The organism is Mucilaginibacter aureus, from assembly GCF_053514885.1.
On the sequence record NZ_CP170601.1, the window covers coordinates 1,266,030 to 1,381,372 of the forward strand.

Annotated in this window: 104 protein-coding genes (2 of these 104 cut by a window edge); 61 read left to right on the forward strand and 43 right to left on the reverse strand. The window is 44.3% G+C overall.

From position 1 onward, the window contains the following. On the reverse strand, positions 1-176 hold the beginning of the coding sequence (locus ACFGVR_RS05305; protein ID WP_448701612.1) for an RNA polymerase sigma factor. It extends 466 nt beyond the left edge of the window; only the first 176 of its 642 coding nucleotides appear in the window; its start codon is at positions 174-176; its stop codon lies off the left edge, out of view. A gap of 246 nt (positions 177-422) precedes the next feature. Here ACFGVR_RS05305 and ACFGVR_RS05310 point away from each other — a divergent pair, with 246 nt between their 5' ends. Beyond that, positions 423-1,235, forward strand: a complete 813-nt coding sequence (locus ACFGVR_RS05310; RefSeq protein WP_448701613.1) for a glycosyltransferase family 2 protein — start codon at positions 423-425, stop codon at positions 1,233-1,235. Here the strand turns inward: ACFGVR_RS05310 and ACFGVR_RS05315 are convergent. After that, the gene (locus ACFGVR_RS05315; protein WP_448701614.1) at positions 1,228-2,442 is read right to left on the reverse strand and encodes a glycosyltransferase family 4 protein; all 1,215 of its coding nucleotides are present in this window, start codon (positions 2,440-2,442) and stop codon (positions 1,228-1,230) included. The two genes, ACFGVR_RS05310 and ACFGVR_RS05315, sit on opposite strands and share 8 nt — an antisense overlap. Then, positions 2,439-3,851, reverse strand: a complete 1,413-nt coding sequence (locus tag ACFGVR_RS05320; protein ID WP_448701615.1) for an oligosaccharide flippase family protein — start codon at positions 3,849-3,851, stop codon at positions 2,439-2,441. Before ACFGVR_RS05320 ends, ACFGVR_RS05315 begins: the two co-directional genes overlap by 4 nt. A 177-nt stretch (positions 3,852-4,028) precedes the next feature. On the opposite strand from ACFGVR_RS05320, the gene ACFGVR_RS05325 reads away from it, so the two are divergent. From ACFGVR_RS05325 to ACFGVR_RS05350, 6 genes are all read left to right on the forward strand, one after another. Beyond that, entirely contained in the window at positions 4,029-5,654 is a 1,626-nt protein-coding gene (locus ACFGVR_RS05325; protein ID WP_448701616.1) for a hypothetical protein, read from the forward strand. Then, entirely contained in the window at positions 5,644-6,603 is a 960-nt protein-coding gene (locus tag ACFGVR_RS05330; protein ID WP_448701617.1) for a glycosyltransferase, read from the forward strand. The genes ACFGVR_RS05325 and ACFGVR_RS05330 overlap by 11 nt, the downstream gene beginning before the upstream one ends. Further along, the gene (locus ACFGVR_RS05335; protein ID WP_448701619.1) at positions 6,600-7,724 is read left to right on the forward strand and encodes a glycosyltransferase family 4 protein; all 1,125 of its coding nucleotides are present in this window, start codon (positions 6,600-6,602) and stop codon (positions 7,722-7,724) included. The genes ACFGVR_RS05330 and ACFGVR_RS05335 overlap by 4 nt, the downstream gene beginning before the upstream one ends. A gap of 9 nt (positions 7,725-7,733) precedes the next feature. After that, positions 7,734-8,858 (forward strand): DUF1972 domain-containing protein, encoded by a 1,125-nt coding sequence (locus ACFGVR_RS05340; protein WP_448701620.1) that lies wholly within the window; start codon positions 7,734-7,736, stop codon positions 8,856-8,858. After that, entirely contained in the window at positions 8,836-10,131 is a 1,296-nt protein-coding gene (locus ACFGVR_RS05345; protein ID WP_448701621.1) for an O-antigen ligase family protein, read from the forward strand. Before ACFGVR_RS05340 ends, ACFGVR_RS05345 begins: the two co-directional genes overlap by 23 nt. A 182-nt stretch (positions 10,132-10,313) precedes the next feature. Continuing rightward, a complete protein-coding gene (locus tag ACFGVR_RS05350; protein ID WP_448701623.1) occupies positions 10,314-11,237 on the forward strand; it encodes a nucleotidyltransferase domain-containing protein in 924 nt (307 codons plus the stop codon). 81 nt (positions 11,238-11,318) lie between these two features. Here the strand turns inward: ACFGVR_RS05350 and ACFGVR_RS05355 are convergent, their stop codons facing one another. Genes ACFGVR_RS05355 through ACFGVR_RS05370 form a run of 4 tightly spaced genes read right to left on the reverse strand, consistent with a single transcriptional unit; the run spans position 11,319 to position 16,154 of the window. Next, entirely contained in the window at positions 11,319-12,140 is an 822-nt protein-coding gene (locus ACFGVR_RS05355; RefSeq protein WP_448701624.1) for a class I SAM-dependent methyltransferase, read from the reverse strand. Next, positions 12,137-13,606: a B12-binding domain-containing radical SAM protein gene (locus ACFGVR_RS05360; protein WP_448701625.1), complete on the reverse strand. Its 1,470-nt coding sequence runs from the start codon at positions 13,604-13,606 to the stop codon at positions 12,137-12,139. Before ACFGVR_RS05360 ends, ACFGVR_RS05355 begins: the two co-directional genes overlap by 4 nt. Before the next feature lies 1 nt (position 13,607). Next, positions 13,608-14,645, reverse strand: a complete 1,038-nt coding sequence (locus ACFGVR_RS05365) for a radical SAM protein (RefSeq protein WP_448701626.1) — start codon at positions 14,643-14,645, stop codon at positions 13,608-13,610. Positions 14,646-14,654: 9 nt separating this feature from the next. Then, positions 14,655-16,154 (reverse strand): B12-binding domain-containing radical SAM protein, encoded by a 1,500-nt coding sequence (locus ACFGVR_RS05370; protein WP_448701627.1) that lies wholly within the window; start codon positions 16,152-16,154, stop codon positions 14,655-14,657. A 26-nt stretch (positions 16,155-16,180) separates the two neighbouring features. On the opposite strand from ACFGVR_RS05370, the gene ACFGVR_RS05375 reads away from it, so the two are divergent. Genes ACFGVR_RS05375 through ACFGVR_RS05385 form a run of 3 tightly spaced genes read left to right on the forward strand, consistent with a single transcriptional unit; the run spans position 16,181 to position 19,324 of the window. Then, positions 16,181-17,071 carry a class I SAM-dependent methyltransferase gene (locus ACFGVR_RS05375; protein WP_448701628.1) on the forward strand — a complete coding sequence of 297 codons (891 nt, stop codon included), beginning with the start codon at positions 16,181-16,183 and terminating at the stop codon, positions 17,069-17,071. Further along, positions 17,071-18,222 (forward strand): amidohydrolase family protein, encoded by a 1,152-nt coding sequence (locus ACFGVR_RS05380; protein ID WP_448701630.1) that lies wholly within the window; start codon positions 17,071-17,073, stop codon positions 18,220-18,222. The genes ACFGVR_RS05375 and ACFGVR_RS05380 overlap by 1 nt, the downstream gene beginning before the upstream one ends. Before the next feature lies 1 nt (position 18,223). Further along, positions 18,224-19,324 (forward strand): glycosyltransferase family 4 protein, encoded by a 1,101-nt coding sequence (locus tag ACFGVR_RS05385; RefSeq protein ID WP_448701631.1) that lies wholly within the window; start codon positions 18,224-18,226, stop codon positions 19,322-19,324. On the opposite strand, the gene ACFGVR_RS05390 is transcribed toward ACFGVR_RS05385, so the two are convergent. Next, positions 19,321-20,373: a glycosyltransferase gene (locus tag ACFGVR_RS05390; protein WP_448701632.1), complete on the reverse strand. Its 1,053-nt coding sequence runs from the start codon at positions 20,371-20,373 to the stop codon at positions 19,321-19,323. The genes ACFGVR_RS05385 and ACFGVR_RS05390 overlap by 4 nt on opposite strands. 214 nt (positions 20,374-20,587) lie before the next feature. On the opposite strand from ACFGVR_RS05390, the gene ACFGVR_RS05395 reads away from it, so the two are divergent. Further along, positions 20,588-22,633 carry a M13 family metallopeptidase gene (locus ACFGVR_RS05395; RefSeq protein WP_448701634.1) on the forward strand — a complete coding sequence of 682 codons (2,046 nt, stop codon included), beginning with the start codon at positions 20,588-20,590 and terminating at the stop codon, positions 22,631-22,633. Between the two features lie 101 nt (positions 22,634-22,734). On the opposite strand, the gene htpG is transcribed toward ACFGVR_RS05395, so the two are convergent. Next, positions 22,735-24,618, reverse strand: a complete 1,884-nt coding sequence (htpG, locus tag ACFGVR_RS05400) for a molecular chaperone HtpG (RefSeq protein WP_448701635.1) — start codon at positions 24,616-24,618, stop codon at positions 22,735-22,737. 652 nt (positions 24,619-25,270) lie between these two features. Between htpG and ACFGVR_RS05405 the strand changes: the two genes are divergently transcribed. After that, complete coding sequence (locus ACFGVR_RS05405; RefSeq protein ID WP_448701637.1) at positions 25,271-25,978, forward strand: hypothetical protein; 708 nt, start codon at positions 25,271-25,273, stop codon at positions 25,976-25,978. Between the two features lie 23 nt (positions 25,979-26,001). Here the strand turns inward: ACFGVR_RS05405 and ACFGVR_RS05410 are convergent, their stop codons facing one another. The 3 genes from ACFGVR_RS05410 to ACFGVR_RS05420 all read right to left on the reverse strand — a co-directional run bounded on the left by ACFGVR_RS05410 (position 26,002) and on the right by ACFGVR_RS05420 (position 28,767). Next, on the reverse strand, positions 26,002-26,220 hold the full coding sequence (locus ACFGVR_RS05410; RefSeq protein ID WP_448701638.1) for a VF530 family protein: 219 nt from the start codon (positions 26,218-26,220) through the stop codon (positions 26,002-26,004). A gap of 107 nt (positions 26,221-26,327) precedes the next feature. Then, positions 26,328-28,166, reverse strand: coding sequence for a polysaccharide lyase family protein (locus tag ACFGVR_RS05415; protein ID WP_448701639.1), 1,839 nt, complete (start codon positions 28,164-28,166; stop codon positions 26,328-26,330). A gap of 64 nt (positions 28,167-28,230) precedes the next feature. Beyond that, positions 28,231-28,767 carry an NADPH-dependent FMN reductase gene (locus ACFGVR_RS05420; RefSeq protein ID WP_448701640.1) on the reverse strand — a complete coding sequence of 179 codons (537 nt, stop codon included), beginning with the start codon at positions 28,765-28,767 and terminating at the stop codon, positions 28,231-28,233. A 60-nt stretch (positions 28,768-28,827) separates the two neighbouring features. Here ACFGVR_RS05420 and ACFGVR_RS05425 point away from each other — a divergent pair, with 60 nt between their 5' ends. From ACFGVR_RS05425 to ACFGVR_RS05445, 5 genes are all read left to right on the forward strand, one after another. Further along, positions 28,828-29,808, forward strand: a complete 981-nt coding sequence (locus tag ACFGVR_RS05425; RefSeq protein WP_448701641.1) for a hypothetical protein — start codon at positions 28,828-28,830, stop codon at positions 29,806-29,808. A gap of 68 nt (positions 29,809-29,876) precedes the next feature. Next, positions 29,877-30,821 (forward strand): Smr/MutS family protein, encoded by a 945-nt coding sequence (locus ACFGVR_RS05430; RefSeq protein WP_448701642.1) that lies wholly within the window; start codon positions 29,877-29,879, stop codon positions 30,819-30,821. Between the two features lie 273 nt (positions 30,822-31,094). Beyond that, positions 31,095-32,171, forward strand: coding sequence for a 3-oxoacyl-ACP synthase III family protein (locus tag ACFGVR_RS05435; protein ID WP_448701643.1), 1,077 nt, complete (start codon positions 31,095-31,097; stop codon positions 32,169-32,171). Between the two features lie 93 nt (positions 32,172-32,264). Further along, a complete protein-coding gene (locus tag ACFGVR_RS05440) occupies positions 32,265-32,456 on the forward strand; it encodes a cold-shock protein (RefSeq protein ID WP_448701645.1) in 192 nt (63 codons plus the stop codon). A gap of 170 nt (positions 32,457-32,626) precedes the next feature. Beyond that, a complete protein-coding gene (locus tag ACFGVR_RS05445; protein ID WP_448701646.1) occupies positions 32,627-32,836 on the forward strand; it encodes a cold-shock protein in 210 nt (69 codons plus the stop codon). 64 nt (positions 32,837-32,900) lie between these two features. On the opposite strand, the gene ACFGVR_RS05450 is transcribed toward ACFGVR_RS05445, so the two are convergent. Then, positions 32,901-34,313, reverse strand: coding sequence for an ATP-binding protein (locus ACFGVR_RS05450; RefSeq protein ID WP_448701647.1), 1,413 nt, complete (start codon positions 34,311-34,313; stop codon positions 32,901-32,903). Positions 34,314-34,538: 225 nt separating this feature from the next. Between ACFGVR_RS05450 and ACFGVR_RS05455 the strand changes: the two genes are divergently transcribed. Continuing rightward, positions 34,539-36,212 (forward strand): ArnT family glycosyltransferase, encoded by a 1,674-nt coding sequence (locus ACFGVR_RS05455; protein ID WP_448701648.1) that lies wholly within the window; start codon positions 34,539-34,541, stop codon positions 36,210-36,212. Position 36,213: 1 nt separating this feature from the next. Here ACFGVR_RS05455 and ACFGVR_RS05460 read toward each other — a convergent pair whose 3' ends face one another. Then, positions 36,214-38,022, reverse strand: a complete 1,809-nt coding sequence (locus tag ACFGVR_RS05460; protein ID WP_448701649.1) for an asparagine synthase-related protein — start codon at positions 38,020-38,022, stop codon at positions 36,214-36,216. Positions 38,023-38,125: 103 nt separating this feature from the next. After that, complete coding sequence (locus ACFGVR_RS05465) at positions 38,126-38,758, reverse strand: SET domain-containing protein-lysine N-methyltransferase (protein WP_448701650.1); 633 nt, start codon at positions 38,756-38,758, stop codon at positions 38,126-38,128. A 92-nt stretch (positions 38,759-38,850) separates the two neighbouring features. Here ACFGVR_RS05465 and ACFGVR_RS05470 point away from each other — a divergent pair, with 92 nt between their 5' ends. Continuing rightward, positions 38,851-39,441, forward strand: a complete 591-nt coding sequence (locus ACFGVR_RS05470; RefSeq protein ID WP_448701651.1) for a hypothetical protein — start codon at positions 38,851-38,853, stop codon at positions 39,439-39,441. A 20-nt stretch (positions 39,442-39,461) separates the two neighbouring features. Here the strand turns inward: ACFGVR_RS05470 and ACFGVR_RS05475 are convergent, their stop codons facing one another. The 4 genes from ACFGVR_RS05475 to ACFGVR_RS05490 form a co-directional block, all read right to left on the reverse strand. Beyond that, a complete protein-coding gene (locus tag ACFGVR_RS05475; RefSeq protein ID WP_448701653.1) occupies positions 39,462-40,115 on the reverse strand; it encodes a 2OG-Fe(II) oxygenase in 654 nt (217 codons plus the stop codon). 60 nt (positions 40,116-40,175) lie between these two features. Then, positions 40,176-40,754, reverse strand: coding sequence for a phosphoribosylglycinamide formyltransferase (purN, locus tag ACFGVR_RS05480; protein WP_448701655.1), 579 nt, complete (start codon positions 40,752-40,754; stop codon positions 40,176-40,178). An 81-nt stretch (positions 40,755-40,835) separates the two neighbouring features. Continuing rightward, positions 40,836-41,345: a hypothetical protein gene (locus tag ACFGVR_RS05485; RefSeq protein WP_448701656.1), complete on the reverse strand. Its 510-nt coding sequence runs from the start codon at positions 41,343-41,345 to the stop codon at positions 40,836-40,838. Positions 41,346-41,520: 175 nt separating this feature from the next. Further along, positions 41,521-43,302, reverse strand: a complete 1,782-nt coding sequence (locus ACFGVR_RS05490) for a DUF885 domain-containing protein (RefSeq protein WP_448701657.1) — start codon at positions 43,300-43,302, stop codon at positions 41,521-41,523. A 78-nt stretch (positions 43,303-43,380) separates the two neighbouring features. Between ACFGVR_RS05490 and yiaK the strand changes: the two genes are divergently transcribed. Next, positions 43,381-44,370 carry a 3-dehydro-L-gulonate 2-dehydrogenase gene (gene yiaK, locus ACFGVR_RS05495; RefSeq protein ID WP_448701658.1) on the forward strand — a complete coding sequence of 330 codons (990 nt, stop codon included), beginning with the start codon at positions 43,381-43,383 and terminating at the stop codon, positions 44,368-44,370. Between the two features lie 164 nt (positions 44,371-44,534). After that, entirely contained in the window at positions 44,535-45,725 is a 1,191-nt protein-coding gene (locus ACFGVR_RS05500) for a glycosyl hydrolase family 8 (protein ID WP_448701659.1), read from the forward strand. A 335-nt stretch (positions 45,726-46,060) separates the two neighbouring features. Here the strand turns inward: ACFGVR_RS05500 and ACFGVR_RS05505 are convergent, their stop codons facing one another. The 3 genes from ACFGVR_RS05505 to ACFGVR_RS05515 form a co-directional block, all read right to left on the reverse strand. Further along, on the reverse strand, positions 46,061-46,777 hold the full coding sequence (locus ACFGVR_RS05505) for an RluA family pseudouridine synthase (protein ID WP_448701660.1): 717 nt from the start codon (positions 46,775-46,777) through the stop codon (positions 46,061-46,063). A 132-nt stretch (positions 46,778-46,909) separates the two neighbouring features. Continuing rightward, complete coding sequence (gene panB / locus ACFGVR_RS05510) at positions 46,910-47,725, reverse strand: 3-methyl-2-oxobutanoate hydroxymethyltransferase (RefSeq protein ID WP_448701661.1); 816 nt, start codon at positions 47,723-47,725, stop codon at positions 46,910-46,912. Between the two features lie 102 nt (positions 47,726-47,827). Then, positions 47,828-48,202, reverse strand: a complete 375-nt coding sequence (locus tag ACFGVR_RS05515; protein ID WP_448701662.1) for a four helix bundle protein — start codon at positions 48,200-48,202, stop codon at positions 47,828-47,830. 223 nt (positions 48,203-48,425) lie between these two features. On the opposite strand from ACFGVR_RS05515, the gene carA reads away from it, so the two are divergent. Continuing rightward, a complete protein-coding gene (carA, locus tag ACFGVR_RS05520; protein WP_448701663.1) occupies positions 48,426-49,523 on the forward strand; it encodes a glutamine-hydrolyzing carbamoyl-phosphate synthase small subunit in 1,098 nt (365 codons plus the stop codon). 42 nt (positions 49,524-49,565) lie between these two features. Here the strand turns inward: carA and ACFGVR_RS05525 are convergent, their stop codons facing one another. Together ACFGVR_RS05525 and ACFGVR_RS05530 are read right to left on the reverse strand one after the other, a co-directional pair. Next, on the reverse strand, positions 49,566-50,432 hold the full coding sequence (locus tag ACFGVR_RS05525; RefSeq protein WP_448701664.1) for a PAS domain S-box protein: 867 nt from the start codon (positions 50,430-50,432) through the stop codon (positions 49,566-49,568). A 217-nt stretch (positions 50,433-50,649) separates the two neighbouring features. Further along, entirely contained in the window at positions 50,650-51,255 is a 606-nt protein-coding gene (locus tag ACFGVR_RS05530) for a porin family protein (protein ID WP_448701665.1), read from the reverse strand. A 256-nt stretch (positions 51,256-51,511) separates the two neighbouring features. Between ACFGVR_RS05530 and ACFGVR_RS05535 the strand changes: the two genes are divergently transcribed. Both ACFGVR_RS05535 and ACFGVR_RS05540 read left to right on the forward strand, forming a co-directional pair. Next, a complete protein-coding gene (locus ACFGVR_RS05535; protein WP_448701666.1) occupies positions 51,512-53,236 on the forward strand; it encodes a glycoside hydrolase family 3 protein in 1,725 nt (574 codons plus the stop codon). A 50-nt stretch (positions 53,237-53,286) separates the two neighbouring features. Continuing rightward, positions 53,287-54,564 carry an amidohydrolase family protein gene (locus ACFGVR_RS05540; protein ID WP_448701667.1) on the forward strand — a complete coding sequence of 426 codons (1,278 nt, stop codon included), beginning with the start codon at positions 53,287-53,289 and terminating at the stop codon, positions 54,562-54,564. A gap of 76 nt (positions 54,565-54,640) precedes the next feature. Here the strand turns inward: ACFGVR_RS05540 and ACFGVR_RS05545 are convergent, their stop codons facing one another. Then, the gene (locus tag ACFGVR_RS05545; RefSeq protein WP_448701669.1) at positions 54,641-56,476 is read right to left on the reverse strand and encodes an FAD-dependent oxidoreductase; all 1,836 of its coding nucleotides are present in this window, start codon (positions 56,474-56,476) and stop codon (positions 54,641-54,643) included. Between the two features lie 111 nt (positions 56,477-56,587). Here ACFGVR_RS05545 and ACFGVR_RS05550 point away from each other — a divergent pair, with 111 nt between their 5' ends. From ACFGVR_RS05550 to ACFGVR_RS05570, 5 genes are all read left to right on the forward strand, one after another. Continuing rightward, the gene (locus tag ACFGVR_RS05550; protein WP_448701671.1) at positions 56,588-58,267 is read left to right on the forward strand and encodes an amidase; all 1,680 of its coding nucleotides are present in this window, start codon (positions 56,588-56,590) and stop codon (positions 58,265-58,267) included. A 13-nt stretch (positions 58,268-58,280) separates the two neighbouring features. After that, on the forward strand, positions 58,281-58,808 hold the full coding sequence (locus ACFGVR_RS05555) for a YfiT family bacillithiol transferase (RefSeq protein WP_448701672.1): 528 nt from the start codon (positions 58,281-58,283) through the stop codon (positions 58,806-58,808). Between the two features lie 64 nt (positions 58,809-58,872). Then, a complete protein-coding gene (locus ACFGVR_RS05560) occupies positions 58,873-60,741 on the forward strand; it encodes a WG repeat-containing protein (protein WP_448701674.1) in 1,869 nt (622 codons plus the stop codon). A 5-nt stretch (positions 60,742-60,746) separates the two neighbouring features. Then, positions 60,747-61,367 carry a DUF2306 domain-containing protein gene (locus tag ACFGVR_RS05565; RefSeq protein ID WP_448701676.1) on the forward strand — a complete coding sequence of 207 codons (621 nt, stop codon included), beginning with the start codon at positions 60,747-60,749 and terminating at the stop codon, positions 61,365-61,367. Continuing rightward, positions 61,339-62,169 carry a hypothetical protein gene (locus tag ACFGVR_RS05570; protein WP_448701678.1) on the forward strand — a complete coding sequence of 277 codons (831 nt, stop codon included), beginning with the start codon at positions 61,339-61,341 and terminating at the stop codon, positions 62,167-62,169. The genes ACFGVR_RS05565 and ACFGVR_RS05570 overlap by 29 nt, the downstream gene beginning before the upstream one ends. A gap of 51 nt (positions 62,170-62,220) precedes the next feature. Here ACFGVR_RS05570 and ACFGVR_RS05575 read toward each other — a convergent pair whose 3' ends face one another. Together ACFGVR_RS05575 and ACFGVR_RS05580 are read right to left on the reverse strand one after the other, a co-directional pair. Continuing rightward, positions 62,221-64,695 (reverse strand): alpha/beta fold hydrolase, encoded by a 2,475-nt coding sequence (locus ACFGVR_RS05575; protein WP_448701680.1) that lies wholly within the window; start codon positions 64,693-64,695, stop codon positions 62,221-62,223. Between the two features lie 510 nt (positions 64,696-65,205). Further along, positions 65,206-65,748: a M15 family metallopeptidase gene (locus tag ACFGVR_RS05580; RefSeq protein WP_448701682.1), complete on the reverse strand. Its 543-nt coding sequence runs from the start codon at positions 65,746-65,748 to the stop codon at positions 65,206-65,208. Between the two features lie 274 nt (positions 65,749-66,022). Between ACFGVR_RS05580 and ACFGVR_RS05585 the strand changes: the two genes are divergently transcribed. The 3 genes from ACFGVR_RS05585 (at position 66,023) to ACFGVR_RS05595 (ending at position 68,444) form a co-directional block, all read left to right on the forward strand. After that, entirely contained in the window at positions 66,023-66,733 is a 711-nt protein-coding gene (locus ACFGVR_RS05585) for an RNA ligase family protein (RefSeq protein WP_448701683.1), read from the forward strand. Beyond that, on the forward strand, positions 66,717-67,820 hold the full coding sequence (locus ACFGVR_RS05590; RefSeq protein ID WP_448701684.1) for an AAA family ATPase: 1,104 nt from the start codon (positions 66,717-66,719) through the stop codon (positions 67,818-67,820). The genes ACFGVR_RS05585 and ACFGVR_RS05590 overlap by 17 nt, the downstream gene beginning before the upstream one ends. A 267-nt stretch (positions 67,821-68,087) precedes the next feature. Next, positions 68,088-68,444 carry a hypothetical protein gene (locus ACFGVR_RS05595; RefSeq protein WP_448701686.1) on the forward strand — a complete coding sequence of 119 codons (357 nt, stop codon included), beginning with the start codon at positions 68,088-68,090 and terminating at the stop codon, positions 68,442-68,444. A 44-nt stretch (positions 68,445-68,488) separates the two neighbouring features. Here the strand turns inward: ACFGVR_RS05595 and ACFGVR_RS05600 are convergent, their stop codons facing one another. Next, positions 68,489-69,247, reverse strand: coding sequence for a glycosyltransferase family 2 protein (locus ACFGVR_RS05600; RefSeq protein WP_448701687.1), 759 nt, complete (start codon positions 69,245-69,247; stop codon positions 68,489-68,491). After that, positions 69,244-70,509, reverse strand: a complete 1,266-nt coding sequence (locus ACFGVR_RS05605; RefSeq protein WP_448701688.1) for a glycosyltransferase family 4 protein — start codon at positions 70,507-70,509, stop codon at positions 69,244-69,246. Before ACFGVR_RS05605 ends, ACFGVR_RS05600 begins: the two co-directional genes overlap by 4 nt. A gap of 341 nt (positions 70,510-70,850) precedes the next feature. On the opposite strand from ACFGVR_RS05605, the gene ACFGVR_RS05610 reads away from it, so the two are divergent. From ACFGVR_RS05610 to ACFGVR_RS05630, 5 genes are all read left to right on the forward strand, one after another. Next, complete coding sequence (locus tag ACFGVR_RS05610) at positions 70,851-71,357, forward strand: serine acetyltransferase (RefSeq protein ID WP_448701689.1); 507 nt, start codon at positions 70,851-70,853, stop codon at positions 71,355-71,357. 125 nt (positions 71,358-71,482) lie between these two features. Next, complete coding sequence (locus tag ACFGVR_RS05615) at positions 71,483-72,235, forward strand: class I SAM-dependent methyltransferase (protein ID WP_448701690.1); 753 nt, start codon at positions 71,483-71,485, stop codon at positions 72,233-72,235. Positions 72,236-72,305: 70 nt separating this feature from the next. Next, positions 72,306-75,485, forward strand: a complete 3,180-nt coding sequence (locus ACFGVR_RS05620; protein ID WP_448701691.1) for a S41 family peptidase — start codon at positions 72,306-72,308, stop codon at positions 75,483-75,485. Positions 75,486-75,503: 18 nt separating this feature from the next. Further along, positions 75,504-75,704 (forward strand): hypothetical protein, encoded by a 201-nt coding sequence (locus ACFGVR_RS05625; RefSeq protein WP_448701692.1) that lies wholly within the window; start codon positions 75,504-75,506, stop codon positions 75,702-75,704. Beyond that, positions 75,704-76,162 carry a nucleotidyltransferase gene (locus ACFGVR_RS05630; RefSeq protein WP_448701693.1) on the forward strand — a complete coding sequence of 153 codons (459 nt, stop codon included), beginning with the start codon at positions 75,704-75,706 and terminating at the stop codon, positions 76,160-76,162. Before ACFGVR_RS05625 ends, ACFGVR_RS05630 begins: the two co-directional genes overlap by 1 nt. Positions 76,163-76,280: 118 nt before the next feature. Here the strand turns inward: ACFGVR_RS05630 and ACFGVR_RS05635 are convergent, their stop codons facing one another. The 10 genes from ACFGVR_RS05635 to ACFGVR_RS05680 form a co-directional block, all read right to left on the reverse strand. Next, a complete protein-coding gene (locus ACFGVR_RS05635) occupies positions 76,281-77,183 on the reverse strand; it encodes a glycosyltransferase (RefSeq protein ID WP_448701694.1) in 903 nt (300 codons plus the stop codon). Between the two features lie 143 nt (positions 77,184-77,326). Further along, entirely contained in the window at positions 77,327-78,082 is a 756-nt protein-coding gene (locus tag ACFGVR_RS05640; protein ID WP_448701695.1) for a class I SAM-dependent methyltransferase, read from the reverse strand. Positions 78,083-78,135: 53 nt separating this feature from the next. After that, positions 78,136-81,702 carry a T9SS type B sorting domain-containing protein gene (locus tag ACFGVR_RS05645; protein WP_448701696.1) on the reverse strand — a complete coding sequence of 1,189 codons (3,567 nt, stop codon included), beginning with the start codon at positions 81,700-81,702 and terminating at the stop codon, positions 78,136-78,138. Positions 81,703-81,751: 49 nt separating this feature from the next. Then, positions 81,752-83,242 carry a lipopolysaccharide biosynthesis protein gene (locus ACFGVR_RS05650; protein WP_448701697.1) on the reverse strand — a complete coding sequence of 497 codons (1,491 nt, stop codon included), beginning with the start codon at positions 83,240-83,242 and terminating at the stop codon, positions 81,752-81,754. Then, positions 83,239-84,360, reverse strand: coding sequence for a glycosyltransferase (locus tag ACFGVR_RS05655; RefSeq protein WP_448701698.1), 1,122 nt, complete (start codon positions 84,358-84,360; stop codon positions 83,239-83,241). Before ACFGVR_RS05655 ends, ACFGVR_RS05650 begins: the two co-directional genes overlap by 4 nt. A gap of 3 nt (positions 84,361-84,363) precedes the next feature. Then, complete coding sequence (locus tag ACFGVR_RS05660; RefSeq protein ID WP_448701699.1) at positions 84,364-85,131, reverse strand: class I SAM-dependent methyltransferase; 768 nt, start codon at positions 85,129-85,131, stop codon at positions 84,364-84,366. A gap of 54 nt (positions 85,132-85,185) precedes the next feature. Next, on the reverse strand, positions 85,186-85,869 hold the full coding sequence (locus ACFGVR_RS05665; RefSeq protein ID WP_448701700.1) for a class I SAM-dependent methyltransferase: 684 nt from the start codon (positions 85,867-85,869) through the stop codon (positions 85,186-85,188). A gap of 13 nt (positions 85,870-85,882) precedes the next feature. Then, entirely contained in the window at positions 85,883-86,503 is a 621-nt protein-coding gene (locus tag ACFGVR_RS05670; protein ID WP_448701701.1) for a class I SAM-dependent methyltransferase, read from the reverse strand. 116 nt (positions 86,504-86,619) lie between these two features. Then, entirely contained in the window at positions 86,620-88,431 is a 1,812-nt protein-coding gene (gene typA, locus ACFGVR_RS05675; RefSeq protein ID WP_448701702.1) for a translational GTPase TypA, read from the reverse strand. 409 nt (positions 88,432-88,840) lie between these two features. Further along, the gene (locus tag ACFGVR_RS05680; RefSeq protein WP_448701703.1) at positions 88,841-89,419 is read right to left on the reverse strand and encodes a hypothetical protein; all 579 of its coding nucleotides are present in this window, start codon (positions 89,417-89,419) and stop codon (positions 88,841-88,843) included. Between the two features lie 210 nt (positions 89,420-89,629). Between ACFGVR_RS05680 and ACFGVR_RS05685 the strand changes: the two genes are divergently transcribed. Beyond that, positions 89,630-93,445: a DUF7149 domain-containing protein gene (locus ACFGVR_RS05685; protein WP_448701705.1), complete on the forward strand. Its 3,816-nt coding sequence runs from the start codon at positions 89,630-89,632 to the stop codon at positions 93,443-93,445. On the opposite strand, the gene ACFGVR_RS05690 is transcribed toward ACFGVR_RS05685, so the two are convergent. Beyond that, a complete protein-coding gene (locus tag ACFGVR_RS05690) occupies positions 93,429-94,205 on the reverse strand; it encodes a TaqI-like C-terminal specificity domain-containing protein (protein ID WP_448701706.1) in 777 nt (258 codons plus the stop codon). The genes ACFGVR_RS05685 and ACFGVR_RS05690 overlap by 17 nt on opposite strands. 178 nt (positions 94,206-94,383) lie before the next feature. Between ACFGVR_RS05690 and ACFGVR_RS05695 the strand changes: the two genes are divergently transcribed. Together ACFGVR_RS05695 and ACFGVR_RS05700 are read left to right on the forward strand one after the other, a co-directional pair. Continuing rightward, a complete protein-coding gene (locus tag ACFGVR_RS05695) occupies positions 94,384-94,977 on the forward strand; it encodes a master DNA invertase Mpi family serine-type recombinase (RefSeq protein ID WP_448701707.1) in 594 nt (197 codons plus the stop codon). Between the two features lie 108 nt (positions 94,978-95,085). Further along, complete coding sequence (locus tag ACFGVR_RS05700) at positions 95,086-96,123, forward strand: terminase small subunit (protein ID WP_448701708.1); 1,038 nt, start codon at positions 95,086-95,088, stop codon at positions 96,121-96,123. Positions 96,124-96,345: 222 nt separating this feature from the next. Here ACFGVR_RS05700 and ACFGVR_RS05705 read toward each other — a convergent pair whose 3' ends face one another. Next, complete coding sequence (locus ACFGVR_RS05705; RefSeq protein ID WP_448701709.1) at positions 96,346-97,083, reverse strand: lysophospholipid acyltransferase family protein; 738 nt, start codon at positions 97,081-97,083, stop codon at positions 96,346-96,348. A gap of 44 nt (positions 97,084-97,127) precedes the next feature. Continuing rightward, positions 97,128-97,727, reverse strand: a complete 600-nt coding sequence (locus tag ACFGVR_RS05710) for an NUDIX domain-containing protein (protein WP_448701710.1) — start codon at positions 97,725-97,727, stop codon at positions 97,128-97,130. 48 nt (positions 97,728-97,775) lie between these two features. On the opposite strand from ACFGVR_RS05710, the gene ACFGVR_RS05715 reads away from it, so the two are divergent. Next, entirely contained in the window at positions 97,776-97,982 is a 207-nt protein-coding gene (locus ACFGVR_RS05715) for a YqaE/Pmp3 family membrane protein (RefSeq protein WP_448701711.1), read from the forward strand. A gap of 55 nt (positions 97,983-98,037) precedes the next feature. Here the strand turns inward: ACFGVR_RS05715 and metK are convergent, their stop codons facing one another. Then, a complete protein-coding gene (metK, locus tag ACFGVR_RS05720; RefSeq protein ID WP_448701712.1) occupies positions 98,038-99,288 on the reverse strand; it encodes a methionine adenosyltransferase in 1,251 nt (416 codons plus the stop codon). Positions 99,289-99,508: 220 nt separating this feature from the next. Between metK and ACFGVR_RS05725 the strand changes: the two genes are divergently transcribed. The 20 genes from ACFGVR_RS05725 to nuoK form a co-directional block, all read left to right on the forward strand. Then, positions 99,509-100,396 carry a diacylglycerol/lipid kinase family protein gene (locus ACFGVR_RS05725; RefSeq protein WP_448701713.1) on the forward strand — a complete coding sequence of 296 codons (888 nt, stop codon included), beginning with the start codon at positions 99,509-99,511 and terminating at the stop codon, positions 100,394-100,396. A 230-nt stretch (positions 100,397-100,626) separates the two neighbouring features. Next, on the forward strand, positions 100,627-100,968 hold the full coding sequence (locus tag ACFGVR_RS05730) for a translation initiation factor (RefSeq protein ID WP_448701714.1): 342 nt from the start codon (positions 100,627-100,629) through the stop codon (positions 100,966-100,968). Positions 100,969-101,283: 315 nt separating this feature from the next. Further along, on the forward strand, positions 101,284-102,114 hold the full coding sequence (locus ACFGVR_RS05735) for a MotA/TolQ/ExbB proton channel family protein (RefSeq protein ID WP_448701715.1): 831 nt from the start codon (positions 101,284-101,286) through the stop codon (positions 102,112-102,114). A gap of 74 nt (positions 102,115-102,188) precedes the next feature. Beyond that, complete coding sequence (locus tag ACFGVR_RS05740) at positions 102,189-102,803, forward strand: ExbD/TolR family protein (RefSeq protein WP_448701716.1); 615 nt, start codon at positions 102,189-102,191, stop codon at positions 102,801-102,803. 12 nt (positions 102,804-102,815) lie between these two features. Continuing rightward, positions 102,816-103,355, forward strand: coding sequence for an ExbD/TolR family protein (locus tag ACFGVR_RS05745; protein WP_448701717.1), 540 nt, complete (start codon positions 102,816-102,818; stop codon positions 103,353-103,355). A 46-nt stretch (positions 103,356-103,401) separates the two neighbouring features. Then, positions 103,402-104,232, forward strand: a complete 831-nt coding sequence (locus tag ACFGVR_RS05750; protein WP_448701718.1) for an energy transducer TonB — start codon at positions 103,402-103,404, stop codon at positions 104,230-104,232. Between the two features lie 223 nt (positions 104,233-104,455). Next, positions 104,456-105,373, forward strand: coding sequence for a PstS family phosphate ABC transporter substrate-binding protein (locus ACFGVR_RS05755; protein ID WP_448701719.1), 918 nt, complete (start codon positions 104,456-104,458; stop codon positions 105,371-105,373). Between the two features lie 49 nt (positions 105,374-105,422). After that, the gene (locus ACFGVR_RS05760) at positions 105,423-107,162 is read left to right on the forward strand and encodes a tetratricopeptide repeat protein (RefSeq protein ID WP_448701720.1); all 1,740 of its coding nucleotides are present in this window, start codon (positions 105,423-105,425) and stop codon (positions 107,160-107,162) included. 67 nt (positions 107,163-107,229) lie between these two features. Beyond that, on the forward strand, positions 107,230-107,601 hold the full coding sequence (locus ACFGVR_RS05765) for an NADH-quinone oxidoreductase subunit A (protein WP_448701721.1): 372 nt from the start codon (positions 107,230-107,232) through the stop codon (positions 107,599-107,601). 108 nt (positions 107,602-107,709) lie between these two features. After that, entirely contained in the window at positions 107,710-108,252 is a 543-nt protein-coding gene (locus ACFGVR_RS05770; RefSeq protein WP_448701722.1) for an NADH-quinone oxidoreductase subunit B, read from the forward strand. Beyond that, entirely contained in the window at positions 108,252-108,749 is a 498-nt protein-coding gene (locus tag ACFGVR_RS05775; protein ID WP_448701723.1) for an NADH-quinone oxidoreductase subunit C, read from the forward strand. Before ACFGVR_RS05770 ends, ACFGVR_RS05775 begins: the two co-directional genes overlap by 1 nt. Positions 108,750-108,762: 13 nt before the next feature. Next, positions 108,763-109,974 (forward strand): NADH-quinone oxidoreductase subunit D, encoded by a 1,212-nt coding sequence (locus tag ACFGVR_RS05780; RefSeq protein ID WP_448701724.1) that lies wholly within the window; start codon positions 108,763-108,765, stop codon positions 109,972-109,974. Further along, positions 109,967-110,491 (forward strand): NADH-quinone oxidoreductase subunit NuoE family protein, encoded by a 525-nt coding sequence (locus tag ACFGVR_RS05785; protein ID WP_448701725.1) that lies wholly within the window; start codon positions 109,967-109,969, stop codon positions 110,489-110,491. The genes ACFGVR_RS05780 and ACFGVR_RS05785 overlap by 8 nt, the downstream gene beginning before the upstream one ends. 7 nt (positions 110,492-110,498) lie before the next feature. Beyond that, positions 110,499-110,678 (forward strand): hypothetical protein, encoded by a 180-nt coding sequence (locus ACFGVR_RS05790; RefSeq protein WP_448701726.1) that lies wholly within the window; start codon positions 110,499-110,501, stop codon positions 110,676-110,678. A 5-nt stretch (positions 110,679-110,683) separates the two neighbouring features. Then, positions 110,684-112,051 carry an NADH-quinone oxidoreductase subunit NuoF gene (gene nuoF / locus ACFGVR_RS05795; RefSeq protein ID WP_448701727.1) on the forward strand — a complete coding sequence of 456 codons (1,368 nt, stop codon included), beginning with the start codon at positions 110,684-110,686 and terminating at the stop codon, positions 112,049-112,051. A gap of 130 nt (positions 112,052-112,181) precedes the next feature. Beyond that, complete coding sequence (locus ACFGVR_RS05800; RefSeq protein ID WP_448701729.1) at positions 112,182-113,180, forward strand: 2Fe-2S iron-sulfur cluster-binding protein; 999 nt, start codon at positions 112,182-112,184, stop codon at positions 113,178-113,180. Between the two features lie 3 nt (positions 113,181-113,183). Then, complete coding sequence (gene nuoH / locus ACFGVR_RS05805; protein ID WP_448701730.1) at positions 113,184-114,242, forward strand: NADH-quinone oxidoreductase subunit NuoH; 1,059 nt, start codon at positions 113,184-113,186, stop codon at positions 114,240-114,242. Between the two features lie 18 nt (positions 114,243-114,260). Then, complete coding sequence (locus ACFGVR_RS05810; RefSeq protein WP_448701731.1) at positions 114,261-114,758, forward strand: NuoI/complex I 23 kDa subunit family protein; 498 nt, start codon at positions 114,261-114,263, stop codon at positions 114,756-114,758. A gap of 58 nt (positions 114,759-114,816) precedes the next feature. Beyond that, positions 114,817-115,314 carry an NADH-quinone oxidoreductase subunit J family protein gene (locus ACFGVR_RS05815; RefSeq protein ID WP_448701732.1) on the forward strand — a complete coding sequence of 166 codons (498 nt, stop codon included), beginning with the start codon at positions 114,817-114,819 and terminating at the stop codon, positions 115,312-115,314. A gap of 3 nt (positions 115,315-115,317) precedes the next feature. Continuing rightward, positions 115,318-115,343: the beginning of an NADH-quinone oxidoreductase subunit NuoK gene (gene nuoK / locus ACFGVR_RS05820; RefSeq protein ID WP_448701733.1), read on the forward strand. Its footprint extends 304 nt past the window's final position; 26 of the gene's 330 nt are visible here — the first part of the coding sequence; it begins with the start codon at positions 115,318-115,320; its stop codon lies off the right edge, out of view.

Genomic DNA, 115,343 nt, shown 5'->3' on the forward strand with positions numbered 1-115,343 from the left:
GTAAATACCTTTAAAAAACCCATGTTCAATACTTCGGCGGCCTCATCCCTGTCGCCGGTATACCGCAGGCAAATCGCCATAGAAAAACCGTAAAATGCTTTATACAGCATTTTCTGGCTTTTCCTGTCCTGCTTTATACAGCCACCTATTAGTTGATATAACTCTTCTTCGCCCATATGGGTTATAACCTGTTAGCTCTCTTAATTTTACCTTATCTGCATACATCACGTTAGGGCACAATAAAAGGTTGCCTAAGTATGTTAAAAAAATTTGCAAATAAGAAAATGCTGCTGATTATCAGCGATTTGCCTAAAAACATAAGACATCCCCGCAAATACAGTTATTTAATTGCGCAAATATTTTCACCCTCAAGCAACCTTTTGCACATCACTTTCGTGATTGTTTTACAAACGCTTATTGATATGATACCTGTTTCGGTTGTTATTATAACTAAAAACGAGGCTGAAATAATTGCCGCTACCTTAGCCATGGCCCGGTTAATTACCAACGATATTGTTGTGATAGATAATGGCAGTACCGACGGCACATTAGATATTGCAGCAGCATACGGGTGCCGGGTATATCAAAAACAGTGGGATGGATATGGTGCCAACAAAAATAAAGGCATTGAGCTTGCGCAGCACGATTGGATATTGAGCCTTGACGCTGATGAAGTAGCCGATGAAGAATTAATACGATCGATAAAACGTTTAAAACTCGATAACCCCGAAATAGTTTACGATATCCGGTTCCGTTCATACTTCGGTAAAAAGCTCATTCGTTTTGGCAAATGGGGCCGCGATCATCACGTGAGGCTGTTTAACCGCAATATGGTCAGGTGGATCGAATCGCCGGTGCACGAAACGCTCGTTCCGCCCAACAGGGTAAGGGTAAAAAAACTAAGCGGGCACCTGCACCATTACTCGGTAAACAACAATACAGAGTGCCGCAATAAAGCGTTGCATTATGCCAAACTGAGCGCCCAAAGCTGCTATAACAATAATAAGCGCGCCACGTTTACCAAACTATACCTGTCGCCGGTGTTTAACTTTGTTAAAAACTACATCGTCTACCTGGGCTTTTTAGATGGCAGAGAAGGCTGGTACATTGCCCGTTCGGCCATTAAACACACCCGGTTAAAGTATTATTTTTTGAAAAAGATGGAGCAGGGTAATAGCCTTAAGCCTTATACGCAACCAAATCTCACTTACACCTATTCAGCCGAGGTTAGCTGACCTGTCCGTGTTTTAAAATCCTTTGATAAAAATCAATATTCAGCGTTGCTATTTTTGCGATATCGAATTTATCGATAACTGTTTCCCGCCCCGCCTTTGCCAATCTTTCCCTATCGTGAGTTGCTGTAAGTAGGTATACCATGGCAGCGGCCATCTGTACAATATCATCCGGATCTACCAATAAGCCATTCATCTCATTTTCTATCAGCTCGGGGCCCGATGTTCGGTTTGAGTTAATAACTGCCGTACCGCATAACATCGCCTCTAAGGGCGCCAACGCAAAAGCCTCTGCATACGACGGGAATATGCTTATTGCCGATGCCGATAAATGCCGGTATAGCGTTTCGGTATCTACATGGCCCAAAAACGTTACGGTGTTGCGGGCGCTATCGCTCAAATACTGTATTACTTTTTGCTGGTCGCCTTTGCCCAATATCAACAGCCGTGCATCGGGGATGCTTACATTTACCATATTCCAGGCTTTAGCCAATTGATATATACCTTTTTTTTCCATCAGGCTGCCCGTAAAAATAACCTGACTAGTATTCCTGTGTTCATTGCTGAGGGGCACATTTGTATTAATACCATTGTGCAATATTTCTATCGGTTTATCATACCCAAACCAGGCAGCGCTTTTTTCAGCGGTGTATTTACTTGCACTGCTTACAGCAGCGGCCTGTTTTAAAATTGCCTGCTCCATTTTGATGGCGTTTACCGCGATGGGCTTATCGGCCAGGTAAGCAAAGTAAGTCATAGAACCATTCATTTTTACAACCACCGGCACCGATAACTGAGGGAAAGGTACATACCCGCCGCAAAATTTAATATAATCGTTATAGTCGGGCATTTCAACAATGTCGATCTGGTTAGCCGCTATCAGTTGTTCCAGCTGATGCTGATAAACCGGCAGGCTTTTTTTGATATCACGCTCTAGCAGACCGGTTATTTTGAGCAGCATCCGCACAATGCGAACAAGCAGCCAGTCGCGGTGCTCAAACCATTTCCCGTCCATCCCAAGCCTGAAACGGTAAACCTTTACGCCCTCATCAGTAAACTCATCGGCACCGCCATAACCTAAAGGGTACAAACCAGCTACAACTACCTTGTGCCCCATTTTGGCCATTTGCCGGGCCAATAATTGCACCGATGTACCAATGCCGCCATGCTGGCCGGGGGGATATTCATCGCACAGGTAAAGTATCTTCATTGAGTTAAAAATTGTTTAAAATTAACCAAATGTTGTTTACTAATCTGTCGGGATATAATACCAACCGCAACATAAGCGCTTATCGCGATAAGCAGTTGAAAAACACAGTTGAGCGGTAGCCGGCTAACTAAAAAGTAAATGACAGCCGCAGATACAATACACCACAAAATTGGCTTTATCGAAATACTCATCATTGTTTTACGTACCAGGCTATAATACAATATGCCCTGTAAAACGGTAGTCAGCAAAAAGGCTGCGGCTGCGCCCAGGCCACTTAGTTGAGGTATCAAAACCAGGTTGAGCACGATATTTAACACCGCACAAACTATGGTTATGGTGCTAACCTGCTTATACTTTTTAGCACTAAAACTTACCGACCACAGCAAATTAATCAATAATTGCAAGGGCATGCACACCGACAGCAGCAAAAACTGCAGGGCATTGGTATCACCGTATTTGCCATGGGTGATCAAACCAACCACCGGTACCCACAAAATATTAAGCATTAAGGGTATCATCACCGCGAAAAACATTTCAACAGTTGCAAACGAGTTGATCTGCTCACGGCTCTCTTCAACAAGCCGGTCATTCGTACCCATTAGCCGGGCGAGTCGTGGTAAAATAAGCGGACCAATAACCAGCATGGGCAGCCGGGCCAGTTCAAATGCGCGATAGGCAAAACTGTAATCGGCCAGTACCACATTGGTGGTTAGCAGGCCCAGCAGTATCCAGTCCATCCGCGATAAGCTGATATCAAAGATCACCGAAATATATTGTGCCGATGCCTCCTTAAGTAATTTGGTATAGGCTTTAAAACGGAACTTAAAATTAAAAGTGGTTTTACTGATCACATAAACAAACAAGCAAACCAGCTCAAACATGGCCGAAACGATCAGGATAATAATAACGCTGTTGATATCCAGCCAGCCAGCCTGGAGCAGCACACATACAGCGGCTATCTTACACAGGTTACTTGCTAAAGCAATAACGCCATAAGGTGTGAACTTTTCTTTAGCGTTTAAAAATTGTTTTAAGGGTACGGCTATATAAACCAGGCCCTGTGCAGCAAAAAACCAGGGCAGGTAATGGGCCATACCTGCAACATTTCTCAATAGTAGTAATAACAAAAGTGTAACCGCAAATCCGGTTATGGAGTGCACAAAAAAAGCCATCCCTGCCCAGTCGGATCGCGTTGACGCAGCAACCCGGCGTACCACAACCTGCTCCAGCCCAAAACCTAAAAAAGTAGTAAGCAACAGGCAAACGGCATTCATCCAGCTAATAATACCGAAATCGTTTTTTGAAATGTAAACCGAGATCAAATAAAAGAATAAACTACCCAGTACCTGCACCGCCAAAGCCTGCATTCCGGAGGATAGTACGCGTACCAATAGTTTGTTTTTTGCCAACCGCTTATGCTGCTTTTAGGGGTATACGTTAGGCTGCTCTTATTAAGTTGCCTTCGCGCCACAATAACATCAAATATCAGTAAAAATGCACTGTTATACAGGCAACCAATTTAAAAATCAAGTCGTATCTGTTTATACAAGTATTAAGGTATTTGATGTCGGTACCTACCAATAAAAATGTTTAAACTAACTGTCTTTAATTTTAACAAGCTTAAAAGCTATGCGGACTGGAAACTCTTCGTATTTCTGGTGCTTTTTTTAAACATCAAGCTCGAAGTTAAATTATTGGCCATCGTATTGATCTACTTATTTCAATTCGACTTTAAATTTGGCTTCAGCGTTAAAAATTCAAGGCTGCCGCTTTTTTACCTGCTTATTATACCCATTGCGTTAATCAGCCTCATCATTACCCAAAGCTATCAAAACGCGCATTACTGGCTGGTTTTTGCTACCGGCATCGGTTTCTGGTTAATGGCTATCCTGGCAGTGCACCAGGTTAAGTTAATGGTCGAAAAAAATGATACCGAAACCATCCATCGCACCATCAGCCTGTTTTTTGTAGTGAACGCCCTTTTTTCAATAGGCAATTTGCTGTTGATCATCTGGCGCATACACGATCCCAACCCATATACTTACAAAGGCCTCAACCAATTGTACTTTATCAATACCGGCGATAACATCAAAGGGCTCACATTCGATATCTCATCAACTAACGGAGCATTGAATGTGCTGGGAGTAATTTACTTCCTGGTTAGAAAGCAGCCCGTAATGCTGCTCATCTGCATGGTAACGCTGCTGCTTACCACCAGTAATTTAATTACTGTAGTACTGCTGCTTACCCTGGCGCTCATCTATATTTTTAACAGCACCAAAGATCAAAAAAGCATGATTGCCATTTGCGGGATGCTTTTTGTGCTGTTTATGTTTAAGATCTCGCCGCAAAACACCCGTTATGTTAAAGAACAGGCGCAAAGGGCAATGCACATTCCGGTTGATACCAGCTTCAGGCTCGACCGCGACACCATCCGCATTACTGACAAACCCGACAGCACACTTAATTTCGATGAAAAGCGCCAGAAATTTGCGGCACTGTACCTCGATAGCCTTAACAGGGCAATGAACCCCGAAAAGGTTAAACCGTCGCCCATACCCGATCATATCGCCATTAAACCAAAATGGAAATATGCTTATGAGTTTCGCCCGGCCTGGACAATTGAACCCGAAAAAAAGATACTGCTCGATTTTATTGCCGAACACCCGCAAGAATTGCCGCTCTCATCGCATAAAAAATATGTTGCCGGTTTCCCCGGAAAACTAACCGGTATCATTCAAACCATCCTGGCCTTATATCATAACCCGGCAGATATCCTTACCGGTTTGGGCATTGGCAATTTCTCGTCAAAAATCGCTTTCCGGGCATCCGGTTTGGGTTTACGTGGCAAGTATCCCGAAAGGTACACCTATATCAGCCCTGCTTTTATGAGCAACCACCTCGATCTGTATATGAACTTTTTTAGCCGCGACCTTGGCCTGCACTCCATCACCAACAACCCCTCATCTGTATTTGATCAATTGTTATCAGAGTACGGATTGCTTGGCTTGCTCGCTTTTGTTTTTGGCTATCTGTGGTTTTTCGCGCGTAATTATAAGGTGCTTACTTATGGTTTGCCGTTGCTGCTCATCATCACAACGTTCTTTTTCATCGATTATTGGTTTGAGCAATTATCACTTGTGGTAATGTTTGAGTTGATGATGTTTCTGAACATTAAGGAAAACAAAACTTTAATGCCCCATGGAAACTAACCCGATGATCACCGTTTTGATGCCTGCTTACAATGCAGAGCGTTACATAGCCGAAGCTATCGCATCGGTGCTACAGCAAACCTACGCCGATTTTGAACTGATCATTGTTAACGATGGCTCAACCGATGGTACCCGCAATATCATCCGCACCTTTAAAGATCCGCGCATCAAATTGATCGACCAGCCCAACATGGGCGTAGCCGCGGCATTGAATACAGGCCTTGAACATGCTACAGCGCCTTACATTGCCCGCTTTGATGCCGATGATATCTGCTATCCCGAAAGGCTTGAAAAACAACTGCATTTTTTACAACACAACCCCGAATACATTTTGGTAGGCAGCGATGCCGAATACATTATCGAGAACGGCGATTTCCTTTTCAATTTCCAATGTATTGCACACACGCACGATGAAATTATGGCCAAGCTGTATTTCTATTGCCCTTTTATCCACCCAACGGTGATGTATAAAAAAGAAAGCGTGCGTAATGCCGGCGGTTACCCCAATCACGCGCACAATTTTGAAGACTATTTGCTGTGGACCAATATTGCCCGCATAGGCAAATTGTACAATATGCCCCAGCCTCTCATCAAGTACCGTCTTAACCCTACTTCGGTTACTATTGATGAGCGGTGGCGGGGCAAACGCTTCCGCGAGATAAAACGCACGGCCATAACCCGCGGCTCAATTACACCGGTTGAAGGTGATGAACTGCTGGCCATTATTAAAGCTCAGGACGTTTGGAAAATAAAGCAGGGCTCGTACCATGCCCTTTGCGGGAAGAAGTTTCTGGCCAATAATTATGAGCCTGAAAAGGCGCGTAAGCATGTGCGCAAGGCCATTAAAATATATCCGTTCCGGTTTGATAATTATTTACTGTACACCGTAAGCTACCTGCCCGAAAGGCTGATAGCCTGGCTACATAAACTTAGCCCCAACAGATTATGAGCAGCCGTACAAAAATATTTGTTGATGCGCACGCATTTGATGCCGGTTACCAGGGCACGCAAACCTTTATCAGGGAACTGTACGCCGGGTTGATGCATACCCATCCCGAACTGGATATTTACTGGGGCGCCTACCACACCGAGCGCATAGAGGCAGCACTCCCATCGGTAAACCCGGCCAATATATTACGCTACAAAAACGTCAATGGTGGCATGGGCAGGTTTTTGTTCGATATACCGTCGTACATAAAAAAGCACCGGTTTGATTTTGCGCACTTTCAGTACATGGCACCACCAAAGCAAAACAACTGCAGGTACATTGTTACCCTGCACGATGTTCTGTTCAATACCTTCCCTGCCGATTTTTCATTTGCCTACCGCAGCAGCCGTAACCTGCTGTTTGGCCGGAGCATTAAAAGCGCCGCTATAAAAACCACGGTATCGGCTTACTCAAAACAACACATCGCACACGATTATAACATCGCGGCAAGTAGTATACACGTAATACCCAATGGCGTAAACAACTCGCTTACCAAATTTAATTACAGTAAAGCCGGCACGGCAAAAACGATACAGGAAAAGTTTGGCGTAAGCAATTTTGTACTTTACGTTAGCCGGATTGAACCCCGTAAAAACCATGCGCTTTTACTAAAAAAACACATCAGTCTCGGTTTGTTCGATCGTGGTATCGCGCTGGTATTCATCGGCAGCGAATCGGTTAATGTACCGGAGCTGCAGGTGTTGATCAACAACCTTACCCCAGGGCAAAAGGCTTTATTTTACTGGTTTCCGCAGGTTAGCCAGGCCGATCTGGCAGCATTTTACAGTGCCTGCCGCCTGTTTGTTTATCCATCAAAAGCCGAAGGCTTTGGCATACCACCCTTAGAGGCCGCTGTTTGTAAGGCCCCGGTTTTGTGCTCATCAGCAACAGCTATGAGCAGCTTTGATTTTTTTAATCCATACACCTTCGATCCGCAAAATGAGCATGATTTTGAACAAAAGTTTTTGCAGATGATCGATACACCACCGAATGATAACTACCTGAACAATATAGCTGATATCGTAGCCCAACAATACCAATGGCAGCGCAGCAGCGAATTATTTTATAATCTATTAAGCTGATCACTCAATATGAAACTACGAATTGCAATATTAGGCACACGCGGCATCCCCAATTTTTATGGCGGTTTTGAACATATATCCGAGTATGTGTCGGCCGGCCTGGTTAAACGCGGTCACTCGGTAACAGTTTACAACTCGCACAATCACCCCTACCAACAGGATAGTTGGTACGGCGTTAACATTGTGCATTGTTACGACCCCGAATATGCCATCGGTACGGCCGGGCAATTTATTTATGATTATAACTGCATCCGCGATGCCGCCAAAAAAAACTTTGATGTGGTACTCATCATGGGTTATACCAGCAGCTCTGTTTGGGGTAAACTGTATCCAAAACAAAGTGTTATCATCACCAATATGGATGGCATGGAGTGGAAGCGATCAAAATACTCAAAGCCGGTACAGCAGTTTTTAAAATATGCCGAAAAATTGGCCATAAAACATAGCAATTATTATATAAGCGATGCCATTGCCATTAAAACCTACCTTGGCGAAAAGTATGGCATTGATAGCCGTTACATTCCTTACGGTGCCGACGTGTTAACTGATGATGAGAGAACAGGACAGCCATCGCAAACGGTAAACCCCGATTATTTTTTACTGATGGCCCGCATGGAGCCCGAAAACAATATCGAAACCATATTGGAAGGTTTCAATAACAGCAACTCAAAAAAGAATTTTAAAGTTTTGGGCGATACCTCAAACCGCTTTGGCAAGTTTATTACCAATCGTTTTAAAAACGACGACCGTATCCAGTTTCAGGGAGCCATATTTGATAACGTTAAGGTGCGCGCTTTGCAAAATAACTCATACCTGTACTTTCACGGGCATAGCGTTGGCGGTACCAACCCGTCGCTTTTAGAAGCCATGGCCAGCGAGGCATTGATAGCCGCGCATAACAATCCTTTTAATAAAGCAGTATTAAATTCGGATGCGTTTTATTTTTCCGATTCGACAGAGGTGCGCCAGATAGTTGAAACCGTACAACGCGACGAAGCCGGTACCCGGATGGTAAAAAACAACCTCGAAAAAATACAGTACCAGTTTAACTGGGAAAACATTATCGACCAGTACGAAGAGTTTATTATCGACTGTTATTATCATCAAAATTATGCGAAAGCTTTTGCTCATTGATGATACGCTGGCCAATAAAATAAGCTTTTACCACCTGCTTTTGCTATTGGTAAGCCTGCCGTTCGATTATTTTTTTAGCCACGTTATCCTGGTAAGTTTTGCCATACACACCTTAATTCACCTCAAAAAAAGTGAGGTTAAGCCCATCATCACGTTACGCACGTTAGTACTGCAATCGGTATTCCTGGTTACGCTAATCGCCACAACATACAGTCCCTACAAAAACCAGGCTGTTAACGATATGGGGCGCGAGATCGTGATCCTGCTCATCCCCATCCTTTTTTGCCTTAACCCATTAAATATTAAAAAATACCGCGCCCGGCTATTAACGGTTTTTGGGCTGTGCTGCACCTTAACAGTAGTGTATTTATACGTGCATGCGGTATACCTCATCAGGTATTTTCATTATCCCATCAAATTCATTTTTTCTCACGCGTTTACCAACCATAATTTTTCGGATCCTATCGGGATGCATGCCACTTTTCTTTCATTACAGGTTGGTATCGCGATCATTTGCCTGTTAACTATCATACTCAAGCCTGCCACTACAGCTACACGCATATTTTATAGTTTTTGCTGTTTGATATTGTTGGCCGGCCTCATCCAGCTAAGCTCAAAATCGGTGGTGGCGGTTATGCTTTTAACCGTCGACTTTGTGGTGCCGTTTTTTTTACTCACCGGCCGTAGGCGTATTACATTTATGGCAGGCAGCATTGCGGCTTCGTTGTTGATGATCATGCTGCTCTTTCATTCGGTTACTTTTAAGGAACGGTATTTTAATTCGTTCAGCCAGGACCTATCACAAAGGCACGGACCGGAAACTACCGACTCCAGGGTAACACGCTGGGGAATTGTGATCCAGCTGATCAGGGAGTCGCCGGTTATCGGGCATGGCTCCGGGTCAGAGATCATTTTATTAAAGGAAGCTTTTTTTAAAAACAAGCTTTACGATTCGTTTTTAAACGGGTTAAACTCGCACAATCAGTATTTAAGCTTCCTGCTCAAATCAGGTATCTGCGGGCTGCTCATTTACCTGTTTACCTTAGCCTATGGCTTTAACATCGCGTTTAAAACAACCGATGTGGTATTTATAACTTTTATGCTGCTGATAGCCATTGTATCCTTATCCGAAAACATTTTCGATGTAGATAAGGGCACCATGTTTTACGGCTTGTTCTATCCGCTGTTTGTTTTTTCGGAACGAAAAGCGGCAATATTAAAACGGGTATCTATACAAAAAAATATTTTAGCCAATGGGCAACCAGTGTGCTGATTTATACGTGTTAACTTATGTAAGATTCATATAGTTGTTGGATTAAACAAGGTTTGATTTTTCACGACGGGGCGCGATAGCACAGGGTTCAACGGTTGTTAAATAAGCGCCCCCGAGTGAAATTTAAAACAAAGCAAGGCGTTTGAAACGGGTACATTTTAAAAGTATTAAACTTTAATAAATTGTCGGACATCAAAAAAAACATATTGGCAACGCTGGCTTATTTTGATGTGTTTAACTACCCGTTAACACAGTCCGAAATATTTTTGTTCCTCGGTACAAGGTACGATCATGCTATTTTCTCAAATGCTATCTTATCACTGGTTGCAGAGCGGGCAATCTATAAATTCGATAATTTTTATACGCTAAAAAATGATCTCGGCATTGCCAAAAGGCGTAGCGCGGGCAATAAAAAAGCAGCAGAGCTGATCAAGGTAGCCGAGCGTGTTGGTAATTTGCTCATTAAGTTTCCTTATGTACGCGGTATTGGTATTTCGGGCTCGCTATCCAAAAATTTTGCCGACGAACAATCGGATATCGATCTGTTTATCATTACCGCGGGTAACCGGCTTTGGGTTGCGCGCACATTGCTGCATTTCTTCAAAAAAATGACCTTCCTGGTTAACAAGCAGCACCTGTTTTGCATGAATTATTTTATTGACGAACAGGGGCTCGAAATTGTAGAAAAGAATATTTACACCGCTATTGAGGTAGCAACACTAATACCTTTAGAAGGCGACACCGCCTTTGAGAAATTTTACTCGGCCAATCCCTGGACACGCATTTACCTGCCTAATAATTGCATGCGGGTAGCATCGGCAAAACCGGTAAAAAGCACTATTTTAAAAAGGTTGGTTGAAGCATTATTGAATAACCAGGTAGGCACGTTTTTAGATAAGCAGCTGATGCATGTAACTGCCAATCGCTGGTTAAAAAAATCGCAGCAAAAAAGGCTCAACACTCATGGCATTGTGATGGGTATGGATGCCAGCGAACATTGCGCCAAACCCGATCCCACCAATTTTCAAAACAAACTGATAGACCGCTACCAAAATAAAGTAGGTCAGCTTTTACAGCAATACGAAACCAATTTCGCGCATAGCTGATAACTCCATGCAAAGGCACTAAGATGCTCAAAGATATTTCATAGTTTTAAATCTTTGCGCCTCCGCGCCTTTGCGCGCCAATCACTTTTTCTTTAGCGAAATGATATAATAATCGCCGATAAACTTCCATGGCCAGGTAGCCTTTAATCTATTTTCCTGAGCTTTTAAAAAGCGGTAAACGCGCGGGTGTTTTTCGGCAAAGCCTTCAATGTACGATGGCGGTACGATAGTACACAAACCCTCGATACCCAACACATCAAATTCCTTTTTTAAATGCGATCTGATATACGATGGATCATAATACCAGCATTTAAAATAAGTACCTTCCACATGTGCCGCAGCGCCATTGTTGCTAAACAGCCGGCGCGTAGCCGTTTTAAATTTGCCTTTAAATATCAGCAGCATTTCCCACAGGCAAAATTTAGGCAGCACTACTAAGGTGACCATGCCACCCGGTTTCAATAAAGGCGAAAACGAGGCCAGCACTTTATCCAGTTCGCCGGTACAGTTTAAGCCCGCAAAGTTCGAAAATATCAGGTCGTACGGGCCCCGGTTTTGCAGATGCGCCAGTTGGGTAAACGAGCGCAATTCGGTAGTTACCCGGTTATGCATACCCGCTTGCCGCATTTTTTGCCTTAATTGGTTTTGCATGCCGGCGGCAATATCGGTAGCATGTACAAAGTGTCCCTGCTGTGCAAAAAATAAGGCATCTTCGCCGGTACCGCTGTTCAGTTCCAGTATCTGGCTGCCTGGCTGCAGGTATTGTAAAACATGGGCGCGTACCCGTTCGCGTTTGTAATCGATTATGGTATTTCCGGCATAAATATCGTCAAATACAGCCGATTGTTTGCCGAACGCCTCTGCGGATGCCTGCTCGTTTGCCGGGTTTAATATCTCGGTCATGCGGTTGCCCTTTCCGTGCGTTCAAGCTTATATTTCTCGATCAGCGTAAGCGGGGTATAATAAAATAGCGATAACGATCTTTTAAGAGTTTTAAAGGTTGCCGCCAGCGGGTTTTTGATCAGTTTAACCAGGCTATCGATAGCCAGGTGCTGGTGATAGTTTTGATGCACATACCGGTGCAACTGCTTATAGAACGCAGGCGGATAGGTGTTTTTATACATCAAAGCCATTTCGTCCGAATCTGTCCAGTTTGTTTTTTTCTGCAGTTCGGCTTGCACCTTCTGATAAAAAACCGTCCCCGGCAAGGGGTATGATACCGAGATGCCGATCTCGTGCGGCAATAGCTCACTGATCATTTTAATAGTTAATTCAATATCCTGTTTAGTTTCGCCCGGGTAACCAAACTGGATAAAGAACGAAGGTTTGATATGGTACTTTTTCAATAACCATGTAGCCTCATGGATCTGTTGGATGGTAGTGCCCTTGTCCATAGCATCCAGTATTTTTTGCGAACCGCTTTCGGCGCCTATCCAAACATTATCACATCCCGAAGCCGCTAAGGCGCTTATCTGTTCATCCTGCAAAAGCAAATCGGCACGACTTTGAATTTTATACCTAAAGCACAAGTTTTCCTGTTTTACCAGTCGTGCAAACTCACGTACCCAACCCGGTTTCAAACCAAAAATATCGTCGCAAAACCAGATATGGTCGGGTTGGTAATGTTGCTTCAGGTATTTCAGTTCGGCTATTACATTTTCGGGGCTGCGCGAGTTGTAGCGGCTGCCGTAAATTGGTTTGGCACACCAGTTGCATTTAAAGGGGCAACCACGGGTGGTGCCCATATTCATAGAGAAATACCCTTTACTTTTTAGCCAGGCGTTACGATACGGCTCGATATCAACCAGGTCCCAGGCGGGTAAAGGCAACTGATCCAGATCTTTTAAAACTGCCCGGCCCGGCGTGCGTTTAACGGTGCCATCTTCTTCTATAAATGCTATCCCTTCAATACTATCGTAATTGCTTACGCCTTGTTTAAGCGCGTTGGCCAGTTCGAGCAAAGTCATTTCGGCTTCGCCTATTAAAACAAAATCGGCACCGGCACGCAGGTAATCTTTATAGCGGTCGGTCGAGTCACTACTCGAAACGATAACCGTGCAGCCCCTTGCCTTAGCCAGCTTAAACATATCGAAAGCGGCCTCGCGCATATTGGTGAGGCACATTTTGGTGAGGTAGTTAAACCCGTCATCGTACACCACAAACAGGTTGGGTTGCTGCTCGTTCAATACCGGTTCAACCTCATTGGCATCAACAGCAAACATGGTATCAAACAGTGATACCTCATAGCCATTCTTCCGCATCAGTGCGGCAGCATATAGTGTACCCAGCGGTGCATAAGGCTGACCCAGTTCCCATTGCTTAGGGTCGAACCGCAAGAAGTACGAATGACTGAAAAGTATCTTATTCATGTTAGTTTAAATTAACATGCGGTTTTAAATTTAACGAGCATACACATTTAACACAGGTTGGATTGCTGCTCATGTTCAATGCTTTGCGAAAATTAACAGCCCGATCACTATTTAAAATATCAGTTAGTTCATCATCATGGATGCTGCCTATCGTATCGTGAAAAAAGCATGGCCGTACACTGCCATCGGCCTCGATAACTGCTGACACCCAGGGCGCGTTACATTTTTTAAACGGGAACGGGTTGATGTTATAAAATGCAGCGTAGTAGTGATAAATATCCTGCAGCTTTTGATCGCTTTCGGCAATAAAATATTGATCCCCGTTTCTGTTTTGATTGATCGCGGTAACAATCTGCTGCAGTTCGGGCAGCTCTTCTTCGGCTAATAAAATTTCGTGTTGCCGGGGTTCGTTCCAGGCGGTTTGGCGGTTAAACGCTTCGCTGCTTACATCGGCAGGTAAAAAACTGATCTGGTCTAAACCCATTTCTTTGGCTGCACTAATAATGTTTTCCCAATTGCGAAAGTTTAACCGGTGTATCACACTGCGGCCGGTAATTTTATAGTTAGCGTTAAGCGCTTTTAAATACTGTACCCCTTCGCGCAGTTTATTGAAAGCTCCCGGGATATTACGGATGGCATCGTGCAACTGTTCATCGCCATCTATCGAAACAATAACATCATCAACCCAGCGGATCAGCTCATCGGCATGGTGCTTTAAAGTGAGCCCGGTTGACAATAAACTAATACTGATATCCTGCTTTTTCAATATCGCGCAAAGCCTGAAAAAGTTTTTATTGAGCAACGCCTCGCCGCCCGACATGAGCACCTGTTGCGTGCCCAGTTTTTTAAGCGAACGCAGCAGGTCGGTCACATCGGTTTCGGTCAGTTGTTTCAGGTTCTTATTATCCTTCCAGATATCGCACATTACACACCGGCAGTTACAAGCGCTGTGCGGCATCAGTATCACCACCGGCAAAGCCGATATGATATTGGTTTGCAACGTGCGGTAACGTTTGTAAGTATGCAGTAACGTGGCCATGGTTTTATCTTAAAATCCTTGTATCTCGGGCTGGCGATAGCGCCATAGTTTATGCAATAGTTTAATCTCGTAGGGGTAGTTAAATACGTTGATCTTATAACGTATGCCTGCCAGTAATTTAATGGCCCGGCGTTTCATATCGCTCATGCGGATATCGGTAACGGTTGGGTAGTAGCCGTTCAGCACGGTTTCAAAATTGCGTATCTTATCGATCATTTCGGGCGTAAGCCAGGGCGTGAGCGGGTTTTTACGCAGGTCGAAACTTTCCCATGCCGGGCTTATCCAGTCTTCCAGTTTTTCGGGGAAGCTAAAGCCGCCCGCTACCACCTGTTCGTACAGTTCCGAACCCTCGGTTGGTACCGGGCTGTAGGTGTACATTACAATTTCGGTGTTGGGGTTAACTGCTTTTATTTTTTTGATGAAGTTGATATCAAAATCGATCTGCGCGGCAACTTTTTCGGGGGTTTCGGCAGGTGTACCTAATACAAAGCTGTACTCGGGCACAATGTCAAACTTTTTAAGCCTTTCGGCAAAAGCCAATATTTGCGCGCCGGTTTGTGTACCGCCTTTATCCATTTGTGCCAGCACTTCGTCGTTACCGCTTTCGGCACCAAAAAAAATACACTTACAGCCCGCCTCGCGGATAAGCGCCAGTGAAGCATCCGAATATTTACTCATGGTATCTATCCGCGCCATTCCCCACCAGGTCATGCCCTCGTTTTTAACCAGTTTTGAAAACTCTACGGCGCGCTTTTCGGATACGAAGAAATTATTATCGTGAAATTCGATAGCATCGGCACCCCATTTATCTTTAATGTATTTTACATCCTGATAAACATTTTGTGCCGACTTGGCTTTCCAGCGGGCCTCATAAATAGGCACTACCGCGCAAAAAGAGCAGGTAAACGGGCAGCCGATACTGCTGTGGTAAGCAAAGGTCTTTTCGCCAAGGTAGGTTTTACCCAGGTATTTTTCCATGGGATAAAAGCGGTTAAGCCTGTGGTAAGGCAATGGCGGCAGCGCGTCCTGGTCTATCAGATCTTCCTTTCCGTTTTTAACGATCTGTCCGTTGGCTTTATAGATCAGGTTTTTGATAAACTCGTAAGGCAAAAAGTTTTCGAGCGCATCGATCAGCTTCGGAAAGCAGTTATCACCCGGGCCGTTCACAATAAAATCAACATAGCCCGAATCCAGAACTACCTTGGAATGATTTGAAGGAAAGTACCCGCCCCATATCATGGTAGTATCTTTAAAACGTTCCTTTATTGCTTTTGCTATCGGGATAGCCTGCCGTAGTTGCGGGCCGGGCATTACGGTAAAACCGAGATACCGGTATTCGCCGGTAGCCAGATAATCCATAATGGTTTGCTGCGGATCCACCTCGCGGTTACCGTCAACTATGGCCCACTCGTATTTTCCCTCAACCGAAGCTGCTATGTTTAAAATAGAATTGGGTATTCTGAAGGTATTATTGGCGCTTTTTGGATTGAACAGCAAAACCTTATTCATAACATCTGATTGGATAAACAGCTAATTTGCATAACACACCTACTCATCAATTAGGCGTTTCTGTTAATATTACGGTAACCGCCAAAGCAGCGTTGCCTTCCCGAAAAATAAAGTCGGGGCAACCCTATTTAAAAACACGCCGTATTCCTTTTAAACTCATTTTCCCCATCAGCATGGCTATGTTACAAACCATTAAAAGCTTTATCCGCCGCAATACAACAAGCATCCACGAAAAGGGATCGGTTGAAGCTTACAATCTTTGGGCCGGCAGCTATGATGACCAGCCGGATAACCTGATGTTTTATCTCGACAGCCGGGTTTTTGGAGAATTTATGGCCGGCGTTGATTTGAAGGGAAAAAAAGTAGCAGATATAGGTTGCGGAACGGGCAGGCACTGGCCGCTTTTGTACCAGCACCAGGCAGGCGATCTGACCGGTTACGATGTATCCGAGGGGATGCTGCAAAGGCTGCACATTAAATTCCCCGATGCCGACCTGGTTAAAATAAACCGCGATGATTTTTTAGCCGATGTAGCTGATGGTACTTATAATTTCATTATCTCAACCCTAACTATCGCGCACATTGAAAACCTGGAATATGCTTTACTTGAATGGTGCCGGATATTGAAGCCGCAAGGCCAGATCATCATCACCGACTTTCATCCGCAGGCATTGGCGCAGGGTGGGCGGCGCACTTTTAAGCACGATCATCAACTGATCGGCATCCGCAATCATGTACACTCAACAGGTGCTTTGAAAAAGCTTTTTGCTGAAAAAGGATTTACAGTAATTACCGAAACAGAACGTGTGATAGATGAATCGGTAAAGCATTTTTACGAAAAACAGGATGCATTGCATGTATACAATAGTTTTAAGGGTAAACCCATGATATACGGCATCCATTTAAAAAGAGAGTGATGGTTTTAAGCGGCGTAAAACTGGTTGATAGTGAGCAGGCGGTAACCATTGGCATTGCCGATGGCAGGATAACCGGCTTATCCCCGAAGGCAGATAACGGGCCGCAATTTACCTTCAGCAATGCTGTAGCCTTTCCGGGATTGATCAATTCGCACGATCATTTGGATTTCAACCTTTTCCCGCAGTTGGGTAATAAGTTGTATTCTAACTATGTAGAGTGGAGCGAGTATATCCATAACAATTATAAAACCGAGATCGAGGCAGTGCTCAATATCCCGAAAGAGCTGCGTACGCAATGGGGTATTTATAAAAATTTGCTTTGCGGCATCACCACCGTGGTAAATCATGGCGCACAGCTGCAAATTAACGATCCGCTGATCACTGTTTTTGACCGTTGCCAAAACCTGCACTCGGTAGCACTTGAAGATAACTGGCGGTTGCGCCTTAACAACCCGCTTAAAGTGCGCATGCCAGCGGTGATACACGTAGGCGAAGGATCGGATATCAGCGCCTTTACCGAAATTAACGAACTGATCAGGTGGACGCTGCTTAACCGCGATTTGATAGGCATACATGGTGTGGCCATGAAACCCAGCCAGGCAGTAAGCTTTAAGGCCCTGGTTTGGTGCCCGCAATCAAATTATTACCTGCTTAATAAAACAGCCGATATCGGTACGCTGAAAATGGCTACCGATATCCTGTTTGGTACCGACTCCACCCTTACCTCAACCTGGGACCTGTGGGACCATATCCGGATGGCGCAAACAACCGGAATGATGAACGATAATGAATTGTATGATACGCTAACCGATAATCCCGCAAAGGCATGGAAGTTGAACTGTGGTAAAATAGCCGCGGGTAAGGATGCCGATATCGTGATAAGTAAAGATAAGGGGGGCTTTTGCGCAACCCGGCCTGCCGATATTTTAATGGTGATACACCAGGGTAATATTCGCCTTTTTGATGAGGAGTTGTACGAACAGGTTAGCGCTGCACATATCGATACCTCAGGCTACAGCCGGATAGTTATTGGCAATAGCTGCAAATATGTACAGGGTGATTTGCCGGGTTTGATGGAACAGATCAAACAATACCAGGCCGATGTACAGTTTCCGGTAAGTACGCACATTAAATCAGCATTAGTTACTTAACATGAAATTTGTTTTTGCCAGCTATGTAACAACGCCCGAGTTTAAAAGCCCTTTAACCTGGCTTAAACGCATCAATATTTACACGGGCATTTTAGAGGCGCTAAGCAAAAAACACGAGGTTATCAGCATTGAGCATATCGACTATACCGGCCAAACTTTTCATAATGGTGTAAACTACCTGTTTACAAAATTTGCCAAAACCGAACGCCACTTTCCTTTGGCCATGCATCGTTTTATCAAAAGGCAAAAACCTGATGTTGTATTTATCCAGGGCCTCAATAACCCGCTGCAGGTAATACAATTACGACTGACATTAGGCCCCCGTATCCCGATAATGGTACAAAACCATGCCGAAAAGCCATTTACCGGGTTTAAAAAACAGCTGCAAAGATTAGCCGACAGGGGTGTAAATGCAACCCTTTTTGCATCGTATGCCATGGGTGCCGAATGGGTAACCAAAGGTAACCTTACATCCCCCCAAAAGATACACGAGGTGATGGAGGTATCCTCGGTTTTTTATCCTGTCGATAAAGCATCGGCGAAAGCGAGAACAGGCGCAACCGGCACCCCGGTATTTTTATGGGTGGGCCGGCTTGATCAGAATAAGGATCCCTTAACCGTAGTGAGCGCATTTTTACGTTTCACCGATAGCAGTCCGGACGCAAGGCTGTACATGATCTACCATACCGAGGAGTTGCTTGACGAGATCAAAGCTTTACTAAACCAGCACCCCAACGGTAATACGGTGGGTTTGATTGGCCGCATACCTCATGACGACCTGTTATACTGGTATAACAGTGCCGATTTTATTGTAGCAGGCTCGTATTACGAAGGCAGCGGTACTGCAGTTTGCGAGGCCATGAGCTGTGGATGTATCCCCATTATTACTGATATCTTTTCGTTTCGCAGCATGACTGATAACGGGCGGGTGGGCTTGTTATATGAAGCCGGGAACCAGCAGCAATTACTCACCACGTTATTTAAAAGCCACTATTATTTGAATATTCCCGCCGAGCGCGAAAAAGTACTGGCATTTTTCAGATCCACCCTTTCATTTGAGGCAATAGCCAAACGTTTTGAAGAAATAGCGGCTTCACTTTAGGCGTAAAGCTGCATAATGTTGCTGGCCACGTTTTCAATAGGATAGGCCAGCACAGGGGCATGATCGGGCTCGGTCTCTTCAAATATCTCGAGCAGCGTAAGGCACATTTCTATCATATTGTTAACCCGGTGATGATGCTCGATATGAGCATCCATTGGCTTTACAAACGATACCACCTGCGCACCCGCATACAGGGCCTCTAAAAGCACAGCGCCAAAACCTTCGTACGATGAGGTGTGCAGAAACACTTTAGAGCGCTGCATCAGCGAAAGCACTTCGGCGTGCGGCACCTCATCCCGTAAGGTAATATTGTTTTCGAGCTTGTTTTGTTTGATGATAGTCAGCAACCTTTCCTTTTCGGGACCTTTACCACAGATCACCGCATGGATATCGGGCATAAACTCTTTCAAAAATTTCACCACATCAATAAATATGTCGTATTGTTTAAGTGGGATCAATGCTCCGGCACCTAAAATGTCGATATCGCGCTCACGGCCGCCGGGTCCAAACAGGGAAACATCAACCCCGGTAGTAATGGTGTTGCCGGGTAAAATGCCATAGTTTTTAAATACCTGCCTGGCCACAAAGTCCGACAAAGCGATCAGCGATTCGCCGGTTGGCTTTATCCATTTAAAATAACGATTACCCGGCCTTGCATCCTGCCCCAGCATCCAGCTAAAATGTTTAAGCCTGTGTAGCTTTGCAAAGTAATGGCCAACAAATGCGCACTCATCAAACCAAAAGCTTAACAGCCCGATGAGTTGATGTTGCTTATTGAGTTTAGCCAGCGTTTGCCATACCTGTACCCAGTTGGCTAAACGATACGCCCGGCTCCGGTTTTTGCCGCCCAGGGCAATTACCGGAATATCGTTCCAGGTGTATGATGCCTTTTTAAAAGGGTATTCGAAAGCTATGATAATGATGTTCAATCGCGGGTAAGCTTGCTTAAGCGCGCGGATAAAAACCTGGTTAAGCGGCATGCAGGCGGTGTCGGCCTCGCTTTCGGGGAAGCCGGGGCTCAATATCACTAAGGTTTTACTTCCGTTCATTGTTATAAGGATTACGCCAATGCGGCGCGTATAGTTGCCTGTAATTATTTATTTTACGGCCATCGAAAACTGCCTGGAATAAAAACAGGCGCAATGCCAAGCAATATTTCTTTATTTGTCGGCATAAGAAAATTATTTTTTGATTTAAGCCTTTTTGTCAATCAGAAATATAATCTCTACCTTTCACACAAACTGATTAAATTATTCAAAAATCATGAAAACAAAATCCTCCGTGTGGCTGGCAATCCCTTTAGCACTTGCTGTGTCGTGCAAAAACAAAACAAGTACTGATGCGGCTGCCGCCCGTACTGTATTTTTCGATAAAAGCGGCATGGACACCACTGTTAAACCCGGCGACAACTTTTTTTTATACGCCAGCGGTAACTGGTTAAAAAAAACCGAAATACCTGCTTCGCAAACCGGTTGGGGATCATTCTATACTTTGTTTGATGATAACCAGAAAAACCTTCACCAGATCCTGGATGATCTTTCATCACATGATAATCCTGCCGGATCTAACGAGCAAAAGGTAGCCGATTATTATACCAGCGGTATGGATACGGTATCCATCGAAAAATTAGGTTTCGACCCGCTGAAACCGATATTTGCACAAATTGACGCGGTAAAGGATTATAAAGGCCTGGTAGCCCTCTCGGCTGATGGCTTTAAAACCGGCGATGGCTTTTTGTTTGGTTTTAACATTTCGCCCGATGATAAGATCAGCACCAAAAACGCGGCACAATTTGGCCAGTCGGGTTTAACCTTACCTAACTGCGAATACTATTCAAAAACCGACAGCGCGAGTGTAAAGATCCGCGCCGAGTTTGTTAAATACATTACCAAACTGTTTACCCTTGCCGGTGTTGACCCAGCTACCGCTGCTAAAAATGCCGATGCTGTTTTGAAACTGGAAACCCAGATCGCAAAATCGCACTCAACTCCGGTTGAACTGCGCGACCCGGTAAAGAACTACAACAAATTTGCGGTTGTTGATTTCCAGAAACAAATGCCTGACGTTGACCTGAAAGACGTACTAAACCGTTTAGGCGCTAAAACCGATACTGTTTTGGTTGGGCAGCCTAAATACTACCAGGCTTTGGATGGCCTGCTGAAAAGCCAGCCTATTGACGTTTGGAAAACCGAAATGAAATTCGGCGAGCTTAATGGCTCTGCACCTTACTTAAGCAAAGCTTTCCGCGATGCCCGGTTTGAGTTTTGGGGTAAAAACATGAGCGGCCAAAAAGTACAAAAACCGCGCTGGAAATCGATGGTATCGAGCGTTGACAATGGCTTAGGCGAACTGCTTGGCCAGGTTTACGTTGAAAAGTACTTTACCCCGGATGCAAAACAACGCATGCTCGACCTGGTGAATAACCTGCAAGGTGTTTATAAAGACCGTATTGAGAAAAACACCTGGATGAGCGACGCTACCAAAAAGAAGGCCGAAGAAAAATTAAATGCCTTTACCAAAAAGATCGGTTACCCGGATAAATGGAAAAAGTATGATGACGTGACCATCAACAAGGCTACTTACTTTGCCAACCAGCAGTCAATAGCTAAACACGATTATACCGAAATGATCAATAAACTGGGCAAGCCTGTTGACCGTACCGAGTGGGGCATGACTCCGCCGACAGTGAACGCTTACTACAATCCATCGTTTAACGAGATCGTTTTCCCGGCCGGTATCCTGCAGTTCCCATTCTTTGATAAGGATGCCGACGATGCCATCAACTATGGTGCTATCGGCGCGGTTATCGGGCACGAAATGACCCACGGCTTTGATGATCAGGGCCGCCAGTATGATAAAGACGGTAACCTGAAAGATTGGTGGACACCCGAAGATGCCGCCAAATTTAAAACCCGTGCACAGGTGGTTGTTGATCAGTACAACAAATACACTGTACTTAAAGATAACCTGCACGTTAACGGCCAGCTAACCCTTGGCGAAAACTTAGCCGACATTGGCGGTTTGGCCATAGCTTACCAGGCCTTCAAAAATACCCCACAAGGTAAAGGCGATACCAAAATTGATGGTTTAACACCCGATCAGCGTTTCTTCCTGTCATTCGCACAGGTATGGCGTATCAAAGATCGCGACGAAACCATGAGGCAGCGCATCAGCGGCGACCCGCACTCGCCCGAAATGTACCGTGTTAACGGCCCGCTGTATAATATGCCTGCTTTCTACAAAGCATTCAACATACAACCTACCGATAAACTTTACCGCCCCGAAGCTGAGCGTGTAAATGTGTGGTAAGGATCAGTCCGGAGTCTTGAGTCTGAAGTCTCGAGTCAAGGAAATGACAATAAAAAAGCCCCGGGTTTAAAATCCGGGGCTTTTGTTATATCGAAACCAGCTTAGATCAAATTAACGCTCCTATTTACAAAGTCAGTCAACTCTGCACCGGTCAACATCCCTTGCGAAAGCAGGGCCAGGTCGAACGCCTGGCGGGCCAGTGCGGTTTGCTCTTCCTCGTTCTCGTCGTTCAGTATGCGGCTGATCAGTTTGTGGTTACCGTTGATAGATACCTTGTAGTTATCGGGCAGCGAACCATAAAAGCTCATCCCGCCACCCATCGCAGCCATATCTTTCATACGGCGCATAAACTCGTCCATGGTTACGGTTACCGGTAATTCTTCCGGACTCAGGCTTTCAATCTCCACCTTCATGTTAGGCTTGGTGATCGCTTTTTCGAAAATAGCTTTAACCTTGGTGCTTTGCTCTTCAGTCAGCACATGTGCAGGGGTATCCGCCTTATTGATCAGTTTGTCTATCACATCGGCGTCCACACGCTTAACCGAAGTTTTCTCTAACTTCTGCTCTAATTGACTAACAAAATGGTTATCTATCGGCGAGTTCATCAACAATACATCATAACCCTTTTTGTTTGCCGATTGAATAAAGGTATCCTGTTTAGCCGGGTCGTTGGTGTACAGGTAAACTATTGTGTCGTCTTTGTTGGTCTGGGTGGCTTTTACTTTTTCTTTATATTCATCCAGCGTATAAAACTCATTGGCGGTATTGGTCAGCAGCGCAAAGTCTTTCGCTTTATCGTAAAACTTCTCTTCGCTAATCATACCGTATTTCACAAACAGGCCGATATCGCTCCATTTTTCCTCAAAACCCTTACGGTCGTTTTTAAACAGGTCTGACAATTTATCAGCTACCTTTTTGGTGATATAGCTGTTGATCTTTTTAACGTTGCTGTCGGCTTGTAAAAAGCTACGCGATACGTTCAGCGGGATATCCGGTGAGTCGATCACACCATGCAGCAGCATCAAAAACTCAGGCACAATGTCCTTAACCTCATCGGTAATAAACACCTGGCGACTAAATAATTTGATCTTGTTTTTGGTGATCTCAAAGTCGTTCTTCACTTTCGGGAAGTACAATACGCCGGTAAGGTTAAACGGATAATCCACATTCAGGTGGATCCAGAACAGCGGCTCTTCCGAGAATGGGTACAACTCTTTGTAAAAATCCAGGTAATCCTGGTCTATCAGTTCAGATGGAGCTTTCGTCCAGATCGGGTTGGTATTGTTGATGATATTGTCAACAATAACTTCGGTATATTTTGGTTTACCTTCTTCGTCCTCACCATCCGGCTCACGCTCCGTTTCGGTACCAAATTTAATGGGTACAGGTAAAAATTTGCAGTATTTGTTCAATATCTCCTGCAGGCGGCCCTTATCCAAAAACTCCTCACCTTCAGCGTTGATATGCAAAATCACATCAGTACCGCGGGTTGTGCGGCTGCCTTCGGTAATTTCAAATTCGGTGCTGCCGTCGCATATCCAGCGGGCGGGTTCGGCGCCATCCTGGTACGATAAGGTTTGGATCTCAACCTGGTCGGCCACCATAAACGCGGAGTAAAAGCCTAAACCAAAGCGGCCGATGATCTCATTGGCATCTTTAGCATCCTTAAACTTCTCCATAAACTCGGTAGCGCCCGAAAAAGCGATCTGGTTGATATATTTTTTGATCTCTTCGGCAGTCATACCCAAACCATTATCACTAATGGTAATGGTTTTTGCAGCCTCGTCAAAAGCAACCTCAACCTGCAGGTCGCCTAAAGCACCGTTATATTGGCCAAGCGATGCCAGGCGTTTAACCTTCTGCGTAGCGTCAACGGCATTAGAAACCAGCTCACGCAAAAATATCTCATGATCGGAGTATAAAAACTTTTTAATGATCGGGAAAATGTTCTCGGTATGTATCGAGATCGTTCCTTTTTCTTGCATATTATTTACTGTTTGTTTGATTTATATTGTTCTGTTCAGGTACTATCAAGCTCTGTTCCAAACGGGGTAATTTGCCAAATTGGCAGGGCAATTTGATTTCGAATTTCGAATGTTCAATTTCGGATTTTTTAAGAGGTCATGCCGAACTTGTTTCGGCACCCCATCATACAGAGTGACTGCGCAAACCTCTCCGCGCGTCATTGCGAGGTACGAAGCAATCCCCGAGTTACAGAGCCGCTATACAAATCATTTTGAATTTTGGCTTTTGAATTAACTTGGGCGTTGCCTCCGGCCGGGCTATCCGCTCATACTGCACAGGCCTTAGCCACATGCCGGTATCCGCTCCTATCCCTAACGCAGCTACCGTAACACATAGGTATTCTTCGGTATTTTCAGTTGTTATCAAAGGCATTACTAATCTAACCGAAGCAATCAATCATTCAATAACTCAGTCCTTCAATCATTAAATCCAGGGGGGAAATTGTAAGAAATTTTCGCATCATCTCAACTCCCGGCTTCGCGCCTCAAGCTTCGTGCTTAATCTTACAAGATACTAAAATTAATACCAAAAACCAACTTTCAGCCTCGATTTTACACGTGGCCTGTACGTAACATTGTTTATTGTATTAGTTTTGTTTATCACAAACCCGCAATGAAACAGTTATGCTTTATATGCCTGATAGCAGGCGCAATTATATTTTCAGGCTGTTCAGGCCATGATAACGAAAACAAGCTAAAAGATAGCTCGTCGACAGCTGATACCGGTTTGCTCGCTGATAAAAACTTTGCTTTCAAAAACATCAGCAACACCTTGTTTGAAAATAAATTTAAAGAGCACAACGGTAAACTTTATGCCGACTCAACTTATACGCTCGCTTTTGTTGAGCTGTCAAAAGCACAAAAAGTGAAATTTCTCGCCGCATCCATGAAGAAAGAAGTAGGCGTAAACAGTGAATATGTAAGGGATATGATGGGCGCGTATTTTATAGCCAAGCAAGAAAAGATAGGCAACCTGCAGCCAATAATTGTTCAGGTTGGGGGTGATGATTATGGTGCGCTAAAAATGATTCTTTTGGATAACAAAAATTCGGTTGTAAACGTGTTCAACATCACTGGCGGAATGCTGGGCGGGCCATCCACCATTGGGGATTCGCTCACACAATACGAGGCGCGGAACTACTCGTATTTAAATAAAAACATTGTCACTAATACAGTAATCAGTATTTCGGATTATGACGATTCTCTAAAAAAACCTTCTATTGTCGATTCGAACGTATTTAAAATACTTATTCACAATACAGGTAAAATAAGTACAAAACAAATTGTACACAAAGAATACCGAAAGGCTCACAACCCTTAAAATGGGTTCAAGAGCCGGTTTATTTAAGCCATAAAAGTATCCAGGTAAAGCTCCTCAACCTTCTTCCTGGCCCAATCGGTTTTTCGTAAAAATTTCAGGCTCGATTTCACACTCGGGTCGTGTGTAAAACTGTTTATTTTGATGAGCTGCCCAAGCCGCTCCCAGCCATAATGCTCAACCAGTTCGGTTACGATAGCTTCGAGGGTTTTACCGTGTAATGGGTTATTGGGTTGGGTAGACATGGTACAAAAATACTAAGAAGAATCAAGAGCCAAGAATCAAGATTCAAGACGTATCTGCATAAACGCTTTTGTCTTACTTTTTGATTCTTGGCTCTTGATTCTTAATTCTATTTTTCCGGTACTTCCAAACTAATATAATCATACATGATATGATTGGTGCGATTACCAGCGCTGCCCTGTACCAGTGTAATTGTGTTATCCCCAACTTTCAATTTCGATACAGGGATACTTAACACGTAAGTACTGTATTTAGCGTGGATACCCTGCCGCACCAGTGCATTGCCTCCCACATTAAAAGTTGGGGTAAAGCTGTTGAATATATTGGTATCGTCGTTAACATAAGTTTCCAGCCGGCCACGGTCAACACTGGCAAAAGCAAAGGTAAGAGTAGCATTGCCGCTTGCGGGCAGTTGAGCCAGCGTAAAATTGATCTTCCATGGCCAGGCCACAAATTTACCGTCGCTGTTCAGGTACGAGCTATGTACATAGTTCCAGTCCTTGCGCCAGTCGCTTTTGTCAACAGTATATACAATAGGGTTAGGCAGGGCTTTGCTATAAGTTTCCCACATAAACGAGTTCCAGTACTGGTCGCCAAACATAAACTCTTTGGCGGTACGGTCGGGGATACCAATTTCCCAAACCAGTTTACCTTTGGTTCGGGGAATGTTCCATTGCAAATTCCCCAGGCTAACTGCTTCACCCGCTTTTATTGTAATGTTATCTTTTGCATATTCACCCACGGCACCGCTTACATAAGCATGCAACGTATAAGTACCTGGGCGGATGTTCGGTATCGTGAAACGGCCGCCAGCATCTGCTTTTACCCAGTATTGATAGTTTTTCGAATCTTTTTCCCAATCGGTCCCCGGCACACAAAGGCCAATCCAGGCATTGCCGCCTTTTACATTGGGTTTGTAGGGGTCATCTACTATAAACCTGCCGGTAGCCGTTCCCCGCTCGTTGGCTAATGGATAATCCGGGTTGCCGGTCAGCCATTTATAGGGCCATCGGGCTTTTTCTTCATCCACTTTGTGTTTAGCGTCGGCCCACATTGTACTTACATTGCTACCGCTGTTAATGTATAGCAGCCATGGTCCAAATGCTTTACTCCATTGTTCGCCGTCTGCTACCTGCGTGCCGCTGCCGGCATAATGATCGCGGCCAAAATGCAGGTGGTTTATGCCGGATGCCGCATTCAGATCGGCCTGGTTTGGGCCATCGTTAAAAAAGTCGTACCCGCCTAAAACTATCCAGCCGCCAATGTGGTATTTGCTGCTGGTATGGCCGTAAGTACCGATATCATAATAAGCGGCGCTGTATTCGTACTTACATTCGTATTTGCCTGCTTTAACACCGGTTGTCATCTTTTTCGATTCGGGGATACTGGTATTTTCCTCGTGCTCATAATCGTAAGCGTTGGGCATATCCATGTTGCGCAGCGAGTCGACCACGATATGATCAAAAACCCCCTCCTGCAGTTTCCACACAAAGCGCCACTCGCCCATGCTGGTTTTTGGGTACGATGCCGGGTGGTTAAGCATCACATAAGCGTAAATACCCGATTCGCCTTTTTTGATCACATAATGTGCCTCGATATCAAAAGCCTGCGGGCGTAAGCCGGGATGCCATACGCTTTTAAACGCCACATCGATCAACTCACCATTTTGTGTTTTTACCGATACCTCGCACTGTTTGGGCTGGCTATAATCCTGTTTGCCGTCCATACTGTAATAGCCGTCTTTTAATACTTCGATACCTTTGTATTTGTACGATAGGATATGCGCACTCCCTTTGGCAATATGTGCCGATACAATACCATTATCGAGCGTGATATAAACGCCATTGTCCTGATAAACAGGCGCTTTATTAACATCGGTTTGAACCTGCGATAATAAAGGTGTGATAAATAATAGTGCCAGGGCGGCAACAGCGGTTTTGATCATCATGATTAGATTGAATTGGTAAGACCAATATAACCCGAAAAGGTTAATTGTCGAAATAACAATTTTATTACGCTTGTTCTATCGTATCGATCAGCGCCTGCAAAACTTTTTTGAGCGAGGCCAGCACAGCCATGTCTGTAACTTCCCCTTCAGCATTTATTTTAGTGCGCACAAACGGTACCAGCAGTTTAGCATCATCAGGTAATTTGGCCGATATAGCGCCCAACACCAGCTGCAAAGCGGCATGCGCATGCTCACCCTGGCTCGAAGCCGTGATAAGCGCCACAGGCTTATCCACAAACTCGCCCGACGACACCGTCCACTCCAACGCATTCTTTAAAGCGGCCGGGATACCAAAGGCATATTCGGGTGTACAGATCAGCACACCATCAGCTTCTGTGAGTTGCTTGCGCAGATCGGTAACCGTTGCAGGCGGCACATCGGTATCCAACCCCGGGTCAAAATGCGGCAGATCGGCCAGGCCCTCATACAAGGTAACTTTAACATTTGCGGGCACCATCCCCGCAAGGGCATTAATAATAACACCGTTTGATGAGTTTTTGCGTAAACTGCCCGATATGGCCAATAGGTTGATGGTTTGCATTTTAACGTGTGTAAAAATTAGGTGCCAATATATTATCTTGTACCGCCAAATCCACTCACCATGAAAAAATTATACACTGCCATTACTTTACTATTATGTGCACCGCTATTTGTTTTTAATGGTTTTGCCAAAGCCGGTTCACTGAAGATCAGCGGCAAAGACACTACTGCAAAAGTCGATACCGTAACACATATCATCGGCACCTCAGCCGATCTATCAGGTGCACCCAAACCCAAAAACCTGTATGTGCAATTAGATAATGGTACCAACGGCACTGCGCTATCATCATTGATCCGTATTAACCAAACAGCCGCCACAGCGGGCAGTATACAGGGCTTGGAGGCTTACGTTAAAGTTAAGCACCCGGTGGGTGTTGTTAATTTAGCATATGGCTTGCTCGGCCATATCGAGCAGGGTAGCAGTTCAATTTTAACCACAGCCAGGGCCGTGCAGGGGGGCATCGTTTATAAAGGTTCGGGCAATACCAATAGCGCAAGCTCTTTTTACGCTTTCCAGTCTGTTGATGGCGGTAGTGGTACCATAACCGATGCCTACCTGTATTATGGTAACGCCTTCCCAAAATACGGTGTAAGCTATAGCAATAAATGGGGCGTTTATATTAACGATAACACTGCAAAAAACTATTTGCCGGGCCCAACAAACATGGGCACTTTAACCCTTACTACCGCTAATGGCAGCACCGGCGATAGCTTATTAACCGTACACAACGGCGTGGTTCAAAAAATACCTGCTGATACACGTGTAAATGGTGCTTATCATTTGTTTACGCCGGTTAACAAAGGTTCGGTTGCTTTGGTAAACAACTCAACCAATATCATTAACCCACCGGCAACCATAGCCAGGTTAACATTAACCTTGCCACCAAACGCTGCCGATAACGACCGCATAAAACTCAAGTACACCCAAACCGTAACAGCTATAACGTTTTCGGGTGGTATTGTAGTTGGCAATCCCAAAACCGGCACGGCAGGGCAAATGGTCGAACTTATTTACAATGCCGGTACCCACTGCTGGTATTAAATGCTAATCAGTATTTATTAAATGATGCTGATAATTAAGATACCTTTGCAGCATAATTTTACAACATTATGCGATTTAAATTAGGCGATTTTGTACGTTTTGTGGATGAGCGGCGCGAGGGTTATATCACCACCATTTTTGATGAGGAGATGATTGGCGTAACCGGCGATGATGATTTTGAGATCCCCGTTTTAGCCAGCAAGGTAACCACCGTATACGGGCACAAATCCAGCGGGATAGAGAGCCAGGCCTTTGAGGAAACCCGCACCTCCGAAGCCGAATTTATAATCAAAGGTATTTACCTGGCTGTTACCAGCGATCAGCGTATCGCTTCGGTTGTACATTTCCATTTGGTTAACGAAACTTCGTTCCAATTGCTGCTTAGCCTCACTACCGAAAAGCTGCACAAGTTTAAAGGCGAGTACGCAGGTATCATCGCACCAAAAACAGCAGTAAAAATTTATTCGGCTCCTTTGCCCGATATCCAGCTTTGGCCTAAATTTCATTTCCAGGCCCTGTACTATACTTCGCAAAACATCACTCTGAACGAGCCGCTTGTTTACAAGGAAAATTTTAAGGCCAAAGATTTTTCGGGCAGCAAAAAACAGGTGCCTATGCTTAAAGAACAAGCCTGGCTTATCCGTTTAGATGAACCCGAAATGGTAATTGATGCCGAAAAACTAAAGGAGAGCTTTTTTAAACCTGCCGAAGAAAAGCGCGAGATCGAGAAACCTTCTCAAGAGATCGATCTGCACATAGAAAAACTGCGCGACGACCATCAGTTTTTGGGCAGCGCGGATATTTTACGCATCCAGTTGGAGGCCTTTAAAAAAGCCCTGGATGCCGCCATTGTGCACAAGCTGCCCTCGGTTACTTTTATACACGGCGTTGGCAACGGCACCTTAAAAAACGAGCTGCACAAACTGGCCGGCAAACACCCGCAGGTGCAAACTTTTATGGATGCACGTAAAGAAAAATTTGGCTACGGCGCTACCAAACTGTTGCTAAAATAACCGCCCGGCAACAGTGTTTTAGGGCATTTTAACAGGCAAACAATACCATATACCATTTTGGTATAAATAATAAATTGCGCTCAAACGCTTTTATTTCAAAACTTTTTTACCTACGTTTATACTAATTACTGATATTTATCGAATTATTCGCTGTATCCGCTTTCAGTTTATAAACCGTTAAATCCTAAATTATAATTCGTTACCACCCTGTACACTTAAGCCCGGCGTTATTGCAACTGTTGCTTAATTTTATTTAGGGTAAAATATAAATTAATGAAGAGTACCCGCTCAGTTATTGTTGCTACCGGTAGTTATATACCCGATGTTATTGTTCCGAATGCAGAGTTTTTGGAGCATGCCTTTTTTGAGCGCGACGGCAGTCCTATCGCTAAGGATAACCAAACCATCATTGAAAAATTCCGCGAGATAACCGGCATAACCGAACGCCGCTATGTGCAAAAAAACCAAACCGCGTCAGATATCGGTTTGATTGCCGCGCAGGATGCTTTAACAAGTTCGGGCATCGACCCGGAAACGTTAGATTATATTATTGTTGCCCATAACTTTGGCGATGTGGTTTGCGGCACCAACCGTACAGATATGGTGCCCACACTGGCTGCGCGTATTAAACACAGGCTGGGTATTGTTAACCCCGATTGTGTTGCTTACGATCTGCCTTTCGGTTGCCCGGGATGGGTACAGGGCGTAATACAGGCCGATTATTATCTCCGTTCGGGCGATGCCAAACGCTGCCTGGTAATAGGCGCCGAAACCATATCGCGCGTAAGCGATGCGCATGATCGCGATTCGATGATCTATGCTGATGGCGCCGGGGCCGTAATTTTAGAGGCCCGCGAAAACAGCGAAGCCGGCATACTGGCACACAAAGCACAATCGCACACTATTGAGCACGCCATGCTGCTGGCCATGCTGCCATCAAGCGGCCCTGATGACACCGATAAAAACAACCTGTATCTTAAAATGAACGGGCGTAAATTATACGAGTTTGCCCTTACACAAGTACCGCTGGTTGTTAAAGCCGCTTTGGATAAAGCAGGTGTAAATTTAAGCGAGATAAAAAAAGTGCTCATACACCAGGCCAACGACAAAATGGATGCCGCCATTTTAACCCGTTTGTTTAAATTATACGGACTTGAAAACACCGATCCGTCCATCATGCCCATGACCATCTCCTGGCTGGGTAACAGCTCGGTAGCTACCGTGCCTACTCTGCTCGACCTGATACAAAAAGGAAAAATGGAAGGCCAGCACATCAGTAAAGGCGATAAAGTGGTTATGGCATCGGTAGGCGCAGGCATGAATATCAACGCTGTTATTTATCAATTTTAAAAGATAACGCAGTGTAATTTTTGCTTTTCGCCTATTGCATATCAAATTATTAACATTACCTTGCGTGCTTATTAAAATTAAAAATACAATACAATGCAAGGAACAGTAAAATTTTTCAATGTGACTAAAGGTTTTGGATTCATCGTACCATCAAACGGCGATGCCGAAATTTTTGTTCATTCTTCTGGCTTAGTAGATCAAATCCGTGAAAACGACAGCGTTGAATACGAAGTAGAAAACGGCAGGAAAGGCCTTAACGCGGTACAAGTGAAAGTAGTTGGTTAATTCCATATCATCATAAAAATCGTTGCAGCATCCACCAAAAAGTGGATGCTTTTTTTTGTGTTATAGCTTTCGTATCCAGCTAATTAAAAAACTATTTTTCAAGTAAAGCCTTGTTTATCAAAATATAACCTTACTTTGCATTTCATTATAAATCTAAAAATAAAAATACAATGTCACTCGGAACAGTAAAATGGTTTAACGGAACCAAAGGTTATGGCTTTATCACTCCTGAAGATGGTAGCGCTGATGTTTTTGTACACATATCGGCTTTAGAACAGGCTGGCTTACGCGATCTTAAAGAAGGTCAGGCGATCAGCTACGAACTGGAGCACGATGCCAAAAAAGGAAAAGCTTCTGCAGGCAGTTTAAAACTCGCATAATAAAGTTTTAAAGCACTCCGATGATCATCGGGGTGCTTTACTTATAAGCTTTAAAACGGCGGCGTCACAAAGGTAAACTAAACCAAAACGTTGAGCCCTTCCCCGGCTCGCTTATCACCCCAATTTTACCTTTATGTAACTCGATGATCTGGTAACAGATAAATAGACCCAGCCCCAGCCCCTGGAAGGCTTTTTGCGAATTACCAACCCTGTAAAATTTTTCAAAAATACTTTTTTGTTCATCCTTGGGTATGCCTATGCCATAATCCTGCACAGATATCGTTACCTGCTCCTCTTCAACCTTCGATGTAATGCTGATCACGCTCTCGTCGGGTGAGTATTTAATGGCATTAGTGATAAAATTATTCACTACCTGCCCTATGCGCTCCCTGTCGCCGGGCACTGCGGCTACCGGGTCGAGGTTAACATCAATGCGGTGCTTTTTAGTGGTGTGTTGCAGCGATTGGCTAATTTCAACAACCAGGTCATTCAGGTCAAATTTAGCGATGTTAAAATTTACCGCCCCCGCCTGTAACGAGCTTACATCAAGCATATCATTGATCATCCGCACAATGCGGTTAACCTGGTGATCAATTTTAGTGATAATTTCGTGCGATGAAGTATCCGTGCTGCCCCTAAAACGATTTTCGAGTACCTGTGTAAAAGCTTTTAAGCTGGTTAAGGGTGTTTTTAACTCGTGCGACGCCACACCAATAAAGTCTTCGCGCTGTTTTTCCAGGTTTACCCTATCGGTAACATCCGTAAAGTTTGATATAATGGCATTCACCATAGGCTCGTGCAGCAAATTGGTCAGCCGGCTTTCCAGCCATATCCACTTTCCGTTTTTATGCTTTACGCGATGAAGCATTATAACGGTTTTACCCGGGTGCGATGCCAGCCTGTAAAACTGCTCCTTAGCGTATAATACCTCACTCTCATGGCTCAATTCCCACGGTTGATGCCGGGCAAGCTCATCAAGGGTATAACCCAATATGGCCTCCACCGAAGGGCTGCAATAAATACGCACACCTTCGGCATTGTGCATGGTAATGCCTTCGGTACTTTTTTCAACCAATGCCTTAAATAGCATATCGCGCTGGTGCATCTTTTTTACGGTTCGCCTTAAAGCAGCGCTCAGGCCAACAATAAAACTGCACTCCAGTATAAACAAGCCCGTTTGGGTCAGATGGTCTGCATCAACAGAAAAGGCATTATATGGATATAAAAAAAAGAAATTAACCAATACCGCCATGCATAAAATGATCAGCATGGCAACTATTTCACCAAAGTACCGGGCGGTAATAACAATAACAGCAAAATAAAGTAAAAATGGTGTTGAGATGCCCATATAGGTAAACAGCATCAGCTTTAACAAGGTAACCCATACCAGCAACAGTAATGGTATGCCGTATTTGATGTAAAAAGGGCTATGTATAAAATTGGTGTTGCCTGCTGTAAGCTTTTTTAACCCCGACATATCAATATCAAAAATACAGATTAGAAATTCTCAATAGTAAAAAAATTATGGAGTTTGTTAATTGCGATACGTTGATACTATTAATACCTGTATTATGCAATTTGTTTTGGTTTAGACTGACAGATGTGGATGTAGTTTAAAACATATAACACTAAATTACTGATAAAATATCAAAAAAAGACAGCAGCCTGTAATTCAAAATTCTGCATACCTTTAAACCGTTTTATGACTAATTTAACACCACGCACCTCCCAATGGCTTTACGCTTTGGTAGCAATGGCCGTATTGCTAAACTTTAGCGGCCTGTTTGTTACCATTATGGCTCCTGATGGCGCTTTGTATGCCAGCATTGCCAAAACCATGGTGCTACATAACAACTATACCGATCTGTATGCCGAGGGGCGCAACTGGCTCGATAAACCGCACTTCCCGTTTTGGCTCATTGCACTATCGTTTAAATGTTTTGGTTTTACAACCTGGGCCTATAAACTGCCCGCCATTTTATTTTTGCTGATGGGCGCCAGATATACTTACCTTTTTGCCAAAAGCCTTTACAATACCCAGGTAGCATTGTGGTCGGTACTGATATTGCTCACTGCCCAACATATCATTATCTCAAACCAGGATGTGCGTGCCGAACCTTATTTAACCGGGCTCATCATCGCTTCGGTATATCATTTTTACAAGGCTTATCAAACCAACAGCTGGTGGCATTTACTGGCGGGCAGCGCTTTTGCAGCCTGCGCTATCATGACCAAAGGTATGTTTGCCATTATCCCGATAGGTGGCGCCCTTGCCGGGGATATGATCATTAAAAAACAATGGAACCAATTGTTTAGCCTGCGCTGGCTTGCCGCGATGATATTGACGGCAATATTTGTCATCCCCGAAATTTATTGCCTTTACCAACAGTTCGACCTGCATCCCGAAAAGGTAGTATTTGGCCATAACCACGTATCGGGTATTAAATTCTTTTTTTGGGATAGCCAATTCGGCCGCTTTTTTAATACCGGGCCAATTAAGGGTCACGGCGATCCCACTTTTTTTATACACACTACCCTATGGGCCTTTTTGCCCTGGTCGCTACTTTTGTTTACGGCTATATTTCAATATTTTAAAAAGCATGGCAAAAACGTGCAGCAGGCCGAATGGTATTGTATCTGCGGCTCCCTGCTTACCTTCCTGGTGTTTTCGGCATCAAAATTTCAGTTGCCGTTTTACCTCAATATCGTATTCCCGTTTTTTGCCATACTAACCGCGCAATATTTAAGCAATGTTTCGGGTAAAAAAAGCATCCGTGCCATCCGGATAGTTCAACTAAGCATTGTGGGTTTGCTGCTGCTGCTCGTGGTGGCGCTGCAGTATTTTTTTGTGCCCGAAAGCATGACGGTTTTAACTGGTGTTGTATTATTTATTTTGCTTATCGCGATGATCGTCATCCCCGCAAGGGTAACTCATATCAGCTGGCAAAAAACAGCTGTTACCACTTTTATGGCAGCCTGTATAGTTAACCTTTATTTAAACCTTGCCTTTTACCCCAGCCTGCTAAAATACCAATCGGGCAGCCAGGCCGCTATGTGGATCAATCAAAACAACCCCAATAAAATACCGGTAGTGCAATGCATCCACACTAATGATTATGGTTACCCACTTGAGTTTTACCTCGATCAGCCTTTATATACCATTGATCAAAACGGCGTTGGGCCCTTGCCGCAGAAACCCTTTTTAATGTATGGTTACCCCGATAATATAGATGCCTTAAAGGCCAAGGGCTGGCATATTGACACCGTAAAAACTTTCGACAGGTATTGGATAACCAGGCTTAAGCCCAGGTTTTTAAACAAAAACACACGGCCTTCAACCTTAGAAAAAGTAGAAATTGTACTGGTAAAGCCTTAGTTTATTTTAACACACCCGGGTTTTGCTCAAGCCAGCGCAAAAACGTCACATCTAAACCCACTCCCGGTTTTGCCACTTTTAACAACGGGTTTCCCTCCAAATTTTTAAACAATGTTTCCATTGCTTTTTTATGTTCTTCGCTCTTTTGTTTAATTATAGCTTCGTCTTTTATTGGTTCGCGGTACGGGGCCATGCCGCCAAACTTATTATCGCGCTCTAAAACCTCTTGTGGTAAAAAGTCTTTAAGCGCTTTACGATAGGCTGTGCGGTTTAGTGTGCCCTCATATTTTAAATAATTAGGCATCGACAGGTAGTACTGCGTTAACCTGATATCGGCCATGGGATGTCTCGGCTCAAAACCAAAATATAAGCCGTAACGGGTTTCGCTTTCCATCCGTGCGGGCAAATGGTTACGCAAAAAGCGGTGCTTTTGATAATGCCTGTAGCTATCGTATTGTTGCTCTTTTAACGGTGTTAACCAGTTGGCATCGCCGGCCTGGTATAAATTCTCTGCCGGTATATTATATAACTTGAGTGCCTTTTTTACGTGTTTGTTGTGTATCCCGATGGCCTCTTTAAGCAAATGCATTTTATACCTTACCGAGTAGGGTATAAAAGGTTCTATTTTATAAAAACCCGGGAACTTCTTCTTCGCAAAAAAGTATTTTAAATACTGCTTTTTATCCAGGTAATCTAAAAAGTAGTACTTGCCCCGGTAGGTTACCATTTCATCACCCGGAAAACCGGATAACAAGGTGCGTATACCCTGCTGCTGCGCTGCCTGGCGAATAGGCATTTGCCACATCTGGTGCCAGTTTTCCAGGCCGTCGTTAATTTTTAGTAAAATATCGTTTTCTTCAAACGGGTAAGCAGGTGGCTGAGCAATGGTATAAACAGAGTTTTCAATTTTATTGAATTTAACAACGGCATCTATCCAGGTACGCTCGCTGTCGGCCAATATCTTTTCGTCGGTTACATGCTTGGCAATGGTATTTGATATGGTAATGATGCTTTTACCTTCCTGCTGTAAAAAATGAGTTGCCACACCTGTAATACCCGAAGAATCCATACCACCGCTCAACTCCACGCCAATAGGATAAGCGCTGCGTATACGGCATTTTACGGCTGTTTTAAAGTGCTCAAGCAAGCCATCATAATAATCCTGCTGATTGGCGAAGCGGATCTCCGTTTCGGCGTCCATATCCCAGTACTGCCTTGGCCGCAGTTCCTGCTTTTGCTGATGAACAGTTACCGTATGTGCAGGCTTAAGCCGTTTAATGTTTTGATACAGGGTGCTATCTAAAGTTTGCTCGGCTGTGCGGATAAGGTAATTATACAAAAATTGTTTATTGATACTTTGATCTATTCCGGGCAATGCCAATAAGCCTTTTTTTTCTGTCGCGAAAGCAAAATACTGCTCATCCTGATAATAAAAAAACGGCTTTACCCCCATGTGATCGCGTGCGCAAAACAATTTTTGTTCGCCTTCGTCCCATATCGCGAAGGCAAAATCACCTATCAAATGTTTAACACAGTCTTCGCCATACTTTTGGTAGGCCTTTAATATCAGGGTACTATCCGCAATTAGGTGTGCATCTGCAACCGGCAATGCCAGTTTGCTAAACAACTCATCACGGTTATCAATACGGGCATCAGCAGTAATAGTTAGTTGACTATCACTTTGATGCAATGGCAGTTTTTCGTGCAGCGATTCGGGCGTGTTATACAACATTAATTGCCCCAGCCCTACATTATTGTTAAACCACATTCCTTTTGCATCGGCCGTCCAATGCGCCAGTGGCTGTTCCATTACTGTAAGAACATCAACTGAAACAGGTTTTTTGTTATAATGCAGTATTCCGTAAATCGAACTCATAAAAAGGAGATGGTCAGGATAAGCCGGGGGCTTATAGTTATTTAATTTTAGGCTGAATATTGGCCTTGTGAAATTTGCTTATCGCATCTGTTTTGCCAACCTGTTTCCAAAAATCGCGAATTATCCAATATTTGTTTCCGTAGGTCACAAATATCTCTTCGTCTTTTTCAATACGTTGCCTTGCGGTAATAGTGGCCACTTCGTTTTTAAAGTTCATTTCCTGGCGGGTGTTGGGCCCATCCGAATGGTTGTATAACGAAATATAGCCAAAAGGGAAATATTGAAACGCGCCATATGTTTTGCACTCAATACAATCACAAGCCTGGTTTGCCCAAACATAATCGGCTAAAACAGCATCATGCGATTGTTTTGCCCGGTTAGCCAGTTTCAGCAATTTACTTTGTTCAATCATCTCCCCCTCTTCTATGGTTTCTTTTGCAAAAACCCCATAGCCATGCACTGCAGATTTTCGGGGTTCTATTTTAGGCGAAAGGCCCTTTAAAACCTCGGGGCTTTCTTCACGCATTTTGCAAAGCGGCAATCCTCCGGTAGCTTCTCCAATGTTAGGTAGTATCTTAAAATCAGCTTCATCAAACACCAGCTTACTGTTTTTTAGCTTAGGGTACTTTACCAGTAATGCTTCTATATCCTTTTGCAGACTGTTGCTCATAATACGGTTTAATCAGAGGGTGCAATATACATAAATGAGCAAATATATTACGTTTTCGGTTAAATAAACGCCGGTATTTAAACATCCGCTTTTTGATTAAATTTTTATATTTATGCCATAAACCAGCTAACGTGGAAGATAACAGCTTTAAAGAGAACGGGTACAAATATGTTAAGGGTCTGATAGATACTTCGAACTACCGGAAAATGATGAACCGGCTTGAAGAAATAGGCAAAGGCAAATTCGACAAGCAGGTGCCCGGCTCGCTGGGGTTTTATAAAGAACCTTTTTTTGAAAAACTACTTGAACACCTGCTGCCCGCCATTGAACTGCATTCGGGCTATAAATTATATAAAACCTATAGTTATGCCCGCCAATATCACCTGGGCGAAGAGTTAAAGATACATAGAGACCGGCATGCCTGCGAAGTTACCGTAAGTTTATGTTTGGGTAACGAGGGCGAACCATGGCCCATCTGGCTGCGCGACAGGGAAAAAAACGACCGGTCGTTTGCGCTTGAAGCGGGCGACGCTTTTATTTTTAAAGGTGTTGAATTACAGCACTGGCGCGAACCCAATACCTTTGGACCATGCTCGCAGGTGTTTTTGCATTATGTTGACCAGGAAGGCCCCTATGCCGGCGAAAAGGACGACCTGAGCAGAAAAGGGCACCAGGCCTATTAATGGAGTCCAGTCATTTATAATTATTGTTCCGCTGCCGGTTGTTCTGGTTTTTCTGTCACCGGTTCTTCTTCTTCAATCTTCCTCCACAACCAGCCGTTCAACGTAAAGCGCCCGTCTACAAATTTGCCGCTTGGGCAGGTAACCGGGTGCACGGCATGTAAAAATGATGAATTAAAAAAAACGATAGAATTATTGTCGGGCTGTACGATCAATGGCTTGGGCTTGTTTTTTAAAAACAGCAATTGCCCGCCCTCAAAATTTTTAGGTATTGAATGAAAGTAATAAACAAAGGTAATAACCCGATGTTTTAGTTTACCCTGGCCGTTATCAATATGGGGTTTGTAAAACTCGCCATGGTTATGGCTCGTCAGGTGCATCTCCACATTACCCACTTCAAAAGGCTCTATACCTAATTTTTCAAACATTTCCGGCAGACCTTCTTTTATCTTCTTTTTCAGTATCTTATAAAAATCTATAAAATCCTTGGGGCGCAACGATAACGAATGGCGGTAATTGGTGTTCAGGGCACCTTCGCCGTTAAGGCCAACAGTCATGGTATGCTCAAAATCGTCCTGTTTGGCTATGGCATGCGCGTATAACTGGGCATTGGTATCCTTGTCGAGGTAATCGTGATAAATAAGACAGGAGTTGTTCTCAGCTAAAGTATCGGCCATAGGGGTATTTTTACAAAAGTAAATGTAATAGTTTTACCCGCATTTAAAAACCGCAGCGGCTTACGACTTCATTTTTTTAAGCAGTCCCTCTATCACCTTGGCAAAGTGGGCATGCTCCAGTTGCTGTCCCTTAAATTTTACCATCTCCAGATCATCGCCTGCATCGATCCTAAAGCGCGATTGATGGATGATCTCACCTTCGTCAAACTGTTCGTTCACAAAATGGATAGTGATACCCGATTCTTCTTCGCCTGCGGCCAGTATGGCATTGTGCACCCTATCGCCATACATACCTTTACCGCCGTATTTAGGTAGTAATGATGGATGAATATTGATGATCTTGTTTGGGAATGCCTGCAAAAGTGATTGTGGTACGAGCCATAAAAAACCAGCCAGCACCACCAGGTCTATCTGCAGATTTTTCAGCAGCCTGATAATGTTATCCGTTTCGTAAAACTCGTGCCTGTCAAAAATATGCGAGGGTATCTCAAAATTATCGGCCCGCTGCAAAACATAGGCTTCGGGGTTGTTTGTTAAAACCAACGACACTTCCGCAGCAGAACTGCGTTTAAAGTGCTCCATTATCTTTTGGGCGTTTGAGCCCGAGCCTGAAGCAAAAATGGCAATGCGTTTTTTCAAGTATTCCGGGTTTTTGTTTTTAGCTTTCTCCAAATATAAAAGATTGTACGGGCATTACTAAAAATTTAGTAAAAAGGTTGCCTATTGCGAATGGACAAAACCATAACGGGTAATGGTGCGTACTGTTGTTGCCTTATAAAAAGGTTGGATGTCGCCTGTTTTAAGCACTAACGAGTACTGCCCCAGGTTATCTATCGCCGCGTTTTGGAAGGCTTTTACCGTTATCATTGTTGCCTTTGAGGTGTCCTGAGCCGACATATCGCAGTTTAACGTCAGGTTATCCAGGTTTATACTCCACGTACCCGATGAATTTTGAGTAATGCAATGGTAGTTTTGGTAGGTACAGTTGTTGTTTGTGCTGAATGTGAATTTTTGTGTAATGCCGCAGGTGGTATTGAGTGTATCGGTTTTGCCCTGGGTATCACCCACATAATGAAACACCTGTACCGATGCCAGTGTCCATACGCCACTGGTTAAAAAATAAGATACGCTGTCGCCGTTATCTTTTTTGCACGAGTTAACCAGCATAGCGAGCATCATTAACCCCGGCAGCACAAAAAACGGAACTTTATATTTTGCAGTATTAAACACAGGTCAAAATAACGAAAAATGCAGCGATTTATGATGGGGAAACTTTATTAAGTATTAAAACGTCATTGCGAGGCACGAAGCAATCTCTATACTATACAGGTCCAATTGTATGTATCGATCATCCTATGTAGAGATTGCTTCGCTACCACTCGCAATGACGCTTTTAATTAGAATACTATTGCTTAGCTGCCCACCTATCCATCTTAGCTTCAAAAACGCTCAGCGGCATAGCGCCATCTTTTAATACCTGGTTGTGAAATTCGGCCAGGTCAAATTTGCTGCCCAGTTTATTTTCATAACGGGTGCGCAGTTCACGGATCTTTAAAGCGCCCATTTTATAGCCAAGCGCCTGCCCGGGGAAGGCCATATAGCGTTCAATTTCGGCAGTAGCCCCCTGCTCATCTATCTGCTCGTTATCCATCATATATTTAATGGCCTGCTCGCGCGTCATACCTTTGCTGTGGATAGCCACATCAACCACTAAACGGATGGCCCGGTGTATCTCATCGCCCAAAGCGCCCATGTGTTGGTAAGGGTCGGTAAATAAACCCAGTTCTTTACCTAACGATTCGCAATACAATGCCCAGCCTTCCACATAGGCATTTTCATTATTATCAAACCGGCGAAAATCGGGCAGCGAATTATTTTCCTGCGTAAGCGATATCTGGTAATGGTGCCCCGGGATAGCTTCGTGTAAAAACAGCGACTCCATGCCCGATGTAATGTTAAACTGTGTAGCATCCAGTATCGGCACATAAAATATCCCCGGGCGACTGCCATCGGCCGTTCCCTGGTAATACTCCGCACTGGCCGATGCCGCCCTGAAAGCCTCCGTTTGCCGTATCTCGAACGGGCATTTAGGCACATGCGTAAACTCCTTTTTCAAATTAGGCTGCATGCGCTGGTGGATGTTTTCAAAGGCATCCAATACCTGTTTGGGTGTTTTAAACGGCTTAAATTTAGGGTCGGTTTTCATGTACGTAAAAAACGCGGGCAAATCGCCTTTAAAGCCAACCACGTTTTTAATGCTGTCCATCGCCTTGCGGATGCGTGCCACCTCGCTTAAACCTAACTGGTAAATTTCTTCGGGGGTTTTATCGGTGGTGGTTTTTTGCTTCACGTAATACGCATACATGGCGGCACCATCCGGTAACGCCGAATAACCCGATGTGCTGCGTGCTTTGCCGAGATAGGTATTTTTTAAATAATCGCTCAGCATTTTGTAGCTGGGTACAACAACCGTGGTAATGGTTTTTTTATAATCGTCGGTCAGCCGTTTTTTATCGGCATCGCTAAAATCTTTCGGCAGTTTGGTGATCGGACCGTAAAACAAACTTTTGGTGGGGTCGGCAACAACCATGGCATCCATTTGCGGTATCATTTTAACCACTAAGGTTTTGGGCAGCACCATACCCGCTTTAATACCTTTGTTAAAATTATCAACGGCAGTATCGGCCCAAATTTTAAATGCCGATAAACGTTTTAACCAGTTATCGTAATCTTTAACGGTTTTAAAAGGCTGCGTGCCGCTGCCTGAGCCAAACTGCCCCATGGTAATAGGCAGCGCGTTAAACTGGTCGAAAGGCATATACTCAAAGTGGAATTTCAATCCGTCTAAAGCTATTTGCGCTTCGTAGGTAAATATATCATATGATAGCTGGTCGTTTTCGCTCAGGTCTTCGCGTTTAAACTTTTTTACCTCGTCCAGGTACTTGGTATAATAGGCTTTGCTTTGCGCGATGTAACCTGCGGAGCCGTAATTTGGTAAAATATCGTTGTAGCGGTTATCACCGTTAAAGGTTGCGGCTATGGGGTCGAGTTTCATGCCGTCCTGGTAGTAATCGTTAAATACTTTAGCCAGATCTTTATTATCGCCTGTTGCCGAACCGGTTGATCCGGATTGCTTGCATGCCGAAATAGTGCCTGCCATCATCATCAGTAAAAATAACTTTTTCATAAATTGAGGTTAGTTGAAAGGTAAAGCTATGAAAATGACCGCAGATATTTATTTGCTTTAGCTAATTTAGCTGTACTTATGAAAATACCCTTTGAACAATTACGCGCCGAGTTTTTGCGGGTGCTACTTAAGCAGGATTTTGATGCCGCCAAGGCCGAACAATGCGCCACCATATTTGCCGAAAACAGCCGCGATGGCGTATATACCCACGGCCTGAACCGCTTTCCAACTTTTATTGATTATATACAGCGGGGGTTTATCGACAGTTATGCCGAGCCGGTTTTACTGTACACACTCGGATTGATAGAGCAGTGGGACGGCAAACTGGCACCGGGTATGCTAAACGCACAGTTTTGTACCAACAGGGCCATAGCTTTAGCTAAACAGCATGGCATTGGCTGTGTAGCCATCCGCAATACCAACCACTGGATGCGTGGCGGCACTTACGGTTGGCAAGCCGCCGAAGCCGGCTGCATAGGTATCCATTTTACCAATACCATTGCGCTGGTACCACCCTGGGGCGGTGTGGACCCGAGGCTGGGCAACAATCCGCTGGTAATTGCTGTGCCGCGTGCCGAAGGGCATATCGTTCTGGATATGGCCATGTCGCAGTACTCGATGGGTAAGCTGATGCAGTACCAGGCCAATAATGAAGAGCTGCCTTTACCGGGAGGCTACAATGATGCCGGAGAGTTAACCACCGACCCCGGCGATATCATCCGGTCGAAAAGATTATTGCCTGTAGGTTTTTGGAAAGGCTCGGGCCTGGCGCTGATGCTCGACCTGTTGGTGACCATCCTGAGCCAGGGCAAATCAACTGCCGGGATTACCGAACATGCGGTAGAGTCGGGCGTGGGGCAGGTGTTTATCTGCATTAACGATCCCGACAAGGAAACTACCGCCCGTTTGGTTTCGCAAATTTTAGCATTTACCAAAAGCAGCCGGCCGGATAAAGAGGGTGGCAGCGTATCTTATCCCGGCGAAAACACCTTAAAAACCCGCATTAAAAATTTACAGGACGGCATCCCCGTGAGGGAGGACATCTGGAATAAGTTAAAGTCGATGTGATGAATAACCGGTCACATTTTTTAATCCCTCCCATGGGGAGGCGTGCGGCTGTCTGTGAACTGGCAGGGAGGGGTTACGGCGAAAATGCAAATCGCATAGACCCCTCCCTACACCCTCCCGTTGGGAGGGAATCGCACAAGGCCATTGCTTTTCTGTTTTTTTTAATGCTTATCGCTACAAGCCTCTATGCACAAAAGCCAGCCAGGCCATTTCCGCAGCATGCGCATTACGTAGCCGGAACTATTAAACCCAACCATGTTTCGCAACAGCAACTGGATAAAACCGTAGCGCAGTTTTACAACCGCTGGAAAGAACGTTATGTAAACACCGGCTGCGATAAAGGGCAAAATTACATTTGGTTTGAAAAACCGGGCAATAAGCAATGCGTAAGCGAAGGGCAGGGTTACGGTATGATGATCGTGGTGATGATGGCCGGTTGTGATGCATCTGCGAAAGCCACTTATGATGGACTTTATCACTACTACAAAGCCCACCCCAGTAAACGCAGCGCATACTTGATGGCCTGGGCGCAGAACAATAACTGCAAAAATATTGACGGCAGTACCGCTTCCGACGGCGATATGGATATAGCCTACTCACTGCTGTTGGCTAACCTGCAATGGGGAAGCCGGGGCAATATCAACTATCTGCAGGAAGCGCGCAATATGCTTGGCGCGATGATGCAGCAGGAGATCAACCCGAAAACATACTCCGTATTACTGAGCAACGCCATCGAATACGATAGCGCCGATTATTTTGACACCCGTACATCCGATTTTATGCCTGCTCATTTTAAGGCCTTTGCCAAAGCAAGCGGCGATGCGCGGTGGAACAAAGTGACCGATAATACCTACCAACTTTTTAAAAGGATCCAAACCCAGTACAGCTCCGGCGCCGGGTTGGTACCCGACTTTATAAGTCACCTTAACAAAAAACCAGCACCAGCGAAACCGCATTTTTTAGAGTCGGCTTATGATGGGTATTATAATTACAACGCCTGCCGGGTACCCTGGCGTGTAGGCACTGATGCCATTTTGTATAGCGATAAACGGGCATTGGCTATGACAGCTAAGATCAACGCCTGGATACGACAGACCACCGGCGGCAACCCGGATAATATATCGGCTGGTTATACCCTTGCGGGGAATGATATTAAGGGCCGGTATTTTGAGGCCATGAGCTTTATAGCACCGTTCGCGGTATCGGCCATGGTTGATGCCAAAAACCAGGTTTGGCTCAATAAAATGTGGGATTACATCAATAAGTTCGACCTGGACGATTTTGATTATTATGACAACAGCATTAAAATGATCGATCTGCTGCTGTTATCTGGCAATTACTGGCCGCCGAACTAATATTAAACTATAATTTATTTTTATAGTCTATTGGTTAATAATAATTGTTGCCCTATATTTGATAAACCTAATAATATATTGATTAAACCAATGGTACTGCCAATAGTACCTTAAATTTTGCTATTGCCATGCTTGATGCTTCAGAAATATCCCTTAATGATGCAACAGACAACTTGCCAAAGAGAAAAAAGCTGCTTTGCCCTCATTGCCACGAACGGTTGGAATACCGTATTTCGCGCGGATTGTTAGTTAAACTTTTTTTATTCTGGTGGCCTACAAAGCGTTTCCGGTGTTTTAGCTGTATGCGTTCCACTTATGTTTGGGAGCAACCTTCGTTATAAAAGTACCTCAAATTTTTCCCAAAAGCCATCTTTAGGCAGGGGCGCGTAAATTACAATGGGCTCTTTTTTGATGGGATGGATAAAACTGATCTTTCGCGAATGCAGGCAGATGCTTTTTTTAAGACTGCCGCGGGGGTAACCGTATTTATTGTCGCCAACAATGGGGCAGTTAAGTGTAGATAGCTGCACCCTGATCTGGTGCGGGCGGCCCGTTATCGGGTCAACCTCGATCAGGTAATAACCGTTTAACTCGCCTATCAGCTTGTAGTTCAGTTCCGATCGCAGGCTTCCGTTCACTTCGTGATCATGCGCCTTGGTTACATTTTTTTGTGGGTTTTTAACCAGCCAGTGCACCAGGTTGCCTTCGGGCGGCTGGGGGCGGTTGCGCACTACGGCCAGGTATGTTTTATGTATTTCGCGGGTTTTAAACAAGGCGTTCATCCGCTCAAGCGCTTTGCTTGTTTTAGCAAACATGATCAAACCGCTAACCGGCCGGTCTATCCGGTGTATCACACCTAAAAAAGCACCGTTAGGCTTATTATATTTTTTAGCGATATATTTTTTCACCTTTTCATCCAGGGGCTCATCGCCGGTTTCATCAACCTGCACAATATCGCCCGCACGCTTGTTTACTGCAATAAGATGATTATCCTCGTAAAGAATATCCTTATCGGTAATATCGTGGTGCTGATGGGTGATGGTAACTTTCATTATTATTTCGGATGTCGGATGTTCGATTTCGGATTTGTTTGATTTCAGAGTTCAAAAATCTGAGATTTCGGACTTGTTAATTGAAAACAACTCTTAAATCCGAAATTGAAAATTCGAAATTCGAAATCCTTCTCAATACTGTTCCTTTTCGTTCGGGAAATCGTTTGCTTTTACGTCTTTAATATAACTTTTAATGGCGCCATCCATAATTTCGTACAGGCTGGCGTACTGGCGCAAAAAACGCGGGCGAAAACCCTTGTTTAAGCCAAGCATATCGTGTATCACCAAAACCTGCCCATCACAATGCTGGCCCGCACCAATACCTATGGTTGGTATGCTTAAGCTTTGACTAACCTCCTGCGCCAGCTTGGCCGGTATTTTTTCGAGCACTATGCCAAAGCAACCTAACTCCTGCAAAGTGATCGCATCTTCGCGCAGTTTTTGCGCTTCGGCTTCTTCTTTTGCGCGCACGGTGTAGGTACCAAATTTATAGATAGACTGCGGCGTTAAACCCAAATGGCCCATTACCGGGATACCAGCTGTTAAAATACGGCTTACTGATTCGGCTATTTCTTTACCGCCTTCAATTTTAACGGCGTGCGCCCCCGATTCTTTCATAATTCTGATAGCCGAATTAAGCGCCTCCTTTGAGTTACCCTGGTACGAACCGAAAGGCAGATCGACCACCACCAGTGAGCGCTTGATAGCACGCACCACCGATGACGCGTGATAGATCATCTGGTCGAGCGTGATGGGTAAAGTTGTTTCGTGCCCGGCCATTACGTTCGATGCCGAATCGCCAACCAGGATCACATCAATGCCGGCATCATCAACAATGTTAGCCATCGAGTAATCGTAAGCAGTAAGCATGGCTATTTTTTCGCCACGCTGTTTCATTTCCTGCAGGGTATTGGTAGTTATCCGTTTAACTTCTTTATGTACCGACATGGGTTGGGTGTTTTGTGCGGAACAAAGGTGGGAATAATTTTTTATTTCGGATTTCGGAAGTGGGATTTCGGATTTAGCGTGATTTGATGATTTTTTATTTAATTAAATTTTTGATTTGCTATTTGACTTGTTCGCTTTCATTATTTTCCCAATAGCTGTAAATATGGCTGTTAACTCGTTGGCTTCTTTTTTTAACGGAACAATTAACGCAACATCAATTAAGCCCGACTCTTCCATTAATTCCAGCCAATAAACACTTTCATCGGCTTCTTCTTCAACTATTACTATCTTGTTGCTGAAATCAGCGGTAGATTTACCTCTGCATGCAGAACGATAATTTGCACCAACGGAAGTTGAACTTCGTATTAGTTGGTTTGATAAAACGTTTATCGAACGTCCTGATGGCAGACATTCTACAAATTTAATAATGTCTATGGCGAATTTTTTAGTTCGTTTTTTTAATTCAGCTTTATCCATTCACCAATATAAATATTAAATCAAACACACATGGATTCAAAAATCAATAAATCCCCATTCTAAAATTCAATAAATCCGAAATCCAACTTCCGAAATCCGAAATAAAAGTATACTTTTGCGGCGTGAATACAGAAGTGTTAAACTTCCTATCTCCTATTCTTTTTCGCAGTAACGGATATCTGCTCCTTACCACCTTTTTTTTAATTTTTAATCCTTTTGCGCAATGAGCATCGCTAAATTACCCGCTATATTATTACTTGCCGACGGAACAGTATTTTACGGCAAAGCAGCCGGAAAGATTGGTACCACAACCGGCGAGATCTGCTTTAATACCGGTATGACAGGTTACCAGGAAATTTTTACCGATCCATCATACTTTGGCCAGATCATGGTGGCTACCAATGCCCATATCGGCAACTATGGTATCACGAACGAGGAGGTAGAATCGAACAAGATACAGATAGCCGGCCTGGTGTGCAAAAACTATAACGTGGCTTACAGCCGTAAACAGGCTAATGAGTCGATACAGGATTATTTTACGGAGCAAAATATCGTTTCGATATCGGATATAGATACCCGCCAGCTGGTGCGTCATATCCGCGATAAAGGGGCCATGAATGCGATCATCTCATCGGAAACTTTAGATATCGAAGAGCTGAAAAAGAAATTGCTGGAAGTACCGTCGATGGATGGGCTGGAGCTGTCATCACAGGTATCAACCACCGAAACCTACAATTTTGGTAATGAAAACGCATCGCACCGTTTAGCGGTGTTGGATCTGGGCGTTAAGAAAAACATCTTACGTAACTTTCACGACAGGGATGTTTACGCGCAGGTTTTCCCGGCAAAAACAACCTTTAAAGAAATGGAAGCCTTTAAACCCGACGGCTACTTTATATCAAACGGCCCCGGCGACCCGGCAGCTATGCCTTATGCTATCGATACGGTAAAAGAAATACTGGCAGCTGAAAAGCCATTATTCGGTATTTGCCTTGGCCACCAGTTGCTGGCTTTAGCTAATGATATCCCCACCAAAAAAATGTTTAACGGCCACCGTGGCTTAAACCACCCGGTTAAAAATGTGATCAAAAATCATTGCGAGGTAACCTCGCAAAACCATGGTTTTGGTGTTGTGCCCGATGCGGTTAGAGCATCAGACAAGGTGGAGATCACTCACGTTAACCTGAACGATCAATCGATAGAAGGCATCCGTGTAAAAGGCAAAAAAGCGTTCTCGGTACAGTATCACCCTGAATCGTCACCCGGCCCGCACGATTCGCGCTACCTGTTTGATGATTTTATTGAGATGATGAAGAAATAAGCCTTGCTTTGGTGTTGGGGCATATTGGAATAAAAAGCAATTTTAGTCCAAAGACCCAGCAGTCATCGGGACCTCCGGTTTCAGATCGGGCGAGTCGGCATAAACGGCTTTGTTAATCTGCTCGTTAATGTTGTATACCATGATATCCAGTTCGGATGCCGATATCTCGATGTAGTTGATACACAGTTCTTTTTCCAGCTCGTTATTGCTTATGCGTATCACATTAAGCAAACCCAAAATTGATGCCAGCGGCCTGCGCACATTGTGCGATTGCGACCAGGATATCTCTCTTAACAAGTTATTTTGCCGCACCAGTTCGGTATTTACCTCGTGCAGGCGTGCTTCGGTTTCCAGGCGTTTGGTAATATCTTCAGCCATGATCATTACATGCTGCTCGTTATTGGCCAATGTTAAATGCGAGGTGACATGTACATAGATATCAGAGCCGTCTTTACGTTTATGGTGCCAGGTACCAAAATTTTTATAGGCCGTGTCAAAATTAATTAAAGCGTCCATAACCTTACCTGAATCTTCCTGCGGGCGAATATCCATAATGGTCATGTTGTAAAACTCATCCTTGGTATAGCCATAGTTAAATACAGCAGCATCGTTCACTGCGATAAAACCGAGTGTTTTGCGGTCGTAGATCCACATTGGCGTAGGGTTATCCTCAAAGTAGGTGCGATACTGCTTTTCGCTTTGCTGTAACCGGTTATAATGCAGGTTGATCAATTTATGGAGAATAAAACCGGTAATGATTAAAAACAACATGGCGCTTGTGGTGCCTATGTACATCATTAGCGTTTCTTTTGGGCCCTCTATTCTATAGAAAAGCAAATCGCTTATAGCTATCCACAAAATACCGGCAAACTCATATATCAGTACTATCCTGAGGGCAATAGACTTCATTACAGGTTTTTTATAAATAGCTTAATCATGGGTCTGAAGATATAATTATTCTGCAATAATTTAGGCGTGATTTTGCGATTATAATAATTATTCTTTTAGGATAATTAGTTAACAATTTTTTAACCTGAAAATCGCTGCGACGAAATGTTTTTATGCAAAAAAGCCCTCTACCCAACCGGTAGAAGGCCCATCAAATTATCAATCAAACAAACTCTTTTTAGGGTATTTTAAAGCCTAACCCTATTTGCCATACCTGGTTACGGTATTGCGGGGTTTGGCTGGTTTCGTCGGCATTGTTTTGTTGCAGGTCGATGGTATAACGTGCGCGGAGGTCAACATTACTGCCCAAATCGATATTTAAACCTAAAACGCCGTCGATAAGGCTTTTACGGAACCGGTTTGAGTCGTCCTCATAATGTTGCTGCTGCACGGTCGAAAAACCATTACTGAAAGTATTGGTAGTTGACATCAGGAATGATATCTGCGGACCAACGATAATACCAAACCCCGGGGCCACTTTTAATTTGGCCAGCAATGGCGCATCAATAAAGTTGGTGCGCTGGTTAAACTCACCCGATGTAGTGTGCGCCTTGTAACCTTTAGTAGAATACAAAATTTCAGGGTCGAAAGACAACGGACCGATCAGATGAATGTCCATCGTTACACCGGCATTAAACCCGGTTCGGTAATCGGTTGTAAAATTAGGGTCGTCGGTTTTAATGATGTTCGAGAAGTTTACACCGCCCGCCACACCAAATTTGATCTGTGCGTTTACGGCACCTGCAAACAGCAGGCCCGCAGCTAAAAATATAATTTTTTTCATTTTTCTTTTTCATGTAGTTTGCCGTGTATTGAAATAAACATGCCAATTAATACTTAGCTAAACAGTTTATAGGCTTTAAATCATTTAAGTGATGATTTACTGGTGTTTGTCAGTTCAGGCCGGCTTGCTGACAAACAAATTCAAGCCCCTGTTTCTGTATAGTTTTAAATACACTTTTTTCTGATACCAAAGCAAAGAGGTTTAAATTACCGGCTGTTAATGCCTAAATTATCGCCGTAATTAATAGTTTTGTTTTATGATCAATCCTCTTAAATCTGCCTTGTTTATTTTGTTATGTAGTGCCTGTATACACGCATCGGCACAAGCGCCGGCTTTTACGCAGCCTACAGATCAGCAAACACATTGGGTAGATTCGGTTTTTAAAAAATTGAGTAAACGACAAAAGATAGCTCAGCTATTTATGGTTAGGGTTTACAGCAACCAAACCAAAGCGTTCGACGATTCGATTGCCCGGTTGATCAAAAAAGAAAAAATTGGCGGTATCGTATTCTTTCAGGGCGGGCCGGTGCGGCAGGCCAATTTTATTAACCGGTATCAAAAGGTAAGCAAGGTGCCTTTGCTCACCGCAATAGATGGCGAATGGGGTTTGGGTATGCGGCTGGATTCGACCATATCTTATCCTTACCAGATGACTTTGGGCGCCATACAGGATAATACCTTACTGTATAAAATGGGGCTGCTGGTTGCCCGCGATTTTAAACGCCTTGGCCTGCAAATGAATTTCGGGCCCGATATGGATGTAAACAACAATCCCAATAATCCGGTTATCGGTTTCCGCTCGTTTGGCGATAATAAATATAATGTGGCCGAAAAAGGCATCGCTTATATGAAAGGTATGCAGGATGGCGGCATCCTCACCACGGCCAAACACTTCCCGGGCCATGGCGATACGGATGTGGATTCGCATTATGATCTGCCGCAATTGCCATTCAGCCGCCAAAGGCTTGATTCGCTGGAAGAATATCCTTTTCGGGAAGCCATTAAAGCGGGGCTGAGCGGTGTAATGGTTGCGCATATGAATATCCCGGCTTTGGATAGCACCAAACATCTGCCTTCAACTTTATCCAGGCCCATCATTACCGGGATACTGAAAGATTCGCTGGCATTTAAAGGTTTGGTTGTTTCGGATGCGATGGGCATGAAAGGCGTGGTAAAATACTTCCCCAACGGCGAAGCGGATGTACGCGCGCTGATAGCCGGTAACGATATCCTCGAACTATCAGAAAATTCAAAACGCGCCGTTAAAATGGTAAAAAAGGCCGTTCGCAAGAAGCAAATAGATAAAGAGGAATTGTATGCCCGTGTAAAAAAGGTGCTGGCGGCTAAATATTGGGCGGGATTAAACCATGTAGAGCCTGTGCAAACGGCTAATTTAATTGCCGACCTGAACCAGCCCGACGCCAAAGCCTTAGTACAACAATTAACCGACGCGGCTATTACCCAGTTAACCAACAATCCCGATAGAACCCCTATTGACCTGACTAAAAAAACTGCATTGGTTGCCATTGGCCCAACAGATACCACTCTTTTTCAACGCGAGCTGGCCAAAAAGTTCACCAATAGCAAGGCGCTTTTTGTGGCTAAAAACACCAGCGATACCGTAACGTTAAATAGCCTGCTCCGCCAGTTGAAGGATTACGACCAGGTTATTATAGGCGTGCACGATACCCGGCTGCGTCCGGCAAGCAGGCTTGATTTTAGCAGCAATGTAAAACTGCTGATAGCCGAATTAGCCGCACAGCCCAACAGCATGATCGCGGTTTTTGCCAACCCATATACCATAGCGGGTTTGCCCGGGATAGAAAAATGCAGCATGTTGCTAATGGGGTACCAAAAAAGCGACGAGATGCAGCGTTCGGCAATCAAAGTAATAACAGGTGAGTTAAAGCCTGCCGGGAAACTACCGGTAAATGTAAACGCGTTTTTTGCGGCCGGAACTGCGCAGGTTTATAACCAGTAACGGCTTATCACTTACATTTGCTATCTTCACTTAACCAAACCGAAATCAAGATGAAGAAACTTTACTTTCTGATGCTGTTATTTCTTTCGCAGTTAGCTTTCGCACAGAAAACTTATATCCAATGCGGCAAACTGATCGACGGGATAGCCAATACGGCGCAAACCAAAGTAACTTTAATTATTGAAGGTAATACCATTACCGATATTAAAAGCGGATATATAACCGGGGGCGCTGCCGATAAAGTGATAGATCTGCAAAACAAAACAGTAATGCCCGGGCTGATCGATTGCCATGTGCACCTGGAAGGCCAGGGCAGCAAAAATTCGATTGTAGAGGGGTTTACCTTAACCGATGCTGATGTGGCTTACCAGGCTTCGGTATATGCTAAAAGAACATTGATGGCCGGCTTTACCACTGTGCGCGATCTGGGCGGCAGCGGCGTCAACATCAGCCTGCGTAAAGCCATAGCCCGCGGTATGGTTGACGGGCCGCGTATTATTACCGCAGGCCGGGCCATATCGGCAAGCGGCGGCCACATGGATGGCTCTGTTGGTTTTCGGGATGACGCTTTCAACCATAAATTCGGGCCGGATGACGGGGTTGCCGATGGCCGCGACGAGTTGATCAAAGCCGTACGTTTACAGGTTAAGCGGGGCTCGGATGTGATCAAGATAGCCTCGACCGGGGGCGTGCTCGATCTGAGTGAAAATGGCTCGGGAGCCGAATTTAGTATTGATGAGATCAAAGCCGTGGTTGAAACAGCTAAAGATTACGGTTTGAAAGTTGCCTGTCACGCTCACGGCGCCGAAGGCATCCGCCGGGCGATATTGGGTGGCGTTGCCTCCATTGAGCACGGCACGTTTATGAACGACGAGGATATAGAGCTGGCAAAAAAATACGGCACTTACCTGGTACCAACCATCATTGCCGGGAAATCAGTTTCAGATTCGGCCAGGATCCCCGGATTCTTCCCTCCGGTTATCACGCGTAAAGCGATGGAGGTTGGGCCGATGATACAGGCAAACTTTGGCCGGGCATATAAAGCGGGGGTAAAAATTGCTTTTGGCACCGATGCCGGTGTATATGCCCATGGCAAAAACTATATGGAATTTCAATACATGGTTGAAGCAGGCATGCCTCCTATGGAAGCCATTAAAGCAGCAACCACCAGCGCTGCCGATCTGTTAGGCATCAGCGAAAAAACAGGCAGTATCAGCAAAGGCAAACTGGCCGATATTGTTGCCGTTGACGGCGACCCTTTACAGGATATCAAAACCATGAAAAACGTGGTTTTTGTGATGAAGGAAGGGAAAGTTTATAAGAAGTGAAGATAAACCCTGTTGGGGAGTTAACGCTTCTTTTATTTTAATCTACAAACAGGTAACTCCTCCGGAGTTAAGATACTCAATTGATCAACCTGCCCGTTATATCTACATTCCTCGCAAACGGATTAATATACAAGTTAGCCAACACAGCAAATTCCCGCCGGGTTACGGGTTTATTCAGATCATAAACCGAGGTAAACTTAAACCTGCTTTGCCAGTATTTTTTAACATTACGCTGCAAGGTTTCCGGGTCGCTCAGAGACATTTCGCTGATCAGGGATAACAGGTTACCTACCGTAAAATTTTCGGCAGGTTTGGTTTTGTTGAACCATAAAAACGAGCGGGCGTAGATCTCCAGCAACACCGGTTTGATCTCTTCTGTTTTCACGATCGAATCAGGCAAAAAGTAAGTAGCAGCCGACCTGCCTTTGGTTACCTGTACGCCTTTCAGTAAACCGGTGGCACCAATTTGCTGTATCGACCTGAAATACGGATCATCGTGCTTAACATCCACAAAAGGCATAAGGTAAGCGTCAAAACGGATCAGCTCTTTCTGCACTTCGCGCACGTTGATCTTTTTGGTAGTGGTTTTATAAAAGGCACAAAACGCGGCTACGGTACCCGCACCCTGTCCTACCGTCATTTGCACGGATGGGTAAAACGTACTGGCGTTAACCAGGTGGGTTGTAGACATGGCCTTTTCGGTAACCAGCAGGTTTTCCAAGTCGCGAACAATAACCGCACCCAGTGGTATACTGTAGCCAGGCATTGGCGGGTAAGTTATCTTAGGCGCGTTACTCGCAGCTGAGTAATGCTGACCGGGAGTGGCATCGCCTACGGCGATAGAAGTGCGGTAAAGTTTTGAAGCCCTGTCATAAGGCGTAAAAATATCGCCCGTAACCATCCTGATCTGTCCCTGGGCGCGGCGTGCTTCACGGATGTAAGGTATCATCGGCAGCCTGTCCTTTGTCGGGAATTCCTGAAAATCGGGCGCCAGGTTTTTAAAGCCCAGTTCGGTTTCCAGATAGTAGATCAACCCTAACGTTTGCAACCTGCATTTTTTATAAAATTCGTCGCGCTGTTCCGGCTCAAGGTCATCCATGGTTACAGGGAAGCTATTGGTGCATTCGCCCCATTTGATCATATACTTATCGTTAGGCAACTTGCCATCGGCCAGCATTTTTTTAATGTCCTTCCCTTTCAGGCAGCTGTATAACGATGGATCGTAACCTTCGGGCTTAGCAATGGTACGATCGGCAATGTGGCCATAGTCTTTTAAAACAGCTATCCAGGTTACCTCCTCAATCAGTGGCGAAGCTTCATCAACACCTATAGGTTCGCCGGTTGTTTTTTTACTGTCAAAACCAATGTCAAACTTAGCCCCGGCTTTGTCGGCTACATCGGCGGTTTCGGTAGCATCTATTACCACCCGTGCCGAAATGATATTGGTTACTCCCTTTTCGGTAATGGCAACTTCCCAAAGCTCACCGTTCTTTTTGATGCTTGTCCACCGCGTATTAAGCTTTACTGTTAAGCGTTTTACGGTGTCGGTTATCTTTTTCAGGATGGCAGCGCCGGTATAAGGTTCAAAGCGCAGTGTGGCATTGGCTGTGGTATCATAACCCGGCGTATTTTTATAAAACCTGATGACGTGTTTGCGAAACTCGCCCCAGATACCCGAAGGCAGGTTGCGGTTGGCATCAACTATACAGTTGGCGCCGGCAGTAAGGCTGCCACCTAACCAGGGGCCCTGTTCAACTATGATGGTTTGTACACCGCTTCGCGCGGCCTGTATCCCGGCTGATACACCGCTGGCACTACCGCCTATAACCAGTACATCTGTTTTGATAGTTTCCTGGGCGTGTGCCCCTAAATATGCTGATATTAAAACGAGTAAGAATAACTTTTTAACCATTACGATTTTTATAACGACTGTAAAACGCTAAATTAGGGCAAAGCTTATTAAACGCAATTAAAATTGCCCCTTGAGCACTAAAAATCTGAAAATACACATAAAAGCCTGATCATGATCAAACATTCTGCTAAAAAGTATTTAAGCCTGGCATTGGCGTGCAGCCTGAGCTTTGTTTTGGGTGCATTTGTATGGCATGCTGCCGAAACGAACCCGATTACCGTTGATGTTGTTAAAGAAGCACAAAAGATAATCGGTATGGAATTTAGCCAGCCGCAGGCCGACTCGATGCTGAACCACCTGAAGGGCCAGGTAGATACGTACCATGCCCTGCGTAAGCTTAACTTACCCAACAGCGCCGTGCCTGCTTTAAACTTTAACCCGGTTCCGGTGGGGTTTATCAATCCCGATAAGGTTAACGGTTTTACCCTTGCAAAAGCAACACCGGTTAAGTTACCTGCTGATAAAAACGAACTGGCCTTTTACTCCATCGGGCAATTGGCCGAATTGATCCGCACCAAACAAATTACTTCGGTTGAACTGACCACTTTCTTTTTAGACAGGCTGAAAAAGTACGATGGCAAGCTTTTATTTGTGGTGAACCTAACCGAAGAGCACGCGCTTAAACAGGCGGCTAAAGCCGATGCCGAAATTAAGGCCGGCAGGTACAAGGGCGTATTACATGGTATACCCTTCGGGGCGAAGGACCTGCTATCATCGGCCGATTCTAAAACAACTTTTGGCGCAGGGCCCTACAAAGAACAAAAACTGGGCATCGACGCCACGGTAGTGAAACGCCTTGAAGATGCGGGCGCGGTGCTGATAGCCAAACTAACCCTGGGCGAACTGGCCAACGGCGACGTATGGTTCGGCGGACAAACGCGCAACCCCTGGGACATTACACGTGGTTCGAGCGGCTCATCGGCCGGACCTGCCTCGGCAGTTGCTGCGGGTTGTATGCCTTTCGCTATCGGATCGGAAACCCTGGGCTCTATCGTATCGCCATCAACCGAATGCGGCGATACAGGTTTGCGCCCGTCATTCGGTCGCGTAAGCAAATACGGCGCCATGGCCTTAAGCTGGAGCATGGATAAGCTTGGCCCTATTGCCCGCAATGTGGAAGACGATGCCATTGTTTTTAATGCCATACAAGGCACCGACCGTAACGACCTGAGCACTATTGCTGCCCCCTTCAACTACAATGGCAATGTTAAGGACTTGAAAGGATGGAAGATCGGTTACTTAAAAGCGTCCTTTGATAATCTGCGCACCCAAAACCATGTGAACGACTCGCTGACACTGGTTAAATTAAAAGAGCTTGGCGCTGAACTGATCCCGGTAGAGCAACCTCAAATGCCATTAGGTGTGATGAATTTTATATTGAACACAGAAGCAGGCGCCGCTTTCCAGGAGTTGGTTTTAAACCATAAGGACGATATGCTTGTACTGCAGCGCAGAGGCGCATGGCCAAACAATTTTCGCGCGGCGCAGTTTATACCTGCGGTTGAGTACATTAACGCCCAACGTGCCCGCACTGTTTTGATACAGCAATGGTACGAGCAATTAAAAGGGCTCGATCTGTATATAGCGCCATCATTCAGCGCTAATTTAACGCTCACCAATTTAACCGGTAACCCCTGTGTGGTGTTGCCTAATGGCTTAAACCGCCGTGGCCTGCCAGCCAGTATTACTTTTATGGGGCAGTTGTTTGGCGAAGGAAAAATGCTGGAAGCCGCTAAAATTTACCAGGATGCGACAGATTTTAACAAAAAACATCCTACTTTAAATTTTTAACTTTTAATAAACCATGAGCAACGAACCACTGGACCGCGCCAAATACCCGATAGGGAAATTTAAAGCGCCGGCATCATACACTCAGCAGGATATGCTGCACTGGATAGCCGAGATCAAAGCGTTACCGGCCAAAATGCGTAAGGCTGTAATGACCCTGACCGAAAAGCAACTGGACACCCCGTACCGTACCGGGGGCTGGACCATCCGCCAGGTTGTTCACCATACTGCCGACAGTCATTTGAATGCTTTTGCCCGGTTTAAATTTGCACTAACCGAAGATAATCCCACCATTAAACCTTATGAAGAAGCCGACTGGGCGTTATTTGCCGATTCGAAATTGCCGGTTGAGCCTGCACTGCGCATGCTGGAAGGCATGCACCAACGCTGGACAGCTTTAATGGAGGGACTGACCGAGGACCAGTGGAGCCGTGCCTATTTCCACCCGGCCAATAACGAGAGCACACCTTTGCGTAAAGCATTAGGCATGTATGCCTGGCATGGTAACCACCACCTGGCACATATTGAAAATACTGATTTTTAAAGATACGGGATACCGTTGTTTAGGTAAATTTATTATTTTTATTACCTAAACCAACCTGCTCGCAATGCAACGCAAACCTGTCCTGATCATAGCCGCTATCGCGGTAATCGGTATTTGTGCCTTTTTATTTGTCCGGGGAAAGTATTTAGTCAAACCTAAAGATACAGAAGTTATTGCCTTCCTTGATGGGTTTAATGCCGATGTAAACGCGGGCGATCCCGATAGCCTGTTTAAATATTTTGATAGCCACCGAAAGGCAAAAACATTAAACCATTTACTTAATTTAATGTGTAATAAAACAGGGTCTGACGGAAATAAGCCCTTGTTTTATGTTAGCCTTGATACCCATCAAAGTGAGATCAAACTCATTAATGCCGAAATTGTAGAAGCAAAAGTGCCTGTACAATTCACCGAAAAGATCAATAGCGGCAATGTGAGGCAAACAATCTTATTGCTTAGGTTGAGAAAAGTATCGGCAGGTGTTTTTAAAATTACCAGGATTGACGGACGTGTATTTTATAAAGATTATATTGCTTATGAAAACGACATAAGGCCAATAGACAATTCTATTACTTACAGCCCCGAAACACTTGAAGCTTTTAAAAAGGCTGAACAGCTGAAATCGAAATACGACACTGTTGTTTGGTTCCATCACCTTAATCAAAAAACTTATTATTATGTAGTTAAGGGAGGCTGGAAGCACTTTTATTACTCCTATGAAAATGGGGAAAAAGCAAAAGACACCTACAAAATGGGGCTTGTTGATCCGGATCTGAAAGAGATCATACCGGTTGAGTACGACCTTGTGCACAACGTTGGCGGTACCATAGCCGGTATGATAGAGGTTGAAAAGGGTGATAAACGCGGCCTCTATAATCTTACCGGGAAAATTATGGTGCCCGTTACCTACGACCAGATAATGCCGCTAAAAGAGGGTGATAACCTGGCCGTTTTGCGTAATGGCGACGACTATTTTTATCTGAAAAAAGATACTACAATTACCGATAAAATTACCAATCTGGATATTTCGGCAATGCTGCGAAAAACGAAATGGTATGGAGATTCGTACGATATGGCTAAGATCTCAAAAAATGATGTGATGGAGTATAACTCGAAAGATGAATATGCCAGCATTATGCTGCCACCATCGTACCTGGTTGACTGGAATGTGCAACCGCACCTTATCAACCTGCCCAACCCGCTTAGAAAAGCAACAGACGAGATGATGGGCATGAGCTCATCGTACGAAATAACTTTTGAGCAATATAAAACACAAGGCAGTTGGTACGAAACCATTTTCAACACGATTAAAGACAATTATGTTGATGCCAGATCGGGTTTGTATGAACACCGGAATGTGGTGATGGTTGATAAAAAGCACAATCAGATTGTTGGGTATGATATCAATACAGATAACTCGCGCGATGTAGAAGGAGGAACACTTTCGGGCACATGTAATGAACTAACTTTCCGCGCCGTAAATGATAGTTTGTTTGAGCTCAAAACAACTGCATTTATTGGGATGGATATGAAAAACGGAAAGTTTTTAAGCGAAGCGCCTGCCTATCATTACCTCTATGTAAACGGCAACAAATTACGCGAATATCCAACCGGCCGTTTGTTTAATTTTACCAGGTATGTTAAAATGGATGAAAGTTATTTACACGGATGCTTTGTTTATAACGATAAGCCCATGGGTTATGTGAGCGATGAACTACTGCAATACATGAAGAACGAGATATTTGCCGAGTACAATTACAAATTTAAAAATCAGAAGTGGGTTGACATGTTCGAAAACAGGTTTAACCGTTATAATGCTACCTTGCGCGATGACGTTAGCGACTCACTTACCGCAATTGATACATACAATATAGCGTGGATTAACAAAAAGCTTAAAACCAGTAAAATCAACACTTCAAGGAGTGCCGAATAACCGTGATGTATAAGTTTCTGAGGTATTGGGCATTCGTTCTCATATTCATACTAAGCATCAGTGTAATTCAATATTGCAATTTCAGAACGGATACCGGCTTCCTGCAACTCAAGCAATTTGCCGTTAAAACGGGATGGTACCTGCCTGCATTTTACGCGCATATATTCGGCAGCAGTGTGATACTCATCGTTGGCTTTTTACAATTCTCCAAACGGGTTTACAGCAACCGTGCACTACACCGCAAATTGGGCAAAGTTTATGTTATTGGTGTACTCTTCTTTTCCGCACCAGGAGCTTATGTAATGACCATGTTCATCAACCGGGGCACGGGGCCGTTCATTTCGTTTTTACTGCAAAATACACTATGGATAATTTTCACCGTAGCAGCCTGGTATTACGCCAAAAATGTACAAATACCACAGCACGTAAAAATGATGCGCCGTAGCTATTCGCTGGCCTTTGCGGCCGTTACGCTTAGGTTTTATATCTATTTGCTCCATATCTTTGGCCCGGGCGTAAACTTTGCACACAACTATCTTATTATTGCTTTTTTAAGCTGGGTACCCAATTTGATATTGGTTGAGATCATTAATTATCATGACAGAGGCGATATATTTAGTAGTTGATAATAACCGCGATCCCATTGATCCAAGGGCTTTTTTTTTAGTGCTTGGCGGGTTCATTTTGTTGATCTACGTGATCATCCGGATGATCAATGCCGGCTATTTTGAAAAAAAGCCGTCGGATGCCTGGGAGGGCCTGCCGAACGAGGGCTCGCGAAAAACCCTGTTTTACTATGTTTATTGTTTGGAAGTTGCCGTTGTTGCTGCCCAGTTAACGGCTTTTAAAGTTATGATCGCCCCACCAAAAATGATCAATGGCGATTCGGTGGATAATGGGTTCAGCTACATCTGGTTCGGGCTTTCGATCTTCCTGTTATTTGGCGGCCTGCTCAACTCGTTCATGATCAAAACCGACAGTAGTTTTAGCGACTACCCCTACCTGCGTTATATTATGAGGGTTTGGATAACCAACATCCTGGTGTCGCCCCTCATCCTCACCATCATTTTAGTATCAAAGGATATCGTATCGTCGGGCATTCCCACCATAATCGGCACTTACCTGTTCGGCGTTCTAACCGGCAACGGTTTTGGTATGCTCGGCTTTGCGGTTTTTGCCTATAACGTACATCATCTAAGTATACTGGGCCTATCTGAACACCGAAAGAAGTTGAAAATATTTATCACCACCCAATTGCTTATTCTGGTTACAACTATTGTTTTCTCCTTTAAAAGCACACTGGGTTTAAACTGGTTTTGGACATGGTTACCCTATGCCCTGGTTACCGGCTTTTGTGTATGGTACTACAAACTCGAAAAACCTATCCCTGTTGAAGATGCCATTGTTGTTGAAGACGAATTTGAGTAACAGGAAATAGCATAAGCCCTGTAACCCATTACACCATCTACACATCAAAATCTACTTTTTCAACGTTTCGTTAAACAGCTTATAGATCCGGCTGTACTCGTCCGTCCAGCTGCTGGCTTGCACAAAGCCATGATCTTCAACCGGGAAAACGGCCAGCTCCCAGTTTTGCTTATGCAGTTCGATCAAACGCTGGCTCAAACGCACAATATCCTGGAAGTTCACGTTCTGATCAACCATACCATGGCACATCAGTAACCTGCCCTTTAAGCCCTCGGCAAAATAAATAGGCGAGCTTAGTTTATAGGCGTTCTCGTCATTATAAGGCTCGTTCAAAATATTGGCGGTATAGCCGTGGTTGTAATGCGCCCAGTCGGTAACGCTGCGCAATCCCGCGCCGGCTGCAAAAACATCGGGTTGTGTAAACATGGCCATCAAGGTCATAAAACCACCGTAGCTGCCGCCGTAAATACCCACATTTTTAGGGTTAACGCCATATTTTTCAACCAATAGTTTTACCGCGTCTACATGGTCGCTCAGGTCCTTGCCGCCCATATGCCGGTAAATGCCAGTGCGGATATCGCGACCATAGCCCGCGCTGCCGGTATAATCAATTTCCAAAACGGTATAACCGTTATCGGCCAACAGGTTATTGAACAGGTACTCGTGCGTGTATGATGTGCTCCATTTGTACATCACATCCTGCAGGTAGCCTGCGCCATGTACAAAAACCACTGCCGGGTGCGATGGGGCCGGATTTGCAGGTGTATAAACCCGTGCATAGATATCCGTTCCGTAACGGTTTTTAAGGGTAAATATCTCCGGAGTTCGCCATGCGTACGATTTAAATTCGACTGTGGTTGAGGTGGTTACCTGTACCGGTTTGGCACCGGGCTTATTGGCTTGCACATATAGCTCGTAAGGCTTATCGGTATACGAATAACGGATGGCCAGCCATTTTTCATCGGGCGAAAGCTCAACCTCGTTACCGCCTTTCATGGTGGTTAGTTTTACAGGTGCACCGCCGGTAACCGGCATGCGGTAAAAATCGGTAACGCCGGGGTGCTCCATATTGGCGGTAAAATAAAAGCTCTTTTTATCTTCAGATAATTTGAGGGTTTGCACTTCCCATTTGCCGTTGGTAAGCTGTTTCTTTTCGCCTGTAGCTACATCAACTACGTAAATATGTGAGTAACCGCTTGCCTCGCTTTGGAAGTAGAAATGCTGGTTATCCAGCCAGCCGGTGCTGCCGCCGCCAAAACTGTTAATGCCGGGGCCGCCTATCCAGGCTTCGTCGCGCTGGCGGTCGAGCAGACTTAGTTTGCCTGTTTCGGCATCCAATTTCATTATCCAGCGGTCTTTATAATCCTGCGCGTTAACTATGACCACGGCGTATTTACCGTCGGCGTTCCATGAGGCGGCACCTATGTTAACTTTCCGGTCTTCGTTACGGACCCGGCGCTCTTCCAGTTGTTTGGGGTAATCTTTTACATAATCGGGCAGGTCTTTAATGCCAGGTATCTCTTTGGTGCTGATGGCGTAAACGGTATCACGCTGCAGGTCGTACACAAAACTTTCGGATGTGGGTTGCGGCGCGCCAACCTTGGTACGGTTGGCAATATCTTCGGTATAGCCCGATGCGGTTACGTAGTTTGGTACGATGCCTGATTTTGCCCCATCGGCAGCTTTAACCAAAGTATAGGTTACATACCGGCCATCCGGCGAACGCTGCAAACCACGGATCTGTTTATCGTCCACACCGATCTCGCGCATTGGCTTTACCTGCATCTCCTTGCGTTCGGCAGTACTTAACTTATCATTTTTATCCTTTTCCCTCAACACCTCAAACAGCTCGGTTTGTTCAGCCTTGAGCCAGTTATCCTGTTTATTACCCGCGGTTTGTTCGGTCACCACATTCGTGCGGCCGCCGCCGTTACCTCCCCCTGTTCCGCGGCCACCGCCGCCTGTACCATTGCCACCTCTTCGTCCCGCCAATGCGGGAGTAGCCGCAGGTGCTGCAGCAGCGTTATGGGTAAAATTGGTCAGTTGGGTCAGTTCGCCGCCGTTAAGCGTTATCGAATACAGGTTTTCGCTTTTAGTAAACACGATCTTACTATCGCTGTCGCTAAACACGGGATTGCTTTCGCGATCTGCAGTTTTAGTTAGTTGCGTTGATATCCCTGTTTTAGCATCGAGTAAAAACAGGTCGCCATTTTTTTCATAAACCTTTATGGTGTGTTTAGCGTTCCAGCTGCCGCTGTTTGGGCGCATGTTTTTGCGCTCGTCCAAACTTACCTTTTCGGGTTTCAGGTTTGTTGGCGTAACGGAATATAAGACATCGCGCCCGGCGGTATCGGGCTTCCAGTTAAAGTAGATCTTTTTACCATCATCGCTCCAGTTCACATTGGTTGGCGATACCCCTATCCATTTAGGGTCGCGCATAATTTTTTCGATAGTGAGCGGGCCAAGCGTTTGCGCCAATGCCGGTGTACAGGCAGCAAACAAAAAGAAGGTAAAAATTCTTTTCATGCAGTGATCATTGTTTAGGGTCAGTTTTTAACGCTGCAATTTAGTATTAAATGCGGTAATAAGTTAGATAGGCAATTCAGTTTTCATATTTGTTACAATATGGCAACGCTGCAAACACTCCCTAACCCTATGGAGGGGAAACTTTTGAATGTAGATCTTATATTACCAGATCCGCAACCAAAAACCTGAAGACATCGGTATTCTTCGGTATTTCTTAGTAATATTTTAGTGCCTGATTATCAAATTTGCAATCAACAAATCTCCATGCGTCATTGCGAGGGACGAAGCAATCTCTATGTTATGCAGAGCGGCTCTGTAAGTCGGGGATTGCTTCGTCCCTCGCAATGACGCGCGTAAAAAACAGGGGGGGAAATTGTAAGAAATATTTCGATAGTTTTCATCTCTTCCTAAGCATTAAGCATCGCGCCCAACTTTAAATATACCAAATTTTGATGAGATTAGCAAAGTTTGTTAGTCGGGACTACCAATCCCCACCAACGGCGGTGTTGTTTATTGGCTAAACCGTTCTTTCATTATTCTATTGATATCAGCCAGCGAATATAAACCAGCCGGTGACGCGGCGGCCCTGAGTTGCACATGGTCGGCATCCTGGTGTGATGTCCAAAAATAACCCGCTTCCAGGCCAAGTTTTTTTGCCTCGGTGGCGTATAATTCATAACCTTTTTTGCCATCTATTACTGTACCCTCTCCGCTTATAACGCGCTTATTTACATACCACAGGCAATCCACCGCCTCACCCCATTGGTGCCACGAGTAGCCGGGTATGGCGCTCGTTAGCCAATCGCCATCGGGTTGCGGCCCTACGCTTTCAAGGCAATGGGCCAAAAAATCGGCGCCGTCATCTTTTAACTCCTGTATTTTAGCCTTAACCACAGCCGCTTTATTTGATTGCCGCCAATACCTCGCCTGCGTAAAAGGGTCGCGTAAGCCCTCGCTGGGTATAAAAATTAAACCTTGTTGTTTAAGATTAACTAACAACGCCTCAACCTTGGGTTTAAACCCGGGTACGAGTAAATTAAGATCAACTCCCATAGCTTTTAAGTTTTAATTTAATGCTAAAATAAGCATCGTTTAAAACTATAAAGCGGGTGTTTTTACGGTATTTTAAATATTATATTCTTTCAGATCGCGATCACAACCCCTGCCCGGCAAATGCAAACAATACGATAAATTTTATATCTTCGCCTTCATCAAACAACTGCTAACGCTTTGAGCCATGTAATTTCATTAACATAACCAATGTCAATGATCTTTCCCATCCGGGAAGGAAACGATTACTTATTTCCATAAATTTAATTTTTATAACATGGCTATATCACAAAAATATGGTCGTACGTATCATTATCCGTTTTCGCCGGGTACCACCAGCGATGACAGGATTGCGCACGACTATTGGGAGCATTTACAAAGTATCCCGAACATTATACATACCGAAAAACTCGACGGCGAGAATAATTGCCTGTCGGCTCTCGGCGTTTTTGCGCGCTCGCATGCTGCGCCTACGGTTTCACCGTGGACCGAAAGCCTGCGCCGTTTTTGGCAATTGATCAGGCACGACCTGGGTGGTTTGGAGATCTTCCTCGAAAATCTTTATGCAACACACTCCATCGAATACCGCAACCTCGATCAGCATTTTTATGTGTTTGGCATACGCGAGCACGACCAATGGTTAAGCTGGGAAGAAACTCAGTTTTATGCCGCAATGATCGGTTTGCCAACAGTGCCTGTTATCAGCGTATCACAAACACCAACCGATCAGGCGCTTTTTGAACAGCAGATACTGGAAACAGCTGCAACACGCGGCAAGTTTGAACCTTTTGATGTACACACGCATAAGCCTGTTACAATAGAGGGTATTGTTACGCGTAACGCCGGCGCATATGCAGTGGATGACTTTGCAAAGAATGTGTTTAAATATGTGCGCAAAGGTCATGTAAAAACAGACGAGCACTGGATACGGAACTGGCAGCGTGCGGCCTTAAATAACGAAGGGAGGACGTATGTGGACCATCAGTGAAAACAAAAACTGGGCTGAACTTGAAACGCGCTTTGAATGGGTAAAACGCATGCCCGATGTTCCGCAAGACCCGCTGCACCATGCCGAAGGCAATGTGGCTATCCACACGCAAATGGTACTGGCCCAGCTCGAGGCTGATGCCGACTATCAACAACTCGAACCGCAGGAGCAGGAGATATTATGGGCGGCTGCATTATTGCATGATGTTGAGAAATTCAGCACCACGGTAACCGAACCCGATGGCCGGATAACCTCAAACGGGCACGCCCGCAAAGGCGCGATGACTACCCGGCAGGTATTGTATCGCGATGTACCGGCCCCCTTTGCTTTACGCGAACAGGTAGTAGGTTTGGTGCGGCATCATGGCTTGCCGATCTGGGTATTTGAAAAACCCGACCCGCTAAAGGCTTTGATCAAAGCCAGTATGGAGGTTAATACCCAATGGCTGGCCTTGCTTGCCCGTGCAGATATGCGCGGCCGTATTTGTACCGACCAGGAGGAAATGTTATATCGCATTGATTGCTTTGAAGCATTTTGCCAGGAGAACAACTGCTGGGGCGCGCCGCGTAATTTTGCATCCGGCCAGGCAAAAATGTATTACCTGCAACACGAAGACGCTTATCCGGATTACGTTCCGTTTGAGGAGCCTGAATTTGAGGTGGTTTTGATGAGTGGCTTACCGGGCGCCGGCAAGGATACCTTTATAAAAAAGAACTATCCCGGTATGCCGGTGGTGTCGCTGGATGATATCCGGATCAAAAAAGGCATTGCGCCAACGGATAAAACAGGTAACGGGCAGGTAATACAGGAAGCCAAGGAGCAGGCACGGGTTTATCTGCGTAAACAACAACCATTTATCTGGAACGCCACAAACGTTACCGGCCAGATGAGGATGCAACTGATCGAATTATTTACCACGTATAAAGCCAAAGTACATGTTGTTTATATCGAGGTGCCCTATCGCCATCTGCACAATCAAAATAAGGATAGGGATGCTGTTGTTCCGATCGCTGTTTTAGACCGGCTGGTTCATAAACTGGAAGTACCTGTGTTGTGGGAAGCACACCAGGTAACTTATTTTTATTGATCATTAATATCAGATTTGACAACTTTTAAAAAGTTGTCAAATCTTGTCGTATTACTTTAAATATACTAAATTTTGGTGGGATTAGCAAGTTTGAAGCCGTTTATTATTTTATTCAAATTATAATCAGGGCATTTCAGTCTGATGTCATAAGTCCAGCCTACAGACTTATCAAATAACCTTTACGGTATTATATATTTATTTTTTTACTAATATTTTTTAATATTATATTTGATACAGTCAATTAATTACTCACTTAAAAATTAAACCATGAAAAAATTATTCTCGTTAATGTTGGTAGTGGCCTTGTTTTTTTGCCCAGTATTCAACAATGTAAAGGCTGGAGCTAAAACCCACGCAGTTAAAAAAGCTAAACGTGTTGTTGTACAATATGCAGGAACATATAATGGTTTTGATATTGTTTTCGATGTAAATGACGTAACGCATAAATGCGTTGGAGTTGAAATGTCAGTAGGTTCAACCGGTATCACGATTGCCGGCTATTACACAGGGACACTTACTTATCCCTATGGCGACCTTACTTTAAGTGATTTTGAGATAGACTATTATGATGGAGATACTTTAAAGCAATTATTTGTTACGGGCGACTTTTACCCAATAAACTAATTATAACCGGCCATTGTTACTATGAATAGGGCAATGGCCATTATTTAATCATTCGTCCGCCTATACCTCAACCAATACCACCCCAAATTAAAAGCGATAACGCCATGATTAAAAACGGTAGGCAGCAAGCCATAATGCCTTTTCATGATGTGGAAACGCTCCTTCAGGCTTTGGCGATGCTTCTTTTTCGACATGCCGCCCATCAGGTATTTGGCTACATAACGGTTTACATTCACAATTTTTTTAGCCTTCTTTGCCGCGCGGATGATCCAGTCGATATCGGCGCTTAACTTGTATTGCCTGTGGTATGGTTCAACCAAACTGCGTTTAATATAAATAGCCTGGTGGCTGATGCTCATGCCGTATTTAAAACCTTTCCAGGTAAACTTTTTGGGCGCTTTATGCCGGCGCTGGCCCAGGCTTTCGCGCCGGTCGTTGATCATTTCTGTTTCGCCATAATAAATATCGGCATCAGGTGCCGAGGCAAAAACCTGCGCAACGGTATCAGGCGCGTAAAACTCATCGCCGCTGTTCATAAAAATAATATAGTCGCCGGTAGCGGCGGCAATGCCCTTGTTCATGGCATCGTAAATACCTTCGTCCTTTTCGCTGATGAGTTTAGCTATCCGCGATTCATATTTTTTGATGATCTCCAATGTGCCATCGTTCGACAAGCCGTCGATCACGATATATTCGATATGCGGATAGGTTTGGTTAAGCACCGAAAGCATGGTTCGCTCAATATCGCTCACATTGTTGTAAACAATGGTCACTACGGATAATATGGGTTTAAAATCCGTCATGCCTGTAAAACAGATTGATAAACATTAATATATCGTGCAGCCACTTTTTCATTACTAAAATTATCCAATACTTTTTTACGTGCCGCGGCGGCCATGTCATCGGCATTAGCCAAAAACAAAATATGGTGAATACCCCGGGCCAGATCAGCAGCGGAGCGAAACTGCGCCAAATAGCCGTTTTGCTGATGATCGATCATATCCGGGATACCGCCGGTATCAAAAGCAGCGACCGGTGTACCGCAAGCCAGCGATTCCATGATGATATTAGGCAGGTTATCTTCAACCGAAGGCGATACGGTAATATCGGCCATACTGTAAATTTCCACCAGTTCGGCCTGCGAAGTTATCAAGCCCAGCTGATGCACCCGGAATGGCAACCGGCTCACATCAAAGTGCTTGTTTTTACCAAAGATGACGATCTCGACATTGTCTGACCGGTACTCACTTTTCAGGATATTTAACGCTTCGATGAGGTAGCTGAGCCCTTTGCGCCTGTCCATAATATTAGCAGCGCCAAATAAGATCAATTTGGCCCCGGTATTAATACCCCGCTTTTTACGGGCGGTTAATTTATCCTGCGGAGTATAGATCGCTGTATCAATGGGGTTGGGTATCGCCTCGATCCTAAAACCCTTGAGCAGTGAACTTTTTTTAGCCTCGCCGGCCAGCCAGTTACTACAGGTAACAAAGGTGATGTTGGGCTTATCGGCAAACAAAGCCAGCTTTTCTTCCCAAACCCGGTGCGACAGATCATTGGGGTGCGGGGTGCGTAAAAAATAGCACTCGCCGCATTGGTTTTTAAAATGATCGCAGGTGCCGGCGTAATGGCAGCCGCCGGTAAAGGCCCACATATCGTGCAGTGTCCAAACAATGGGTTTACCCAAGTCGGCCAGCTGTTTCAGGTTATCGATGGAAAGGAACCCGAAGTTTGTCCAGTGCAGGTGGATAATATCGGCATCAGCCACAAGCGGCTCATCAACAACCGAACTACCCGTATTAGCCGTTGAAAAAGCAAAACGCACCGATTTATCTTTCGCATAAAAAAAGATAAAGGGCAGGCGTTCGCGCAGCAGGTTTACTTTAGCTTTTTGCTGGTCGAACCAGTTTTTGATGACGCTGGTTGCACGCGGTTCGCTTGTTTTTTTGTGCTGAACCAACATCCCTGCATCGATCTGTTCACTCTCCAGCGCCTTAAGCAGGCGCATACAGGCCACGGGTGCGCCGCCGCCGGTATCGGAGGTATTGATCAATGTTACTTTCACAAGGCAAGTATAGCGATAAGTAAAATTAAACCATGAATGAACGTGTTATAAATAAGCCGATGTGGCGGATAGGAAGCTCCTCCGGAGCTAAAAACACCTTGTTGTTATTTCTATAAACAGGCAACTCCTCCGGAGTTAAAAAAGCATCAGCATTTAGAATGTTGTGTTATTTATAACGGTCGATCAAAGTTCTTCTTGCTCCGGAGGAGCACTCTGTTTATAGATCTACAAACGAAAAAGGTTGACTCCGGAGGAGTCCCCTAACCCATCTCCCGGCACGTTTACCAAAAATGATTCGGAAAACGTATCTTTAACGCTTTAATCACAACCCAACAACATCAATGAATCTGTTTGCCCATTTATTCCAGGATCGTAAAGCGAACCGAAAGAATTTTAAGGGGCAGCTTGTTTTGTTTTTGTTCCGCCTGGCGCAGGCCATCAACCGCAGCATGATCACCAAAGTGATATTTTATCCGTACCTGCTGTGGTACCGGTACGTTGTGGAATGGGTTTGGGGTATTGAGCTTCCGCGGAAGCTCACTGCCGGCAACGGCCTCGTTATTTATCACGGCCAGGCCTTAATTCTAAACCAGGGTGTTGTTTTGGGGGACAATGTGGTATTGCGCAATTCGGTAACCATAGGTCACAAAAAACTGGCCGACGGCACTTTTACCGCCTGCCCGCGCATCGGTAATAACGTAGATATTGGTGCCAATGTATGTATCATTGGCGATATTACCATTGGCGATAACGTGATCATCGGCGCAGGCTCAGTAGTGGTTAAAAGCGTGCCCGATAACTGTACGGTGGTAGGTAACCCGGCGAGGGTATTGGAGAAGAAAGAATAAAAAAATAAGAGCGCCGAAATGTGCGATTCCTTCCTCGGGGAAGGAGGAGGAAGGGATAAATAACCGCTTTGTAGAAAACCCCTCCCTAACCCTCCCAAGGGAGGGAATTATATGAGATAGAATTAATGGAACAAAATTTAACCGACCGTGCGTTTTGGAAAGCCTTTTGGGAATCAAAAAAGGACCTGATATTTTACATTAAACCCGATTATCATTTTGCCGATATCATTAAAAAACTGGTTCGTGACAATGGCATTAAAACAGCGGTCGAACTGGGCGGTTTCCCGGGATATTATACCGTTTACTATAAAAAATACCTCAATCTGGATGCTACCCTGTTTGATTACTTTATCCACGAAGGGCTGATCAAACAACTGCTTGAAAAAAACGGATTAAAGTATGAAGATATCTCGGTTATCGAAGCCGACCTGTTTACCTATCAGCCTGTTAAAAAATACGATCTCGTATCCTCTTTCGGTTTGATCGAGCATTTCAGCGATGTAAAAGATATCATCAGCCGCCACGTGGCTTTGCTAAATCCTAAAGGCACCTTGTTTATTACCCTGCCTAACTTTACCGGTGTTAACGGCTGGATACAGCGCAAGTTTGATCAGGAGAATTACAGTAAGCACAACATCGGCACCATGAACCCCAAAATGCTGGTTGATGTTTGCAAAGAGCTTGGTTTGGTTGAAGTAGAATCACACTATCATGGCCGGTTTTCGGTTTGGCTGGAGAATAATGCACAGCAAACGGGCCTCGTAAAAAGCATTGTTAAAAGTATATGGCTGGCCGGTAAGCTGTTTACCAAGATCGTCCCGGTAGAAACAAAAACGCTCTCGCCTTATATTGTACTTAAGGCACGCAAAGCCAACTAATTAAATATTTATTATATTTACCTATTGGCTTAACTGGCTATTAATTAACTACCTCATCACAATTTAACTCATGAAACAAGTTTACTTACTTGCTATCGGTACGCTATTTACCATTTTTGGCGCCAAAGCACAAGGCAATGAAACCTATTTTGCCGAATATCCTACCCTAACCCCCGATGCACAAACCGCCATTTTTAGCTACGAAGGCGACCTGTGGAAAGTTGCTGTAAACGGGCAATCGCCTGCCGTAAGGTTAACTGCCATGCAGGGTCAGGAAATCAATCCTCGGGTATCGCCCGATGGCAAATGGCTGGCATTTAGTGGCAATCAATATGGCAATAACGATGTTTATGTAATGCCGCTTGCCGGCGGCGAGATTAAGCAATTAACCTATAACGAAAGCAGCGACGAAGTTGACTCGTGGGGTTGGGATTCAAAAAGTATTTACTTTACCTCAAGCCGTTACAACAGTTTTAGCGCTTACAAAATAAATATTGATGGCGGTACGCCCACCCGCGTGTTCGATAATTATTTCAACACCATCCATGGCATTGCCGAGCACCCTAAAACCGGCGAGCTGTTTTTTGGCGATACCTGGGAAAGCTACCGCTTTGCCCAGCGCAAGCACTACAAAGGCGAATATAACCCCGACATCCAATCGTACAATCCAAAAACAAAAGCTTACAAACGATACACCGACTGGGCCGGTAAAGATTTCTGGACCACCTTAGATGCACAAGGCAATATCTATTTCGTATCCGACGAGGGCAACGAGGAGTATAATCTGTACACTTTCGTGGGAAGTAAAAAAACAGCGCTAACAAGCTTTCCAACATCAGTTAAACGTCCGTCGGTAAGCGCCAACGGGCAGAAGATCATCTTTGAAAAAGATTACCTGCTTTTTGTTTACGATGTGGCCAGTAAAAAAACCGAAAAGCTCAACATCAATATCTACCGCAATAATGTATTGCCCAAACAACAGGAGTTTGATGTACAGGGCAAAATAGAAGGCTTTGATGTATCGCCCGATGGTAAAAAACTGGCCTACGTATCGCGCGGCGAGCTGTTTGTATCCGACCCGGAAGGTAAATTTATTCAAAAGATCGAACGCAATACCGCCGAACGCGTACTTGAGGTTGAGTGGCTGTCCGATAGCAAAACATTGCTGTACAATCAAACTTTAAATGGTTATCAAAACCTATATACCATCGCGGCAAACGGCACCGGTACGCCTAAACAGCTCACTAACGATAAACGGAATAACCGCGATATCATCCTCAATAAAAAGCGCACTATGGCTGCCTACCTGAGCGGCCGCGATGAGCTGCGCACTATGGACCTGGCTACCTTTACCAGCAAAACCGTGGTTAAGGATGAGTTTTGGGGGTTCCAGAACGATCAGCCGTATTTTTCGCCAAACGGCGAATATATTTTGTATTCGGCAAAGCGCAATTTTGAGGAGGACATTTTTGTACATAACCTAAAAAGCGGGCAAACCATTAACCTTACCAACAGTGGCGTTACCGAAAACAATCCGTACTGGTCGCCGGATGGTAAATATATCTATTTCAGTACATCGCGCACCAAGCCATCGTACCCGTTTGGCACCACCGATGCGCATATTTACCGCATGCCGCTCGAAAAATTTGACGAGGCTTTTCGCCTGAATAAGTTTAACGACCTGTTTAAAGAAGACCCCAAACCCGATACCAGCAAAAAGTCGCCATTAAAAGATACCAAACCCGCTCCGCTGGCTACACAGCCTGCGCCAAAACCAGCAGCTGATATTAATATCAACACCGATGATATTATGCACCGGCTGGAGCGCATCAGCAGTGGCTTTGGCCAGCAGGGATCGCCTTACGTGATCCAAAAAGGTGAAAAAACGTTGGTTTATTATGCGTCAAACCAGGCAGGCGGCAGTTACTCACTCTACCGCACCACGCTCGAAACTTTTGAAAACCCTAAAACCGATAAAGTAGATGGCGCCGAAACCGGTGGCTTTAACATTATTTCGGCTGGCGAAAAATACTACATCAGCTTTGGCGGCAATATTTACAGGCTCAATATTGATAACAACAAACTGGATAAAATAGATATCAGCTATAAATTCGATCGCAACCTGTCGGCTGAGTTTGCACAGATCTTTGAAGAAACCTGGGCCAATATGGAAGAAAATTATTACGATGGTAGTTTTCATCATATCGACTGGCAAAAAATTCACGACCGTTATAAAGCTTATATACCTTATGTAAACACCCGCGCCGACCTGCGCCTGATGCTGAACGATATGCTGGGCGAACTCAACTCATCCCATATGGGCTTTACCTCCAATGGTTTGGAAGAGCGTACCAACCTGCGTTACCGCACCATGGAAACGGGTATCGTTTTCAGCAATACCTCGCCGTACACGGTTGAAGCGATCATGAAAAACAGCACTGCCGACCGTAAAGGTATTGATGTGCAGCCCGGCGATAAATTGAAAAAGGTAAATGGTGTTGACGTGACCGAAAACGTTGACCGCGATTACTATTTTACCAAGCCATCCATCGATAAAGAAATACTGCTCACTTTTGAACGCAGCGGTAAAAACATCGATGTTAAACTACATACTGAGGCCGCTAACGACCTGCGCACCCAACTTTACGACGAATGGATAAGGCGTAACAAACAAATGGTTGAGCAGGAAAGCAATAAGCGCATTGCCTATGTGTACATGAAAGATATGGGTGGCGAATCGCTGGAAAGCTTTTTAGAGAACATGGTTGATGAGGCCTATAAAAAGGATGCGCTGATCCTGGACCTGCGGTATAACACCGGCGGTAACGTGCACGATGAGGTGCTGAGATTTTTATCGCAAAAACCTTACATGCAATGGCAATACCGCGGTGGCGAAAAAACTCCGCAGCCCAATTTTAGCCCCGCAGCTAAGCCTATAGTTTTATTGATAAACGAGCAAACCCTGAGCGATGGAGAAGTAACATCGGCCGGGTTTAAGCAATTGGGCCTTGGCAAGATCATCGGTACCGAAACTTACCGCTGGATCATTTTCACCAGTGGCAAGGGTTTGGTGGATGGGTCGTTTTACCGCCTGCCTTCATGGGGATGTTTTACTCTTAGCGGGGATGACCTGGAACATACCGGCGTTAAACCCGATATTTACGTAAAAACAACTTTTACAGACCGGTTAGCTAATAAAGACCCGCAGATCGATACCGCGATAAAAGAAATTTTGAAGGAGTTGAAGTAATGTTTTGTAATTTTGAATATGAGTGAATTCAGGTTAGATAGAACAGCCTTTAAGGCACAAACAGCAGCGGAGGCAGCCGACCACAGAGAATATTATCAAAACCTGACGGTAAAGGAACGTTTGCGGGTAGCTCATTATTTGAATAGCATGGCGTTTAATTTCCCGATAGATAACCCGCCCAGGATGGATAAAACAAAGTTTAGTGCAAGAGCAAGGTAATGGGAAATATCTTTAATGAAGACTTTAGAGATTTTATTGCCGCATTAAACCAGACTGGTGTTAGATATATTTTAGTTGGAGGTTTTTCCGTAATACTCCACGGTTATTCAAGAACAACCGGTGATATAGATATCTGGGTTGAGCGAAGTACCGAAAACTATACAAAAATTAAACAGGCGTTTCAAGTATTTGGAATGCCTGTTTTTGATATGAATGAAGAAAACTTCCTTCATCATCCCAACTGGGAGGTATTTACGTTCGGCATCCCACCAACAGCTATTGATATGATGATTAGTGTAAAAGGATTGGATTTTAATACCTCTTACGAACAATCCACCTATTTTGAAGAGGATGGGTTAATGATAAGAACCATTCATTTAAATGATCTTATAACAGCTAAAAGAACATCTGCAAGGCCAAAAGATCTTGATGATCTGGATAATCTTTCTAAAAAATAATTTACTTTTCAATCCACCCACCTACTTACCTGAACCGGAAAATCTCTCATTATCGTTCGAGATGACATTTTTTTAGACATCTCAACCAAATAAGATGACAATTTTTGTTTTGATTTTTCTACTTACCTATCCGCTGACGCACAAAACGCACCAACCGTTGCAGCAGCGTACCCTTTCGATTGTGCAAAAAGTGCCTGATCACCAGGTGTGCCTCAGTGCTTTCTGCTATTACATCAGGGAAATAGGTTATCGCTTCTTTATGGATGGGTACCTGGTAAATATCCTCTTTATTGGAGTGGATGCCGCTGCCATCGTTACCGATATTTTGGATCAGCGAATGCGCCGGGTTAAGCGTTAAGCCGCCCTGCAAAAATATAGAGGCATACCAGCGTATGGCCCACGAGTTGTTTTTGCCCGATTTAAATTCCTGTACCTGTTTCCAGAAATTCATGCTGCCATCGATCGAGAACTGTGATATCTTTTTCTGGTCAAATTGAGCGATCAGCTTATCCACATCGGGTTCAAAATGTTTCCAGGCGCGTGCCCAGGTTGCCCAGCCCCAGCTGGTGGCCGCGCGGTAAAAAAACGTCTGCGGTAAAAAATTACCGGTTAGCGGATACATATACGCGCCAATATGCATTACTTTATCCGTATTGGCATAACGGTTAAGCGCCTGGTTAAAATAAGTTAAGGTGTACGGCGACGATAGCAGGTCATCTTCAAAAACTATCACTTTACCATACTCATTAACCAATTGCGTTACCCCGGCAATAATGGAGTTTGCCAGTCCGAGGTTTGTTTTGCGCTCAATTATTTTTACAGCCTTAAAGCCTTCTGCTTCTTTGATCAGTGTCCTTACCTCTTCCACCTTCCCGGCATCGGCATCTGTTTTAGCCGCATCCGAAAATATGTACAAGCGCGACTCATCGGCCAGTAAATTATTTTTGAGATAGTTTAGCGTGCGACGGGTATGCTCGGGCCTGTTGTAAACAAATAAAGCAATGGGTGCCGGGTTTTGCATTGATGTGATATTAACAATTAGGCCGTACAGGTGTTTTGGCGAAACAGTTTGGCAAATTTAAAATAATCCGGATACTAAACGCCCAAATTAATGGGCACACTAACTTCACTATTTTTATAAAAACACAAGCGTATTAAATAAAGCTAAAAAAGCTTTGGCGCACTGACCTGTTTGCCGCATAATACTGTGTACGAATTTGCGAAACGTTCGGTAGTTTTTTTACCCCCTATGCTGCATAGTAATTTTTTGATGGCGAACTCGGCAGATATTTTCAGGCCGGAGAGCATGCCCTTGGGTTTGTAGAAACGTGTAACGTCGGGCGTGATCATGGATGAGAGGTCATTAACGATGGTAAAACCTTCGGTTAACAGCAAATAACGCAATAGGGTTGGGGTATACATGTTGATATGGCCGTAACCTAAAAAATGCTGCAGACGGTTATCCACGCCATAACGATAATCCTTTGGTACTTCTATTAAACACATTTTAGCTACACGTCTTAGCTCGCGCAGCAGCATGCGTTCGTGCTCCACATGTTCCAGCACGTGCGACAGGATAACCAGGTCGAACTCCTCGTCGCCGAAAGGTAAATGATAGCCATCAAAAACCTGAACCGTTTTAAGTTGAGGAATATTTAATGACCTAATGCGTTCAACGCCACTTTCGGATATTTCAACGGCCGAGTATTGTTGGGCAAAACCACTATCGGATAATAGTTTTAGTATGCTGCCATCGCCGGCGCCTACTTCTAAAATATTGTTAAAAACGCGCCCTTTACTTATCCCTATAATGCGCTGTGCTTTATATTTGGCACCCAGCAATCGCCAGCCTTTGTCGTGTTCTTCGTAAAAGGAATTGTATGCTGTTTTTACGTTTTCGCTGATGATATCCTGTTGCATGAATTAGTAATGTGTCTTCTGTATCAATAAAGCTCAAAAATACATAAATGTATTTACCTTAAAACCATTACCCAACCCGAAAGTGCATTGGTATGGTTTTTAAGATCTATTATGTAATAATAGATACCCACGGGTACCGGGTAGCCATTATATTTTCCGTCCCACGGAGTATTATAGCCTATGCTTTTAAAAAGCCGAGTTCCAAAGCGGTTATAAATTTGAACCAGGCAATCGGAATAATATCCCAGGCCGGTAATATTCCAGGTATCATTAATGGAATCGTTATTGGGTGTAAAGGTATTAGGGATGGACAACGGCGGATATACTTTGATAAAAACATCATCGGTTACCACAAAACAGTTATTTGGCGATGTTACGTATAACGTGTACGTAATGTCGGCAGAGGGAGTAGCAATGGGATTAAGTATATTAGGATTGCTCAGGCCGGTAGCCGGCACCCAGTTATACTGTAAATTGCTGCCTGTAGCTGTAGCATTTAATTGTACTTTATCGCCAAGCACGATGATTCGATCGTCACCGGCACTAACCACTGGTTTAGGTATTACTGTGATAGTTGTAAATGCCGTTGAACTACAAGTGCCATTTGACGCGGTTACTGTATAAGTTGTAGTTGTAGCTGGGGATGCTATGGGGTTTGCAATATTGGTATTTGACAAACCTGTTGCGGGCGACCACACATAACTGGTACCCCCCGAAGCCGTTAAAGATGCGCTACCGCCCAGGCAAATGGTTGTATCTGTACTGGCTATGGCGGTTATTGAAGTATTTATGGTGATGACAACTACGTTAGATATAGAGGAAATACAAACACCTGAGGTAACCCAACGCCTGTAATAGGTAGTGGCCGAGAGCGACGGCGGGTCGTAATTGATGTTGGTTGCTCCGGCAATATCGGCAAAGTTGATATTATCGGTTGATAGTTGCCATTGATAGTTAAATGTACCGTTGCCGCCAGTTGGTGTACTGCCACTTATTACGCCAGGGTCGCCGCTTCCGCAAAAGGTGGTAGTTGCCGGTGCGGTGATGTTGTTATTTAAAATAGCCGAATCGATACGTATGATAATGAGGTTACTTGAGGTTTGGCAGGAACCGGAAGCAATAAGGCGGTGATAATAAGTAGTGGCGGTGATAACGGGCGGATCGTAAGTTGCAGATGTTGCGCCCGGGATGTCGCTAAAACTTGCATTGCCCGACCGGCTTTGCCACTGGTAGGTAAAGGTACCGTTGCCGCCGGTTGGTGTGCCAACGCCGGTTATGGGCGCCGGATCGCCGGAAATGCAGAATGTAGTAATAGCCGGTACATTAAGATTGTTATTGGCAATATTAGGCTGTATGGTTATGGTAACCACATTGCTGTTTTGTATACACGATACCGAAATAACCGTACGCCTGTAATACATAGTAGTGGTTATAGTTGGCGGGTCGTAGTTAACGGCTACAGCCCCGCTGATGTTGGAGAAGGTGACATTATCGGTTGAGCTTTGCCATTGGTAAGTATAAGCGCCGCCACCACCGGTGGGCGTGCTGCCGGTAATTGCCGGATCGCCACCACCGCAAAAAACCGATGTAGCAGGTGCCGTAATATTGTTGTTAGCGATATTGGGGTTTATGGTGATTGTTACGGTATTACTTGCAAGTGAGCAGCCACCGGATGTTACCACCCGGTGATAGTACGTTGTGGCGTTTAATTGGGGGGGATCGTAGGTGGCAGACGTAGCTCCGGCAATATCGGTAAAAGTGACATTATCTGCCGAGCTTTGCCATTGATAGGTATAACTACCGCCGGATAGTGTATTGCCGTTAATAACGGCAGGATCGCCGCTTGCACAAAAAGTAGTAACCACCGGAGCGGTAATGATATTGCTGCTTATAGAACCGGCTATGGTTATGGTAACCACATTGCTTGCGGCCGGCACACAGGTGCCCGAACTGACGTTACGCAGGTAATAGGTTGTGGCGCTTAATATCGGTGGATCGTAATCTTTAGCAGTAGCGCCAGATATATTGGTAAAAGCGATACCGTTGGTAGAATTTTGCCATTGATAAGTAAACGTACCGTTGCCGCCGGTAGGTGTACTGCCGGTTATTGCCGCAGCGTCGCCGTTTCCGCAAAACGAGGTAACTGCAGGTGCGGTGATTGTATTTGAAATAGCCGGCGGGCTGGGTACGTATTTGGCTAAAAAGATATCGCGCACCGAACTCTGCGCGGTAAGGATATAATTGGTACAGTTAGAAAAGTCGAAATTAACCGTCGAACAAAAGCAACCGGCAAATAATACATCATTATTGTTATCAACGGCCACGGTACGGCCCAAATTGTTGCTACAGCTATTATTTCCTGCAGCTATTGCCCACTGATAATTACCGTTAACATCATATTTGGACAAGCACAGATCTTCTTGTCCGTGATATTTGATCAACGCCACATTAACCGATGGGTCAAAATCAACCGTACCAATAATTGAACCCGCAATATAAATGTAATCGTCGTTACTTACTGTTACATCATAATTGATAACTGTAGCGCCGCTGCCGCCTATACCTTTTGAAAAAAGTAAGGTACCTGCCGGAGAGTATTTCCATAGGGCTATATCCTGATTGCCTGCTGCATTAATAGTACCGGTACCGTTAAATGTTAAAGACGAGCTAAAGGATGAAATATCGTACACATTATCTTTTGAATCGACACAAATATTAATGGCACTGTTTATGCCTCCTGTTGCTGGCTGCACCCATATCAACTGGCCGGCAGGGGTATATTTCGCCGTGAATACTGAACTTCCTGTTGCTGTCACATTCTGTGCTGCACCTAAAGGATTGTAATTCACAGTACCACTTAAGGCGCCGCCGAGCAAAATATTATCGCCAGAGTCAATGGCTACGCCGCTTACTATATTAGTGCCTGTTTGGCCAAGATCGATACCCCAAATAAAGTTACCGGCAGCATCATATTTGAGTGCAAGGCCGTTAAAAGCGCCGCTTGCCGGGAAGTTTGTTGTGCCGATAGTTAGTGATGAGCTAAACTGACAGGCGATCACCCGGTTTCCCTGGCTATCGATAGCTACTTTGTTGGCATAATCCGTGCCTGTGCCGCCGACAGATTTTGCCCATAAAAAATTGCCGTTAACATCCAGGTTGATAATAAAAATATCACTGCCGCCGATATTTGTTAGCGTTGACACCCCTGGGCCCGGGTCGGCGTCGAAACTTCCAGATTGGTATAAGCCAACTACGCAAACATTACCATTGGCATCAACGGCAAGCCCATCGGGCTGATCGATACCGCTGCCACCCATCGACACCGCCCAGATCAACGCTCCGTTGGTATCGTACTTAGCTACGTAAATATCAAAACTACCGCCGTTTGAGGTAAGGTTTTTTACACCGGATGAGGGGTCGAAATCGATCGTCCCCTGAAAAATACCGGTGATGTATACGTTGTTTTGTTTATCGACTTTTGAAGAGGATACGATACTTGAGCCCGGGCCGCCGATATCAAGTACCCATTGAGGAACAGATGGTTTTAGCTGACATATACCAACTATCGGAAGCATTAATAAAAAAAGTAAGCCAAGATATGCTTTGATATATTTAAGCATTAAAACAGGGTAAACAGTTAAATCAGCAAAGATTGTTTAATGGATCAAGTTATGCTTTTCGCCTTAAAATCTGGTCAAAAACTTCATTAATATCCGAAGATATTTTTAATAAATAAGACAGGCCTATATATACAATAGCTACTATTACCGAACGTAAGATCATATCGAGCCAAATATTGTGTACAAGCGGCAGGTATAATCCTACTAATAAAGCTACCGCGCTTACCAGCAACACCAGTAAATGCGCTTTGCCAAATGGTTGAAGCCCGAATTTAACTTTTACGAATAGCCAGTAAATAAAGTTAAGGAGGAACATGATGAAGGTATAGGATATCGCGGCACCGATCATACCAAATTTCGGTATCAAAAACCAGTTGGCCACTACACATAAAACAACCGTACCGGTGATAAAATAGGTAGTAAGGCGGTAGTATTTGGATACGTTCATGATGTAGCCATTTAACCCGCCGGTAATATCCACCAAAAAACCAATCCCTACGATAATAAAAACATCAAAATAGCCTACGTACTCGTGCTTTTTAAGCAACACCATGATAAAGTCGCGATTAACGATCAACCCCACGAACAGCAAACAACCGATAAGCATTTGCACGACAGATGTTTTGTAATAGATCTTATCGATCTTGGGCAGATCGTTAGTAGCCCATGCCTGCGATACGATCTGCAGCGAAGTGCGGTTCATGGCCTTTGCTGGTAAACTGATGACTACCGCGATATTAAAAAACGTGCTGTAAATACCTACCAGCTCGAGCGACTCGCCCCGCAGGTAGCTCAGCATAATAATATCGAGGTTTTGAATGAGTGCAAACGAAGTGCCACTCAGAACGGTAAAAACGCCATATTTTAATAAAAGCACTTTATTATCATGCATATGGTCGGATATCGGCGAAAGCGGGAAATGTTTGTCTTTATAAATACTATACCAAAGTATAATTACAACTACCAGGTTGGCTACCAGGTAAATGATCAAAAAATCCTGGTAATTGATGATAGCGGCACCTATCAATAAAATACTTACCGATGTAAATACACGCAATAGAACTTCTTTGAGAAAGGCCGAAAGCACATTTTTGAAGATAGCACGGGCCATGCTTTCAAAAATGGTATAAACCATAGTAAGCAGGGATATTGGTATAATGTAGTAATAGTATTTTACCAATAGCGAGGCACCTTTTTCTTCGCTGTAATGCGCTATGATGGGGTTTTTAAAAGCAATAAAGAATATGGTGAACAACGCAAAACTGATACCGCTATAGATGAGAATAAATTTACCAAAGCCGTTGTGCTTACGATCGGGTGTGCTGTAATACGGGAAATATTTAAGGATGACGTTGCCGATGCCCACCGATGCGAATTGCGCGTAAATGAGCGAAATGGCGATCATCAGCGAAAAAAAACCGATCTGCTCGATAGTCAAACAACGCTGGAACAGAATAACAAGATTAAAAAAGCCAAGGGCTGTGCCTGCATATAGAATGAGGCTGTTGAAAAATCCTTGTCGTTTTAACAGGTTACTCATTTGATGCTATTTTGAATGATTTCGTCGAGGACTGCTATTCGTTTTTCGATAGTATATATATTGATCATATGTTCACGTCCGGCTTTGCCTAACTGCGCGGCTAATTGCGCATCCTTTGCTATTTTCACCATATAAGCAGCCATCCCTTCAATATCATGTTCGGGCACCAAATATCCTGTTTTTTTATCGATAACTGCCTGCTTAATACCGGCGTGCTGTGTGCTTACTATGGGTATGCCTGATGCACCGGCTTCGAGTATGGTTACCGGTGTACCTTCCTGGTCGCCATCGGGCGCGGTAACCGAATGTTGTACAAAGCAGCGGGTTCGCTGAAACAATTCGATTATTTTATCGGGGGGCAGTGGCCCGGTCAATGTGATCTTATCTGAAAGGTCGAGCGCTTCAATCAATAGTTTGGTTTCCCCGAACAGTGGCCCGGTGCCCACCATCCATAAACGGGCATCGGGCACTGAGCGTGTTATCAGTTCAAATGCTTTAACGACGGAAACTGGTGATTTCTTTTCGACAAAACGGCCAACGCTTAAGAAATAAGGTTTTGATGAGGCTACATCTACCGGCGTAAATTTGCCGGTATCAACACCGCAAGGGTTCCAATACAGTTTTTCGCGCTGGGCACCGGCTTCGCCCAGTTTTTCTATCATATCGGTTGAAACCGCCACGATAGCCGAAGCGTAACTGAACATGGTTTTATAATAGTCGTGATATGTTGAATACGAATCTTCCTGATAAATATCGGCACCATGAAAGTTAACTACCAAAGGTACGCCGGCTGTTTTACAAGCCTGAGTTACCATTGCCCCGACTGTACCGTATTCGGCAAAAACCGCATCTATTTTTTCGCGCCTGAGATAATTGACCAAAGCACGGTTACGCACGCCGATATTTTTACGATTAAAAAGGCGTTTTTGAATGATATAGCTCAACAAGCCGATCTTTGAACGGATAAGATACTTGTGATTATGATCGTAAACCGGGAAACTGCCGCCATAGATTACCTTTTTATTACCCGCTAACCGGTTAATATGTTCGGTGATAAAGGTTTCGGAAACGGTGCCTTTATTGGGCTTTATGATGCATAAGTTGTACGCGCCACCCATTGCTTATTTTAATTTACTGCGAACATAGGCACTGCGCAACGGTTTGGTGAGCTTGTATTTTATTTTGCTGAGTACACGGCCTGCTCGCTGCAAAGTAGTGATGGGTTTGGGATGGTTGAACGCTTCGGTAAAGTCGGCGTTACGTTCAAAAACAATGTGGGCATAGTCAGCCGGTCGCCAGATGGCTTTCAGGTCATAAAGTTGAACTTCAGTGTTGGTATCCTGAGCCAGTTTACCTACTACTTCGAAAGTGATATGCTCGTCGACAGGCTGCATAGTTTCGGGGCGGTTTACCAGGCACCATTTGAGATTTTGTGGTGTGGGTACCGAAAGGAACAAACGGCTTTTATCACGCAACAGCTTTTTGATGGCGGCGTGAACAGTAGGCCGGTCTTCAACGGCAATATGCTCGTAAACATCCATAAAGATGATCAAATCGAACTGCTCGTTAAAAGTTTCGGGGGTAAGCAAGGTTTCGATAAAGTTTACCTTATCGTTGGCAAACAGTTTTGTGGCAATGGCGATTGACTGGGTGCTGATATCAATCCCTGTAATTTTCGCATTTGGCCAGCGTTTGTGCATTTTGTTGCAAATGCTGCCTATCCCACAGCCTACTTCGAGGATGCGCGAAGGGGTAGACTTTACATTGTTGATGAGTGTTTGCCATGCGCCTTCGATACGCGGGTTGACCACGATATAATCGTTCACCTTGAATTTTACGTGCTCATCGTAGTAGGATACAACGATCTTTTTATCAACTATCTCTTCCATTACCAATACAAACTATAATATTTTCGCCTTTCGGCGAAGTTAGCCATTTTATTTTTAAAGAGGCTTCTGGGCCACCACAACATAGATCGCTGCATCACGGTCGCGCTGGGCCTGGGTATTTATTTTATTGAATAAGCCTATCAATGCCTGCATTACCAGGGCAAAAGGCGGAATCAGAAACTTAGGCAACTTTAAGCAGATCCCATCCTGAAACAACTGTAATCCGCTTGCTGCCAGCCCCATTATCCCGAAAAAAGAAGTCACTTGAAATCCTTCCATCTCGATGGTGCGACGCAGACCAGAGCTCGTCCAGCGCCAGTAGTCATTGGGGGTTGGGTGATAAAACCAGTAACCGTGTGTTGAGCAGACCATGGAACCACCTGGTTTCAATATGCGGAAAGCTTCCTGCAAATATCCGGAAGGCGAATCGACATGCTCCAACACCTGGTTTGACAGGATAATATCGCAGTAGTTACCCGGCAAGGTGGTTTTGCTATCGAAATCGATGTGATGTTCGGCTTTGGGATTCATCTCCAGATCCACCCCCAGGTATTTGCTAACCATTGGTTCGATCACTTCACGGTAGGGCATATTGCCGCAACCGAAGTCGACCAGCAGCAGATCTTTTTTATCAGCAGTAAGCGCACTCAGGTTTTTGAGCGTAGCATCGCGCAGATGTGTTAGGGGGACGTAGCGTGTGCTGAATACCGAAGGGTTTAGCCTTTCATCGTTGTTCATTTGTAACGGCTAATTAGGGTTTGATGGCATCGGCGATAAGCGATGTGTAGTTCAATTCGCCACCGGCATTGCGTTTGTCGTTATTTTTTGAGCGACGAATGTGGCCTTCTTCTGATTTCCAGGCGGCTTCGTGAAACTGGCCGTTCTCATCAAAGTACTCTAACAATCTTACCTTAAAACCTACACGCTCCAACATAGCGCTGAGGGTTTTGTAAGTGTACAACACTTTATGATCGTGAGCACCGGGGCCCGAGCCGCCTATGCGTACATGCTCGATATACTCGGGTTTGGGGTGATTGCCATCGGGTATGGCAATACGTAAGTGGCCACCGGGTTTAAGATATTTAAAGCAATGGCTTGCTGCTAATTCACCTTGTTCTGGTGTTAAGTGCTCCCAAACGTGCTCCGCTAAGATAGCTGATATGGTGTCCGGTTTGAAGTAGTTTTTCCAGTCACCCTCTTTCAACAGGTTGAGGAACTCCATATCGGTAGGCACCCAGCCTTTGTCGAAGATGTCGCTGGCACCTACTACGATCTTTACATCGGGTTTGCGTACAGCACGCAACAGCCTGAAGATATCGCGACGGCGTTTTAACGGTAATACTATTGGTTTAAATATCTTGAAAAAGCCCATATCAAAGTGTGAAGCTAAAATTAGCCCGGCTAAAATACATATAATCTGCAAGCTGTACCAACCAAAAAGAGGCAAGCCTAAGCTTACCTCTTTTCAATATATCGCTTTAAGCTCAATTAAGCGTTAACGAATTTTTTAGCGTTGATTCGGCGCTCGTTTTCGTTCAGGTAGATCTTACGTAAACGCATGGCAACCGGGGTGATCTCGATATACTCATCGGCCTGGATGTATTCCATTGCTTCCTCTAACGAGAATTTGATGGCCGGTGCAATACGCACGTTGGTATCGCTACCCGATGCACGCATGTTAGTTAACTGCTTGCCTTTGGTTAAGTTGATCACCAGATCGTTATCGCGGATGTGCTCGCCCAGGATCTGACCTTCGTAGATATCTACTCCCGGATCAACGTGGAAACGACCACGGTCCTGCAGCTTGTCAATCGCGAAAGCAGTGGTTTTACCGCTGTCCATCGATACCAAAACACCGTTCAAACGGCCAGGGATGGTACCTTTCCAGGGCTCGTAAGCCTTGAAGCGGTGCGCCATGATGGCCTCGCCGCCGGTAGCCGTCAATACGTTGTTACGTAAGCCGATGATGCCACGGGCCGGGATATCAAACTCTAAGTGTTGCAGATCGCCTTTAGGCTCCATTACCAATAAGTCGCCTTTGCGCTGGGTTACCAGCTCAATTACTTTGCCCGATACATCGCCCGGAACGTCGACGATCAGGGTTTCGATAGGCTCACATTTCACACCATCAATTTCTTTGATGATTACCTGTGGCTGACCAACCTGGATCTCGTATCCTTCGCGACGCATCGTCTCGATCAATACCGATAAGTGGAGGATACCACGACCGTACACCAGGTACGAATCAGGCGATTCGGTTTCGATAACCTTCAGCGCCAGGTTTTTCTCCATTTCTTTGTACAAACGGTCGCGTAAGTGGCGCGAGGTTACAAACTTGCCTTCTTTACCAAAAAACGGTGAGTTGTTGATGGTGAACAGCATGTTCATCGTCGGCTCGTCGATTTTGATTACGGCCAGTTGCTCCGGGTTTTCAAAATCGGCAATGGTATCGCCAATATCAAAACCATCAATACCTACTACAGCGCAAATATCGCCCGAGCTAACCGACTGGGTTTTCACCTTGCCTAAGCCTTCGAACGTGTATAATTCTTTGATCCTTGTTTTTTGGATGGTGCCATCGCGTTTTACCAGCGATACCGGCATGCCTTCTTTGATGGTACCACGGGCCACACGGCCGATCGCGATACGACCAACGAACGACGAATAATCCAACGAGGTGATCTGCATCTGCAAAGTACCTTCTTCAATCGGCGCCGGCGGGATGTTGGCTAAAATAGCGTCCATCAGCGGGAAGATATCGGTAGTTGGTTTAGTCCAGTCGGTGCTCATCCAGCCTTGTTTTGATGAACCGTAGATCACCGGGAAATCCAGCTGGTCTTCAGTAGCCTCGAGGTTGAAGAACAGTTCGAAGATCTGCTCGTACACTTCTTCGGGGCGGCAGTTCTCTTTGTCAACCTTGTTTACTACCACAATTGGTTTTAAGCCTAAAGCCAAAGCTTTTTGGGTAACAAAACGGGTTTGGGGCATAGCGCCTTCAAACGCATCGCAAAGCAATAAAACGCCATCGGCCATTTTCAAAACACGCTCCACCTCGCCGCCAAAGTCGGCGTGACCAGGGGTATCAATAATATTGATCTTAACGTCTTTATACATTACCGAAACGTTTTTCGATACGATGGTAATGCCCCGCTCGCGCTCCAGGTCGTTATTGTCTAATATCAATTCGCCGGTTTGCTCGTTATCCCTGAAGATAGAGCAGCTGTGCAGAATTTTATCAACCAGGGTAGTTTTGCCGTGGTCAACGTGTGCGATGATCGCGATGTTTCTTATTTTTTGCATGGAATAATGCGTACTTAAATTTGGCGCAAAGGTACGTTTAATTTATGGGAAAATTGCTATTGTGTTGGTTTATTGTGTTATTAAATTGTTGAGGCTGTGTAATATTAACGTGCAGGTGAGTGGTTTAGGGGTTGCAATGTTGGGTTTGAGCTGGTTTGGGTTAGGGGATTTGAACGTTTTAAACAGGTGGGTATTATTTGGTGTTTTCGTTACGGTATCAAGTCGCGAGTATCAAGTACCTTCTTTTGGTCTTGCTACTTGACACTAATTACTTGATACTAACAAGGGCGTTGCCTGCGGCCCGGGCTTTACGCTCATACTGCACAGGCATTAGCCACTGGGCCGGTATCCGCTGCAATCCCTAACGCGGAATCGGTGGAATCAATATTAAAATCTGTGAAATCCCACTTTACTTTTTCCTGGGGCGGGGTGCGCGTTTTGGGGGTTGCGGAGGTGGCGCGTCGGCTTTTGTGGGTTTACGGGGTATTTGGCGTTCGGGCGTGCCAATAGCGGTGATATTATGGGATTGCTGGTTTATTTGCATGGCAAAATCGCCGCAAACCAGGCCGGCGGCGGCTATCCAATGCCCTGGATCTTTACTGCCGATGGTTATGGAAATATCGTGCACACCACCCGTGAACTGGCCTAAGACGATCTGCAAAATATCAACGGGCTGGCCGGTTACCGATACCAGCTTATCGCCAGGGGTAAGTTTATCGGCTTGTATTAGCTGTTTGGTATCCAGTAAAAAAGGTTGGTCGGGCGTAACGATAATTTCGCCCGGGTTGCCCTGCTGCATATACCTGATGTAAATCATTAGGGGTTGCAGGCCGCCGGATGTGCCGTTGCTGAATTGAATGGTTTGCTGGCTCCATTGCGTAGCGCTATTATAATCGGCGGCGTAAACCTTGTCGCCCACCAAAAAATCCTGGATAGCTTTATATTCTGTGCCGTTGATACTTACCGGGGTGCCGTTTGCAAATGCCATGGTTTATGGGTTTAATTGTCTATAGGTTTGGATGGTGGTATAAACATAGGGAAAAATAATAAATAACCAGGGGTAAGGCACAAGTACTCAATGCTCATTGCCGGCGCTGCATACTTGTGGTAGCTGGGGGGAAGAATCTTATTGACTTTAGGTTAATTTAAATATGTGTTTATTAATCATATTTAATAAATTGCGCTATTCCAAAAACCGATGACAATAAGCCCTATTTCTTTAATTGATAGTATTGATAAAGCCTTTCGTCTTGTAAAGCCTGGGCGTACAGATTTAGATACCTTCAAAGCAAACCTGCAGAAGCTCCTTTCGCGTATTGACGAAAAGGAAAGTGAAGAAAATGTAAAGGGGCATCTTGCTGATTTTTTAAAGCAAACTTATTATGACCCCAATCACCTTATTGCAACAAAAGGTCGGGCCGACCTGGTAATACACTTAGAGAAAGAAGCCAAATCGCATGTTGGGGTTTTGTTTGAGGTCAAGAAGCCCAGCAATAAAGCTGATATGATTACCAAGAATAATTTGAATGCAAAAGCGATGCATGAGCTTATTCTATATTTTTTTCGTGAACGTGTTACTAATAAAAATATATCGTTAACCCATTTGGTAATAACCAATATTTATGAATGGTTTGTTTTTGATGCCTCGTTATTTGATCGGGTTTTTGCGCGAAACAGCCAACTACAAAAAACATTCAGAGAGTGGGAAGCAGGGCAAAAGGTAAGTACAAAAACAGATTTATTTTATAATGAGATTGCCAAACCGTTTTTGCATGACCTTGAAGAAGAGCTAAAATTTACATATGTTAATCTTAAGGATCATATTAAGTACTTAAAGACTGACGACACCAAAAATGATAATAAATTAGTCCCTCTTTATAAATTCTTTTCTCCCGTAAACTTTCTGAAGCTGCCTTTCATTAATGATAGTAACTCGTTAGATACCGGCTTTTTTAAGGAGTTGTTGCACATTATTGGTTTAGAAGAAGTAAAAGAAGGTGGAAAAAAGGTAATCCAACGCTTGCCAGTTGGTAAAAGGCTACCCGCATCGTTGTTAGAAAATGCTATTAACATGCTGGATGTTGAGGATGTGTTAAGAAAAGTACCCAATAACCTTTTAGTAGGGAAAACAACAGAAGAGCAACTTTTCAACTTAGCCCTTGAGTTAAGCATAACCTGGGTAAACCGGATATTATTTTTAAAATTATTAGAGGCCCAACTAATTAAATACCATAATGGGAATTTGATGTTTAAGTTTTTGAACATTCAAACCATTAATGATTACAATGAGTTACATAAACTGTTTTTCCAGGTGTTGGCACGGCAAACCGATCATAGGGCATTGGCCGTACAACAAAAATACAATCACATTCCATACCTAAATAGTTCGCTGTTCGAGGCTTCGCCGATAGAAGAGTACAGCATAAGAATTAATACTCTTGACCATAACCTGGATATTGAACTTTATAGCAATTCGGTCCTTACAAAAAAGCGCAACAAAAGTAAAGTTGTAAGCAGCATGAATACGCTACATTATTTCTTTGACTTTTTAGAGGCCTATGATTTCGCGTCGGTTGGTAAGGAAGAGGTGCAAGAAGAAAACAAAACCATAATCAACGCAGCGGTGTTGGGTTTGGTGTTTGAAAAAATGAACGGCTACCGCGATGGTTCAATCTATACTCCCGGCGCTGTAACTATGTTTTTGTGTCGGGAAACCATACGTAAAGCAGTAGTTCAAAAGTTTAACGAAACCTATAGCTGGAAGTGTGAAACTGTTGAGGATATTAAAAACTATATATCTGATCGGAAAAACCGTAAGGATATTTTAGAATTTAATTCCGTTATCGAATCTATCCGTATTGCTGATCCGGCCGTTGGGTCGGGGCACTTTTTGGTATCGAGCCTTAATGAATTGATTGCGATCAAAGCGCAATTGGGAATATTGGCAGATGATACCGGCGACAGGTTGAGTGATGTAGAAGTGAGTATAGCTAATGATGAGTTGGTAGTTACCTACCGTGATTCATCGTTTTTTGAATATACCGTAACCACAACTACATCAGGTGGGCACAAAATAGCACCAGAGGTACAACGTATACAACAAACACTGTTTAACGAAAAAAGAAAGATAATTGAGGGCAGCTTATTTGGTGTTGATATTAACCCAAACTCAGTAAAAATATGCCAGCTCAGGTTATGGATAGAGTTGTTAAAACATGCATACTATAGGCCCGATGAAAACTTTACGCAATTAGAAACGCTGCCAAATATTGATATTAATATCAAACATGGTAACTCGTTACTAAGTAAGTATTCGCTAAAAGAAGATTTATCAGATGTATTTAAAAAGCAAAAGTTTGGTGTAGCTGATTATCAATTGGCGGTAGAGGCCTATAAAGATGCATCTGACAAGGACGCTAAAGCCAAATTGTTAGACTTTATAAAAAATATAAAAGAGCAATTCAAAGAAACGGTAAGCCGGCGCGACCCTAAAAGAAAACGTCTCTCTGAACTACGTGGACAATTAGCCCTAGCTCAAAACAATTTTGATTTGTTTGGCGCGAAGCGCACACAAAAAGAAATGGAAATTGAGGTTGACCGGTTAACCATGAACATTGAAAAGAACGAAAAGGAGATCAAAGAGATTGAGGAAAATGTAATTTACCGCAACGCATTTGAGTGGCGGTTTGAATTTCCAGAAGTACTGAGCGAAAAGGGCGACTTTGAAGGCTTCGAAGTTATTATTGGGAACCCGCCGTATATTCAGTTGCAAAAGATGGGCGAGGATGCTGATGCCCTACAGAAAGGTAATTACGCCACGTTTACACGGACGGGGGATATTTACTGTCTGTTTTATGAACAGGCAATTAGGCTACTTAAACCAAGTTATTTCTTTGGATTTATAACTTCTAACAAATGGATGCGAGCCAATTATGGCGTAGCTATCCGCAAATTTTTTTTAGAAGAAACCAACCCATTATTATTAGTTGACTTTGGAGGATACCAGGTATTTGAATCGGCTACGGTTGATACCAATATGCTCATTTCGCAAAAGGCAACATACGCGGGCGAAACCCAAACTTGTTTGCTCGATAAAAGTTTGGGTAGTTTAGAAAAAATGAGCGATTACCTTAGACAACATACAAATACGGTTAAAGGCTTTTCTGACGAAGGAGGATGGGTAATTTTAAGTGAGATAGAAACACGAATAAAAGCAAAGATTGAATCAATTGGTACCCCACTAAAACACTGGAATGTACAAATTAATTATGGAATCAAGACCGGGTTTAATGAGGCATTCATTATTGATCAAGTAAAGCGTGATGAACTACTAAAAAATTGCCCTGAAGCTGACGAAATTATACGTCCCCTTATTCGCGGCAGGGGAATAGGAAAATATTATAATAATCTTGTTGACAGCTATTTGATTTTTACCCGTAAAGGGATAAATATTGAGAAGTATTTGCCAATAAAAAATTATTTAATGACTTTTTACGAAGACTTGCTGCCTAAAAACAACAAAGAATTGCGCGGACGCAAGCCAGGTACATACCAATGGTATGAAATCCAAGATAACATAGCTTATTGGAAGGAATTTGAAAAGCCCAAAATAGTATGGAAGCGAGTGGGCTCTGTGATCAGGTTCTCGTACGATGAAACAGGTATGTATTGTCTTGATAGCACTTGTTTTGCTGTTGGTAAAGATTTGAAATATATAGTCGGTTATTTAAATTCTACGTTTAGCAAAAAGGAATTACTCAGAAATTCACCACAAACCGGAACTGGAGACGTTATAACGAGTGTTCAGGCTTTAGAGCCGCATCTAATACCTAGAGCGGATTCGGTACAAAAAAACGCAATTGCAACGTTAGTTGACCAATGTATTACGGTACTTCAGAAAGATGAATTTGCAGATATTTCAGCTTATGAAAGACAAATAGATTCAATTATAGCGGATTTATTCCAGCTGACCATAGAAGAAAAAGAAGTAATTGGGTTTATTGAGATTCAATAAAGGTTATTTCTTCCGATGTTAAACCACAAATAGTATATATCCGTTGATTGATGTCAGTTTCGGTTAATTTATCTGTGCTTGAACCAGATACCAAGAATATAAACTCTTTCTCTTGATCTTCATTGACAAGAGGGACACAGAGCTGTTCAATAGTAAACTTCGACCATTGAGCGGTACCAACTCCAGTGGTAGTTCCAATTTTGGAAAAAAGATATTCAGAAATCTTTGAATTTAGAAAACACACTAAATATTCAAGTCGATTTCCGGTCAATAAATAGCATTTATTGTTAACGAAATAATTATCATGAATGTCTAATGCAAAATTTGCTTTATCAGAAATCTCGCCCCACACAATTTTTTGTTTGGAAAAATCCTCTAAGTATGCACAATTTCTCAAATTGTATGGAGTTACTCCCTTGTCCACGCGTTTTTCTAACTCAGGATAAAAATGGTCAAGATGTTTTTTTACAGCCGGATAAAGGTTTATATCTACAGGCTCAATTCCTTTTTCTTTAATCCCATTGTGAGTGTTTATAAGCCATAAATCGGCAAAGTCGTAGCTATACTTTTTTATATCTCTGCCACGAAGAATCGGACGTATAATTTCAGCATTTTTAGGCGAGGCCTCAATTAGCTCATCTCTTGTTTTTTGATCAATAATGAATGCTTCATTATATCCTGTTAGTATCCCCCTGTAGATATTGATATCCCAATCTTTTAGAGGTAAGCCTATCGCCTCAATTTTATTTTTTATAGCCACTTCGATGGGTGATAATATTACCCAGGCGCCGTCAGCTTTAAAACCACTTTGAGTTGTGGTTGATTGTCTAAAAAAATCGCTCCTCTTATATAATAAATTGATGATGCTATTTAAGTCTTTTATCAGCTGAATAAAGCTGTTTTTGTCTATTTTAATTAAATAAAAAACTTAAACAATCATGAATTACGGCTACATCCGCATCAGCACAGACAGACAACACATTGCAAATCAACAATTTGAAATTCAAAACTTTACCCAGACAAGACAGCTATTAATTGACGAATGGATAGAAGAAACTATCAGTTCGACCAAGAAATTAGAGGTTCGAAAGTTTGGTGCATTGTTACAACGTATGCAAAAAGGCGATGTATTAATTGTTTCGGAGTTATCACGCTTGGGGCGTAATCTGATGCAGATCATGAAAATTTTACATGACTGCATGGAAAAAGACATTAAGGTGTATACTGTAAAAGAAAATTACGAATTAGGCAATAACATTAATTCAAAAGTGTTAGCATTTGCTTTTGGCTTATCGGCAGAAATCGAACGAAATCTTATATCACAACGAACAAAAGAAGCTTTAGCACGCCGTAAAGCCGAAGGTCAAATATTAGGTCGGCCGAAAGGTAGTAAGTCGCAAATGCGAAAATTGACGGGTAAAGAAGATGATATCAAATCGTTAATGAACAAAAAAATCTCCTACAGCGCGATTGGAAGAATTTTAGGTGTTCACCGTTTAACTGTGTCATCATTTGTAAAAGAAAGAATATAATTTAACAATTATGGTGTAATAAATTAAGCTTGCTTAATTGGCTTTATTTGCGTATATTTAAGATTTAACATTACATTGGTAATAATTTAAACTTAAATAGACCAACCAATGAACACAACAGGAACGATACCGGACCATTACCGGTTAACACATCAGCAGCAACGATTTTGCGATGAGTATTTGACACATTTTAATGCTTTTAAGGCTGCCGTGAATAGCGGCTATAGCGAGAACACCAGTAGAAAAGGCGCTTTGCTGCATGTACCTAAAATTCAGTACTATTTAAAACAGGCGATGAACCGGCGCAGCCAGCGTTTGGAGATCACGCATGATATGATCTTACGGGAGCTTTCGAAGATCGCTTTTAGCAATATGGGTAATTACTATGATGAATATGCTTGTTTGAAACGGATGAATGAGCTAACCGTTGACGAAAAGGCGGCTATTAGTTTTTATGATATTACGGAAGTGCAGGATGGCGAGGGCTACCGCGTGGGGATGCAGAGCCGCATTAAGCTGCATAATAAAATGAGTGCGCTGGATAAGATTGCGAGGCATTTGGGGTTTTATGGTTTAAATGGAACAAAGAGCAAGGAACAAGGATTAAAGACGCAGGTTTCTGAGCCGGAAGGTGGAGGCTTAAAGCGGGAAGATTTTTTGGAAGAGGAAGGCGGTTTGATTGGCGCAGAGAACACACCCCTAACCTCCCGAAGTTTCGGGACGGGCTCTCCCGAGAGGGGAAGTCGCTTTGAGGGGGATTCGGTGGTGGTGGACAGGAGCGTGGATAATTTGCCGATGGATTACCCGGTGGAGGATTTTGAGCTGGAGGGAATTGACCTGAAAACTTTAATGGCTTTGGAGGATATGAATATTAGTCCGGGGCGGCGGCGGGAAAGTCTTGAGTCGGAAGTCGAGAGTCTTGATCCGGGAACGGGGAGTGATGAAAAGCTTGAAAATATTCTTACAATTTCCCCCCTTCCTCAATTATTGAATGATAGAATGATTGATGGATTGAATGAGGAAAGCAGGTTTAGTGACGTGGGATTTGCGTTAGGGATTGAAGCGGATACCGGCCCATCGACGGGCTCAGGCCAGGCTCCTGCGACGGGTTCAGGGCAGGCCGTGGCTAAGGCCCGTGCAGTATGAGCGTAAAGCCCGGGCCGGAGGCAACGCCCTTGTTATAATGATTGAAGGATTGAGTTATTGAATGATTAAATGGAAAAGTCTTGTATAGCCGCTCTGTATGATGGGGTGCCGAAACGAGTTCGGCATGACTTCTTAAAAAATTCGAAATTCGAAACGGCGAAGCCCTCTTGAGCACCATTAAAAAAACGAACACAAGCGAAAAATTGAACATTCGAAATCCTTCTACCCCTGCCGCAATGCTTTGCGGATCGCGTTTTCTGCTTTGAGCACCAATTCTTCGGCACTACCGCTGCCTGGCTCAATAGGTTCGAGCACTTGCAGACTAATATGTTCCATGGCGCTTAGCGGGAAAAACCCATACTGCACCATGCGCCAACTGTTATTAATAGCCAGTGGCACCAGCAGGGCTTCGGGGCATTTTTTTAGGATGGTGGCTACGCCCCCCACCTGGAAGGTTTTTACCTGGCCGTCTTTAGCGCGGGTACCTTCGGGAAATATTACTGCCGACCAGTTATTCTCGCGCATGCGCTGGGCCAGTTTGACAATTTCCATAATGGATTGCTTGGTGTCCTTACGATCAATATTGGCGCCCCCGCCCTTGCGCAGGTTGTATGATATGGAGGGTATTCCTTTGGTGAGTTCGATCTTTGAAATAAATTTAGCGTGATGCGCCCGCAAAAACCAGATGATGGGCGGTATATCGTACATGCTTTGGTGGTTAGCCAAAAAAATAATGGGCCTATTGGTTGGCAGGGTATAGTTATTGGTAAAGGTTACGCTATTACCCAGCAGGTAACAGGTATACACCAGGCAGGCGTTCATGATATCGACCACGTATTTATGGGCCTTATAGCCACCTATATTATAGGCCAGCCATTGTGTGGGATGAAATATGCCCAGCCAGAACCAAAAGAACAGGTAGTATATCGGCGTAAGTATGTATCCCCAAAACTTGTGCATCGGCGCAAAAATAGCATTTATCGGTTAATTGTATATACTGGTATTTAGGGTAAAAGGTTTTCTATCATCATCAGCTTTACGCGAAGTACGGAGGCCACGGTGAGCGAGTCGGTTATTTGCCCGCGGGTTACCATTTGGTACACGTCTTCAAAAGGCAGTTTACGTACCATCAACTGTTCGGTTTCTTCGGGTTGGGCCTCAAATTGCTCCAGGCCTTGCGCCAGGTAGCAAATGCCCAGTTCGTCGCTCACGGAGTTGGAGAGGTGGATACGCTGCAGCTCCGTCCAGCGGCTGGCCTTGAGGCCGGTTTCTTCGAGCAGCTCGCGCTTGATGCTTTCGATTGGCTCAATGCCGATAGGGCCGCCGCCCTCAGGCATTTCCCAGCTGTACTGGTCAATGGTAAAGCGGTACTGGCCAACAAGGTAGGTGTTATGGTTGTCGTCGAGCGCGATAACGCCCAGGGCCAGGTTTTTAAAATGCACCTTGCCGTATATGCCCGGTTTGCCCGATGGGTTGATCACCTGGTACTCGGTGAGGTGGATCCAGGGGTTGCTGTATATTTCCTTTTGAGAGGTTATTTTCCAAGGGTTATCTTCGGGATGCTGCATGGCTGCAAAATACGGGTATTTAGGTTTAATAAGCAATGTGTAACATCCTTACGGGGATAGCATCTAAATTAAAAACTTGCTGGTATGAGATACTTCCTTTGCTTTTTATTCCCACCCGCCGCGGTTTTAACTACCGGGCGCATCGGTGCCTTTATATTGAGTATACTGCTCACCATTTGTTTCTGGATACCGGGTGTCATCCACGCCGTACTGGTAACACAGGATTATTATGAAGCTAAACGCCACCGCAGGCTGGTGCGAGAGATACGCCGCAGCAACTATCGCTGGTAAACAAAAAAGCCCTTCCGGTTTAACGAAAGGGCTTTAAAAAGTATTAATTGGGTGCTTAGATGCCGAAGGCAGCTTTAACCTTGTCTACAAAGTCTAATTTCTCCCAGGTAAACAATTCGACCTCTAAAGTCTTTTTATTGCCATCCGGCGAAGTGAAGGTTTTGGTTACTACCTGAGCCGGCTTACCAAAGTGACCGTAAGCTGCGGTTTCCAGATAGATGGGGTTACGCAGTTTAAAACGGGTTTCGATAGCGTAGGGCGTCATCGGGAACAAAGCTTCAACCTTGGCAGCAATTTCGCCATCGGTCAGTTTAACTTTAGCTGTGCCGTAGGTGTTTACATAAATACCCATAGGCTGTGCAACACCAATGGCGTAGCTTACCTGTACCAATACTTCATCGCAAACACCGGCAGCAACCAGGTTTTTGGCAATGTGGCGGGTAGCATAAGCAGCCGAGCGGTCAACTTTCGACGGATCTTTACCCGAGAAAGCACCACCACCGTGCGCACCTTTACCACCGTAGGTATCTACAATGATCTTACGGCCGGTTAAGCCGGTATCGCCATGCGGGCCACCGATCACAAATTTACCGGTCGGGTTAATATGGTATTTAATAGCGTCGTTAAAAAAGTGGCTGTATTTAGGGTACTTGCTTTTTACGCGCGGGATCAGGATCTCAACAATATCCTTACGGATCTTGGCCAGCATCGCTTCTTCGCTGTCAAAGTCGTCGTGCTGGGTTGATACCACAATGGCGTCAATACGTACCGGTTTGTTGTTATCGTCGTACTCCAGAGTAACCTGGCTTTTTGCATCCGGGCGCAAGTACTTCACATCGGTGTTTTCGCGGCGGATCTCGGCCAGTGTCAATAATATGGCGTGAGCTATATCCAAAGCCAAAGGCATATAGTTGTCGGTTTCAACAGTGGCGTAACCAAACATCATGCCCTGGTCGCCGGCACCCTGGTCTTCTTTCTTTTTACGATCAACGCCCTGGTTAATATCCGGCGATTGCTCGTGTATGGCAGATAGCACACCGCATGAGCTGCCATCAAACATATATTCGGCCTTGGTGTAACCAATTTTGTTGATCACATCGCGGGCTATCTTTTGAACGTCAAGGTACGTTTTCGAATTTACCTCTCCTGCCAAAATTACTTGTCCGGTAGTTACCAGCGTTTCGCAGGCTACTTTCGAGTCCGGGTCAAATGCCAGAAAATTGTCAATTAATGCGTCCGAGATCTGGTCGGCAACTTTATCAGGATGTCCTTCTGATACCGACTCTGAGGTAAATAAATACGACATAAAGTTTCTTAAATTATTAATTAATTACGCTAAATAGTGGCTTTGAGATGCGATTGGGTAAAAAAAGAAGCAGGGTTTAGCACTTTTTTACGTGGTTGCAATCCGGCGCAGTTTTATAATTGCGCAACTTAAATCAGTCCACTTTCGGGGGACGAAGTTAAAACAATTTTATATAAGTCAAAAATACAAGTACTTTTGGCCCCCGAAACACAACAATTACTTGAAACGGAAAGCATTATTCATTATAAACCCGGTTTCGGGAGGCAAAAAAAAAGATCAGGTTCCGCAACTCATTAAAAAACACCTTGATCACCATGTCTACGACTACCATATCGAGTTCAGCACGCTCGATAACATCATCAGGGCAATAGCGATTGAAGGCGCCAAAAATTATGATGTAATTGTAGCCGTTGGCGGCGATGGTACGGTTAACGAAACGGCATCGGCTATAGCCGGAACTGATAAACAATTAGGCATTATCCCATATGGTTCGGGTAATGGGCTTGCCCGTTTTTTACAAATACCTATGGATGCTGCCAAAGCCATCCGGTTACTCAATACCGGTGACGTTAAAACTATTGATTCGGCCCGATTAAACGGCAAATGGTTTTTTAATATGGCCGGTATGGGTTTTGATGCCCACATCAGCGAGGTGTTTTCGCATACCGTAAAACGTGGCTTCAGCTCGTACCTTAAATCTTCTATCGAAGAGATATCTAAATATAAGGCGCAGGATTACCGCCTGGAGATCGATGGCAAGGTTTATGATCGTACAGCCTTTATGCTCAGCTTTGCCAATTCATCACAATACGGCAACAACGCCCACGTATCACCCCATGCTTCGTTGCATGATGGGTTGATCGACGTTTGCGTGATCAAACCCTTCCCCGCGTACCGGCTGTTAGAAATGGGGATCCGTATGCTCACCAAAACTTCCGAAAGCTCAAAATTTGTCGAGATCATACGCGGCAGGCATGTAAAGGTGGAGCGCGCAACCGAAGGCCCAGTGCATTTGGATGGCGAGCCAAGCATCATCGGCGCCGATGCCCAGATTGATGTGATCCCCAACTCGTTAAACGTAATTGTGGGCGAGGGTTATAAAGGATAGTTTTTATTTCGGATTTCGGATGTTCAATTTTTCGCATGCGTTTGTTTTTAATGGTGCTCAAGAAGGCTGCGCCGTTTCGGATTTTTTTGATGGGCAAACGATAAAAACACACGCCATGCTGAACTTGTTTCAGCTCCCATTGTACACCTATCCTTAAGGCAAACTGCACTAGGTCGCTTCCGGCATCGTCCTCCTTTTTCTATCTTTACATCTGCAAAGCAACAATCACCATGTCAAAAAAAAATAAAAATACGTCGGGCATTATGTACTCTACCGATCCCGGTTTTCAATACACTGACGAGGAACAGCAGCCCGAAGGTACCCTGCCGCCACAACAGCAAAACCTCAGAATATTTCTTGACCGTAAGGGCGGCGGTAAAATGGTGACTGCTATAGCCGGTTTTGTTGGCAGCGCCAGCCACCTGGAAGCATTGGGCAAAAAACTCAAAACCAAATGCGGTGTTGGCGGCTCGGTAAAGGAAGGAGAAATATTAATTCAGGGCGACTTTCGCGATAAAATTTTAACTCTCCTGCAAGCCGAGGGTTACAAAGCAAAAAAAGCCGGCGGATAAAAAACCGCAAAGCATGGGTGTATATTTGACACCAAAGTATCGCTTTAGTTACAAAAAAAATAATGCAACCGCTTGCGTTTGTAAAAAAAAATGGTTTGTATTGTAAAAAATTGTCTCGATAACAGGCAATTTTTTTATTTAAACACGTTATTGAATAACCAATTAGGCAAAAACATGCCCAATATTAATTTATTATAAAGAATGGTGAAAAAGGTTTTTTTTATCCATTAATATTATAAATTTGTTATTCTTTTACTAAGTATAGCACATTAATTAACTTACATTTATAAAAACTAAAAAACTAAAATTAAAGTAATGGCAAACGCACCAAAACCAACTACCGTTAAAAAAGAAAGCTCAAGCTCAGCGGGTAGCATGTTCTCATCTTTCGCTATCCCAATCTGTATTGTTGTGTCCATATTAGTATTCTGGCTGTTTTTGGGTGATGGAAGTCACTTTAAAGGCGGCGACGTAGAACACGGCGAAGCTACAGACGTATTTGGCCTTGTACACAAAGGTGGTTATGTAGTACCGATCATCATGAGCTGTTTATTAATGGTTATCACTTTCTCTATCGAGCGTTTTGTGGTTATCGGCAAAGCATCTGGTACCGGCAGTGTTGATACTTTTGTTAAAAAAGTACAAGCCTTTTTAAATCAGGGTAACATTGACGCGGCTTCTGCTGAGTGCGATAAACAAAAAGGTTCTGTTGCTAACGTGATCAAATCGGGCTTGAAAAAATATCGCGAAATGGAAGCCGAAGTAGGTTTGGACGTTGATCAAAAAACAATGGCCATCCAAAAAGACATTGAAGAAGCTACTTCGTTAGAAATGCCAATGTTAGAGCAAAACTTAACCATCATTGCAACCTTAGTATCAATCGGTACATTAATGGGTTTATTAGGTACAGTATTGGGTATGATCGGTGCATTCCGTACCATGGGTGCAGCAGGTGCTCCAAACGCTTCTGAGTTATCGGCTCACATTTCTGAAGCTTTGATCAACACTGCATTAGGTATCAGTACTTCGGCTATATCAATTATCATGTACAACATCTTTACATCAAAAATTGATACGTTAACTTACGCCATCGACGAAACTGGCTTTAGCATAGTTCAAACATTCGCTGCATCACACAAAAAATAATTATTGATGCATTGTAGCGTTAATTACAGTAACATGTAGTTAATCATTGTTGAACATATATTTAAATAAAAAATATGCCCAGAGTTAAAATAGCGAGAAAAAGTACAGCAACCGACATGACCGCAATGTGCGATGTGGCGTTCCTGCTGCTTACCTTTTTCATCATGACGTCGAAATTTAAAGCCGACGACCCGGTACCGGTGGCTATACCATCTTACACCAAAACTGTTGTGTTGCCCGAAGAAAATACGGCTACGTTAACTGTTGGTAAAGGCAAAGTGTTTTTTAGTGTTGATGGCGATAAAATACGCGCCTCAATGCTTGAGCAGGTGGGCCAGTTATACAGCATTACCTTTACTCCCGAAGAGAAAGCTATGTTTGTAACCCTGCCAACCTTTGGTATGCCTATTGCCAACTTAAAAGGCTATCTCCAGCAGTTAATAAACGACCCCGAAAAAGCCAAAACAATACAACAGCCCGGTATACCTTTAGATACCGTAAGCAACGAATTGTTTAACTGGGTAAGAGAAGCCCGTAAAGCCGACGTAGCACTTAATGGCAAAGCTTTGTTAATATCAATTAAAGGTGATAAAAAAGAGGAGTATCCAACCATCGGAAAGATCATCGCGATATTACAAAAGCAAAAAGTTAACAAATTCAGTTTAATTACGGCATCCAGAGGGATGTAAAAAAATAAAAAAATGGCAGAATTAAATACCGGCGGGGGTGGCGGCGGACATAAAGGCGGCAAGGTAAGGTCGAAAAAATCATCAACCCGCGTTGACTTAACAGCGATGGTGGATTTGGCTTTCTTGTTGATCACTTTCTTTATGTTAACCACAACCCTGTTAAAGCCAAAGGCAATGGACCTGGCAATGCCCGATAAAGATGAGCAAAAGCACGATGAGCTGGCTGTGCCTGCCTCACGTACCATGACCATCCTTTTAGGTGCAAATGATAAATTAGAATGGTTTATGGGTTTACCCGGAGAGCATCCGCCAACCACAGATAATTATGGTAAGGATGGCCTGCGTAAAGCTTTAACAGAAAATTCTGATAAAGTAAAAAAAGATTCGGGTGGTAAAGACATGATTGTGATCATTAAACCAAGCGACCATTCAAACTACAACAACCTGGTATCGGCTCTTGACGAGTTAAGCATTACAGGCATAGATCGTCACGCCATTGTTGATATCACACCTGTTGAGGTTGAACTGTTGAAGAGAGATCATAATTACTAATAATAACTAAAAAAATTAACCGTTAATTAATACAACAGTCCAGAAAATGATAGGATCAAAATTAGATATTTTTAATCCGGAATGGCTTAATGTTGTTTTTAAGGGCCGCAACCAGGCATACGGAGCATACGAGCTTAGAAAAGAGAACCCTAAAAACACCAACAGGGCGCTTATTATAGCTATCTTATGTTTTGTTTTTGTGCTTGCGTCGCCAACCATTTGGAACAAAATTAAGGGCTTCATTCCAAAAGCCGACGAGAAGGTGAAGATCACCGACGTTGTGCTGATGCCACCACCACCACTTGATAAAGCAAAACCACCACCGCCGCCACCCAAAGAACCACCGAAACCGAAGGTTGATCAGGTGCGTTTCCCGCCTCCGGTTGTAAAACCCGATAACGAGGTGCGCGAAAAAGATCCGCCTACCGAAAAAGAATTAGCGGTAGCTGATCCGGGCCAGAAAGAACAAAAAGGCGATCCTAACCAGGAGGTTAGAATTGACGAACCGGTAGGTAACGCCGATGTTAAAAACGTAACCGAAGCAGTAGACAACCAGGTATTTACCGCTGTAGAGATACAGCCTGAGTATCCGGGAGGCGAAGCAGCATTAGGTAAGTTTTTACAAAAAAACATTCGTTACCCGGCCATCGCTAAAGAAAACAACATACAAGGTAAAGTTTATATCCAGTTTGTTGTTGAACGCGACGGAAGCTTAACCGATATCAAAGTTATACGCGAACCAGGAAGCGGTACCGGCGACGAAGCCGTACGTGTACTTAAAATATCACCGCACTGGAAAGCAGGCGTACAAAACGGTAAACCTGTACGTGTACAATTTACATTGCCAGTAAACTTTAGTTTAGGCGATCAGAATTAATAGATGTTACAACAGTATAATGATAAGGAGAAATCGCTCACAAGGCGGTTTCTCCTCATTTTAGGAATCATCACTTTTATTGCATTTCTGGTACTTGGGCTAATGATTATCTTTTGGGATAAGTTTCCGCTCAACATGCCAAAATATCAAAGGGTTTTATTTGGCTCGCTAATAATTGTGTATGATATTATCCGCATTTCGCGTTTGTTTAAAAAACAGCCAAATGAAAAATAGTTCTGTTAGCATATTTTCTTTTTTGGCTTTATTATTGCTGCTTAACAGCTGCAGTAATCCCGGGGTAAAACATTATGATGATACCTTTATTAAAGGCGCTGCGCAGTTTGTAGCCGATGAATCATTTTCGCCCATTTTAGATCAGGAGCTTTATATTTTTAAAGCAGCCAACAAGGAGGCCCAGCCTCAGATGATCTACAAAACCGAAAACGACGCGTTAAAATTGTTTTTGAGCGATAGTATCAGGGTGGCTATATTGGCCCGTAATTTAAAACCGGCCGAGCTGACTTTGTTAAGACAGCGTACCCTGCCGCCCGAAATTAATTGCTTTGCCATTGATGCTGTTGCATTGATCGTTAATAAAGCGTCAACAGATACGTTAACATCGGTTGCCGAAATAAAAAGGATGCTGAGGGGTGAAACCAAAACCGATAAAAATATCGTTTTTGACAACCCAAATTCGAGCATTACACGATATTTAAAAGATTTGTCAGGGGTAGATCAATTTAATCAAAAAAATATCTATGCCCTCAAATCAAACGTTGATGTAATAAAGTATGTAAGCGAACATCAGCAGGCCATAGGTTTTATAAGCTATACCTGGCTGTTGGAACCCGATAAATATTACGCCGATTTAGTGAACAATATTAAAATGGTAGGTGTTAAAGATGAAAGCAACAAGGACGACCCGAAAAGCTACTATACGCCATCGCAAAATAGTTTAGCTATGCGGCAATATCCTTTACAGCGTTCTTTATATATCATAAACAGTACCGGCCGCCGCGGTTTGGCCACCGGTTTTGCAACTTTTCTTGAAAGCGAACGCGGGCAACGCATCGTATTACGATCTGGCTTATTGCCCGATTCGATACCAACCCGCGAAGTAAGTTTCGGAAAATCAAATTAGTAACACACGTACAAAAAGTAATATATAAGAGAGAATTAATAATTGAGCCATGAAAATAACAAGCAAGTTAGTTACCACATCATTAGGCCTGATATTGATAGGTTCATCAGTTTTTGCGCAAAGTCTGCCCGACGCCAAGAAAGCCATCGACGCTGAACAATATCAAAAGGCTAAGTCCATGTTGAAAAACCTCACGGTTACTCAAGCAACCAAAGACGAAAACTTTTTTTACCTGGGTTGGGTATACCTTAAACAGGATTATGCCGATTCGGCCAAAATCGCCTTTGATAAAGGCTTAGCCGTTAACCCAAAATCGGCCTTAAACGTGGCAGGCTTAGGCGCTGTGGATTTGTTGGATAATAACACCTCATCTGCCTCAGCTAATTTTGATAAAGCCATGCTATTGGCCGGTAAAGACACCAAACCATATGTATATATCGGTAAATCATACCTTTTAGGTAAAAAACCTTACGCGCCTAAACGTGCCGAAGCAGCTGTTGCCGTTTTAGAAAAAGCCAAAACTTTAGGCGGCAAAAATCCATCTAAAGATCCTGAGTTATTTGTTGCCTTAGGCGATGCCTACTCAGCTATGAGCGATGCCAATCACGCCTACACCAGCTATGCCGATGCACAAACGCTTGATCCGCATGCACCGAACGTAATGGTATCCATGGCGGTGTTAATTAAAGGTGCCGGTAACTTTGAAGATGCTATGAAAGGCTTTCAGGGTGCTGTAGCTGCCGACCCGAACTATGGCCCGGCTTACCGCGAAATGGCCGAAACTACATTGTTAATGGCCAACGCTGATCCCAAAAATGCACCAACGTTAGATAAACAAGCCGTTGATTACTACAAAAAATACCTGGATCTTACCGACCGTTCGCTCGAGTCGCGTTTCCGTTATGAAGACTTTTTGGTATACGCCAAAGACTGGAAAACTTTAGAACAGGAAGCTAATGACCTGGCTAAAACCCAAAACCCCGATCTGCGTGTTTATCGTTACCTGGGCTATTCGGCTTACGAAAACGGTAACTACCCTGCCGGTTTACAGGCTATGAATACCTGGATGAGCAAAGCAGCTCCAAAACGTATTATTTCTGGCGACTATGTTTATCTGGGCCGTTTACAACTTAAAACCCCTGGTCAGGATTCGATAGGTATATTGACACTAAAGAAAGCGCTTACGCTCGATACCGGTGAAACAGATATCTATAAAGAAATAGCTCTTGCCAACTACGGTGCAAAAAAATACAAAGCCGCTGCCGAATCTTATAATGATTACATTGTCAAATCACGTAAACACACTTTGAGCGACTATGTAAGCATGGGCCGTGCTTATTTTTATGCATTTGAAGATCAGCAAACCGCTTATGCCAAAACCAAAGTAGCACCCGATACAAGCTTATTAGTTAAGGCCGACACCGCCTTAAGTTATGTTAATCATGCTCTTCCAAAACCAAACGCTACTGTAACGCTTATTCGTGCACGTGTGGCAGATGCCCGCGAGCCTGAAGACCGTTCGAAATTTAAAGCGTATGGCAAAGCGATGTACGAAGAATACATCGCAGAAGCTGCCAGCCTTACAGATCCGGCATCTAAAAAGGGTTTGTTAGAAGCTTATATTTACTTAGGCTTTTACTACGAGTTAACCGCTAAAGATGACGCCAAAGCCGCCGAAAACTGGGGCAAAGCCAAAGAGATAGACCCGGCTAACAAACAGGTAATGCAATATTATGCACGCCATGGTGGTCCACCGGCTCCGCCGTCAGCACCAGGCAAAGGAAAATAATAATATATAGCCCCCGGATGTGTCCGGGGGCTTTTTTATTTAACATCAAACATTATATATTTGCTGCATGGAATCACAGAGTCTTCCCGTTAATTACCTGCCTATTATCTTCCAAATGATCGTAGCCGTAGGCTTTGTAGTAGGTACGATGTTTGCCACGCACAAACTTGGCCCAAAACGCAAAACTGATGATAAGCTAAGCACGTTCGAGTCGGGTATCGAAGTTATCGGTAACGCCCGTACCCCCATCTCTATTAAATACTTTTTAGTAGCCATTCTTTTTGTACTGTTTGATGTTGAAGTAATATTTATGTACCCCTGGGCCGTAAACTTTAAAGATTTAAAAGGAACCGGTATGGTTGAGATGTTTGTTTTTATGGGTACGCTGTTACTTGGCTTTATTTATGTACTAAAAAAGAAGGCTTTAGACTGGGATTAATTAGAACGATTCCAAATACTTAGCTTAGTGTTTTTTTAACACTGATGACGATATAATTGTTAATTTTGTACTCATCCTTTTTAGGATGAGTTTTTATTATTATAACCTATGAGTGATATTCAGATAGTTGAGGCCCCTCCTGGTGTTGAAGGTTCCGGCTTTTTTGCCACCCGCCTTGATCAGGCTGTAGGTCTTGCACGTTCATATTCATTGTGGCCGCTTCCGTTTGCTACCTCGTGCTGCGGTATCGAGTTTATGGCAACCATGGGCTCACATTATGATCTGTCGCGTTTTGGTGCCGAGCGTTTAAGTTTTTCACCCCGCCAGGCCGATCTGCTGATGGTAATGGGTACCATTGCCAAAAAAATGGCACCGGTATTGCGCCAGGTATACCTGCAAATGGCCGAACCACGCTGGGTTATGGCGGTAGGCGCCTGCGCATCAAGCGGCGGTATATTTGATACTTATTCAGTTTTACAGGGTATTGATGAGATCATCCCGGTTGATGTTTACGTACCCGGCTGCCCGCCACGCCCCGAAGCCATTATAGATGGTTTTATGAATATACAAAAGTTGGTACAAACAGAGTCGGGCCGCAGGCGCGATGATCCTTCGTACCGCGATCTATTAGCTAAATACGGAATTCAATAATGGCCAAAGTATCTAACGAAGAGTTGCTACAAAACCTTACCGCCAAGTTTGGTGAAGCTATCATTACTGAAGGCGAACCCTATGGCCTGCTCACTATTGAAACCGGCCGCGAAAATATCATCGCCGTATTGAGCTACCTTAAAAGCGATCTGAACTTTATCCACCTTACCGATATTACCGCCATCCACTATCCCGAAAAGGAAAAACAGTTTGCCGTAGTATACCATGTACATAACCTGGCCGGTGGTGTGCGTATTCGCGTTAAGGTTGCTTTAACTACCGATGATGTGCATATCCCTACAGCGGTAAATATTTGGGACGGCGCCAACTGGATGGAGCGCGAAACTTACGACTATTTCGGGATCCTGTTTGACGGGCACCCCGATCTGCGCCGTATTTTAAATGTTGACGATATGACGGTGTTCCCGATGCGTAAAGAGTACCCGCTCGAAGACCCGAACAGAATAGATAAAAAAGACTATTTCTTTGGAAGATAATATTCAATAAAGAATGCAGAATCATCCTGTTTTTACTGATAACGACCCGCAAACTGAACATTCGACCCTTAACCTGGGGCCAACCCACCCGGCTACACACGGTGTATTCCAAAACGTGCTGGAGATGGATGGCGAACGTATCGTAGGCGGCGTATCCACCATAGGCTACATCCACCGGGCGTTCGAAAAAATTGCCGAACACCGTCCCTTCTACCAGATCACCCCGCTCACAGACCGTTTGAACTACTGTTCATCGCCTATCAACAACATGGGCTGGCACATGACGGTGGAAAAATTGCTGGGCATCCAGCTGCCAAAACGTGTAGATTACCTGCGCGTTATCATCATGGAACTTGCCCGCATCAGCGATCATATTGTGTGCAATGGTGTATTAGGCGTTGATACCGGCGCGTTTACCGGCTTTTTATACATGATGCAGTGGCGCGAGCACATCTACGAAATTTACGAAGAGATCTGCGGCTCACGCTTAACCACCAACATTGGCCGTATAGGCGGTTTTGAGCGTAACTTTAACGATATCGCTTTCGCGAAGATCAACTCATTCCTAAAAGGCTTTCCGCCCGTGTTAAAAGAGTTTGAAGCACTGTTTACCCGTAACCGGATATTTGTTGACCGTACCAAAGACGTTGCCGCCGTAACTGCCGAAACCGCATTAAGCTACAGCTGGAGCGGCCCGTTATTACGTGCTGCCGGTGTTGATTACGATGTGCGTGCACAAGAGCCATACAGCTCGTATCAGGATTTTGATTTTGAAGTACCCGTTGGCAGCAATGGCGACGTATACAACCGCTTTTTGGTGCGTAACGAAGAAATGTGGCAAAGCCTGCGCATGATCCAACAGGCTATGGACATGATAGCTAAAGAAGATTCAAGCATCTTCCACGCTAATGTGCCCGAATTCTACTTGCCACCAAAAGAAGAAGTTTATAATAACATGGAAGCCCTCATCTATCACTTTAAAATTGTGATGGGCGAAATTGATACCCCAACTACCGAGGTTTACCATTCGGTTGAAGGTGCTAACGGCGAATTGGGCTTTTATTTGGTTAATGATGGCGGACGCTCACCGTACAGGCTGCATTTCCGCAGGCCAAGCTTTATCAATTACCAAATGTATGCGCCCATGAGCCGCGGTATGTTATTATCCGACGCGATTATAAACATGAGTAGTTTAAATGTAATAGCAGGAGAATTAGATGCTTAGAGTTGAAGAAAAACAAGAGCCGGTTACTTTTTCGGCAGAGTTGATCGCTAAAATGGCCGATGTGGTTAGCCGTTATCCGGAAGGAAAACAAAAGGCCGGCCTGTTGCCTATTTTGCATTTAGTACAAGCCGAATACGGTTGGGTAAGCGCCCCGGCAATGGATGTTGTAGCCGATTACCTGGATATACAACCCATTGAAGTTTACGAGGTGGCCACATTTTATACCATGTATTTAATGCGCCCACAGGGTAAATACCTGCTGGAGGTTTGCCGCACGGGCCCATGCTGCCTGGTTGGCGCCGAAAAAATAATGGATTACATTGAACAGAGATTAGGGGTTAAAGAAGGCGAAGTTACTGCCGACGGCTTATTCAGCTGGCGTGGAGTAGAGTGCCTTGCAGCCTGCGGCTTTGGCCCGGTACTGCAAATTGGCCCCGAATATACTTTTTACGAAAATTTAACACCCGAAAAGGTGGATACTTTAATAGCAGATTTAACAGCAAAGACACAAAATTAATGCCCTTATGACGGCCTCAACCTTAATATTATCAGATGTTTTGTTTGCAGGCGCGTTAACCAGCATTATAGCTACCGACGGATTAAAAGAGTACCCGATACTGTTTTATCCCTTGCTCAGCGTAGCGCTTGCAACCTGCATATTAAGGCATATTAATTATTATAAGCTTACTAAAAGGATCTATTAGCAACCATGGGACGCAAACTTTTATTAGAACATATCAATGTACCCGGCATCAATACCTTTGATGTTTACCGCTCAAAAGGCGGCTATGCTGCTGTTGAAAAGGCTTTAAAAACTTTAACTCCCGACGAGATAGTTGAAGAGGTAAAAAAATCCGGCTTGCGTGGCCGTGGCGGTGCGGGTTTCCCAACGGGTATGAAGTGGAGCTTTCTGGCTAAGCCCGAAGGCCGTGCCCGTTACCTGGTTTGTAACGCCGATGAGTCGGAACCCGGCACTTTTAAAGATCGCTATTTAATGACCATGATCCCTCACCTGCTGATCGAGGGCATGATCGTTTCGAGCTTTGCTTTGGGTGCCAATGTATCCTACATCTACGTTCGCGGCGAAATGATGCCGCAGATCCGTATCCTTGAAAAAGCCATTGCCGAAGCAAAAGCCAAAGGCTTTTTAGGCAAAAATATTTTAGGCACCGGTTACGATCTGGAACTATACGTACAACCCGGCGGCGGCGCCTACATTTGCGGCGAAGAAACCGCTTTGTTAGAGTCGCTCGAAGGTAAACGTGGTAATCCGCGCATCAAACCTCCGTTCCCGGCTATCGCTGGCTTATGGGGCTGCCCAACTGTGGTAAATAACGTTGAATCGATAGCAGCAGTTGTTCCCATCATCCGCGATGGTGGCGAAGAATACGCTAAGATCGGTATCGGCCGCAGCACAGGTACTAAATTGATCTCGGCGGGTGGTAACATCGTTAAACCCGGCATTTACGAGATCGACTTAGGCTTACCTGTTGAAGAATTTTTATACTCTGATGAATATTGCGGCGGTATCGCCAATGGCAAACGCTTAAAAGCGGTTGTTGCAGGTGGCTCATCCGTACCAATTTTACCTGCTAACCTGTTCTTAAAAACGGCTGCTCTGGCACCTCGTTTAATGAGCTACGAGTCATTGTCAGATGGCGGTTTTGCTACCGGTACCATGATGGGTTCGGGCGGTTTTATCGCATTTGATGAAGATCAATGCATCGTTCGCAACACCTGGAACTTTACCCGTTTTTATCACCACGAAAGCTGCGGCCAGTGTTCGCCTTGCCGCGAAGGTACCGGCTGGATGGAAAAGGTATTGCACCGTTTAGAATACGGTCACGGTAAACTGAGCGACATGGACCTGCTGGTTGATGTATCGAAAAAAATTGAAGGCAATACCATTTGCCCGCTGGGCGATGCGGCGGCCTGGCCGGTAGCCAGTGCGATACGCCACTTCCGCGACGAGTTCGAATGGCACGTAACAAACCCCGGCGAGGCAACAACCCGGAATTTTGGTTTGGCACATTATGCCGATCCGTTACCAACGCCAGAACCGGCTCCGGCGGGATAATAAAATAACCCGTATGTCATTGCGAGGCACGAAGCAATCGCACATAGGCATAACGGCTATACAAAGTTTGCGATTGCCACGCTGCGCTCGCAATGACATAGAAAAAGAGAATTATACTTTTAAATAAAACATGAAAGTAACTATAGACGGAATTAGCGTTGAAGTACCCGATGGAACATCCATCCTCAATGCCGCAAGGCAAATAGGTGGCGATATCGTTCCGCCGGCTATGTGCTATTATTCAAAACTGCAGGGTAGTGGTGGTAAATGCCGTACCTGTTTAGTTAAGGTAAGCAAAGGCTCTGAGAAAGACCCTCGCCCGATGCCTAAACTGGTAGCATCATGCCGTACCAATGTAATGGATGGTATGGAAGTGCAAAACATCACCTCGCCCGAAGTGATCGAGGCTCGTAAAGGGATAGTGGAGATGCTGCTGATCAACCACCCGTTGGATTGCCCTATTTGCGACCAGGCCGGTGAGTGCGATCTGCAAAACCTGGGTTTTGAGCACGGTTCGGCTAAAACCCGTTACGAGTTCGACCGTCGTAAATTTGAAAGGATAGACATTGGCGATAAGATCCAGCTGCATATGACACGCTGCATCCTTTGCTACCGCTGCGTATTCACTGCCGATCAGATCACCGATCACCGCATCCATGGTATTTTAAACCGCGGCGACCATTCGGAGATCTCAACTTACATACAGGCCGCTGTTGATAACGACTTTTCGGGTAACGTCATTGATGTTTGCCCCGTAGGCGCTTTAACCGACAGGACCTTCCGCTTTAAAAACCGGGTATGGTTTACCAAACCTGTTGATGCACACCGCGACTGTGATCACGAAAAGTGCAACGGTAAAGTAACCCTGTGGTACAAAGGCGAAGACGTGCTGCGCGTAACCGCCCGTAAAGATGTTTATGGCGAGGTGGAAGAGTTTATTTGCAACACCTGCCGTTTTGATAAAAAGAAAACCAGTGACTGGGTAATTGAAGGGCCGCGTAAAATTTCGCACCAATCGGTTATCAGTTCAAACCATTACGATACGCTGATACCACTGCCAGTTGTAAAAAACAACCCGCTGTTGGTTGAAGCCAATAAAGAACAATTTGAACGTCAAACACGCTTATAATAAATGGAATTAGCTTTTGCATTGGGCCTGGTGGCTCAAAAATTTATTTTGATCGTCATCATCTTCGCTATCAGCCTGGTAGCGGCTATGTATTCTACCTATGCCGAGCGTAAGGTGGCGGCATTTTTCCAGGACAGGGTTGGCCCTAACCGTGCCGGACCACTGGGTATTTTACAGCCTCTGGCCGATGGTGCCAAAATGTTTATGAAAGAAGAGATCATCCCAACAAGGGCAAACGCTTTTCTGTTCATTGTAGGTCCTTCGCTGGCTATCATGACGGCCTGTATCGGTTCTGCCGTTATTCCGTGGGGGCAGCAAATTGTTATCGGTTCAACCGTGGTCGATCTGCAGGTTACCGATATCAATGTGGGCGTTTTATACATTTTCGGTGTAGTATCGCTTGGTGTTTACGGTATCATGATCGGTGGCTGGGCATCAAACAACAAATACTCGCTGTTGGGCGCTATCCGTGCAGCATCTCAAAACATTAGCTACGAAATTGCCATGGGTCTTTCTATCATTGCCCTGTTAATGATAACCGGTACCCTAAGCTTACGCGAAATTACAGAACAGCAGCATGGTTTCTGGAACGGCCACTGGCTAACCTGGAACGTGTTTAAACAGCCGCTGGGCTTTTTACTGTTCATGGTTTGTGCTTTCGCCGAAACCAACCGTTCACCATTTGATTTGCCCGAGTGCGAAACCGAGCTGGTTGGCGGTTACCACACCGAGTACTCATCCATGAAATTAGGCTTTTACCTGTTTGCCGAATACATCAACATGTTCGTATCATCGGCGGTAATGGCAACCTTATACTTTGGCGGTTATAACTATCCGTTTATGGATGTGGTAAACGCACATTTAGGTTTAACCTGGGGCCCACTGGTAGGCACGCTGGTATTATTTATCAAAATAGTGGCCTTCATCTTCTTCTTTATGTGGGTACGCTGGACGATCCCGCGTTTCCGCTATGACCAATTGATGGACCTGGGCTGGAAGATCCTCATCCCGCTGGCAATCATCAACATCGTGATAACCGGGCTGATTTATAATTTTAAGTGAGATTAGAGCATTATTAATATGGAACAATTAACTAATCGCCGCAAGGTAATCGAATCAAAACCACTCAACTTTATGGAGCGGGCTTACCTGCCAGCTATATTGAGCGGCCTGCGTATTACCGGAAAACACTTTTTCCGCAAAAGCGTAACCATCCGTTACCCCGAGCAAAAACGCGAGTTTTCTGAAAACTTCCGCGGCCAGCATTCGCTTAAGCGCGATGAGGAAGGTCGCGAGCGTTGCACAGCCTGTGGTTTATGCGCCCTGAGTTGCCCGGCCGAAGCCATCACCATGATAGCTGCCGAACGCCAGAAAGGCGAAGAACATTTATACCGCGAAGAAAAATACGCAGCTGTTTATGAGATCAATATGCTGCGCTGTATTTTCTGCGGCTTATGCGAAGAAGCCTGCCCTAAAGAGGCAATTTATCTTGACGGCGACATCGTTCCGTCGAACTTTTTGCGTAAGGATTTTATTTACGGCAAAGACAAATTAGTGGAGAAGCCGCTAAATCAATAAGGAAGTTTTATACCTTTGCCCGTCCTTAAAACGCGGCAAAGGATTAGTAATTATACAGATGAGTTTATTTTACTTTATCGCCTTTTTATCCATACTGTTCGCACTGCTGGTTATTTTTTCGAAAAACCCGGTACACAGCGTGCTGTATCTCATATTAACTTTCTTTACGTTTACCATACACTACATTTTATTGAACGCCCAGTTTTTGGCCGTGGTAAACTTTATTGTGTATATGGGTGCCATTATGGTGCTCTTCCTGTTTGTGCTGATGCTGCTTAACCTCAACAAAGATGCCGAACCGGTTAAAAGCGCCATGGTAAAACTCGCGGCTATTATTGGCGGCGGCTGTTTGCTGGCAACCATTATCGCATCGGTTAAGGCGCTGAGTATTTCTGAGCCCGTAGTATTAAAAAATGCCGACCTGGGCCTGGTTAAAAACCTGGGTAAGATATTGTTCGGTGAGTTTTTACTGCCGTTCGAAGTATCCTCGTTGTTGCTTTTTTCGGCAATGGTGGGTGCTGTTTTATTGGCCACTAAAGATAAATCAAACGCTTAACCCATGGATACGTTAACGCAAAACATACA

What these genes read in the sequence shown, in the direction of transcription:
- ACFGVR_RS05650 (WP_448701697.1), bottom strand. Translation starts at nt 83,242, where the DNA reads ATGAGTAACCTGTTAAAACGACAAGGATTTTTCAACAGCCTCATTCTA.
- ACFGVR_RS05715 (WP_448701711.1), top strand. Translation starts at nt 97,776, where the DNA reads ATGAGATACTTCCTTTGCTTTTTATTCCCACCCGCCGCGGTTTTAACT.
- ACFGVR_RS05815 (WP_448701732.1), top strand. Translation starts at nt 114,817, where the DNA reads ATGAGTTTATTTTACTTTATCGCCTTTTTATCCATACTGTTCGCACTG.
- ACFGVR_RS05625 (WP_448701692.1), top strand. Translation starts at nt 75,504, where the DNA reads ATGAGTGAATTCAGGTTAGATAGAACAGCCTTTAAGGCACAAACAGCA.
- ACFGVR_RS05525 (WP_448701664.1), bottom strand. Translation starts at nt 50,432, where the DNA reads ATGAAGTCTATTGCCCTCAGGATAGTACTGATATATGAGTTTGCCGGT.
- ACFGVR_RS05370 (WP_448701627.1), bottom strand. Translation starts at nt 16,154, where the DNA reads ATGAATAAGGTTTTGCTGTTCAATCCAAAAAGCGCCAATAATACCTTC.
- ACFGVR_RS05390 (WP_448701632.1), bottom strand. Translation starts at nt 20,373, where the DNA reads ATGAACGGAAGTAAAACCTTAGTGATATTGAGCCCCGGCTTCCCCGAA.
- ACFGVR_RS05790 (WP_448701726.1), top strand. Translation starts at nt 110,499, where the DNA reads ATGACGGCCTCAACCTTAATATTATCAGATGTTTTGTTTGCAGGCGCG.
- ACFGVR_RS05395 (WP_448701634.1), top strand. Translation starts at nt 20,588, where the DNA reads ATGAAAACAAAATCCTCCGTGTGGCTGGCAATCCCTTTAGCACTTGCT.
- ACFGVR_RS05755 (WP_448701719.1), top strand. Translation starts at nt 104,456, where the DNA reads ATGAAAAATAGTTCTGTTAGCATATTTTCTTTTTTGGCTTTATTATTG.
- ACFGVR_RS05580 (WP_448701682.1), bottom strand. Translation starts at nt 65,748, where the DNA reads ATGGGAGTTGATCTTAATTTACTCGTACCCGGGTTTAAACCCAAGGTT.
- ACFGVR_RS05780 (WP_448701724.1), top strand. Translation starts at nt 108,763, where the DNA reads ATGCAGAATCATCCTGTTTTTACTGATAACGACCCGCAAACTGAACAT.
- ACFGVR_RS05575 (WP_448701680.1), bottom strand. Translation starts at nt 64,695, where the DNA reads ATGAAAAGAATTTTTACCTTCTTTTTGTTTGCTGCCTGTACACCGGCA.
- ACFGVR_RS05585 (WP_448701683.1), top strand. Translation starts at nt 66,023, where the DNA reads ATGGCTATATCACAAAAATATGGTCGTACGTATCATTATCCGTTTTCG.
- ACFGVR_RS05740 (WP_448701716.1), top strand. Translation starts at nt 102,189, where the DNA reads ATGCCCAGAGTTAAAATAGCGAGAAAAAGTACAGCAACCGACATGACC.
- htpG (WP_448701635.1), bottom strand. Translation starts at nt 24,618, where the DNA reads ATGCAAGAAAAAGGAACGATCTCGATACATACCGAGAACATTTTCCCG.
- ACFGVR_RS05730 (WP_448701714.1), top strand. Translation starts at nt 100,627, where the DNA reads ATGTCAAAAAAAAATAAAAATACGTCGGGCATTATGTACTCTACCGAT.
- ACFGVR_RS05565 (WP_448701676.1), top strand. Translation starts at nt 60,747, where the DNA reads ATGTATAAGTTTCTGAGGTATTGGGCATTCGTTCTCATATTCATACTA.
- ACFGVR_RS05610 (WP_448701689.1), top strand. Translation starts at nt 70,851, where the DNA reads ATGAATCTGTTTGCCCATTTATTCCAGGATCGTAAAGCGAACCGAAAG.
- ACFGVR_RS05490 (WP_448701657.1), bottom strand. Translation starts at nt 43,302, where the DNA reads ATGAAAAAGTTATTTTTACTGATGATGATGGCAGGCACTATTTCGGCA.
- ACFGVR_RS05465 (WP_448701650.1), bottom strand. Translation starts at nt 38,758, where the DNA reads ATGAGCAACAGTCTGCAAAAGGATATAGAAGCATTACTGGTAAAGTAC.
- ACFGVR_RS05315 (WP_448701614.1), bottom strand. Translation starts at nt 2,442, where the DNA reads ATGAAGATACTTTACCTGTGCGATGAATATCCCCCCGGCCAGCATGGC.
- ACFGVR_RS05330 (WP_448701617.1), top strand. Translation starts at nt 5,644, where the DNA reads ATGGAAACTAACCCGATGATCACCGTTTTGATGCCTGCTTACAATGCA.
- ACFGVR_RS05670 (WP_448701701.1), bottom strand. Translation starts at nt 86,503, where the DNA reads ATGGGCTTTTTCAAGATATTTAAACCAATAGTATTACCGTTAAAACGC.
- ACFGVR_RS05435 (WP_448701643.1), top strand. Translation starts at nt 31,095, where the DNA reads ATGAAGAGTACCCGCTCAGTTATTGTTGCTACCGGTAGTTATATACCC.
- ACFGVR_RS05630 (WP_448701693.1), top strand. Translation starts at nt 75,704, where the DNA reads ATGGGAAATATCTTTAATGAAGACTTTAGAGATTTTATTGCCGCATTA.
- ACFGVR_RS05550 (WP_448701671.1), top strand. Translation starts at nt 56,588, where the DNA reads ATGATCAAACATTCTGCTAAAAAGTATTTAAGCCTGGCATTGGCGTGC.
- ACFGVR_RS05745 (WP_448701717.1), top strand. Translation starts at nt 102,816, where the DNA reads ATGGCAGAATTAAATACCGGCGGGGGTGGCGGCGGACATAAAGGCGGC.
- ACFGVR_RS05775 (WP_448701723.1), top strand. Translation starts at nt 108,252, where the DNA reads ATGGCCAAAGTATCTAACGAAGAGTTGCTACAAAACCTTACCGCCAAG.
- ACFGVR_RS05515 (WP_448701662.1), bottom strand. Translation starts at nt 48,202, where the DNA reads ATGGATAAAGCTGAATTAAAAAAACGAACTAAAAAATTCGCCATAGAC.
- ACFGVR_RS05765 (WP_448701721.1), top strand. Translation starts at nt 107,230, where the DNA reads ATGGAATCACAGAGTCTTCCCGTTAATTACCTGCCTATTATCTTCCAA.
- ACFGVR_RS05460 (WP_448701649.1), bottom strand. Translation starts at nt 38,022, where the DNA reads ATGGAACAGCCACTGGCGCATTGGACGGCCGATGCAAAAGGAATGTGG.
- ACFGVR_RS05785 (WP_448701725.1), top strand. Translation starts at nt 109,967, where the DNA reads ATGCTTAGAGTTGAAGAAAAACAAGAGCCGGTTACTTTTTCGGCAGAG.
- ACFGVR_RS05420 (WP_448701640.1), bottom strand. Translation starts at nt 28,767, where the DNA reads ATGCAAACCATCAACCTATTGGCCATATCGGGCAGTTTACGCAAAAAC.
- ACFGVR_RS05405 (WP_448701637.1), top strand. Translation starts at nt 25,271, where the DNA reads ATGAAACAGTTATGCTTTATATGCCTGATAGCAGGCGCAATTATATTT.
- ACFGVR_RS05570 (WP_448701678.1), top strand. Translation starts at nt 61,339, where the DNA reads ATGACAGAGGCGATATATTTAGTAGTTGATAATAACCGCGATCCCATT.
- ACFGVR_RS05425 (WP_448701641.1), top strand. Translation starts at nt 28,828, where the DNA reads ATGAAAAAATTATACACTGCCATTACTTTACTATTATGTGCACCGCTA.
- yiaK (WP_448701658.1), top strand. Translation starts at nt 43,381, where the DNA reads ATGAAAATACCCTTTGAACAATTACGCGCCGAGTTTTTGCGGGTGCTA.
- ACFGVR_RS05705 (WP_448701709.1), bottom strand. Translation starts at nt 97,083, where the DNA reads ATGCACAAGTTTTGGGGATACATACTTACGCCGATATACTACCTGTTC.
- ACFGVR_RS05505 (WP_448701660.1), bottom strand. Translation starts at nt 46,777, where the DNA reads ATGAAAGTTACCATCACCCATCAGCACCACGATATTACCGATAAGGAT.
- ACFGVR_RS05560 (WP_448701674.1), top strand. Translation starts at nt 58,873, where the DNA reads ATGCAACGCAAACCTGTCCTGATCATAGCCGCTATCGCGGTAATCGGT.
- ACFGVR_RS05665 (WP_448701700.1), bottom strand. Translation starts at nt 85,869, where the DNA reads ATGAACAACGATGAAAGGCTAAACCCTTCGGTATTCAGCACACGCTAC.
- ACFGVR_RS05310 (WP_448701613.1), top strand. Translation starts at nt 423, where the DNA reads ATGATACCTGTTTCGGTTGTTATTATAACTAAAAACGAGGCTGAAATA.
- ACFGVR_RS05450 (WP_448701647.1), bottom strand. Translation starts at nt 34,313, where the DNA reads ATGTCGGGGTTAAAAAAGCTTACAGCAGGCAACACCAATTTTATACAT.
- ACFGVR_RS05440 (WP_448701645.1), top strand. Translation starts at nt 32,265, where the DNA reads ATGCAAGGAACAGTAAAATTTTTCAATGTGACTAAAGGTTTTGGATTC.
- ACFGVR_RS05340 (WP_448701620.1), top strand. Translation starts at nt 7,734, where the DNA reads ATGAAACTACGAATTGCAATATTAGGCACACGCGGCATCCCCAATTTT.
- ACFGVR_RS05770 (WP_448701722.1), top strand. Translation starts at nt 107,710, where the DNA reads ATGAGTGATATTCAGATAGTTGAGGCCCCTCCTGGTGTTGAAGGTTCC.
- ACFGVR_RS05760 (WP_448701720.1), top strand. Translation starts at nt 105,423, where the DNA reads ATGAAAATAACAAGCAAGTTAGTTACCACATCATTAGGCCTGATATTG.
- ACFGVR_RS05335 (WP_448701619.1), top strand. Translation starts at nt 6,600, where the DNA reads ATGAGCAGCCGTACAAAAATATTTGTTGATGCGCACGCATTTGATGCC.
- ACFGVR_RS05360 (WP_448701625.1), bottom strand. Translation starts at nt 13,606, where the DNA reads ATGAATAAGATACTTTTCAGTCATTCGTACTTCTTGCGGTTCGACCCT.
- ACFGVR_RS05545 (WP_448701669.1), bottom strand. Translation starts at nt 56,476, where the DNA reads ATGGTTAAAAAGTTATTCTTACTCGTTTTAATATCAGCATATTTAGGG.
- nuoH (WP_448701730.1), top strand. Translation starts at nt 113,184, where the DNA reads ATGGAATTAGCTTTTGCATTGGGCCTGGTGGCTCAAAAATTTATTTTG.
- ACFGVR_RS05695 (WP_448701707.1), top strand. Translation starts at nt 94,384, where the DNA reads ATGAATTACGGCTACATCCGCATCAGCACAGACAGACAACACATTGCA.
- typA (WP_448701702.1), bottom strand. Translation starts at nt 88,431, where the DNA reads ATGCAAAAAATAAGAAACATCGCGATCATCGCACACGTTGACCACGGC.
- ACFGVR_RS05445 (WP_448701646.1), top strand. Translation starts at nt 32,627, where the DNA reads ATGTCACTCGGAACAGTAAAATGGTTTAACGGAACCAAAGGTTATGGC.
- ACFGVR_RS05415 (WP_448701639.1), bottom strand. Translation starts at nt 28,166, where the DNA reads ATGATGATCAAAACCGCTGTTGCCGCCCTGGCACTATTATTTATCACA.
- ACFGVR_RS05380 (WP_448701630.1), top strand. Translation starts at nt 17,071, where the DNA reads ATGGTTTTAAGCGGCGTAAAACTGGTTGATAGTGAGCAGGCGGTAACC.
- carA (WP_448701663.1), top strand. Translation starts at nt 48,426, where the DNA reads ATGAGCATCGCTAAATTACCCGCTATATTATTACTTGCCGACGGAACA.
- ACFGVR_RS05600 (WP_448701687.1), bottom strand. Translation starts at nt 69,247, where the DNA reads ATGACGGATTTTAAACCCATATTATCCGTAGTGACCATTGTTTACAAC.
- panB (WP_448701661.1), bottom strand. Translation starts at nt 47,725, where the DNA reads ATGTCGGTACATAAAGAAGTTAAACGGATAACTACCAATACCCTGCAG.
- ACFGVR_RS05385 (WP_448701631.1), top strand. Translation starts at nt 18,224, where the DNA reads ATGAAATTTGTTTTTGCCAGCTATGTAACAACGCCCGAGTTTAAAAGC.
- ACFGVR_RS05535 (WP_448701666.1), top strand. Translation starts at nt 51,512, where the DNA reads ATGATCAATCCTCTTAAATCTGCCTTGTTTATTTTGTTATGTAGTGCC.
- ACFGVR_RS05700 (WP_448701708.1), top strand. Translation starts at nt 95,086, where the DNA reads ATGAACACAACAGGAACGATACCGGACCATTACCGGTTAACACATCAG.
- ACFGVR_RS05615 (WP_448701690.1), top strand. Translation starts at nt 71,483, where the DNA reads ATGGAACAAAATTTAACCGACCGTGCGTTTTGGAAAGCCTTTTGGGAA.
- ACFGVR_RS05345 (WP_448701621.1), top strand. Translation starts at nt 8,836, where the DNA reads ATGCGAAAGCTTTTGCTCATTGATGATACGCTGGCCAATAAAATAAGC.
- metK (WP_448701712.1), bottom strand. Translation starts at nt 99,288, where the DNA reads ATGTCGTATTTATTTACCTCAGAGTCGGTATCAGAAGGACATCCTGAT.
- ACFGVR_RS05810 (WP_448701731.1), top strand. Translation starts at nt 114,261, where the DNA reads ATGGAACAATTAACTAATCGCCGCAAGGTAATCGAATCAAAACCACTC.
- ACFGVR_RS05355 (WP_448701624.1), bottom strand. Translation starts at nt 12,140, where the DNA reads ATGACCGAGATATTAAACCCGGCAAACGAGCAGGCATCCGCAGAGGCG.
- ACFGVR_RS05735 (WP_448701715.1), top strand. Translation starts at nt 101,284, where the DNA reads ATGGCAAACGCACCAAAACCAACTACCGTTAAAAAAGAAAGCTCAAGC.
- ACFGVR_RS05555 (WP_448701672.1), top strand. Translation starts at nt 58,281, where the DNA reads ATGAGCAACGAACCACTGGACCGCGCCAAATACCCGATAGGGAAATTT.
- ACFGVR_RS05325 (WP_448701616.1), top strand. Translation starts at nt 4,029, where the DNA reads ATGTTTAAACTAACTGTCTTTAATTTTAACAAGCTTAAAAGCTATGCG.
- ACFGVR_RS05655 (WP_448701698.1), bottom strand. Translation starts at nt 84,360, where the DNA reads ATGGGTGGCGCGTACAACTTATGCATCATAAAGCCCAATAAAGGCACC.
- ACFGVR_RS05640 (WP_448701695.1), bottom strand. Translation starts at nt 78,082, where the DNA reads ATGCAACAGGATATCATCAGCGAAAACGTAAAAACAGCATACAATTCC.
- ACFGVR_RS05530 (WP_448701665.1), bottom strand. Translation starts at nt 51,255, where the DNA reads ATGAAAAAAATTATATTTTTAGCTGCGGGCCTGCTGTTTGCAGGTGCC.
- ACFGVR_RS05540 (WP_448701667.1), top strand. Translation starts at nt 53,287, where the DNA reads ATGAAGAAACTTTACTTTCTGATGCTGTTATTTCTTTCGCAGTTAGCT.
- ACFGVR_RS05685 (WP_448701705.1), top strand. Translation starts at nt 89,630, where the DNA reads ATGACAATAAGCCCTATTTCTTTAATTGATAGTATTGATAAAGCCTTT.
- ACFGVR_RS05410 (WP_448701638.1), bottom strand. Translation starts at nt 26,220, where the DNA reads ATGTCTACCCAACCCAATAACCCATTACACGGTAAAACCCTCGAAGCT.
- ACFGVR_RS05595 (WP_448701686.1), top strand. Translation starts at nt 68,088, where the DNA reads ATGAAAAAATTATTCTCGTTAATGTTGGTAGTGGCCTTGTTTTTTTGC.
- ACFGVR_RS05365 (WP_448701626.1), bottom strand. Translation starts at nt 14,645, where the DNA reads ATGGCCACGTTACTGCATACTTACAAACGTTACCGCACGTTGCAAACC.
- ACFGVR_RS05750 (WP_448701718.1), top strand. Translation starts at nt 103,402, where the DNA reads ATGATAGGATCAAAATTAGATATTTTTAATCCGGAATGGCTTAATGTT.
- ACFGVR_RS05500 (WP_448701659.1), top strand. Translation starts at nt 44,535, where the DNA reads ATGCTTATCGCTACAAGCCTCTATGCACAAAAGCCAGCCAGGCCATTT.
- ACFGVR_RS05660 (WP_448701699.1), bottom strand. Translation starts at nt 85,131, where the DNA reads ATGGAAGAGATAGTTGATAAAAAGATCGTTGTATCCTACTACGATGAG.
- ACFGVR_RS05680 (WP_448701703.1), bottom strand. Translation starts at nt 89,419, where the DNA reads ATGGCATTTGCAAACGGCACCCCGGTAAGTATCAACGGCACAGAATAT.
- ACFGVR_RS05430 (WP_448701642.1), top strand. Translation starts at nt 29,877, where the DNA reads ATGCGATTTAAATTAGGCGATTTTGTACGTTTTGTGGATGAGCGGCGC.
- ACFGVR_RS05590 (WP_448701684.1), top strand. Translation starts at nt 66,717, where the DNA reads ATGTGGACCATCAGTGAAAACAAAAACTGGGCTGAACTTGAAACGCGC.
- ACFGVR_RS05635 (WP_448701694.1), bottom strand. Translation starts at nt 77,183, where the DNA reads ATGCAAAACCCGGCACCCATTGCTTTATTTGTTTACAACAGGCCCGAG.
- nuoF (WP_448701727.1), top strand. Translation starts at nt 110,684, where the DNA reads ATGGGACGCAAACTTTTATTAGAACATATCAATGTACCCGGCATCAAT.
- ACFGVR_RS05645 (WP_448701696.1), bottom strand. Translation starts at nt 81,702, where the DNA reads ATGCTTAAATATATCAAAGCATATCTTGGCTTACTTTTTTTATTAATG.
- ACFGVR_RS05620 (WP_448701691.1), top strand. Translation starts at nt 72,306, where the DNA reads ATGAAACAAGTTTACTTACTTGCTATCGGTACGCTATTTACCATTTTT.
- ACFGVR_RS05455 (WP_448701648.1), top strand. Translation starts at nt 34,539, where the DNA reads ATGACTAATTTAACACCACGCACCTCCCAATGGCTTTACGCTTTGGTA.
- ACFGVR_RS05800 (WP_448701729.1), top strand. Translation starts at nt 112,182, where the DNA reads ATGAAAGTAACTATAGACGGAATTAGCGTTGAAGTACCCGATGGAACA.
- ACFGVR_RS05475 (WP_448701653.1), bottom strand. Translation starts at nt 40,115, where the DNA reads ATGGCCGATACTTTAGCTGAGAACAACTCCTGTCTTATTTATCACGAT.